Source organism: Streptomyces sp. NPDC050164 (genome assembly GCF_044459945.1).
Taxonomy (GTDB): Bacteria; Actinomycetota; Actinomycetes; order Streptomycetales; family Streptomycetaceae; genus Streptomyces; species Streptomyces coeruleorubidus_A.
Genome location: NZ_JBITJK010000009.1, coordinates 111,326 through 216,801, shown reverse-complemented (window position 1 = coordinate 216,801; position 105,476 = coordinate 111,326). Strand labels below are relative to the sequence as shown.

Annotated in this window: 100 protein-coding genes, 1 tRNA gene, 4 pseudogenes and 1 riboswitch (1 of these 106 cut by a window edge); of the genes and pseudogenes, 53 read left to right on the top strand and 52 right to left on the bottom strand. The window is 70.3% G+C overall.

The genetic code is table 11. From position 1 onward, the window contains the following. Nucleotides 1-630: 630 nt before the first annotated feature. Together ACIBNA_RS16430 and ACIBNA_RS16425 are read left to right on the top strand one after the other, a co-directional pair. Complete coding sequence (locus ACIBNA_RS16430; RefSeq protein ID WP_399165872.1) at nucleotides 631-1,359, top strand: hypothetical protein; 729 nt, start codon at nucleotides 631-633, stop codon at nucleotides 1,357-1,359. Further along, entirely contained in the window at nucleotides 1,356-1,730 is a 375-nt protein-coding gene (locus ACIBNA_RS16425) for a winged helix-turn-helix domain-containing protein (protein WP_399165871.1), read from the top strand. The genes ACIBNA_RS16430 and ACIBNA_RS16425 overlap by 4 nt, the downstream gene beginning before the upstream one ends. A gap of 739 nt (nucleotides 1,731-2,469) precedes the next feature. Here the strand turns inward: ACIBNA_RS16425 and ACIBNA_RS16420 are convergent. Next, entirely contained in the window at nucleotides 2,470-3,036 is a 567-nt protein-coding gene (locus tag ACIBNA_RS16420; protein WP_399165883.1) for a DUF6082 family protein, read from the bottom strand. 137 nt (nucleotides 3,037-3,173) lie between these two features. Between ACIBNA_RS16420 and ACIBNA_RS16415 the strand changes: the two are divergent. Beyond that, nucleotides 3,174-3,515 (top strand): annotated as a pseudogene (locus ACIBNA_RS16415) (tyrosine-type recombinase/integrase); the annotation flags it as partial. A gap of 2,165 nt (nucleotides 3,516-5,680) precedes the next feature. Then, on the top strand, nucleotides 5,681-6,280 hold the full coding sequence (locus ACIBNA_RS16410) for a hypothetical protein (RefSeq protein WP_399165870.1): 600 nt from the start codon (nucleotides 5,681-5,683) through the stop codon (nucleotides 6,278-6,280). A gap of 228 nt (nucleotides 6,281-6,508) precedes the next feature. On the opposite strand, the gene ACIBNA_RS16405 is transcribed toward ACIBNA_RS16410, so the two are convergent. Together ACIBNA_RS16405 and ACIBNA_RS16400 are read right to left on the bottom strand one after the other, a co-directional pair. Continuing rightward, entirely contained in the window at nucleotides 6,509-6,718 is a 210-nt protein-coding gene (locus ACIBNA_RS16405) for a hypothetical protein (RefSeq protein WP_399165885.1), read from the bottom strand. A gap of 69 nt (nucleotides 6,719-6,787) precedes the next feature. Then, nucleotides 6,788-7,054, bottom strand: a pseudogene (locus tag ACIBNA_RS16400) (HNH endonuclease); the annotation flags it as partial. Nucleotides 7,055-7,365: 311 nt separating this feature from the next. On the opposite strand from ACIBNA_RS16400, the gene ACIBNA_RS16395 reads away from it, so the two are divergent. The 3 genes from ACIBNA_RS16395 to ACIBNA_RS16385 all read left to right on the top strand — a co-directional run bounded on the left by ACIBNA_RS16395 (nucleotide 7,366) and on the right by ACIBNA_RS16385 (nucleotide 13,360). After that, complete coding sequence (locus ACIBNA_RS16395; RefSeq protein WP_399165869.1) at nucleotides 7,366-7,680, top strand: hypothetical protein; 315 nt, start codon at nucleotides 7,366-7,368, stop codon at nucleotides 7,678-7,680. 557 nt (nucleotides 7,681-8,237) lie between these two features. Beyond that, nucleotides 8,238-11,279 (top strand): NACHT domain-containing protein, encoded by a 3,042-nt coding sequence (locus ACIBNA_RS16390; protein WP_399165868.1) that lies wholly within the window; start codon nucleotides 8,238-8,240, stop codon nucleotides 11,277-11,279. A 245-nt stretch (nucleotides 11,280-11,524) separates the two neighbouring features. Further along, entirely contained in the window at nucleotides 11,525-13,360 is a 1,836-nt protein-coding gene (locus ACIBNA_RS16385; protein ID WP_399165882.1) for an IS481 family transposase, read from the top strand. A 94-nt stretch (nucleotides 13,361-13,454) separates the two neighbouring features. On the opposite strand, the gene ACIBNA_RS16380 is transcribed toward ACIBNA_RS16385, so the two are convergent. Further along, nucleotides 13,455-13,754 (bottom strand): glutaredoxin domain-containing protein, encoded by a 300-nt coding sequence (locus tag ACIBNA_RS16380; protein ID WP_399165867.1) that lies wholly within the window; start codon nucleotides 13,752-13,754, stop codon nucleotides 13,455-13,457. A 35-nt stretch (nucleotides 13,755-13,789) separates the two neighbouring features. Next, on the bottom strand, nucleotides 13,790-14,125 hold the full coding sequence (locus tag ACIBNA_RS16375) for a hypothetical protein (RefSeq protein ID WP_399165866.1): 336 nt from the start codon (nucleotides 14,123-14,125) through the stop codon (nucleotides 13,790-13,792). Between ACIBNA_RS16375 and ACIBNA_RS16370 the strand changes: the two are divergent. Next, nucleotides 14,088-14,642: pseudogene (locus ACIBNA_RS16370) on the top strand (tyrosine-type recombinase/integrase); the annotation flags it as partial. The gene ACIBNA_RS16375 and the pseudogene ACIBNA_RS16370 sit on opposite strands and share 38 nt — an antisense overlap. 90 nt (nucleotides 14,643-14,732) lie before the next feature. Here the strand turns inward: ACIBNA_RS16370 and ACIBNA_RS16365 are convergent. Further along, nucleotides 14,733-15,494, bottom strand: coding sequence for a phosphoglyceromutase (locus ACIBNA_RS16365; RefSeq protein WP_020271854.1), 762 nt, complete (start codon nucleotides 15,492-15,494; stop codon nucleotides 14,733-14,735). Nucleotides 15,495-15,685: 191 nt separating this feature from the next. On the opposite strand from ACIBNA_RS16365, the gene ACIBNA_RS16360 reads away from it, so the two are divergent. Together ACIBNA_RS16360 and ACIBNA_RS16355 are read left to right on the top strand one after the other, a co-directional pair. Then, complete coding sequence (locus ACIBNA_RS16360) at nucleotides 15,686-17,011, top strand: MDR family MFS transporter (protein ID WP_399165881.1); 1,326 nt, start codon at nucleotides 15,686-15,688, stop codon at nucleotides 17,009-17,011. Between the two features lie 57 nt (nucleotides 17,012-17,068). Next, entirely contained in the window at nucleotides 17,069-18,325 is a 1,257-nt protein-coding gene (locus tag ACIBNA_RS16355) for a serine hydrolase domain-containing protein (protein WP_399165865.1), read from the top strand. Nucleotides 18,326-18,349: 24 nt separating this feature from the next. On the opposite strand, the gene ACIBNA_RS16350 is transcribed toward ACIBNA_RS16355, so the two are convergent. From ACIBNA_RS16350 to phoU, 3 genes are all read right to left on the bottom strand, one after another. Beyond that, nucleotides 18,350-18,601: an SCO4226 family nickel-binding protein gene (locus ACIBNA_RS16350; RefSeq protein ID WP_399165864.1), complete on the bottom strand. Its 252-nt coding sequence runs from the start codon at nucleotides 18,599-18,601 to the stop codon at nucleotides 18,350-18,352. A 153-nt stretch (nucleotides 18,602-18,754) separates the two neighbouring features. Next, nucleotides 18,755-18,910 (bottom strand): hypothetical protein, encoded by a 156-nt coding sequence (locus ACIBNA_RS16345; protein ID WP_274817287.1) that lies wholly within the window; start codon nucleotides 18,908-18,910, stop codon nucleotides 18,755-18,757. A gap of 98 nt (nucleotides 18,911-19,008) precedes the next feature. Next, nucleotides 19,009-19,713 carry a phosphate signaling complex protein PhoU gene (phoU, locus tag ACIBNA_RS16340; protein ID WP_274817286.1) on the bottom strand — a complete coding sequence of 235 codons (705 nt, stop codon included), beginning with the start codon at nucleotides 19,711-19,713 and terminating at the stop codon, nucleotides 19,009-19,011. A 246-nt stretch (nucleotides 19,714-19,959) separates the two neighbouring features. Here phoU and ACIBNA_RS16335 point away from each other — a divergent pair, with 246 nt between their 5' ends. Both ACIBNA_RS16335 and ACIBNA_RS16330 read left to right on the top strand, forming a co-directional pair. Continuing rightward, nucleotides 19,960-21,252 carry a cell wall metabolism sensor histidine kinase WalK gene (locus ACIBNA_RS16335; protein ID WP_086602278.1) on the top strand — a complete coding sequence of 431 codons (1,293 nt, stop codon included), beginning with the start codon at nucleotides 19,960-19,962 and terminating at the stop codon, nucleotides 21,250-21,252. After that, nucleotides 21,249-21,929, top strand: a complete 681-nt coding sequence (locus tag ACIBNA_RS16330; RefSeq protein WP_004929857.1) for a response regulator transcription factor — start codon at nucleotides 21,249-21,251, stop codon at nucleotides 21,927-21,929. The genes ACIBNA_RS16335 and ACIBNA_RS16330 overlap by 4 nt, the downstream gene beginning before the upstream one ends. Before the next feature lie 79 nt (nucleotides 21,930-22,008). Here ACIBNA_RS16330 and ACIBNA_RS16325 read toward each other — a convergent pair whose 3' ends face one another. Beyond that, nucleotides 22,009-22,677 carry a DUF461 domain-containing protein gene (locus tag ACIBNA_RS16325; RefSeq protein WP_399165863.1) on the bottom strand — a complete coding sequence of 223 codons (669 nt, stop codon included), beginning with the start codon at nucleotides 22,675-22,677 and terminating at the stop codon, nucleotides 22,009-22,011. A 583-nt stretch (nucleotides 22,678-23,260) separates the two neighbouring features. Between ACIBNA_RS16325 and ACIBNA_RS16320 the strand changes: the two genes are divergently transcribed. The 6 genes from ACIBNA_RS16320 (at nucleotide 23,261) to ACIBNA_RS16295 (ending at nucleotide 29,605) form a co-directional block, all read left to right on the top strand. Next, entirely contained in the window at nucleotides 23,261-23,743 is a 483-nt protein-coding gene (locus ACIBNA_RS16320; protein ID WP_003953493.1) for a CarD family transcriptional regulator, read from the top strand. A gap of 274 nt (nucleotides 23,744-24,017) precedes the next feature. Continuing rightward, nucleotides 24,018-24,782 carry a 2-C-methyl-D-erythritol 4-phosphate cytidylyltransferase gene (gene ispD / locus ACIBNA_RS16315; RefSeq protein ID WP_399165862.1) on the top strand — a complete coding sequence of 255 codons (765 nt, stop codon included), beginning with the start codon at nucleotides 24,018-24,020 and terminating at the stop codon, nucleotides 24,780-24,782. Next, nucleotides 24,772-25,275, top strand: coding sequence for a 2-C-methyl-D-erythritol 2,4-cyclodiphosphate synthase (gene ispF, locus ACIBNA_RS16310; protein ID WP_399165861.1), 504 nt, complete (start codon nucleotides 24,772-24,774; stop codon nucleotides 25,273-25,275). The genes ispD and ispF overlap by 11 nt, the downstream gene beginning before the upstream one ends. Before the next feature lie 44 nt (nucleotides 25,276-25,319). Next, nucleotides 25,320-26,717, top strand: a complete 1,398-nt coding sequence (gene cysS, locus ACIBNA_RS16305; protein ID WP_399165860.1) for a cysteine--tRNA ligase — start codon at nucleotides 25,320-25,322, stop codon at nucleotides 26,715-26,717. A gap of 117 nt (nucleotides 26,718-26,834) precedes the next feature. Next, on the top strand, nucleotides 26,835-27,770 hold the full coding sequence (rlmB, locus tag ACIBNA_RS16300; protein WP_274817277.1) for a 23S rRNA (guanosine(2251)-2'-O)-methyltransferase RlmB: 936 nt from the start codon (nucleotides 26,835-26,837) through the stop codon (nucleotides 27,768-27,770). A 128-nt stretch (nucleotides 27,771-27,898) separates the two neighbouring features. Next, nucleotides 27,899-29,605: a DoxX family protein gene (locus tag ACIBNA_RS16295; RefSeq protein ID WP_399165859.1), complete on the top strand. Its 1,707-nt coding sequence runs from the start codon at nucleotides 27,899-27,901 to the stop codon at nucleotides 29,603-29,605. Between the two features lie 101 nt (nucleotides 29,606-29,706). Here the strand turns inward: ACIBNA_RS16295 and ACIBNA_RS16290 are convergent, their stop codons facing one another. From ACIBNA_RS16290 to ACIBNA_RS16275, 4 genes are all read right to left on the bottom strand, one after another. Then, complete coding sequence (locus ACIBNA_RS16290; protein ID WP_399165858.1) at nucleotides 29,707-30,438, bottom strand: NDP-sugar synthase; 732 nt, start codon at nucleotides 30,436-30,438, stop codon at nucleotides 29,707-29,709. 108 nt (nucleotides 30,439-30,546) lie between these two features. Next, complete coding sequence (locus tag ACIBNA_RS16285) at nucleotides 30,547-31,002, bottom strand: hypothetical protein (protein WP_399165857.1); 456 nt, start codon at nucleotides 31,000-31,002, stop codon at nucleotides 30,547-30,549. 217 nt (nucleotides 31,003-31,219) lie between these two features. Continuing rightward, complete coding sequence (locus ACIBNA_RS16280) at nucleotides 31,220-32,308, bottom strand: ABC transporter ATP-binding protein (RefSeq protein ID WP_274817274.1); 1,089 nt, start codon at nucleotides 32,306-32,308, stop codon at nucleotides 31,220-31,222. A 185-nt stretch (nucleotides 32,309-32,493) separates the two neighbouring features. Further along, nucleotides 32,494-33,462 (bottom strand): helix-turn-helix transcriptional regulator, encoded by a 969-nt coding sequence (locus ACIBNA_RS16275; RefSeq protein ID WP_399165856.1) that lies wholly within the window; start codon nucleotides 33,460-33,462, stop codon nucleotides 32,494-32,496. Nucleotides 33,463-33,579: 117 nt separating this feature from the next. Between ACIBNA_RS16275 and ACIBNA_RS16270 the strand changes: the two genes are divergently transcribed. Beyond that, on the top strand, nucleotides 33,580-33,996 hold the full coding sequence (locus tag ACIBNA_RS16270; RefSeq protein ID WP_399165855.1) for a DUF3224 domain-containing protein: 417 nt from the start codon (nucleotides 33,580-33,582) through the stop codon (nucleotides 33,994-33,996). An 86-nt stretch (nucleotides 33,997-34,082) separates the two neighbouring features. Further along, nucleotides 34,083-34,156: transfer RNA gene (locus ACIBNA_RS16265), tRNA-Thr, on the top strand. Between the two features lie 12 nt (nucleotides 34,157-34,168). On the opposite strand, the gene ACIBNA_RS16260 is transcribed toward ACIBNA_RS16265, so the two are convergent. After that, a complete protein-coding gene (locus ACIBNA_RS16260) occupies nucleotides 34,169-35,260 on the bottom strand; it encodes a DUF4037 domain-containing protein (protein ID WP_399165854.1) in 1,092 nt (363 codons plus the stop codon). A gap of 3 nt (nucleotides 35,261-35,263) precedes the next feature. After that, complete coding sequence (locus ACIBNA_RS16255) at nucleotides 35,264-36,187, bottom strand: aminoglycoside phosphotransferase family protein (protein WP_399165853.1); 924 nt, start codon at nucleotides 36,185-36,187, stop codon at nucleotides 35,264-35,266. A 128-nt stretch (nucleotides 36,188-36,315) separates the two neighbouring features. Between ACIBNA_RS16255 and ACIBNA_RS16250 the strand changes: the two genes are divergently transcribed. Then, the gene (locus tag ACIBNA_RS16250) at nucleotides 36,316-39,591 is read left to right on the top strand and encodes a Tat pathway signal protein (protein ID WP_399165852.1); all 3,276 of its coding nucleotides are present in this window, start codon (nucleotides 36,316-36,318) and stop codon (nucleotides 39,589-39,591) included. 69 nt (nucleotides 39,592-39,660) lie between these two features. Here ACIBNA_RS16250 and ACIBNA_RS16245 read toward each other — a convergent pair whose 3' ends face one another. Together ACIBNA_RS16245 and ACIBNA_RS16240 are read right to left on the bottom strand one after the other, a co-directional pair. Continuing rightward, nucleotides 39,661-40,641, bottom strand: coding sequence for a zinc-binding dehydrogenase (locus ACIBNA_RS16245; protein WP_399165851.1), 981 nt, complete (start codon nucleotides 40,639-40,641; stop codon nucleotides 39,661-39,663). 43 nt (nucleotides 40,642-40,684) lie between these two features. After that, nucleotides 40,685-41,845 carry an FAD-dependent oxidoreductase gene (locus ACIBNA_RS16240; RefSeq protein WP_399165880.1) on the bottom strand — a complete coding sequence of 387 codons (1,161 nt, stop codon included), beginning with the start codon at nucleotides 41,843-41,845 and terminating at the stop codon, nucleotides 40,685-40,687. A 129-nt stretch (nucleotides 41,846-41,974) separates the two neighbouring features. Between ACIBNA_RS16240 and ACIBNA_RS16235 the strand changes: the two genes are divergently transcribed. Next, nucleotides 41,975-42,667 (top strand): pentapeptide repeat-containing protein, encoded by a 693-nt coding sequence (locus ACIBNA_RS16235; protein ID WP_399165850.1) that lies wholly within the window; start codon nucleotides 41,975-41,977, stop codon nucleotides 42,665-42,667. A gap of 39 nt (nucleotides 42,668-42,706) precedes the next feature. Here ACIBNA_RS16235 and ACIBNA_RS16230 read toward each other — a convergent pair whose 3' ends face one another. Beyond that, nucleotides 42,707-43,207 carry a hypothetical protein gene (locus tag ACIBNA_RS16230; protein ID WP_399165849.1) on the bottom strand — a complete coding sequence of 167 codons (501 nt, stop codon included), beginning with the start codon at nucleotides 43,205-43,207 and terminating at the stop codon, nucleotides 42,707-42,709. Between the two features lie 7 nt (nucleotides 43,208-43,214). Between ACIBNA_RS16230 and ACIBNA_RS16225 the strand changes: the two genes are divergently transcribed. Beyond that, nucleotides 43,215-44,636, top strand: coding sequence for a M1 family metallopeptidase (locus ACIBNA_RS16225; RefSeq protein WP_399165879.1), 1,422 nt, complete (start codon nucleotides 43,215-43,217; stop codon nucleotides 44,634-44,636). 92 nt (nucleotides 44,637-44,728) lie between these two features. Here ACIBNA_RS16225 and ACIBNA_RS16220 read toward each other — a convergent pair whose 3' ends face one another. Next, nucleotides 44,729-45,304: a TerD family protein gene (locus ACIBNA_RS16220; protein WP_274817216.1), complete on the bottom strand. Its 576-nt coding sequence runs from the start codon at nucleotides 45,302-45,304 to the stop codon at nucleotides 44,729-44,731. Between the two features lie 146 nt (nucleotides 45,305-45,450). Between ACIBNA_RS16220 and arfB the strand changes: the two genes are divergently transcribed. Beyond that, complete coding sequence (gene arfB / locus ACIBNA_RS16215) at nucleotides 45,451-45,888, top strand: alternative ribosome rescue aminoacyl-tRNA hydrolase ArfB (protein ID WP_274817215.1); 438 nt, start codon at nucleotides 45,451-45,453, stop codon at nucleotides 45,886-45,888. Here arfB and ACIBNA_RS16210 read toward each other — a convergent pair. Both ACIBNA_RS16210 and ACIBNA_RS16205 read right to left on the bottom strand, forming a co-directional pair. Beyond that, nucleotides 45,885-46,352 carry a GNAT family N-acetyltransferase gene (locus ACIBNA_RS16210; RefSeq protein ID WP_399165848.1) on the bottom strand — a complete coding sequence of 156 codons (468 nt, stop codon included), beginning with the start codon at nucleotides 46,350-46,352 and terminating at the stop codon, nucleotides 45,885-45,887. The genes arfB and ACIBNA_RS16210 overlap by 4 nt on opposite strands. A 48-nt stretch (nucleotides 46,353-46,400) precedes the next feature. Beyond that, complete coding sequence (locus ACIBNA_RS16205) at nucleotides 46,401-46,985, bottom strand: flavin reductase family protein (RefSeq protein WP_399165847.1); 585 nt, start codon at nucleotides 46,983-46,985, stop codon at nucleotides 46,401-46,403. Nucleotides 46,986-47,300: 315 nt separating this feature from the next. On the opposite strand from ACIBNA_RS16205, the gene cdgB reads away from it, so the two are divergent. Together cdgB and ACIBNA_RS16195 are read left to right on the top strand one after the other, a co-directional pair. Beyond that, nucleotides 47,301-48,962, top strand: coding sequence for a diguanylate cyclase CdgB (gene cdgB, locus ACIBNA_RS16200; RefSeq protein WP_274817211.1), 1,662 nt, complete (start codon nucleotides 47,301-47,303; stop codon nucleotides 48,960-48,962). A 118-nt stretch (nucleotides 48,963-49,080) separates the two neighbouring features. Beyond that, nucleotides 49,081-50,016 carry a carbohydrate-binding protein gene (locus tag ACIBNA_RS16195; RefSeq protein WP_399165846.1) on the top strand — a complete coding sequence of 312 codons (936 nt, stop codon included), beginning with the start codon at nucleotides 49,081-49,083 and terminating at the stop codon, nucleotides 50,014-50,016. Nucleotides 50,017-50,025: 9 nt separating this feature from the next. On the opposite strand, the gene ACIBNA_RS16190 is transcribed toward ACIBNA_RS16195, so the two are convergent. The 3 genes from ACIBNA_RS16190 to ACIBNA_RS16180 form a co-directional block, all read right to left on the bottom strand. Continuing rightward, nucleotides 50,026-50,955, bottom strand: coding sequence for a 1-phosphofructokinase family hexose kinase (locus ACIBNA_RS16190; protein ID WP_399165845.1), 930 nt, complete (start codon nucleotides 50,953-50,955; stop codon nucleotides 50,026-50,028). Between the two features lie 122 nt (nucleotides 50,956-51,077). Then, nucleotides 51,078-52,289, bottom strand: a complete 1,212-nt coding sequence (gene nagA / locus ACIBNA_RS16185; protein WP_399165844.1) for an N-acetylglucosamine-6-phosphate deacetylase — start codon at nucleotides 52,287-52,289, stop codon at nucleotides 51,078-51,080. Further along, nucleotides 52,289-53,230 carry an ROK family protein gene (locus ACIBNA_RS16180; protein WP_399165843.1) on the bottom strand — a complete coding sequence of 314 codons (942 nt, stop codon included), beginning with the start codon at nucleotides 53,228-53,230 and terminating at the stop codon, nucleotides 52,289-52,291. Before ACIBNA_RS16180 ends, nagA begins: the two co-directional genes overlap by 1 nt. A 133-nt stretch (nucleotides 53,231-53,363) precedes the next feature. On the opposite strand from ACIBNA_RS16180, the gene ACIBNA_RS16175 reads away from it, so the two are divergent. Further along, entirely contained in the window at nucleotides 53,364-54,617 is a 1,254-nt protein-coding gene (locus ACIBNA_RS16175) for an ABC transporter substrate-binding protein (RefSeq protein WP_399165842.1), read from the top strand. A 32-nt stretch (nucleotides 54,618-54,649) separates the two neighbouring features. Beyond that, on the top strand, nucleotides 54,650-54,895 hold the full coding sequence (locus ACIBNA_RS16170; protein WP_399165841.1) for a DUF3263 domain-containing protein: 246 nt from the start codon (nucleotides 54,650-54,652) through the stop codon (nucleotides 54,893-54,895). An 85-nt stretch (nucleotides 54,896-54,980) separates the two neighbouring features. Here ACIBNA_RS16170 and otsB read toward each other — a convergent pair whose 3' ends face one another. The 3 genes from otsB to ACIBNA_RS16155 all read right to left on the bottom strand — a co-directional run bounded on the left by otsB (nucleotide 54,981) and on the right by ACIBNA_RS16155 (nucleotide 58,242). Further along, nucleotides 54,981-55,829, bottom strand: a complete 849-nt coding sequence (gene otsB / locus ACIBNA_RS16165) for a trehalose-phosphatase (protein ID WP_399165840.1) — start codon at nucleotides 55,827-55,829, stop codon at nucleotides 54,981-54,983. Nucleotides 55,830-55,835: 6 nt separating this feature from the next. Further along, a complete protein-coding gene (locus ACIBNA_RS16160) occupies nucleotides 55,836-57,224 on the bottom strand; it encodes a trehalose-6-phosphate synthase (protein WP_399165839.1) in 1,389 nt (462 codons plus the stop codon). Nucleotides 57,225-57,297: 73 nt separating this feature from the next. Next, nucleotides 57,298-58,242, bottom strand: a complete 945-nt coding sequence (locus ACIBNA_RS16155) for a glucosyl-3-phosphoglycerate synthase (RefSeq protein WP_399165838.1) — start codon at nucleotides 58,240-58,242, stop codon at nucleotides 57,298-57,300. A 155-nt stretch (nucleotides 58,243-58,397) separates the two neighbouring features. Further along, a riboswitch (SAM riboswitch) is annotated at nucleotides 58,398-58,552 on the top strand. An 18-nt stretch (nucleotides 58,553-58,570) separates the two neighbouring features. Between ACIBNA_RS16155 and thrC the strand changes: the two genes are divergently transcribed. The 6 genes from thrC to ACIBNA_RS16125 all read left to right on the top strand — a co-directional run bounded on the left by thrC (nucleotide 58,571) and on the right by ACIBNA_RS16125 (nucleotide 65,869). After that, on the top strand, nucleotides 58,571-59,857 hold the full coding sequence (gene thrC / locus ACIBNA_RS16150) for a threonine synthase (RefSeq protein WP_399165837.1): 1,287 nt from the start codon (nucleotides 58,571-58,573) through the stop codon (nucleotides 59,855-59,857). Further along, nucleotides 59,854-60,129 carry a ubiquitin-like small modifier protein 1 gene (locus ACIBNA_RS16145; RefSeq protein WP_010035955.1) on the top strand — a complete coding sequence of 92 codons (276 nt, stop codon included), beginning with the start codon at nucleotides 59,854-59,856 and terminating at the stop codon, nucleotides 60,127-60,129. Before thrC ends, ACIBNA_RS16145 begins: the two co-directional genes overlap by 4 nt. A 446-nt stretch (nucleotides 60,130-60,575) precedes the next feature. Beyond that, on the top strand, nucleotides 60,576-60,779 hold the full coding sequence (locus ACIBNA_RS16140; RefSeq protein WP_010035953.1) for a cold-shock protein: 204 nt from the start codon (nucleotides 60,576-60,578) through the stop codon (nucleotides 60,777-60,779). 509 nt (nucleotides 60,780-61,288) lie between these two features. Further along, nucleotides 61,289-62,911 (top strand): chaperonin GroEL, encoded by a 1,623-nt coding sequence (gene groL, locus ACIBNA_RS16135; RefSeq protein ID WP_399165836.1) that lies wholly within the window; start codon nucleotides 61,289-61,291, stop codon nucleotides 62,909-62,911. A gap of 142 nt (nucleotides 62,912-63,053) precedes the next feature. Further along, complete coding sequence (locus tag ACIBNA_RS16130; protein WP_399165878.1) at nucleotides 63,054-64,211, top strand: NADH:flavin oxidoreductase; 1,158 nt, start codon at nucleotides 63,054-63,056, stop codon at nucleotides 64,209-64,211. A 101-nt stretch (nucleotides 64,212-64,312) separates the two neighbouring features. After that, entirely contained in the window at nucleotides 64,313-65,869 is a 1,557-nt protein-coding gene (locus ACIBNA_RS16125; RefSeq protein ID WP_399165835.1) for a carboxylesterase/lipase family protein, read from the top strand. A 1-nt stretch (nucleotide 65,870) separates the two neighbouring features. On the opposite strand, the gene ACIBNA_RS16120 is transcribed toward ACIBNA_RS16125, so the two are convergent. From ACIBNA_RS16120 to ACIBNA_RS16100, 5 genes and pseudogenes are all read right to left on the bottom strand, one after another. Beyond that, nucleotides 65,871-66,440, bottom strand: a complete 570-nt coding sequence (locus ACIBNA_RS16120) for a hypothetical protein (protein WP_399165834.1) — start codon at nucleotides 66,438-66,440, stop codon at nucleotides 65,871-65,873. A 13-nt stretch (nucleotides 66,441-66,453) separates the two neighbouring features. Then, nucleotides 66,454-67,125 carry a Uma2 family endonuclease gene (locus ACIBNA_RS16115; RefSeq protein WP_184985168.1) on the bottom strand — a complete coding sequence of 224 codons (672 nt, stop codon included), beginning with the start codon at nucleotides 67,123-67,125 and terminating at the stop codon, nucleotides 66,454-66,456. Between the two features lie 56 nt (nucleotides 67,126-67,181). Next, nucleotides 67,182-67,977 (bottom strand): annotated as a pseudogene (locus tag ACIBNA_RS16110) (hypothetical protein). A 254-nt stretch (nucleotides 67,978-68,231) separates the two neighbouring features. Further along, complete coding sequence (locus ACIBNA_RS16105) at nucleotides 68,232-68,444, bottom strand: DUF397 domain-containing protein (RefSeq protein ID WP_399165833.1); 213 nt, start codon at nucleotides 68,442-68,444, stop codon at nucleotides 68,232-68,234. Then, nucleotides 68,428-69,267, bottom strand: a complete 840-nt coding sequence (locus ACIBNA_RS16100) for a Scr1 family TA system antitoxin-like transcriptional regulator (protein ID WP_399165832.1) — start codon at nucleotides 69,265-69,267, stop codon at nucleotides 68,428-68,430. The genes ACIBNA_RS16105 and ACIBNA_RS16100 overlap by 17 nt, the downstream gene beginning before the upstream one ends. Nucleotides 69,268-69,288: 21 nt before the next feature. Between ACIBNA_RS16100 and ACIBNA_RS16095 the strand changes: the two genes are divergently transcribed. Further along, nucleotides 69,289-69,513, top strand: coding sequence for a hypothetical protein (locus tag ACIBNA_RS16095; protein ID WP_399165884.1), 225 nt, complete (start codon nucleotides 69,289-69,291; stop codon nucleotides 69,511-69,513). Nucleotides 69,514-69,524: 11 nt separating this feature from the next. On the opposite strand, the gene murQ is transcribed toward ACIBNA_RS16095, so the two are convergent. Together murQ and ACIBNA_RS16085 are read right to left on the bottom strand one after the other, a co-directional pair. Next, nucleotides 69,525-70,460, bottom strand: coding sequence for an N-acetylmuramic acid 6-phosphate etherase (gene murQ, locus ACIBNA_RS16090; RefSeq protein WP_399165831.1), 936 nt, complete (start codon nucleotides 70,458-70,460; stop codon nucleotides 69,525-69,527). Nucleotides 70,461-70,504: 44 nt separating this feature from the next. After that, nucleotides 70,505-71,485 (bottom strand): MurR/RpiR family transcriptional regulator, encoded by a 981-nt coding sequence (locus ACIBNA_RS16085; protein ID WP_399165830.1) that lies wholly within the window; start codon nucleotides 71,483-71,485, stop codon nucleotides 70,505-70,507. Nucleotides 71,486-71,540: 55 nt separating this feature from the next. Here ACIBNA_RS16085 and ACIBNA_RS16080 point away from each other — a divergent pair, with 55 nt between their 5' ends. After that, on the top strand, nucleotides 71,541-71,924 hold the full coding sequence (locus ACIBNA_RS16080; RefSeq protein ID WP_399165829.1) for a hypothetical protein: 384 nt from the start codon (nucleotides 71,541-71,543) through the stop codon (nucleotides 71,922-71,924). Continuing rightward, nucleotides 71,921-72,205, top strand: coding sequence for a DUF4031 domain-containing protein (locus tag ACIBNA_RS16075; RefSeq protein WP_399165828.1), 285 nt, complete (start codon nucleotides 71,921-71,923; stop codon nucleotides 72,203-72,205). The genes ACIBNA_RS16080 and ACIBNA_RS16075 overlap by 4 nt, the downstream gene beginning before the upstream one ends. Here ACIBNA_RS16075 and ACIBNA_RS16070 read toward each other — a convergent pair. Both ACIBNA_RS16070 and ACIBNA_RS16065 read right to left on the bottom strand, forming a co-directional pair. Further along, nucleotides 72,178-73,254 carry a GNAT family N-acetyltransferase gene (locus ACIBNA_RS16070; RefSeq protein ID WP_399165827.1) on the bottom strand — a complete coding sequence of 359 codons (1,077 nt, stop codon included), beginning with the start codon at nucleotides 73,252-73,254 and terminating at the stop codon, nucleotides 72,178-72,180. The two genes, ACIBNA_RS16075 and ACIBNA_RS16070, sit on opposite strands and share 28 nt — an antisense overlap. Nucleotides 73,255-73,264: 10 nt before the next feature. Next, nucleotides 73,265-73,927, bottom strand: coding sequence for a hypothetical protein (locus ACIBNA_RS16065; RefSeq protein WP_399165826.1), 663 nt, complete (start codon nucleotides 73,925-73,927; stop codon nucleotides 73,265-73,267). A 46-nt stretch (nucleotides 73,928-73,973) separates the two neighbouring features. Here ACIBNA_RS16065 and ACIBNA_RS16060 point away from each other — a divergent pair, with 46 nt between their 5' ends. Both ACIBNA_RS16060 and ACIBNA_RS16055 read left to right on the top strand, forming a co-directional pair. Then, nucleotides 73,974-74,654: a maleylpyruvate isomerase family mycothiol-dependent enzyme gene (locus ACIBNA_RS16060; RefSeq protein ID WP_399165825.1), complete on the top strand. Its 681-nt coding sequence runs from the start codon at nucleotides 73,974-73,976 to the stop codon at nucleotides 74,652-74,654. Between the two features lie 111 nt (nucleotides 74,655-74,765). Beyond that, entirely contained in the window at nucleotides 74,766-75,458 is a 693-nt protein-coding gene (locus tag ACIBNA_RS16055; RefSeq protein WP_399165824.1) for a copper homeostasis protein CutC, read from the top strand. A 156-nt stretch (nucleotides 75,459-75,614) separates the two neighbouring features. On the opposite strand, the gene ACIBNA_RS16050 is transcribed toward ACIBNA_RS16055, so the two are convergent. Continuing rightward, nucleotides 75,615-77,684: a HelD family protein gene (locus tag ACIBNA_RS16050; RefSeq protein ID WP_399165823.1), complete on the bottom strand. Its 2,070-nt coding sequence runs from the start codon at nucleotides 77,682-77,684 to the stop codon at nucleotides 75,615-75,617. Between the two features lie 282 nt (nucleotides 77,685-77,966). On the opposite strand from ACIBNA_RS16050, the gene ACIBNA_RS16045 reads away from it, so the two are divergent. Beyond that, nucleotides 77,967-78,158, top strand: a complete 192-nt coding sequence (locus ACIBNA_RS16045; RefSeq protein WP_399165822.1) for a hypothetical protein — start codon at nucleotides 77,967-77,969, stop codon at nucleotides 78,156-78,158. A 33-nt stretch (nucleotides 78,159-78,191) separates the two neighbouring features. On the opposite strand, the gene ACIBNA_RS16040 is transcribed toward ACIBNA_RS16045, so the two are convergent. Continuing rightward, nucleotides 78,192-79,835, bottom strand: a complete 1,644-nt coding sequence (locus tag ACIBNA_RS16040; protein ID WP_399165821.1) for a DNA repair helicase XPB — start codon at nucleotides 79,833-79,835, stop codon at nucleotides 78,192-78,194. 200 nt (nucleotides 79,836-80,035) lie between these two features. Here ACIBNA_RS16040 and istB point away from each other — a divergent pair, with 200 nt between their 5' ends. Beyond that, a complete protein-coding gene (istB, locus tag ACIBNA_RS16035) occupies nucleotides 80,036-81,271 on the top strand; it encodes an IS21-like element helper ATPase IstB (RefSeq protein ID WP_399165820.1) in 1,236 nt (411 codons plus the stop codon). On the opposite strand, the gene ACIBNA_RS16030 is transcribed toward istB, so the two are convergent. From ACIBNA_RS16030 to ACIBNA_RS16020, 3 genes are all read right to left on the bottom strand, one after another. Then, nucleotides 81,249-81,440, bottom strand: a complete 192-nt coding sequence (locus ACIBNA_RS16030; protein ID WP_399165819.1) for a hypothetical protein — start codon at nucleotides 81,438-81,440, stop codon at nucleotides 81,249-81,251. The two genes, istB and ACIBNA_RS16030, sit on opposite strands and share 23 nt — an antisense overlap. A 100-nt stretch (nucleotides 81,441-81,540) precedes the next feature. Next, entirely contained in the window at nucleotides 81,541-81,672 is a 132-nt protein-coding gene (locus ACIBNA_RS16025) for a hypothetical protein (RefSeq protein WP_274817180.1), read from the bottom strand. A 175-nt stretch (nucleotides 81,673-81,847) separates the two neighbouring features. Continuing rightward, nucleotides 81,848-84,400: a helicase-associated domain-containing protein gene (locus ACIBNA_RS16020; RefSeq protein WP_399165818.1), complete on the bottom strand. Its 2,553-nt coding sequence runs from the start codon at nucleotides 84,398-84,400 to the stop codon at nucleotides 81,848-81,850. Nucleotides 84,401-84,554: 154 nt separating this feature from the next. Between ACIBNA_RS16020 and ACIBNA_RS16015 the strand changes: the two genes are divergently transcribed. Both ACIBNA_RS16015 and ACIBNA_RS16010 read left to right on the top strand, forming a co-directional pair. After that, nucleotides 84,555-85,574 carry a hypothetical protein gene (locus ACIBNA_RS16015; protein WP_399165817.1) on the top strand — a complete coding sequence of 340 codons (1,020 nt, stop codon included), beginning with the start codon at nucleotides 84,555-84,557 and terminating at the stop codon, nucleotides 85,572-85,574. A gap of 43 nt (nucleotides 85,575-85,617) precedes the next feature. Continuing rightward, complete coding sequence (locus ACIBNA_RS16010) at nucleotides 85,618-86,241, top strand: HAD family hydrolase (RefSeq protein WP_399165816.1); 624 nt, start codon at nucleotides 85,618-85,620, stop codon at nucleotides 86,239-86,241. Here the strand turns inward: ACIBNA_RS16010 and ACIBNA_RS16005 are convergent. Next, entirely contained in the window at nucleotides 86,220-86,468 is a 249-nt protein-coding gene (locus ACIBNA_RS16005; RefSeq protein WP_274817176.1) for a hypothetical protein, read from the bottom strand. The genes ACIBNA_RS16010 and ACIBNA_RS16005 overlap by 22 nt on opposite strands. A gap of 163 nt (nucleotides 86,469-86,631) precedes the next feature. Here ACIBNA_RS16005 and ACIBNA_RS16000 point away from each other — a divergent pair, with 163 nt between their 5' ends. Further along, nucleotides 86,632-87,015, top strand: coding sequence for a cold-shock protein (locus tag ACIBNA_RS16000; protein ID WP_010035896.1), 384 nt, complete (start codon nucleotides 86,632-86,634; stop codon nucleotides 87,013-87,015). A 5-nt stretch (nucleotides 87,016-87,020) separates the two neighbouring features. Here ACIBNA_RS16000 and ACIBNA_RS15995 read toward each other — a convergent pair whose 3' ends face one another. The 4 genes from ACIBNA_RS15995 to ACIBNA_RS15980 all read right to left on the bottom strand — a co-directional run bounded on the left by ACIBNA_RS15995 (nucleotide 87,021) and on the right by ACIBNA_RS15980 (nucleotide 90,691). Continuing rightward, entirely contained in the window at nucleotides 87,021-87,869 is an 849-nt protein-coding gene (locus ACIBNA_RS15995; RefSeq protein ID WP_399165815.1) for a 1,4-dihydroxy-6-naphthoate synthase, read from the bottom strand. Further along, nucleotides 87,859-88,692, bottom strand: coding sequence for a futalosine hydrolase (locus ACIBNA_RS15990; RefSeq protein WP_399165814.1), 834 nt, complete (start codon nucleotides 88,690-88,692; stop codon nucleotides 87,859-87,861). Before ACIBNA_RS15990 ends, ACIBNA_RS15995 begins: the two co-directional genes overlap by 11 nt. After that, entirely contained in the window at nucleotides 88,662-89,135 is a 474-nt protein-coding gene (locus ACIBNA_RS15985; protein ID WP_399165813.1) for a DUF2771 domain-containing protein, read from the bottom strand. Before ACIBNA_RS15985 ends, ACIBNA_RS15990 begins: the two co-directional genes overlap by 31 nt. A 122-nt stretch (nucleotides 89,136-89,257) precedes the next feature. Continuing rightward, nucleotides 89,258-90,691: an MFS transporter gene (locus tag ACIBNA_RS15980; RefSeq protein ID WP_399165812.1), complete on the bottom strand. Its 1,434-nt coding sequence runs from the start codon at nucleotides 90,689-90,691 to the stop codon at nucleotides 89,258-89,260. 282 nt (nucleotides 90,692-90,973) lie between these two features. On the opposite strand from ACIBNA_RS15980, the gene ACIBNA_RS15975 reads away from it, so the two are divergent. Continuing rightward, on the top strand, nucleotides 90,974-91,888 hold the full coding sequence (locus ACIBNA_RS15975) for a DUF3027 domain-containing protein (protein ID WP_399165811.1): 915 nt from the start codon (nucleotides 90,974-90,976) through the stop codon (nucleotides 91,886-91,888). A 27-nt stretch (nucleotides 91,889-91,915) separates the two neighbouring features. On the opposite strand, the gene ACIBNA_RS15970 is transcribed toward ACIBNA_RS15975, so the two are convergent. After that, a complete protein-coding gene (locus ACIBNA_RS15970) occupies nucleotides 91,916-92,356 on the bottom strand; it encodes a hypothetical protein (RefSeq protein ID WP_399165810.1) in 441 nt (146 codons plus the stop codon). 60 nt (nucleotides 92,357-92,416) lie between these two features. On the opposite strand from ACIBNA_RS15970, the gene ACIBNA_RS15965 reads away from it, so the two are divergent. The 4 genes from ACIBNA_RS15965 (at nucleotide 92,417) to ACIBNA_RS15950 (ending at nucleotide 97,553) form a co-directional block, all read left to right on the top strand. Then, nucleotides 92,417-93,106 carry a DUF5753 domain-containing protein gene (locus ACIBNA_RS15965; protein ID WP_399165877.1) on the top strand — a complete coding sequence of 230 codons (690 nt, stop codon included), beginning with the start codon at nucleotides 92,417-92,419 and terminating at the stop codon, nucleotides 93,104-93,106. Continuing rightward, nucleotides 93,103-93,294 carry a DUF397 domain-containing protein gene (locus ACIBNA_RS15960; protein ID WP_399165809.1) on the top strand — a complete coding sequence of 64 codons (192 nt, stop codon included), beginning with the start codon at nucleotides 93,103-93,105 and terminating at the stop codon, nucleotides 93,292-93,294. The genes ACIBNA_RS15965 and ACIBNA_RS15960 overlap by 4 nt, the downstream gene beginning before the upstream one ends. A gap of 60 nt (nucleotides 93,295-93,354) precedes the next feature. Further along, nucleotides 93,355-96,501, top strand: a complete 3,147-nt coding sequence (locus ACIBNA_RS15955; protein ID WP_399165808.1) for a sacsin N-terminal ATP-binding-like domain-containing protein — start codon at nucleotides 93,355-93,357, stop codon at nucleotides 96,499-96,501. 185 nt (nucleotides 96,502-96,686) lie between these two features. Next, the gene (locus ACIBNA_RS15950) at nucleotides 96,687-97,553 is read left to right on the top strand and encodes a calcium-binding protein (RefSeq protein ID WP_399165807.1); all 867 of its coding nucleotides are present in this window, start codon (nucleotides 96,687-96,689) and stop codon (nucleotides 97,551-97,553) included. A gap of 6 nt (nucleotides 97,554-97,559) precedes the next feature. Here ACIBNA_RS15950 and ACIBNA_RS15945 read toward each other — a convergent pair whose 3' ends face one another. The 3 genes from ACIBNA_RS15945 to ACIBNA_RS15935 all read right to left on the bottom strand — a co-directional run bounded on the left by ACIBNA_RS15945 (nucleotide 97,560) and on the right by ACIBNA_RS15935 (nucleotide 101,476). Next, on the bottom strand, nucleotides 97,560-99,953 hold the full coding sequence (locus ACIBNA_RS15945) for an HAD-IC family P-type ATPase (protein WP_399165806.1): 2,394 nt from the start codon (nucleotides 99,951-99,953) through the stop codon (nucleotides 97,560-97,562). A 143-nt stretch (nucleotides 99,954-100,096) separates the two neighbouring features. After that, on the bottom strand, nucleotides 100,097-100,942 hold the full coding sequence (locus ACIBNA_RS15940; RefSeq protein WP_399165805.1) for a class I SAM-dependent methyltransferase: 846 nt from the start codon (nucleotides 100,940-100,942) through the stop codon (nucleotides 100,097-100,099). A gap of 243 nt (nucleotides 100,943-101,185) precedes the next feature. Continuing rightward, on the bottom strand, nucleotides 101,186-101,476 hold the full coding sequence (locus ACIBNA_RS15935; protein ID WP_399165804.1) for a DUF2530 domain-containing protein: 291 nt from the start codon (nucleotides 101,474-101,476) through the stop codon (nucleotides 101,186-101,188). Nucleotides 101,477-101,593: 117 nt separating this feature from the next. Here ACIBNA_RS15935 and ACIBNA_RS15930 point away from each other — a divergent pair, with 117 nt between their 5' ends. Then, nucleotides 101,594-103,045 (top strand): NCS2 family permease, encoded by a 1,452-nt coding sequence (locus ACIBNA_RS15930; protein ID WP_399165803.1) that lies wholly within the window; start codon nucleotides 101,594-101,596, stop codon nucleotides 103,043-103,045. 35 nt (nucleotides 103,046-103,080) lie between these two features. Here the strand turns inward: ACIBNA_RS15930 and ACIBNA_RS15925 are convergent, their stop codons facing one another. Then, the gene (locus ACIBNA_RS15925) at nucleotides 103,081-103,272 is read right to left on the bottom strand and encodes a ribbon-helix-helix protein, CopG family (protein WP_399165802.1); all 192 of its coding nucleotides are present in this window, start codon (nucleotides 103,270-103,272) and stop codon (nucleotides 103,081-103,083) included. A gap of 154 nt (nucleotides 103,273-103,426) precedes the next feature. Between ACIBNA_RS15925 and ACIBNA_RS15920 the strand changes: the two genes are divergently transcribed. The 3 genes in view from ACIBNA_RS15920 to thpR are tightly spaced (at most 30 nt apart) and all read left to right on the top strand, a layout consistent with a single transcriptional unit that may run on beyond the window. After that, nucleotides 103,427-103,864, top strand: coding sequence for a MarR family winged helix-turn-helix transcriptional regulator (locus ACIBNA_RS15920; protein ID WP_399165801.1), 438 nt, complete (start codon nucleotides 103,427-103,429; stop codon nucleotides 103,862-103,864). Between the two features lie 30 nt (nucleotides 103,865-103,894). Next, a complete protein-coding gene (locus ACIBNA_RS15915; protein WP_399165800.1) occupies nucleotides 103,895-105,259 on the top strand; it encodes an MFS transporter in 1,365 nt (454 codons plus the stop codon). A 28-nt stretch (nucleotides 105,260-105,287) separates the two neighbouring features. After that, nucleotides 105,288-105,476, top strand: the beginning of a protein-coding gene (gene thpR / locus ACIBNA_RS15910; protein WP_399165799.1) for an RNA 2',3'-cyclic phosphodiesterase. Its footprint extends 384 nt past the window's final position; the window shows 189 of its 573 coding nt (coding positions 1-189); the start codon lies at nucleotides 105,288-105,290; the stop codon falls past the right edge of the window.

Here is a 105,476-nt window from a genome sequence, read left to right as displayed (position 1 = left end):
CGTTCAAGCCCACCTCCTCGAACTACTCGGCATCGATGAAACCCGCCCACGCTGGCTGGACACCTCAAACCCCATGTGCGAAATCCGGGTCTAGACAGCGACGAAGGCCCAGGTCGCTGACCTGGGCCTTCTTTGAAGAGCGGATGACGGGAATCGAACCCGCGCTCTGAGCTTGGGAAGCTTGGGGCCTCTGGCGGGGGTCGCTGCACTTACCTGCGGGGGAGCGGCACTGGAACCCTGGGCGCACCCGTGGCCAGTCCCCGCTGTTCCCCATGGTTCCCCGCACGTTCTGGCACGTTTCTGGAACGAACTCTTCGTCCCGAACTGCGAGCGGAGCAGTCGCTGATGTCTCTCCGGGCTATCGCGGCCTGCCTGGGGTTGCCCCGTGGAAGGACCCTCTGGTGCTGTCCGTGCACGGCATGCTCTTGATCGCCATGTACTTTGTACTGCAAAGTTAATTCTTCGGCGAGCGACCGTCTGGCGGTCCGCTCACCAGCGTTGCCAAAGCACCGACCACAAGGGGGAAAGATGGGAACATCCGCACAGAGCAGCGCGGAATCAGAACCGAGGGCGGCCGCGGCCGCCTTGTTGGCTGCGACGGAAGGCCTTCGAGCCAGAGCCCGCACGCAGATGAACGGTGCATGGACTCCCCTCCTCGGCTTCGGGCTCCTCGCACTGGCGGCCGTTCCGATCGCCCGGTACGCCTTCAACTTCGGAGCCCACGGGCGCAACATCGGTTCCTATCCGGCCTTTGCCTACGCCGAGCTGACCGGTCTGTGCGTGGTCCACGAACCGGGAACCCCCTGCCTGAAGGGCGAGTTCGACGGCGCCGTCCTGCGCTTCGCGGCCTGGAGCGTGTGGTTCGCGCTCCTTCCCCTCGCATGGTTCGTCTTCGCCCGCTGGTACCGCCGGCGTGGTGAGGCCCGGGGCATCGTCCCCCGGCGCGGCGCGTGGGTCCGCGCGACCGCCGCAGCCACCACAGTGATCACGACAGCCCTCGTGGCGCTGCTGTTCGGCAGGGACCAGCCGTGGGAAGCCGTGCTGCTGGAGAACAGCTACGCCTCCCCGTGGTACCTGGTCGGCATCGGTCTCCTCGCCCTCGGTATCGCCGAACGCAGTTGGATCGCCGCAGCGGCCGGCACGGCTCACGCCCTGCTGCTCACTGGGTACCTAGGGGCCTCCTGGGGCAGCGGATGGCTCCCCTGGCAACACCCCGTCGACCCCGGCTGGGCCGACGGACCGCAGGCCAAGGCCCTCCTGCTGGCCACCATCCTGCTCTTCGCCGGTCTGTGCGAGTGGGCGGTAACCCGCCGCCGGAGCGCGCCCGGTGTCGCCGGTGCGGGTACGGTCGTCTCATGAGCGTCGAGGACTCGATCGCTGCGCAGGACGACCAAGCGGGGCTGCATCCCACCCAGGCCCTCGATGACACCGTCCACCAGCGTGTGCGGCTTGGCGTCCTCACCATTGCCCGTGAAGCCGACCGGGTCGAGTTCAGCTTCCTGAAGAAGCAACTGGCCGTCACCGACGGAAACCTCTCCCGGCACCTGAAGGTGCTGGAGGAGTCGGGAATGATCATCGTGGAGAAGGGCTACGCCGGTCGGCGCCCCCGAACGTGGGTTACCCTCACCCGCGAAGGTGCGCAGGCCCTGGACGCAGAACTCCGCGCCCTACGTGCACTCGTGCTCCGCCTGGAGACCCCCCGTCCCGTGTCCGGCCCACCCGACGGGTGATCACCGCTCTAGGAGTTCGATCCGCCCTCGGCTTGGTCGCCGGCCCGCCTCGTGCACCGGTGCCACGACTGGCTGCCGTGTGTCGCCGCCGTCCGGGGTTGTTGATGTCAGCATTGGAGTCAGCGGAACAGTTCCGGTGCTGGGCAGACCTCCAAGGGTTCGTCCGGCCGGTCGGCCCAGCGCCACCAGACATGCCGACCGGTACACCTCCATAGCGTCCGGCAGGTCCGCCGGCCATCGTCCTCCCGCTGAGAGAGGACGAAGCCGCCGGACTTCATGGGCTGGCTGCACTCGGGACAGGCCGGGGCGTCGGTCATGCGGCGCACCCTAACGGAGCGACCCCTTCGTCCCGAAGCAACTTGGGTGACTGTCTGACCTTGAGCCGCTGTGTCTCTCATCTGCTCCGATGGTCCGCAGGCGTCCACGCTTGTCCGCCACTGTCCGTCGGCGTTGTCACGCAGTTGGACACTCACCCCCCTATGGCACCTGAGAATCGCGGTGCTTAGGAGATGCGGCACGCCCTGGTGAGTCGACTTGGCCTACGCCGGCACCGTGCTGGGCCGCCGAGTGCCGTTGCCGTCCGCAGTCGTTGCCGACAGCGCTGTCGTCGGCAACTTGCGGCCACGGCGTTGAAGAGTTCGATCAGCCTGGGGCGCGGCGTGCCGAACGGGGCTCGTGGTTCCTCAACGATCCGCCTGCTACCGCAGCATTACCGGCACCCTTGGCGCTGTCGTGATCCTCATGAGGAATCAGCGAAGTACGCCTCGGGTGGCACGCCGGGCCCAGCTGCTGCGGCCGCTGTATAGCTCTCATCTGCTATGTCAACGAAGCGAACCCTACGAGCGTCACCCGAAGCCTCAGCGACTCGCCGCCAGTTTGCGGCTGTCTTTTCCCAGTGCGTGCGAGCGACTGTCCCCTGGAAGTGAACGCTGAACCGTGCTAGCGCCTCTTGATCGTTCCACCTGCGTAGCAGGTAGTCCGAGTGCCAGTTACTGACAATCATGTTGGTGTAGATCAGCCGACGCATCTCGACTGTCGACATGCCGCTCACAGGCTCCCAGCACACAAGGAATTCCGGATGTTCCAGTGCGTACATGAGCATTTGCCGATGTGACGAACGCTGTGCCTCCTGGTTGGCGATGTTCGTCTGCCGGACCTGGTAGATAAGTGATGCGGCTACGCCCGAAAGAGCGATGGCCGAAAGGGGAACCGACAGGGCCCCGTACGTCTGACTGATGTCACTCAGTTGGCTCCAGTCCTGCTGCGTCGATGCTACCTGGCCAAGAGCCCATGGCGTGATCAGCATCGCTAGTGAGAGCACCATGGCACCTGCGCACCACAGCAACAACTGTGCTCGCTGCGACTTCACATCCAATCCCCCTATGCCTTCCCGCTCGCATGCATGATCCTGAGAGGTACGTCCCTCAAGCAAGGGGGCCTAATCAGCACCAGGAAGCACCGGAGCGGGAGCGGGGCACGGCTGGTACCGACTGGGAGGGCAAGGGCCACGTGTTCGCCTCGCCGACCGGCGGTCTGCTGAGCACCAACGCCGACCCCACGTCTGGAAGCGGCTCCTGCGGGGCGCGGGCGTGCGGGACGGTCGTCTCCATGATGCTCGCCACACCGCCGCTACCGTGCTCCTGCTCCTCGGCGTCCCGGATGTCGTGAGCGACTCGATCATGGGTTGGGAGCCTGGGAGAGCAGCCCGGATGCGGCCCGCTACATGCAAGTGAGAGGACCATGCTCCGCAAGTTCGCGCAGCAAGTCGGCGATGAGCTGTGGTAGCTCCCGAAAACCAACTGCGACGTTGTGCCCGGTGAGGCACTGACGGCGGATACGAGATTCGAACTCGTGCGGGGTAGACCAAACACGCTTTCCAACTGTGTTGGTGGGGTTGCGGGGTGTGTACGGGGGCGTTCACCTGCGTTCATGGGCGGCCGGCTGTCGACGCGGGGACGGCTGAGGGTCTCGCCTGAACGGCCGTGAACGGGGCTGAATGAGACGGAAACTGAGACGGCCGCCTGTGGTCCTAGAGCTGACCTCGCCACCATGGCACGTCCAGGCTGTCAGCCGGGATGACCTTGGCCCTTGCCAGAATCTTCCCGTCGAGGGCCCATACGAGGGCGCGCAACTCACGCGCGCTCTTCCTGGGCACTGCGTGAAGCACGGCTTCGAGGTGCTCGCGGAAGCCGGCGCCGTAACACCCGCACTCAGGGATGCCGCAATCGGGACCTGTGAGTGGGTCTACAAGTTGTCTGAGGGGGCCATGGGCATAGGCCTGCCAGTGCCAGAACGCTTCTTCTGTGGCTTCGGGCCAGAAGCGGGTCCGCTCTAGCCGACGCAGGTCAGCTGTGCAAGATCCTGAAAGGCGATCAATGAACGGGTACCGTCGCCGCCTCCAAGGGCGGATAGGGAGGTCGCCCCGCAGGGCTGACGGGCGCCTACGCGGCATTGCCCCTTCGGTTGTCGGTCATGGGGGCAAGCTACAGAACCACGCGTCAGGTGGCCACTGCGTATCCGATGGCCGAAGCCCTGAGCTTGGGAAGCTTGGGTTCTCTACGGACGGTTGCCGGTCTGACCTGCGGTGGACCGGCTATGCGGACTGACTGGCCGACGGCTTGGTCCCCGCCATTCCCCGTGATTCCCCGCACGATCTGGCACGGTTCTGGCAGGACCTCTTCTTGCGACCGTCGGGTGGTTAGGGGCGGGGCCGTACTGCTCATAGTTCGGCGAGTCGTTGGCTCCGTCTCGGCAGCCCTCCATCCACACCTGCCGATCCGACGTGTCGGGCATCCTGCTTCCGCATTCGTCGTCGATCCAGAACTGTGTAGGGCTGTTCCACCCGGCGCCGCACATGATGGCTTCAGCACCCTCCTTGCCCGAACAGTCAGCTGGCTGCGAGGGAGCCTCGTAGCTCCCGGCCACTTCTTCGCCGGCGGAAAACGCATCCCAGTAGACGTCATCGGCTGACGTGCAGCCGGCAAGCAGCAGCACAGGGGCAAAGATTACCCAGGGCAGAGCGCTGTATCGCACGAGTCCCCCTCCGTCGTTGTCCGGAGGAACCATATGTGCAGGCAAAGGGTCACTGCGTGCCTCTCGCGGAAACCCACGGCACGGCTTGGCCGCAGAAGGCGACACGGCTCCGGAGGCCGCTTCGGACCTGAACGCGGCAGGTCACGGCCCTGCATCTGGCAGGTCAGGTGGGACGAGTCCGCAGATAGTCCACAGCCGCAAAACACCGCTTCAGGAGTTCGTGCCAAGGGAGACGACATTGTCGACTCGCAGGGCCTGGTCAACCAGGTCCAGGGGAACAGCTTCACATCGCGGTCTCGTACGTGGGCTCCGTTCAAGAGCGCAATGGTCTGGAGTGGCGAGTAAGAGGCCAGATGGGCGTCGACTCAGTCGAGGCCCATCCCCATCCCCTTCGAATAGCTCGAACCGGCTGCGGATGCTACGCGCCAAAAGAGTGACACAAACGCGGCGCCGCCTCTGGGTCCTTGACTCCTGGCGCTCAAATCTGATTGTTGCAAAGGAGGATGTCAGCACATCGACTGAGGGGAAGCCCGGATGGACAGTGCCGGCGAACTCGGGAAACTGCGAGAACAGGGAATGGCTGCATACGAACTCTATGGCAGAGGAGAGGTAGAAGCGGCTTCTGAAACGCTGGCCAATGTTGTAAACCAGGCGAGCGACGCTATCGCTGTGCTTAGACGAAGCGGAGCACATGTAGGAGTTACGCTCCCGCTGGAGCTTGAAAGGGCCAATGCGCTGATCTTTCGGGCCTATCTCAATTTTGGCGAGGGAGACTCGGAAGGTGTCGCCTCCTCTCTTGGGGCGCTAAGGGAGAATCTTACTCAAACTGACTTGGATGCTGTCGCAGATCTGGTCTTTGGTCGGTGTGTTCACAATCGAATCACGTCAGATGACAATAGATGTCAAGCCTCCCCGCCATGCTGAACGACTGGGCCCAGCGAGTTCGTTTCTGGGTGGACTTCGAGCTAATTGACGTGGCGCTGCTCGCCGCCCTAACTATCGTAATTGTCTGTCGCTTGGCGTTGCTGGGAACCCATTTTCGAAAAATGGGAAAGGGGTCATTCAAGGCTTTGCATGTCGATGTGTTTCCAGTTGCTGGCGAGTCGGCGGCACAGAAAACACGGCGAAATGAGGAATGGTTCCAAGTCACGGTCCGGCAGGAGAGCACCGTTCTAGTGGCTGGCTCTATCGTGCTAGCGACGTGGGCAGTCCTCTTTACCACACTCAAAACACCCCCAAGTGACGAAATTTCCTACCTCACTCGGAATCTCCTTCTCGCGAGCTCGATTACCCTAATGCTTGCTCGTACCTTCTTTCGCGCCCCGGGCAGGGAGATTTCCTATATTTGCACAGAGGGGGCTATGGTAGTTGGCTACACAACATTCGCCTTGGGGTTGGCCTCGATCCTTGCCGATTTGTTCTCGGTCACTGGAATTGCCCTAGCGATGATCATCGCTGCGGGTATTGCTGTACGTGAGCTTATGGAAGCATGGGAATACCTTCGCTACTACCGATGAGGTAGCGTCATCACACAGTTCGGCTGGGCTCCCAGCCGCTGGCCGTAGAGCCGTGCCTTAACCGTCAAATGGTTCAGACGTGGTGCACCGGGGGAGGCGCGCAGGGAGAGGCGCAAAAGGGGGCTGTAACCTCTAGGCTCAATCGTCAGTCGACGCCTCGCATTCTCCCGCTGCTCCCTGCTCGATCTGGTGAGCTTGTGGTGCGGACGCCACCTCGGTAGGGCACTTTTAACTGTCGTATTTGTCAGTTAGCGCACGCAGCGCCCCTAGGACCTCCTCCCTCTGGGCAGGAGTGAGGTTACGCAGGTTCACGTCAAACCGAGCGATACGGGCCTTCATCTTTGCAGCGGCCTGCTCCTGATAGGGAAGTGCCGCTGCCAACACCTCATTCTGAGCCTCGCCAACTAGGGTCGTCAGCCCGGCGGCTGTGTAGTCCATGATGTCGGGGTACGGCGGTTGGTCCCACCACCTGGGAGGACCGTAATGCCGACGCTCCAAACTCTTCCTCCATTGGTCTGGAGTGCGGTCCCTCTTGCTCGCGTTGCAGGAGCGGCAGGAAGGAACAAGATTTGTGATGTCGTCGGCGCCCCCCTGCTCAAGAGGCACAACGTGGTCGACTACCTCGGCGCGAACGCCCATGCTCCCGCAGTAGGTGCACCATCCGCCGGCAGCCGACAGCACGGCTTCGCGCACCCAGGAAGGGAGAGGGCCACGTGGTGTTGGAAGACGTAGCAGCACTCGACCAGGCTGGCGGAGCGCAGGTCGTCCGTGCATGAGTTTGTTCGAGTGTGTCTCACGCGCCACTCATGCGTGGTAAGTGACGACGAGAGGGGGCCGCGCGGGTCTCAGGCAATGCGGCTGGTCAGGACCTCGCAGAAGCTCGGTCGGTCGGGTCCGTCCACACATAGTCCACGGCGACCTGACCACCGCTTTAGGAGTTCGAGCGCTCCTCGGCACTGCCGGGGAACGACACGGTCACGCTGGCCATGGCAGGCTGCCTGGGAGTGCTGGCGTCCGGCGCCGTTGATGTCAGTTGTTGATGTCAGAACGGCCCAACTACCTGCGGTCGTTGGCACGATGGTTCCGTGGACGACCTGGAGCGCATCGCGGCAGAGATCACGGCGTACTACCGAGCACTCGACGAGTGCGCCACTCTGCGGCACCATTTCCGCCACGCTGACGAAGAAAGCGGCCTCTGGTACATCGAGGCTGTACCCGACCGCGGCGAGTTGATCGTCATCAAGCAGGCCGAGCTGACCGCGGCCGGCCAGCTCCACCGATACAGCTGGGAGTACCTGGAGGACGAGCACGGCGGCCTGACAGACCAAGCAATCGATCCTGGACAGGATCCGCTGGAGGCTATCCCGGCCGATGAGTTCCAGCGCGTGTGGACTCGGTGAGCGGTCTGGACAACCACTCTAGGAGAGAGGCTGGGGTGTCGTGCCGGTGACCTGGGGCTTCGATGACTGGTGAGATGTCCAGCAACTCGACCGTCAGACGCCCTCGTTGACCATAGCTGACCGCTGCATCTGGCACGGCAGTGGCACGAACCTCAGCCGACGACAGCCAGCCACGACGGCGGGTGCGTCGACCGACCGCGCACGCGTATGTCTCGCTGCAGCCCCACCGGTCTCAGCCACGCTGCCGATGCTGTCGACCACACAAGCCATGATGGCCGGCCCCCGCGACGACACTGCCTGAGGAGGCCTTGGCCTGGTTGCCCTCGCTGACCTGTGGCTAAAGACGTGTGCCGCAATGGACCGCTGAGTTGGTATCCCCTGTTCCCCGTGGTTCTCTGCACAGCCTGGCCAGGTCTGTCGTGGATGCGACGAGAGGCTCAAATGCACCGTCAGTGACGACTGAGGCTTCCATGGCAGAGGCTGAACTCCAGACACGACCGCGGAGTCTTTGGCATCATCACATGCAGTCTTGTCTGACAGGAGCCGAGGGGGATGAAGTGAAGATATTCGTCATTGCCGACGACGATAACACTCGCGGTGATCTATTCAACGAACGGATGAAGGATCTAGTTCATGCCCTCGGCTACGAGATCACGCGGACCAACATTAATAAGCCAGGAAGAGAACTAGACATTATTGCAGAGCATTCCCTAGAGGATCGGCGGGCCCTAATTGAATGCAAGGCAAAAAAGGACAAGATTGGGGGTGGGGATGTCAACAAATTTGTAGGGGCTATGGATGCCGAGCGCCAGCCCAATGAATATTTGGTTGGCTACTTCGTCTCGATCTCTGGTTTTACCGACTCCGCACTTGAGCAAGAAGCAGCAACGGGCCGGCGGAGAGTTCACCTCCTAGGTCCCTCCGAAATACAGGAACACCTACAAAGGGCACGCATTATCGTGTCACGTGAGTCGGCCTACTTCAGGGCTGGCACTCTGGGGCATGCTGGATGGCGGCTGGATGAAGCGCCAGATTTGGTGGCTCATGAGTGCGGCTGGATATGGATCATCTACTTTCAGCTCGCCGGGGAGCGTAAAGGCTATACGCTTGTCCACGCTGATGGCAGCTTTCCTTCGCGCGCTATGGGGCAGAAAATATCGCGAGCCATGGCCAAACAAATTGTCGAACCGCTGACTTACGTCGAAGGGACACCAGAACTTTCCGCGGAAGACGTCGAGTCAGTGCGGGAAACGTACTACGAGTACGTCTCTAATGAATACGGAGGCTTTACGCTCGAAGGTTTTCCGGTAGATCAGCACCTAGGGTCTAAGAGCATAGCCCTCGAGGAGCTATACATTCCCCAGTTCCTAGAAGAAGTGATCGAGGTCGACGCTACGCAAGAGCAGTCACCACCAGAAAATTCACGTCGTGAGCGCCACCCGCTGAGAAAAATACTGGAAACCCACAAGGCGATTACGGTACTCGGTACCCCGGGGTCCGGTAAATCAACGTTGGTCAAGAGGCTGGCTATTAGCTACACTGCACCGGAGCGACGCAATCAAATTTCAGATAATTTGCCAGATAACTCATGGCTGCCACTTGTGATCAAATGCCGCGAGATCCGTAGCGAAAACGCGACGATTACAGATCTGCTGTTAGATATTCCTTCTCAAGCCGAGATTCCATCCGCAAGCCCTGCTTTCGCGAAACTCGTGTCACACGCGCTTCGCGATGGGGTGGCACTAATCCTCATCGACGGCCTCGACGAATTTTCTGATCCTCGAGGTAGGGCAGGGTTCTTGCGCCGACTCAGAACATTCATGAGTCGGTATCCGCTATGCACCGTAATTGTAACGAGTCGCGAGGCGGGGTTCCGTGAAGTGGCGGGCTTTATAGGTGAGAAGTTTATCAAATATAAGATTTCCGAGTTGAACGACGAGGAGATAAAGTCGCTGACTCTTGCATGGCATAAGCAAGTTCAGGGAGGTAATGCTTCGGTAGTTGAGCGTGCTGTGCAACTTGCTGAGCGGATCATCGAGACGGATCGAGTGAGGCGGTTGGCGGTAAATCCCCTGCTTCTGACAACTCTTCTCCTCGTTCAGCGGTGGGTGGGGGACTTGCCCCGTAAGCGATCGGTTCTTTATGAGAAGGCTATAGAACTGTTGCTGATGACCTGGAACGTCGAAGGATATGAACCGCTCGACTTGGACGAAGCGAAGCCTCATCTAGCTTATCTTGCTCACAGTATGACTAGCTCTGGCCAGCAGCAGGTTCATCAACAGGAAATGCTGGCAATATTCCGACAGGCAAGGGAAGACCTACCGGAGGTGCTGGGCTATTGCAAGTTGAGTCCGCAGGATCTATTGAAACGCATAGAGCTGAGGAGTAGCCTCGTCAGCCAGGTTGGTCATGCGGTTCACGATGGAACTTTGCAGCCGACTTACGAATTCAAGCATCTCACATTCCAGGAATATTTGACCGCTACCGCAATCACTCACGGATGGCACGCTAATGCCCCGGAGGACGGGGGGCAACTGGAGGAAGTACGAGAGCACATATTGGATTCCCAATGGCATGAGGTGATCGCCCTCTACGGGGTGCTAGCTGGCAGGAAGGGGAAGGCGCTTCTCGAATTGCTATGCGATCGCATGGATGAACTGCTTACAGCGGAAGATCGGATCGAACCAAAGTCACCGGAAGACGACTTCCTATATGATGAAGCGTTCGATCTTACTTATTTGATCTTTCAGTGTCTGGAAGACGAGGTGCAGGCAACACCGTCCCTGGCGGACCGTGCACTTGATCTCATAATTCCGCATGTCGAGCATTCATACTTCGACGGGCTCATAACGAGCAGATATGGCGCCCAGCTTCTCGCGAAGGCACGCAGTGAGATTGACGCGGCGAGTTTTGGCGACTCGCAAGCCATTGGGATTTTGGGACGCCTGTTCCTCATGAGCCTCCCTCAGGCGACTGACCCGGAGTCCGTGGAAAGCCGACTGAAGAAGTTGCTCGCTGACGGCGACGCATATGAACGCGTCGAGGCCCTGGGGGCTCTGTTCATGCTTGCGTACTCGCCGTACGGTGAGCCTGGTGAATTTCGAGGAAAAGGTCTCGACCCTCAGTCAGGTGTCTCAGTAGCTCGCAATTGCCTTCCATGCGTACTGCCATTCATCACCGATGAGAACCCGATCTTGCGCTATGCCGCACTGTGGGTACTCGCCTGGACTGCCAGATCCGGGGGCGTGGATCCAGAAAGCCGCGAGGGCTTGGCGTCTCAGTTGACACAGATGTATCTTCATGATCCTGATATCGGAGTTCAACGATTTGCGGGTTGGGCTCTGGTGGAAGTGCAAGATCTCCTCACTGCGGCTTCCCCGAACTTGACGTCTGTAGAGCTTGAGGAGATCGCGGAGCGCATAGATGCTCGGTCGGACAGCCATGAGGTCAAGGCTGCTGTCTTCCTGGCTGTTCTCTCGGAAGATCCTGAACTGATCCGAAAAGCTACCGAGTATGCCGCAGGCGTCAATCATAAAACTCGTTTTGAAGAGAAGATCATTGAGTTCGCAGCCGCAGTCAGCGGCCACCGTGCTTGCTAATTGCTGTGAGCGCGGCACGGGCGCCGGTCGGGCTGGAGCGGGGCGGAGACAGGAGCGCAGGCCCGGCCGGGGGCCGGGCCGCGCGCGGTGAGCGGAGCGAGCCGCCTTGAACCAGTAGAGAAAGTTGTAACTCAGTCTGTCGCGTGGGGCTGTGTCCGGTCCCGGTAGATGCTTGACACTTCGGTCCCAGCTGATGGTTGACAGTGGCCGTGTTCGGCTTTTCTGTGCGCGTCGTTGCGGCGTGTGTGGGGAGGCCGGGATTGGCGCTGGTGGAGTTGTCGGTTGTCGAGCAGAGATACCGGGCTGTGCTTGCGGTGCTGGCGGGTGCGACGGTGACGGAGGTCGCCGCCCAGCTGGGCGTCTCGCGGCAGACGGTGAGCGGGTGGAAGTCCCGGTATGAGGCTTCGGGGCTGGCGGGGTTGGCGGATCGTTCGCGTAGGCCGGCGTCGTGTCCGCATCAGGCGTCAGCTGAGGTGGAGGCGGCGGTGTGTGAGCTGCGGCGAAAGCACCCGAAGTGGGGTCCGCGGCGGATTGCGTTCGTGCTGGAGCGGTCCGGGGCAGTAACGCCGGTGCCGTCGCGGATGACCGTGTATCGGATTCTGGTCCGTCACGGGCTGGTGGAACCGGGAGTGCGGCGCCGGAAGCGGTCGGATTACAAGCGCTGGCAGCGGGACCGTGCGATGCAGTTGTGGCAGATGGACATCGTCGGCGGGGTCTTGCTGGTCGATCCGGTGACGGGTGAGTTGTCCGAGGCGAAGGTCGTGACCGGGGTGGACGATCATTCCCGGTACTGCGTGATCGCATCGGTCGTCGAGCGGGCGACGGGGCGGGCGGTGTGTGCGGCGTTCGCCCGGGCCTTGCAGACGTTCGGGGTCCCGGAGGAGGTGCTGACCGACAACGGCAAGCAGTTCACCGACCGGTTCGGGCATGGCGGTGAGGTGCTGTTCGACCGGATCTGCCGGGAGAACGGGATCGCGCACCGTCTCACTCAGCCGGCATCCCCGACCACGACGGGCAAAGTTGAGCGGTTCCACCAGACGCTGCGGCGTGAACTCCTCGACGACTGCGGTGCCTTCGAGAGCGTCGAGGCGGCTCAGGCGGCGCTGGATGCATGGGTGGAGGAGTACAACTTGGTCCGGCCGCATCAGGCGCTGGACATGCAGTCTCCGGCCGACCGGTTCACCCCGGTTCCCGAGCAGGAGCGGGACGTACTGAGCCTGAGGGTGCCCGGGGTGCTGGCGCTGGTGCCGCCGCAGCGGACTGCCCCTGCGGAGCCGGATCCGGCTGAGGCAATGCCCGTTCCCGTCGGCCCGTCTGAGGAGGTCCCGCCATCGGCGGGGGTGGAGCATGGTGGGCCGGTGGAGTTCGAGCGGGTGGTGCCCGCGAGTGGGAATCTGCAGGTCGCGGGCAAGCAGTTCTGGCTCGGCCCGGCCCGCTCGGGCCTGACGGTGACGTTCTGGGCCGACACGCAAGTGATCCACCTGCTGATCGCCGGGTCGCGCATCAAGTCGGTGCGGTCGCACCTGTCGGTGGCGGATCTGGCCCAGCTGGCGGCCCGGGGAGGGCGTGCGGCGGGGCCGTCGCCGCTGCCGACAGGTGACGGTGCTGCGTTCGAGGTGGACCGGACCGTGAACAACCACGGCCTGGTGGGCCTGGGCGGGCGCCAGGTGCTGGCGGCGGAGATCCTCGGCGGGCGCCGGGTGAGCGTCCGCATCGAGGAGGCCACGTTGTCGTTCTTCGCCCCGTCCTCGCGGGAGCTGCTGCGGGTGCGGCCCAACCCGCTCACCAGCGAGGAGGTGCAGCGGTTGCACGGCCTGCGGCCCGCGGGCCCGCCGCCCCGGCCCCGGGTCGAGCCGGTGCGGGTGCAGCGGCGGGTCAGCGCGGTGGGCACAGTCATGGTCTGTCGGCAGGTCGTGTCCCTCGGCCGTCCATACGCAGGCCAGACGGTGACCGTGCACGTGTCGGACACGACGATCACCGTCGACCTCGACGGCCAGATCCGCGTCATCCGCCGCACGACCGACGTCCCGGTCCGTAACGTGAAAGCGAACAAGCCCCACAAGGCTTCCGATGTTGTCTAGGCCCACCGTCAAGCATCAGCTGGGACCAGAACGTCAAACATCACCTGGGACTAGACACGGCAGCGCGGGGTTGTCCGGTCCCGGTGAAACGCGGTCAGCTGCTCTTGGGCAGCAGGTGCGGCGCGTGGGTCTCGACCGCTTCTAGGAGCTCTCGCTTCGAGGGATTCACCATTGCTCGGCCGGCCACGGTCACGGTGGGCACAGTCTCGTTCCCGTCGGCGACCGACCGGACGAATGCCGCCGCGTCCGGGTCTCGCCAGATGTTCACCTTGGTGTACTGGAGCCGCGTGAAACGGAGTTGGGTAAGCAGCTTCATGCAGTACGTACACATGGGGCGCCAATAGACGACTACGCCGCCAGGCTCCTCAGACACAGATCTCTCCCTCGTCTCCATGCATGCTCGTCGATCAGCGCCGAACCAATGGTGCATCAGTGGAGGTGTTGCGTGCTCGCGTTGGGTTGGAAGTCGTGTGCGCAGGCTGGAAGTTCGACACCTTGGCGGTGGGACAACGGCAGGAAGACCACTGGTCTGATCGTCCATGTGATACGGGTGCTGGCGTGGGTCACCGAGACCGTGCAGGGTTCCATGCGTAGGAGGGCTCGTCGGGTATCGATGCGGCCGTCGTAGAGCCAGGCCCAGGCTTCGTCTGAGGCGTCCGGGTCGAGTGCTGGTGAGATGGTGCGCAGGGCGACCGCTGCCCATCTGTCTGCCTGTGCTGCCGAGTACGGCATCGCAGTCGACGCGATCGACTTCGAGTCGGACACACTCCACGTTGTCCAGCAGCTCAAGCTGAGCCGCAGCAAGCCTGTGTTCGCCCCACCCAAGGGTGGCAAGCTGCGGGACGTGCCGCTGCCCGGTCCGGTCGCTGATGCGCTCCGGGCACACTTGAAGCGATTCCCGCCGGTGGAGATCACCTTGCCGTGGAAGGTGGCGGATGGGCCTCCGACGACCAAGCGGCTGATCTTCACCGGCCCGCGTGGTGGTCACGTCTGGCGGACGTCGCTCAACGAGGAAGTGTGGAACCGTGCGCTCGCCTCGGCCGGGGTGATCCCCGAGCGGAAGCGGGGCGAGTCCTACGCCGAGTCCCGCGAGAACGGCATGCACGCCCTCCGCCACTTCTACGCCTCGGTGCTCCTGGACGCCGGGGAGAACATCAAGGCCCTCGCCGAGTACCTCGGCCACTCCGACCCTGGCCTGACCCTCCGCGTCTACGCGCACCTCATGCCGTCGAGCCAGGAGCGTACTCGCAAGGCCTTGGCAGCCGTCTTCGAAACGGCCCAGTCGGGCCGACCGGCCCAGAGACGGCCCAGCCCCACCAAAAAGCCCCCGTCCTGCAAAGAAACCGCAGGTCAGGGGCTTACTGGTGTCTGCTTACTTCTTCTTCCCCTGGTTCTTGACCGCCTCGATAGCCGCCGCAGCCGCATCAGGGTCGAGGTACGTCCCGCCCGGGTTCACCGGCTTGAAGTCGGCGTCGAGTTCGTAGGACAGCGGGATGCCCGTCGGGATGTTGAGGCCCGCGATGTCCGCGTCGGAGATGCCGTCCAGGTGCTTGACCAGGGCGCGCAGGCTGTTGCCGTGGGCGGCGACCAGGACCGTGCGGCCGGTCAGCAGGTCGGGGACGATCGCGTCGAACCAGTACGGGAGCATGCGGACGACGACGTCCTTGAGGCACTCCGTCTGCGGGCGCAGCTCCGGCGGGAGGGTCGCGTAGCGCGGGTCGGAGAACTGGGAGTACTCGGCGTCGCGGTCCAGCGCCGGCGGCGGGGTGTCGTAGGAGCGGCGCCACAGCATGAACTGCTCCTCGCCGAACTCGGCGAGAGTCTGGGCCTTGTCCTTGCCCTGGAGGGCGCCGTAGTGGCGCTCGTTCAGGCGCCAGCTGCGGTGGACCGGGATCCAGAGGCGGTCGGCGGACTCCAGGGCGAGCTGCGCGGTGCGGATGGCGCGCTTCTGGAGGGACGTGTGCACGACGTCGGGGAGCAGGCCGGCGTCCTTCAGCAGCTCGCCGCCGCGCGTCGCCTCCTTCTCGCCCTTCGCGGTCAGGTTGACGTCCACCCAGCCGGTGAACAGGTTCTTCTCGTTCCACTCGCTCTCGCCGTGGCGGAGGAGGATCAGCTTGTACGGTGCGTCGGCCATGCCCCAGAGCGTAATCCACGCATTCGCCCGTTCGCGTGGCTGCCCGGCAGGCGGACGTTTGACGGGTTCTGTTAATTGAGTGGCCTCTGTCAACCGCGGCTTTGTAACTTGTGCCTGCGGGCTGTGCCGCTTACACCGCTGCGTCGTCCCACACCCTTACACCCTTGCGCTCGGGGGAGCCCATGTCGTCCATGCCGTACGCCCTGCGTGCCAGACGTGCCGTCCGGGAGACCGTCTCCGGACTGCCCCGCGAGTTCTGGTGGCTGTGGACCAGCACCCTCGTCAACCGGCTCGGCGCCTTCGTCGCCACCTTCATGGCGCTGTACCTGACGCTCGACCGCGGTTACTCGGCCACGTACGCCGGTCTGGTCGCCGCCCTGCACGGGCTCGGCGGGGTGATCTCCTCGCTGGGCGGCGGCGTGATGACCGACCGGCTGGGGCGGCGGCCGACGCTGTTGATCGCGCAGGCCTCGACCGCCGTGTCCGTCGCGATCCTCGGGTTCGTGCACCACCCGGTCGCGATCGCCGGCGTCGCGTTCCTCGTGGGCATGGCCAGCAACGCGTCCCGGCCCGCCGTGCAGGCGATGATGGCGGACATCGTGCGGCCGGAGGACCGTATCCGCGCCTTCTCCCTCAACTACTGGGCCATCAACCTCGGCTTCGCCGTGTCCTCCATGGCCGCCGGGTTCATCGCCGAGGTCAGCTATCGCGCCGGGTTCCTGCTCGAGGCGGGGATGACGATGGTCTGCGCGATCCTCGTCTTCCTGCGGCTGCCGGAGTCCAAGCCCGCCGAGACGGTGAGGACGGCCGTCGCCTCCGAGAAGACGGCCGTCGCCTCCGAGGAGACGGCCGCCGCCCCCGACAGCTCCGTCAGCCTCGGGACCGTACTGCGCGACGGGCGCTTCATGAGCGTCGTCGGACTGTCCTTCCTCGTCGCGCTGATCTTCCAGCAGGGCTCGATCGGGCTGCCGGTGGCGATGGGCGAGGCCGGGTTCACGCCAGCCGAGTACGGCATGGCGATCGCCGTGAACGGCGTCCTGATCGTCGTACTCCAGATCCCGGTCACGCGGTTCATCGAGCACCGCGACCCCCGCCGGCTGCTCGTCATCTCCTCGCTCCTCGCGGGGTACGGCTTCGGACTCACCGCCTTCGCCGGGTCGGTCGGCGTCATCGCCCTCACGGTGTGCGTGTGGACGCTGGCCGAGATCGTCAACGCGCCGACGCAGACGGGTCTCGTCGTCCGGCTGTCCCCGCTCCACGGACGCGGTCGCTACCAGGGGATGTACACCATGTCCTGGTCCGTCGCCGCGCTTGTCGCCCCGCTGATGTCCGGCTTCGTCATCGACCGGTTCGGGGCGGAGTGGCTGTGGGGGCTGTGCGCGGTGGTCGGGACGGTGGCCGGGCTGGGGTACGGGGCGTTGATGCGGCGGCTGCCGGAGGAGAAGCCGGCTGAACCGGCTGAACCTGCCGCCGGTGCCCTGGGGCAGGTCCCGGAGCGTTCCGCGTCCGGCCCCTGATCCGTTTCCGGGATGTTCCCGATGGTGTGCGGATACGGCGCTTGATGAGCTGTTCCCATGACCCACCACCGGCAGCAGCAGTCAGCCCGTCGCCTCCCCGCCGTCCTCTCCGTCCTCGCCGCCCTCGTCGGCACGGCCATGCTCGCCGTCGCCACCTCCGCGGGGGCCGGTCCGTCCCACCGCCCGCCGTCCCGATTACAGCCGGAGGGCCAGGCAGCCCATGCCACGACCCGGGCCGTGCTGAACGAGATCGTCGCGCAGGGCACCCCGGGCGTCATCGCCCAGGTCCGCGACCGGCACGGAGTGTGGGACGGCCGGGCCGGTGTCCGCAGGCTCGGCTCGGAGCGGCCGCGGAGCACCCACGAGAGGTTCCGCATCGCCAGCGTGACCAAGACCTTCACCGCCACGGCGCTGCTCAAGCTGGAAGCCGAGGGAAAGCTGTCGCTGGACGACAGCGTGGCCAAGTGGCTGCCGGGAGTGGTGCGCGGCAACGGGTACCGGCCCGGGCACATCACCGTGCGGCACCTCCTCAACCACACGAGCGGGATCTTCGACTACAACATGGACGCCGGCTTCCGGGCCGGGTACGCGGGCGACGAGTTCGACCGCAACCGGTACACCAGGTGGTCCCCCGGGGAACTGGTGGACATCGCGCTCGCCCACCCGCCGAACTTCCAGCCGGAGCAGGGCAGCAAGCCCGGCCGACCCGGCAAGTGGGACTACTCGGACACCAACTACGTCCTGGCCGGCATGATCATAGAGAAGGCCACGGGCTGCAGTTACGCGCACGCCGTCGAGCGCCTCGTCATACGACCGCTCGGTCTGCGCGGCACGAGCGCGCCGGGCACCTCGCCCGGGCTGCCCTCACCCCACGCGCGGCACTACTCGACGCTCTTCGAGGACGGGCCGCAGGCGAAGGTGCGCGACGTCACCGAGTTCAGTCCCACGGTCGCCTTCTCCGCAGGGCAGATGATCTCGACCGTGGGCGACGTGAACACCTTCCTGTCCAGGCTGCTGGCCGGTGACCTGCTGCCGCCCGCACAGCAGCGGCAACTCCTCGACGCCGTCCCCGTCGACGGGGACAAGGGCCACGGCGGCCCGCAGGACGTCTACGGCCTGGGCCTACGGCACTTCAAGCTGGCGGAGGGCTGCTGGGCCTGGGGGCACGGCGGCATGATCCCCGGCTCCGCGACCCGCACCCTCGCCTCGGCGGACGGCCGGCAGGTCATGACCATGAACCGCAACGGCGACTGGGGCGAGCAGCGACTGGAGGACGCCGCTGTCGCATCCGAGTTCTGCCGGAGCGCTCCCTGAGACGGGCCGACCGCACCGCTCACCTCACGAGACCGTCAACGGCACCGGATGGATCTCGTCCGCCTTGTGCCCCGCGCGTTCGTGGATGCGCTGGACCGCTTCCGCGGAGGGTGCCTCGGAGAGGCAGTAGACGAGGCCGGACTCCGGGTCCGCCCAGGCCGCCTCGAAGTGGACGCTCTCGTCCTTCTCTATGGCGAGGTCCGCGTCGTGGGCCTCGCGCAGCTGCGCTTCCGTGATGCCCTTCATGCTGTGGTGGACATCCATGAACTTGGCCATGACGTCGCGCCTCCTTCCCAGTAGCCGGCGGTACGCCAGGACAGCGGGCGTACTTCCATGGTCCGCCCGTACGGGCACGGAGGCGACCACAACGCCGCAGGGCCCCGGCGGCGAGCCACCGGAGCCCTGCTGGTCGTACGAACGGTGCCGGCGTCAGCCGCACTGGCAGGGGCTGCCCGACTGGCACCCGCAGCCGCAGCCCGAGCCGCAGCCGCACGCGGCGACCAGGGGCAGGTTCCTGATCTCGACGGGCTGCTCGGTCTGGCGATCCTGCGTGGGGTCGGGCGTGGTGTCGGGGGATTCGGCCATGGGTCCCTCCTCAAGGCTGGTGCCTGTGCCCATTGGATGCCCGCTGCACTGGGCGCATCAACGGCGCACAGAGGCGCCCGCGCCCCAGCGACCGAAGGTCAGGCGCTCTCCGACCCCGTCACCGCCTGGATCTCCGGCTGTACGTCCGTCGTCTGGAGCTCGTCCGCGTGCTCACCCGTCACCAGGTACACCACCCGCTTGGCGACCGAGACCGCGTGGTCGGCGAACCGCTCGTAGTAGCGGCCGAGCAGCGTCACGTCCACGGCCGTCTCGATGCCGTGCTTCCAGCGGTCGTCCATCAGGTGCTGGAAGAGCGTGCGGTGCAGCAGGTCCATCGCGTCGTCGTCCTGCTCCAGCTGGAGCGCCAGGTCGACGTCCTTGGTGATGATCACCTCGGCGGCCTTGGCCATCAGGCGCTGGGCGAGCTGGCCCATCTCCAGGATGGTGGCGTGCAGGTCGCTCGGGACCGCGCGGTCCGGGTAGCGCAGGCGCGCGAGCTTCGCCACGTGCTGGGCGAGGTCGCCCGAGCGCTCCAGGTCGGCCGACATGCGCAGCGACGTGACGACGATGCGCAGGTCCGTCGCCACCGGCTGCTGCCGGGCCAGCAGGGCAATGGCCCGGGCCTCCAGGTCGTGCTGGAGCTCGTCGACCTTCTGGTCGGCCTCGATGACGTTCTCGGCCAGCTTCAGGTCGGAGTCGAGCATGGCGGTGGTGGCGCGCCCGATCGCCGAGCCGACCAGCCGGGCCATCTCCACCAGACCGTCGCCGATCGAGTCCAGTTCCTCGTGGTACGCGTCCCGCATCAGGCTTCCCTCTCGTGCGTCTGGGTCGGGGGTTCATAGGGCCAGGGCCCACCGAACAACCAGCGGTACGACTGTCCTATTACCGATGGTCCGAACCCCACGCTCCCACGTTCCGGCCCGTACGCGTCCGTTTCCGTCATCCCAAATGAACCAATACTGGCTCCAAGGTGAACTCTGGGCGACGAGTGTTCGAGCTCGTAGCCCGACGGCTGTGGCCCGTGCCCGTCCCATGCCTAACCTGGGTACATGGACGTGAACGCGGCGGTCGCCGCAGCGGCTGCGATCGCCGGGGTGCTCACCGGCGTCATCGCCATGCTGGCGTTCCGCTGGAGTGAGCGCGAACAGAAGCGCCCGACACGAACCTCCCTGCACACGGATCCGGTGCTGCCCCCGGGCGTGGACACCGTCCTGTCGGTCCTCAGGTCCTCCGCCGTCGTGCTCGACGAGGCGGACGCCGTGGTCAAGGCCAGCTCGGCGGCGTACGCCCTCGGCCTGGTCCGCGGCGGCAAGCTCGCCGTCGAGCCGATGCTCCAGATGGCCCGGGACACCCGGCGCGACGGGGAGATACGCCAGGTCGAGCTGGACCTGCCGCGGCGCGGGACCGGACGCGGGGAGGCCCTGGCCGTCTCGGCGCGGGTCGCGCCGCTCGGCTCCCGGCTGGTGCTGCTGCTCGTGGAGGACCTCACCGAGGCCCGCCGGATCGAGGCGGTCCGGCGTGACTTCGTGGCCAACGTGAGCCACGAGCTGAAGACGCCCGTCGGCGCCCTCTCCCTGCTGTCCGAGGCCGTCATGGACGCCTCCGACGACCCCGAGGCCGTGGAGCGGTTCGCCGGGCGCATGCAGATCGAGGCCACCCGGCTCACCAGCCTGGTGCAGGAGCTGATCGACCTGTCGCGGGTGCAGAACGACGATCCGCTGGAGGACGCCGAGCCCGTGCGCGTCGACGAGCTCGTCGCCGAGGCCATAGACCGCTGCCGGCACCAGGCCGGCACCAAACAGATCACCATGGCCGCGGGCGGCACCGCCGACCTGCACGTGTGGGGCAACCGCGGCCAGCTCGCCGCCGCCCTCGGCAACCTCGTCGAGAACGCGGTCAACTACTCGCCCGCCCGCACCCGCGTCGGCATAGCGGCCCGCAGGGTGAACGCAGCCGGCGGGGAACACATCGAGATCGCCGTCACCGACCAGGGCATCGGCATCTCCGACAAGGACAAGGAGCGCATCTTCGAGCGCTTCTATCGCGTCGACCCGGCCCGCTCCCGTGCCACCGGTGGTACGGGACTGGGGCTGGCGATCGTGAAGCACGTGGCCGCCTCGCACGGCGGGGAGGTCACGGTGTGGAGCGCCGAAGGCCAGGGCTCCACCTTCACCCTGCGGCTGCCGGAGGCCGGTGCGGCCCGCGACCGCGCACATCAGCAGCCCGCCCGATCAGCACGCGCAGGAGGCGCGGGCCTCGACGAAGAGGCCGGGCGGTCCACCCCCACATCCCCCGAATCAACCGCGTACGAAACGCTTCCTGCCCCGGAGGTCCTTCCGTGACCCGAGTGCTCGTCGTCGAGGACGAGGAGTCCTTCTCCGACGCCCTGTCGTACATGCTCCGCAAGGAGGGCTTCGAGGTCGCCGTCGCGACCACCGGGCCCGACGGACTCGACGAGTTCGAGCGCAACGGCGCCGACCTCGTCCTTCTCGACCTGATGCTGCCCGGCCTGCCGGGCACCGAGGTGTGCCGCCAGCTGCGCGGCCGCTCCAACGTCCCCGTCATCATGGTGACCGCCAAGGACAGCGAGATCGACAAGGTCGTCGGCCTGGAGATAGGAGCCGACGACTACGTCACCAAGCCCTTCTCCTCGCGCGAACTGGTCGCCCGTATCCGGGCCGTGCTGCGCCGCCGCGGTGAGCCGGAGGAGGTGACCCCTGCCGCGCTGGAGGCCGGCCCGGTCCGCATGGACGTCGACCGGCACGTGGTCACCGTCGGCGGCACCAAGGTCGACCTGCCGCTGAAGGAGTTCGACCTGCTGGAGATGCTGCTGCGCAACGCCGGCCGCGTGCTGACCCGCATGCAGCTCATCGACCGGGTCTGGGGCGCCGACTACGTCGGTGACACCAAGACCCTCGACGTCCACGTCAAGCGCCTTCGCGCCAAGATCGAGCCGGACCCGGGCGCCCCGCGCTACCTGGTCACGGTCCGCGGCCTGGGCTACAAGTTCGAGCCGTAAGCCGGCCGCGTAGGACGAACGCGAAAGGGCGGGACCTCACAGGAGGTCCCGCCCTTTCGTACGACTGCCTCGCGCAGGCTCAGTGCCCGGCGCCTGCGCCCGTCGACGCGCTCGCGGACGCCGCGTCGGTCGGCGTGCCCGGCGACTCGTGGCCACCCGGGGTCTCACCGGCGGCGGGGCTCTCCGTCCCGGCCGGCGAGCCGGAGGGGGAGCCCGAGGCGCCCGGCGCGGCCGGGACCTCGGTCGGGCCCCACTCGGTGAAGTGGTGCTCGGCGGGGACGACGAACGCGCGCAGGCTCACGTCACCGGTCTTGCTGAAGGTGAAGGTGACCTCCTGGGCGTTGCCGTCCTGGGCGGCCTCGCGGCCGCTCGGCAGCACGGCCGTGGCGTTGTCCTTGCCGCCCAGGACCAGGCTGCCACCGGCCGGGATGCTCAGGCTGCCGCCCTTGGCGGGCTTGAGCTCGGCCTTCTCGCCGGTGCCGGGGAGAGTGATGGACTCCAGCGTCTCGGCGGTGCTGCCGGAGTTGAAGAAGGTGGCGGAGATCGCGGCCGGGCCGGTCGACTCGAGGTCGGGCTGCGTGATCACGATCGCGTTCTGGACCTTGATGTTGCCGACGCTCGTCGCCGCGTGGTCCGGCTGGATCTCGAGGGTCTGCGCGTTGTTGCCGGCACCGCACGCGGCGAGCGAGGCGACGGAGAACGCGATGGCGGCGGCGGCGAGGGCGCCGCGTCGAAGGCTGCTGCTCACGGCGGCGGCAACTCCTTGACTCGAGAGCGGAGCGGCCGATAAAGCCGCCCTAAGTGTCTGTCAGCGGGCCTCAGGTTACCGAGCCGTTCCGGCGCGGCCGCACCCGACCCCCCGGCACCTGTGATCCCACCTGGGCCACAGTGACTCCTGGGTCACATTGGCGGGGTGCTCGTCCGGCATTCACATAAGAGCCTCGGACAGCAGCGCAAATTTTCCGTGAAGGAATGTGCGGACCACCTGGGAATTGATCACCGACGGCTCGCCCGGACGCCTCGTGATCAATTCCGGATTCGACCGGAACCCGGCTCGGGCCGCCGAACGGAGTAGCGGAAGTCGATCATACAGAACCGGACATATGGGGATGTTCGGCCGCTTGGAGGGGGCTCCGGATGTGTGTAACGTACGCGTTTCGCTCGGCCTGGAGAGCCGCTCCGACCTGCGAATACCTTCTTCCATCCCCTGTCCGAAGCACGTTCCTGTTGGACTTGTCAAGCCCCGAGATGTGCCCTGACCTGCGAAAACGCCATTCAGAACCCGCAGTTTCCGTGTTACTCTGGATAGCCACGGAAGGGGTACCTGTCACATGACGTTCAAGGTTGGCGACACCGTGGTCTATCCCCATCACGGGGCCGCGCTGATCGAGGCTATCGAAACTCGCCAGATCAAAGGCGTGGACAAGACCTACTTGGTGCTGAAGGTCGCCCAGGGTGACCTGACAGTGCGTGTGCCAGCGGACAATGCGGAGTTCGTCGGCGTGCGTGATGTGGTCGGTCAGGACGGGCTGGACCGGGTCTTCGAGGTGCTGCGCGCGCCGTACGCCGAGGAGCCCACGAACTGGTCCCGTCGTTACAAGGCAAACCTGGAGAAGCTCGCCTCGGGCGATGTCATCAAGGTCGCGGAAGTGGTGCGTGACCTGTGGCGTCGTGAGCGCGAGCGTGGACTCTCCGCTGGTGAGAAGCGCATGCTCGCCAAGGCCCGCCAGATTCTGGTGAGCGAACTCGCTCTCGCGGAGAACACCAACGAGGACAAGGCCGAGGCCCTGCTCGACGAGGTTCTCGCCTCCTGAGGCGGCGCCTGTCGCTCAGCACTCAGCAACATCGAAATGCCGCGGTGCCCGATGACGATTCTTCTGTCGCCGGGCGCTGCGGCATGTTCGTACGCGGACGCCGAATGCGCCGTCATCGCCGGATGTGTTATCACTCACGATCCGGTGCTTGGCGTGCCGGGCCCGGGCAGCCGGCTCGACCAGCGTCACGGAAGGGTCCGGTCGAGCGCGTCGCGCCCGGCACTCCTCCAGGCCATACCCACGCCAGGGCAACACACAAACCTGACAGGAACCGATGTCTGACGTTTCGCGCCCCTCGCCGTCGGCCGCCTCTGCGGCAGCCCGTACGGCGGCCGTGATCCCGGCCGCCGGCCGTGGTGTACGGCTCGGCCCGGGCGCCCCCAAGGCGCTCCGCGCGCTGGGCGGCACCCCCATGCTCATCCACGCGGTCCGCGCGATGGCCGCCTCCCGCGCCGTCTCGCTGGTCGTCGTCGTGGCCCCGCCCGACGGTGCCGCCGAGGTCAAGTCGCTGCTCGACGCGCACGCGCTGCCCGAGCGCACCGACTTCCTCGTCGTACCGGGCGGGCAGACCCGCCAGGAGTCCGTGAAGCTCGGCCTGGACGCGCTGCCGCCCGGCCACGACATCGTGCTGGTGCACGACGCGGCCCGGCCGCTGGTGCCGGTGGACACGGTCGACGCCGTGATCGAGGCCGTACGCGAGGGCGCCCCGGCCGTGGTCCCGGCGCTGCCGCTCGCCGACACCGTCAAGCAGGTCGAGCCCGCCCAGGCGCCCGGCGAGCCGGAGCCGGTCGTCGCGACGCCGGAGCGCGCGCGGCTGAGGGCGGTCCAGACGCCGCAGGGGTTCGACCGGGCGACGCTGGTACGGGCGCACGAGGCGGTGTCCTCAGACGTCACCGACGACGCCGGCATGGTCGAGCAGCTCGGCATCACGGTCGTGGCGGTGCCCGGCCACGAGGAGGCGTTCAAGGTCACCCGGCCCCTGGACCTGGTGCTCGCGGAGGCGGTCCTGGCCCGCAGGAGGCTCAACGATGGCTTCTGACCCGATGCCCGAGGTGCCCCTGCCCCGGGTCGGCATCGGCACCGACATCCACGCCTTCGAGGAGGGTCGCGAGTTGTGGTGCGCCGGCCTGAAGTGGGAGGGCGAGGGACCGGGCCTCGCGGGCCACTCGGACGCGGACGTCGTCGCGCACGCCGCGTGCAACGCGCTGTTCTCGGCGGCGGGCCTCGGCGACCTCGGCCGGCACTTCGGCACGGGCCGCCCCCAGTGGTCCGGCGCGTCCGGCGTCACGCTGCTGACGGAGGCGGCCCGGATCGTCCGCGAGGCGGGCTTCCGCATCGGCAACATCGCCGTACAGGTCGTGGGCCCGAGGCCGAAGATCGGCAAACGGCGGGACGAGGCGGAAAAGCTCCTGTCGGAGGCGGCGGGAGCACCGGTGTCGGTGTCGGGCGCGACGACGGACGGACTGGGCTTCCCGGGACGCGAGGAGGGCCTGATGGCGGTGGCCACGGCGTTGGTCGTGCGAGTCGGGTGAAAGGCGCTGCCCCACGCACCCCCACGGCCTACTACCCTGGTCCCGTGACTATTCGCCTGTACGACACCAGCGCCCGGCAGATCCGTGACTTCTCCCCGCTCAAGCCGGGTTGCGTCTCGATCTACCTGTGCGGTGCCACCGTGCAGGCCGCACCGCACATCGGGCACATCCGGTCGGGTCTGAACTTCGACATCCTGCGCCGCTGGTTCGCCTACCGCGGCTACGACGTCACGTTCGTGCGGAACGTCACGGACATCGACGACAAGATCATCACCAAGTCGGCCGAGCAGAACCGGCCCTGGTGGGCCATCGGCTACGAGAACGAGCGCGCGTTCAACGACGGCTACCACGCCCTCGGCTGCCTGCCGCCGACCTACGAGCCGCGCGCCACGGGGCACGTGACCGAGATGGTCGAGATGATGCGCGGCCTCATCGAGCGCGGGCACGCCTACGAGGCCGACGGCAGCGTCTACTTCGACGTCCGGTCCTGGCCCTCCTACCTGGAGCTGTCCCGGCAGGACCTCGACGAGATGCGGCAGCCCGCCGAGGAGGGCATCACCGGCAAGCGCGACCCGCGCGACTTCGCCATGTGGAAGGCGGCCAAGCCCGGCGAGCCGGACTGGGAGACGCCGTGGGGCCGCGGCCGCCCGGGCTGGCACCTGGAGTGCTCGGCGATGGCGCACAAGTACCTCGGCACCGCCTTCGACATCCACGGCGGCGGCCTCGACCTGGTCTTCCCGCACCACGAGAACGAGATCGCCCAGGCCAAGGCCTACGGCGACGACTTCGCCCAGTACTGGGTGCACAACGCCTGGGTCACCATGAGCGGCGAGAAGATGTCCAAGTCGCTCGGCAACTCGGTCCTGGTCGGCGAGATGGTCAAGCGCTGGCGGCCCATCGTGCTGCGCTACTACCTCGGCACCCCGCACTACCGCTCGACGATCGAGTACAGCGAGGAGGCGCTGCGCGAGGCCGAGTCGGCGTTCGCGCGGATCGAGGGCTTCGTACAGCGCGTGGTGGAGAAGGCCGGTGCCGTCGAGCCCGCCGCACAGGTGCCGCTGGCCTTCGCCGAGGCGATGGACGACGACCTGGGCGTGCCGCAGGCGCTCGCCGTGGTGCACACCACGGTCCGGCAGGGCAACAGCGCGCTGGCCGCCGACGACAAGGAAGCCGCGGTGGCCCGGCTCGCCGAGGTCCGCGCCATGCTCGGCGTCCTCGGACTCGACCCGCTCGACGCCCACTGGGCCGGGGAGAGCGACCGCGGCGCCGATCTGCACGGCGTGGTCGACACGCTCGTCCGCATGGTCCTCGACCAGCGCGAGGCCGCCCGGGCCCGCAAGGACTGGACCACCGCGGACGCCATCCGCGACCAGCTGAGCCAGTCCGGCCTGGTCATCGAGGACAGCCCGCAAGGGCCGCGCTGGAGCCTCGGACCGCGCTGAGATCAGCGCCGGGACGAGATCTGCAGCTGATCGATTGTGCCGCCCGGGCCTCCGGGCGGCACACTGCACAGACGTAACAGACGTACGTACGAACCACTTCACGGAGACGGGTAGCTCATGGCCGCGAACAACCGCCGCATGTCCGGCAAGAAGGGCGCGCAGGTCGGCAGTGGCGGCAAGCGACGCCGGAGCCTGGAAGGCAAGGGGCCGACGCCCCCCGCCGAGATGCGCAAGGGCCACGCCAAGCAGCGCGCGGCCCAGGCCAAGTCGCGCCGCGCCCAGGGCCGCACCAAGGGCCCGCGAGGCAGGGGCACCTCCGAGCTCGTCGTCGGGCGCAACCCCGTCGTCGAGGCGCTGCGCGAGGGCGTGCCGGCGTCCACGCTGTACGTGCAGCAGTTCATCGACAGCGACGAGCGGGTGCGCGAGGCGCTGCAACTGGCCTCCGAGCGCGGCGGCATCAACCTCATGGAGGCCCCGCGCCCCGAGCTCGATCGGATGACGAACGGGCTGAACCACCAGGGGCTCGTGCTCCAGGTCCCGCCGTACACGTACGCCCACCCGCAGGACCTCGCCGACGCCGCCCTCGACGACGGCGAGGACCCGCTGATCGTCGCGCTCGACGGTGTCACCGACCCGCGCAACCTCGGCGCGGTCGTCCGCTCCGTCTCCGCCTTCGGCGGGCACGGCGTCGTCGTGCCCGAGCGGCGGGCCGCCGGGATGACGGCGGGTGCCTGGAAGACGTCCGCCGGCGCGGCCGCCCGTACGCCCGTCGCCCGCGCCACCAACCTGACGCGCGCCCTCGAGGCGTACAAGAAGGCCGGCATCGTGGTCGTCGGTCTGGCCGCCGACGGCGAGGTCGAACTCGGTGAGCTGGAGGCCCTGGGCGGGCCAGTCGCCATCGTCGTCGGCAGCGAGGGCAAGGGGCTGTCCCGGCTGGTCGGGGAGACCTGCGACTTCCGGGTGCGGATCCCGATGCCGGGCGGCACCGAGTCGCTCAACGCCGGTGTGGCGGCGGGCATCGTGCTGTACGAGGCGGTCCGCCGGCGCAGCTGAACAGGCATCCGCCACCTCACCCGTACGGGTTAATTCCGGGAACATCGGGGCGACGAGGACAAGCTTGACGGGGTCCGGACAGATCCGGCGAGTCAAAGCAGTGTCCTATCCCGACGTCACTCGGTTAGATGAGTGTGGACACCAGAACACCCCGCACACCCACGGGGGACCGCTCGTCGGGACTCGACGACGCTCCCGCGCTGAGCATGGTGAAGGTGCCGAGCGACCCGGCGCAGGTCATCGTCAACCACGCGAGCTTCCGCGTGCAGTTGGGCGTCTCGACGCGTCGCACCCTGTCCCCACGGGTCGCACGGCATCTGACCGCCGCCGAGGACACCGCCCGCATCCCCGTCACCGCGGCGGACGGGGCCGCCACCCGCCGCCGGCCCGTCGTCTGGAGCGGCAAGTCCGCGCCCGACGACACCGGCGCCCACCGGCTCCTCCAGGCCATCCGGCACGAGAGCGTCCGCCACCCCGACGAGCCCGCCACCGACACCGGGGCCACCCAGGTCATCTCCCGCGTGGGCACCGACCCGCAGGCCCCGGGCTACGGCGCCGGATACCAGGACGGCGGCTACGGCGGCACGGGCTACGAGGGCGGCTACCAGGACGACCTCACCCAGACGGTCGAGACCCCCGTCGTGGGCCCGCAGCGCACGCACGAGCCCGCCGACGGCACCCGACTGCTGCCGCCCATGCGCACGGTCGCCGGCGCCTACGACGAACCCGCCTACGAGGAAGGGGGGTTCGAGGACCTCCCCGCCGAGGCGGACGACACCGAGCGGCCCGTCAAGCGCCACGGCGACGACCCGGCACGGCACGCCTACTACCCGGGCCGCCGGATGAACCTCGGCGTCGTCCTGCTCCCGCTGCGCGTCTTCCTCGGCTCCATCTCCATCTACGCCGGCATGGGCAAGCTGTGCGACCCCGTCTACTTCGACGGCGGCAAGCGCGGCTCCATGGTCACGTGGCTGAACACCCTGCACCCCTGGGAAGTCGCCGAGCCGCTGCGCCAGTTCGCCCTCCAGCACCCGGTCGGCTCCGGACTGGTCATCGCCTTCGCCCAGGTCATCGTCGGCGTCCTGACGGTCCTCGGCTGCTGGCAGCGCGTCGCCGCCTTCTTCGGCGCCCTGCTCTCGGCCGCGCTGCTGGTCACCGTCAGCTGGAAGAGCGTCCCCGCCTACCAGACCCCCGACATCATCTACCTCGCCGCCTGGTCACCGCTGATCATCGCCGGCGCCCCCGTCTACTCCGTCGACGGCCGACTGGCCGGCAGTGCCTGGCGCCGCCTCGGACCCCGCTCCAACATCTGGGACCTGCGCCGCTACGTGCTGCGCCGCGGCGCCCTCGTCACCGCCGTCGCCGTCGGCCTCACCCTGCTCGTCGGCTCGCTGCTCGGCGGCGCCGTCCGCGACGACGACCGGGTCGTCGTCCCCGGCCCCGGCGAGGCCCCGCGCAACGAACTGCCCGGCTCCCCGCTCCCGGGCGAACCCGGCAAGCGGCAGGACAGGCGGACCCCGTCGGCCCCCACCTCGCCCACCCAGGGCGCCACGGCCGGCTCGGCCAGCCCCAGCGCGGGCACCACGACCAGGCCGGGAGCCACGCGGGACGTCGGCACCGTCACCGGCGGTTCGCCCAGCCAGACCCAGGGCAGCGCGGGCCAGGCCCCGCCCCAGCAGTCCTCCCCGGTCGGCCAGGCCCCGAGCACCAGCTCCGGCCCCACCTCCGGCGGCCCCTCCGGAGGCACGGCGACCGGCGGCTCGGGCTCCGGCGGGGGCGACGGCGGCTCCTCGTCCACGGGCCGACCGGGCCTGGTGGGCGGCCTGCTGGGCTAACCGGCAGAGCCAGGCAACAGAAGGGCCCCGCACGTCGAAGGTGCGGGGCCCTTCTGTTGCCGAGGGGCAGCGGACTCAAGGGGCATGGGGCTGTACGGCCCTCAGCGCCCCATAGCCGACAGTTCCTTCGCGGCCTCCGTCAGATCCTTCGCCGTATCGATCGCACGCCAATACGACCCCTGAGGGATCGTGAACCCGGCCAGCTTCCGCTCGCGGGCCAGCCGGGGAAACGTCGTGCGCTCGTGGTCCCCCCGGTCCGGCAGCAGCCCCGCGAACTCGGGGGAGAAGACATACACGCCCGCGTTGATCTCGAAGGTCGACGGCGGGGCCTCGATGAAGTCCGTGATGCGGCCAAAGCCGTCCGTCTTCACCGCGCCCCACGGCAGGCGCGGCCGGGCCAGGGCCAGCGTCGCGACGGCGTCCCGCTCGGTGTGGAAGTCCGCCATGTCACGCAGCGAGAACCGGGTCCAGATGTCGCCGTTCGTGGCGTACCAGGGCTGGTCCGGGTGGGGCAGATGCGCGGCGGCGTACTTGAGGCCGCCGCCCCGGCCGAGGGGCTCGGACTCCACGACGGTGGTGACGGAGACGGGCAGATCGGCCGTCTCCAGCCACTTCTCGAGCACCTCGGCGAGGTGGCCGCAGGAGACCACCACGTCCGTCACGCCCTCCTCGGCGAGCCAGGACAGCTGATGGCCGATGATCGGGGTCCCCGTCCCGGGGATCTCGACCATCGGCTTGGGCCGGTCGTCGGTGTACGGACGTAGCCGGGAGCCCTGGCCACCGGCCAGAACGACGGCTTGAACGGGGCGGGACGCGGCGCTCGGATCGCTCATGAGACCGAACTGTACGTGGCGTCCCGCCCGGGACCGCGGTGGAGGAAGGTACTCGCGTCAGTCGTTGCCGGCTTCCCACCCCTCTCGTTCGGCGGCGGGGCGGTGCGCTCAGCTGTGCGCGGCCGCGACGCCCGTGGCGAAGGCGGTGTCGCAGACCGGGCGGGCGTAGGACTGGGCGCGCGTCGGGCCGTAGACCCGGACGGCGGCCTGGCCGAGGGCGCGGGCGATGGAGGCGCAGTGCTTCGCCAGCGACGGACGGCCGTTGACGGCCTGCTGGAGGTGGGTGAGGGCGACGCCCGGGTTCTCCTCCTGGAGCTCGGTGAGCAGCGTGTCGCGCAGGACGTCCTGCGGGGCGCGCTTGGCGGCCCGCGCGGTGCCGGTGGACGTGCTGGTGTCCGCGGCGGTGAGCACCGGGTCGGAGGGGCTTCCCGACCAGTTGACTCGGGTGACCGCGAGGGTCCCGGAGAGCACCAGGACGACGGGCAGGACGAAAGCGAGGGTGCGGCCGATCCGGCGGGCGGGGCCCCGGCCGCGTCGCGTCTGTTGGTTAGTGGAGTGCTTCACGCGTGTGAGGGTAGCGCGGAGTGATGGTTTATAGACATTGAGTCACCGGTTCGGGGGATGAGAGAGTGCCCATTTTTGGGTAACGCGTTGACGCACACGACTCGAAACGTCCGGTCTGCCGGGGTATTTGTCGACAACGAGAAGGGCCCCGCAGCGCGCTGCGGGGCCCTCTTCGTCACTTGGGTGATTCACCCGGGGTTGTGCGTTTGCTGGTGGGTCAGTCGGACAGGCGCTCGCCCGTGGAGGTCGAGAACACGTGGGTCTCGCCGGAGCGCGGGACGATGTGCAGCGTGCTGCCCTTCTCCGGGACGTCACGGCCGCTGACGCGGACCACGAGGTCCTTGGAGTCGTCGCCGACCTTCGCCGTGCCGTAGACGTAGGCGTCGGCGCCCAGCTCCTCGACGACGTTGACGGTGACCGCGAGGCCCAGCTCGGCGTCCGGACCGGCCACGTCGAAGTGCTCGGGGCGGACACCGACGGTGACGGTCTTGTCGGTGGTGGCGGCGAGCGCGTCGCGCTGCACCGGCACGACCGACTTGCCGAACTTCACGCCGCCGTCGGTCACCGGGACCTCGACGAGGTTCATCGCCGGGGAGCCGATGAAGCCGGCCACGAAGAGGTTGGCGGGCTTGTCGTACATGCTGCGCGGGGTGTCGATCTGCTGGAGCAGACCGTCCTTGAGGACCGCCACGCGGTCGCCCATCGTCATGGCCTCGACCTGGTCGTGGGTGACGTAGACGGTGGTGATGCCCAGGCGGCGCTGGAGCGAGGCGATCTGTGTACGCGTGGACACACGGAGCTTGGCGTCCAGGTTGGACAGCGGCTCGTCCATGAGGAACACCTGCGGCTCACGCACGATGGCGCGGCCCATGGCGACACGCTGGCGCTGACCACCGGAGAGCGCCTTCGGCTTGCGGTCCAGGTACTCGGTGAGGTCGAGGATCTTCGCGGCCTCCTCGACCTTCTGCCGGATCTCCGCCTTGTTGACGCCGGCGATCTTGAGCGCGAAGCCCATGTTGTCGGCGACGGTCATGTGCGGGTAGAGCGCGTAGTTCTGGAACACCATGGCGATGTCCCGGTCCTTCGGCGGCAGGTGGGTGACGTCGCGGTCGCCGATGCGGATGGCGCCGGCGTTGACGTCCTCGAGCCCCGCGAGCATGCGGAGCGAGGTGGACTTGCCGCAGCCGGACGGGCCGACGAGGACGAGGAACTCGCCGTCCTCGATGTCGATCTCCAGCGCGTCAACAGCGGGCTTGGTGGAACCCGGGTAGATCCGGGTCGCCTTGTCGAACGAGACAGTGGCCATGATGAGTGAACCCCTTCTACCGGCAGGAACGTGCCGGACGATCCGAGTAGGAAGGCGGTGCCACGACGGGTATTCCGTTGTGGTGTAGTCCACGCGTGTGAACTGGCTCAGGACGGTACCCGGCGTTCATCTGTCTGTCAGTACCTCCGGGCCTGTGAACTTCGCGGAAATTTTCGAAGCGGCGGTCATGCCTCCTCGTACCGGCCCGCCAGCACCGCCACCGCCCGGGCGACGGCCTGCCGCAGTCCGGGCGGCCCGAGCACCTCCGCCTCCGCCCCCAGCCGGAGGAGATCACCGACCGCCACGGCCTCCGCCTCCACGGGCAGCTCCACCTCCACCCAGCCGTCCCCGTCCGGCGCCCCGACGCCCTCCAGGGCCCGTGCACCCGCCGCCCCGAACTGCATCGGCAGCAGCCGCTGCCCGCGCGGGGAGAGCCGCACCCGCGCGACACCCTGCTGCACAGCGGCCTCCATGCGCCGGGACGACTCCTCCCAATGGGCGGCCAGGTCGAAGCCGGCCGGACGGTCGAAGGTCTCCCCGGTGTCCTCCACGACCAGCACGCGCGACACCCGGTACGTCCGTACGGCCCCCTGCGCCAGGGCGACCAAGTACCAGATGCCGCCCTTCAGGACGAGCCCCAGCGGCCGCACCTCCCGGTGCACCTCGCCGCGCCACCGCCGGTAGTGCATCCGCAGCACCCGCTGCTCCCACACGGCCGCTGCCACCGCCTCAAGGCACGGCACCGGATCGGCCTCCCGGAACCAGGCAGGCGCATCCAGGTGGAACCGCTCCTGGACCCGCCGCGCCTGCCCGGCCAGTTCCGCGGGCAGAGCGGCCTGCACCTTCAGCTGGGCACTGGCCAGCACCGCCCCCAGCCCCAGGTCTCGCGCGGGGCCGGGCATCCCGGCGAGGAACAGCGACCCGGCCTCGGCGTCGGTCAGGCCGGTCAGCCGCGTCCGGTACCCGTCGACCAGCCGGTAGCCCCCCTCGGGCCCCCGGTCCGCGCACACCGGCACACCCGCCGCGCCCAGCGCCTCGACGTCCCGGTAGACCGTCCGCACCGACACCTCCAGCTCGGCGGCGAGCTCGGGAGCGGTCATGCGTCCGCGGTTCTGGAGCAGCAGGAGCAGGGAGAGGAGCCGGTCGGCGCGCATGGATGCCATTGTCCGGCGTCCGGCGGCGTACCTGACAGAAGATGTCAGGTACGGGGATCAGGGTGGTCTCCAGACGCCTTCACGGGCCCGTCCGGCCCCTGATCGAGAGGACCACCCATGCCCGGAACCCGGACCACCACCGGTCACTTCACCTTCGCCGATTGGCAGGAACGTGTGATCGGCCCGAGCGAGGACACGAACCCACGGGTCGCCCACGCCTCCGTCCGGAACACCTTCAACGGCGGCATCGAGGCGGCCGGGACGATCTGCGAGTACACCATCGTCTACGTCACCCCCAAGACCGGCTCCTTCGCCGGCATGGAGCTGCTCACCGGCCGCCTCGACGGGCGGGAGGGGAGCTTCGCCGTCGAGGAACGGGGGTCGTTCGACGAGGACGGAACCGTGCACTGCGCCTTCGAGGTGGTGGAGGGCTCCGGGAACGGGGAGCTGTCCGGATTGAAGGGGAAGGGCGGGTTCACCGCGCGGCACGGGGAGGCGGCCGTGGCGTACCGGTTCGAGTACGAGGTGGAGTGAGAGCGGGCGGACCGGAACTTCGTGGCTCGGGGTAACGGGCTCTGTGTACAGTGGTGCCGCCTCGCGTACGGCGTCATAGTGCGCGTGCCTCCTTAGCTCAGCTGGCCAGAGCAACGCACTTGTAATGCGTAGGTCGTCGGTTCGAATCCGACAGGGGGCTCGACAGCCCAGGTCAGATCGTCTCCGACCTGGGCTCTTTCCTGTTCCGGACATCGCTGAGGGCATCGGTGCTGTCCACCCACTGGTCGATCGCGCCGGTGTCGGGCAGGGAGCGGAGGTCCGGGTCCGTGATGCGGGCGCGGAGTGCCGCTGTGAAGCGTTCGGCGTGGAGGACCTGGAACGGGCGGCTGTGGTACGGGCGGGTGGTGGGGTCGACGGGGTCCGTGATCGCGAGGTCGTTGTGGTGGGCGGCGATCGCCTCGTAGGCGTGCTTGAGGTGGTGCTCGCGGGTGTGCCAGTCGGGGGCCGCCAGCGCTGCGGTCAGGGTGGGGGTGAGCGCCGCGCCCCGGGGGGTCGCGGTGAAGGCGGTGCCGAGCCACTTGCTGTAGGGCGGGTAGCGGCGGTTCATGAGGAGGCTCAGGCGCATCAGGTCGCGGGTCAGGCGGGCGGCGACGATCGCGGAGCCGAGTTCGTCGCCCACCTCGCCGCAGCGGCCTACGAAGGCCTCCTCCTGGGAGACGCGTTTCCACTGGCAGGCCAGGACGTACAGCCAGATCTCGTGCGGGTACCAGCGCAGGGCGGTGCGGGCCGGGGCGAGCCGGTCCAGGCCGTCGTGGAAGACGGCGCCCGCGGTGGCCTCGGCCAGGCGTTGGGTGGGGATGGCCAGCCAGTCCGCCGTGGTGACGCCCTGGGCCGGATCGAAGCCGAGTTGGGACGTGAACCAGGTGCCGGGGGCCGTGATGTCGACGCGGTGGTGGACCGGCCCGTCGGTGCCGGTCATGACGCGAATGTCGGTGCCCGGGTCGTCGCCGGTGCGGGCGAAGTGGGTGGGGTGGCCGAGGAAGGTTTTCGGGAGGCGGTGGGAGAGGAGGGCGGTGAGGCCGGGGCCGTGTGTCCCGGCGTCCTCGGGGCGCAGGAAGAGCTGGAGGCGTGGGCCCCACTCGTGGTCGGCCGAGCGTGGGGTGTCGTAGCCGAGGACCTCGGAGCCGCTGCCGAGGCGGGCGGCGGAGTGGGGGATGCCGGGGAGGGCCTCGTCCAGGAGTGGGCGTACGGCCTCGGTGTAGAAGCGGCGGGAGAGCTCCAGGCCGGGGAGGAAGGGGGGCATGGGTCAGACGGCGTGTCCGCGCAGGCGGCGGGCGATCTCGAGTTGGTCGTCGTCCAGGGGGCGGCCGTCCTCGATGTCCCACAGGGCGTTCTGCAGGAGGCGGCCGAGGGTCCAGGCGCGGGCGCGGGGGCGGTCCAGGGCGAGGACGTCGGTCATGGCGTCGAAGCGCCAGAGGATGTCGTCGGGGTCGTAGCGGTTGTCGATGGCCGGCCACAGTTCGAAGCCGGGGTCGCCGGCGAGGGGCTTGGGGTCGATGGCGAGCCAGGGGGCGCGGTCGGAGGCGAGGACGTTCTCGTAGTGCAGGTCCCAGTGCAGGAGCCGGTCGCCCGGTTCGTCGACGACCTCGCGTACGGCGGCGGCGCAGTCGGCGACGAGGCGGCGGGTCTCCGGGTCGGGGATGCGGTCGAGTGCCCACGGGGTCTGATCGAGCATGGCCCGGGCGATGTCGCCGAGGCGGCGCATGCCGGGCGGGGCGGGGAAGGAGGTGAGGTGGGCCAGGAGTTCCGCGATGGTGACGACGGCCTGGTGGGTGTCCGGGACGTGGGACAGCATGCGGGTCTCGTCGAGGCGTTCCAGCAGCATCGTGCCGGTGGGCTCGTCGTGGTCGAGGAGACGGACGGCTCCCTCGCCGTCCCAGGCGCGCAGCGCGACCGGTTCGCCTTCGCTCTCCTCGTCGAGGATCTGGAGCTTGAGGACCGCGGGGCTGCCGTCGGCGCGGACGACCGGGAGGACCAGGGCGGACACGCCGTGCATGGGCGGTCCGTCGGGCTTCAGTGCCCAGCGGTCGAGGAATCCGGCCGTCAGGTCCGGCAGTTCCTCGATGAAGGCGCGGCCCGCCTCGCCGTTGTACTTCTCCTGTGATGCCGCCAGCTCCCGGGGAATGTCGATCACTTTCGGCACGGTAGTGGGGTGGGGCGGGCGGGTCATGTGAATTAACTCCGGGCCGGGTCGGGCCGGAACAGGGCCCAGCTCGGGGTCTCGGCTTTCTCGCGGGCGCTGTGTCGCACCTGTGTGCGAGCATCTCGCCAACGACCACTGATCCAGGGGGGATTGCCATGTCGGACACGGACGCCTGCCCGAGAACGAGACCGAGACCCGGCTCCAGATCGCGAGCGAGACGTGGGCGGGCCGGCGCGTCCGCCGTCGTCGTCTCGCTGTTCGCCTCGCTGCTGAGCCTGGCGGGGGCGGGCTCCGCCCAGGCCGCCGCCGAACCGGAGTGCGCGCCGCTCGCGCTCGCGCCGTTCGGGGATCCGGGCGACGCCGTCGGCAAGGCGACCGTCCCGGCCCAGAGCAGCGCCTGCTTCACGGTGACGGCCGCCTCGGCCGGTCTGCATCTGGTGAGGCTGGACGACAGCCAGAACAACGCCTACGCGCAGATGGCCGACGCCGACGGCACCGAGGTCGACTGCTTCGACGACGACTACCGCGCCGAGGGCTGGTGCCAGGTGCCCGCGGCCGGTACGTACACCGTCAAGGTCGTCAACAGCGGCTGGGTCGACGACGAGCAGACCGAGCTCACCGTCGTCCCGCTCGGCTCGGGCACCCGCGGCTGCTCCGAGCCGGTCGGCACCGGCTGGGACCGGCCGGCGGTGATCCGGAGCGCGGCGAGCCCGCTGGCCGTGGACTGCCAGGCCTTCGAGGGCCGGCCCGGTGAGCGGATCCGGCTGACGGTCGGCACCAAGGTGTACGGCGAGTCGGTCGCCTGGATCACCGACGAAACCGGCGCCCGCATCTGCGAGCACTTCCCGGAGGACGGCGAGGACAGCTGCGTCCTGCCCGGCGACGGCCCCTACCGGGTGCTGTCGAGCGTCTCGGGCGCGGAGAGCGGCTTCCCCGCCGAGTACGCGCTTGGAGTGCGCCGGCTCAACGACCCGCAGGGCTGCGCGACCGCGTCGGTCCTGCCCTACGGCCCGATCGAGCCGCGGGACTTCGGCACGGACGCCTGCTACACCTTCTCCGCCGCGAAGGCCGGGCCGTACACCGTGCACTACGTGGACGAGGACCGGTCGGCCGGGGCGGTCCGGGTGTACGACGCCGGCGGCCGGACCGTGTGCGAGTCCGGCACCGACCCGTGCCGGATCCGCGAGGCGGGCACCTACACGGCGGTGCTCGGCACCAACGCCTTCGCCCCGTCCCGTGACCGGCTGGTGGTGTTCGACCGTGCCTCCGACGCCGGCTGTGTCACGATCGGGACCGGCCTGTACAAGGGGGAGCTGAGCACGGTCGGGCAGTACGACTGCCTGACCCTGCCCGTGCCGAAGGGCGGCCGGATCGCCGCGCTCACCTCGCAGACCTCGGCCGGGCTGACCCCCGAGGTGGAGGTCCTGGACCGCGACGGCGCCCCGCAGTGCGACGGGGAGGCGCTCCGGGGCGGTGACTGCGCGCTCACGGGTGAGGCGCCGTTCCGCGCGCTGGTGCGCACCGAGGACAGCGGCGACACGGCCACGGGCCCGTACGCGATCGCCTTCCACCGCACCGACGTCGCCGAGGGCTGCCCCGTCCTGCCCGCGGGCAGTTTCGCCGCGGGCGGTGCGAAGGCCACGCTGACCACGGGCGACGGCGTCTTCTCGCACTGCCTGGGGATCCCGGCCGGCGCGCACTCGAACACCGAGCTGCTTCAGCTGACCGCGACCTCGGGGACCGCCCCGGCCGGGTTCTCGGTGCTGGACTCCGACGGCAAGCGTGTCTGCGACCGCTACGCCACGACCGACGGCTGGTCGGTCTGCTCCCTGACCCCGGGCAAGGCCCACACCGTGCTGGTGACCGGCCGGGACGAGGCAGCCACGTACGCCCTGACCCGGCGGGACGTCACCGCGAGCGCCTCCGCCGCGGGCTGTGCGAAGACCGCCGCGGTGAAGGTCGGCGGGGCGTCCCTGGCGAGTGCCTCCGGAGCGCGGGGCACAATCACCTGCCACCAGGTGACCACGGCCGCCGCGACCGACGTCGTGCACGTCAATGTGCGGGACGCCCTTGGCACCGCCAACAGCGCGGTCGTCGCCGGGGACGGCCGGGTGGAGTGCTCCTTCCGCAACTCGCCCTGCGCGGTGAGCGGTTCGACCACCCACCAGGTCCTCGTGCAGACGCCGACCCGTCTGCAGGCGGCTCCCGAGTACCGCCTGGACGCCCTGCGCATCGCGACCGCCGACGGGCCCGCCCCGGAGTGCGCCAAGGTGCCGTCCGTGGCGTTCGGGTACGGGCCGGTCACCGGCGCGCTGAACGAGTCGCGCACCGCGATGTGCGCGGCGCTGCCCACCGCCGGGTTCGACCGGTTCGAGACCGACATCAAGGACACCGCCGGCGCTGCCACCACCGCGGTGCCCGTGCTGTACAACACGTCCACCTGGAAGAACGGCTGCACGCACTTCGTTCCGGAGGGCTACGACTGTGACGTGCTGGGCTCGTCGTCCGCGAGTACGCCGTCACTGTTCCTGCTCGGCCTGCCCGAGAAGGCGTCCAGCACCGCCTACAGCGCCGAGCTCACCTGCTCCGCCACGCCGTGCGGCACGGAGAAGACGAACGTCACCGCCGTCAGCCCCGACACCGGCGCCGCGGGCACCAAGGTGAAGCTCACCGTCACCGGCACCGCGCTCGGGCCGGACGTCCGGGTCCAGCTCAGCCAGGCCGGAAAGACGATCAACGCGGCGGCGGAGTCGGTCTCCGCGGACAACCGGTCGGTGACCGCGACCGTCGACCTGACGGCCGCGGCGACCGGCACCTGGAACGTCAGCGTGTACACGCGCGGCTGGGAGTTCCAGCGCGGCACCTTCACCGTGACCCCCCAGCCCGCGCTGGAGAACACGGCGGCCCCGAAGGTGACCGGCACACCCAAGGTGGGCGCCAAGGTCACCGCCGCGCCGGGCACCTGGTCGGCGACCCCGTCCTCGTACACGTACCAGTGGAAGGCGGACGGTACGGCGATCGGCGGCGCGACCGCGTCGGCGTACACGATCCCCGCGGCGCAGGCCGGCAGGAAGCTCACCGTGACCGTGACGGCGGTCAAGGCGGGCTGGCGCAGCGGGTCGGCGTCCTCGGCGGCGGTGACCGTGGCCAAGGGTGACGCGCCCAAGGCGACCAGGCCGCCGGTGATCAGCGGGACGGCGAAGGTCGGCCGGACGCTGAAGGCGTCCACCGGGACGTGGAGCCCGGCCGCGTCCTCGTACGGCTACCAGTGGTACGCGGACGGCAAGGCGATCAGCGCGGCGGCCAAGTCCTCGCTCGTGCTGAAGGCGGCGCAGCAGGGCAAGAAGATCACCGTGAAGGTGATCGCGCACCGCACCGGGCACAAGGACGGGTCGGCGCTGAGCGAGGCGACGAAGGCGGTCGCCCGCTGATCCGTCCGGGCCGGCCCTGGTGAGGAGGAGGGACCCGACGCCCCGTGGGGTCCCCGGTGGGGCCTCGGGTCATGGTTCCAGGACGACCTTTCCGATCGTCCCCCGAGTCTCCAGCGCGCGGTGCGCGGCCGCGGCCTCGGGCAGCGGGAAGCGTTGTACGGCCGGGGTGAGCCGGCCGGCGGCGGCCTCGGCCAGGGCGCGCAGTTCGAGGGTGCGTACGGGGTCGGGGCCGCCGGCCTTCTGAAGCATGACGGGCCCGAGGACCTGCTCGGAGACGCCGTCGACGAGGTAGGGCTCGCCGTCGTGGATGCCCTCGGCGGACCAGCCGAAGACGACGTGCTTGCCGCCGGGGCCGAGCAGGGCGACGGCCTCGCGGGCCACGTCGCCGCCGACGCCGTCGAAGACCACGGTCGCGGCCCGGCCGCCGAGGTGGGCACGGACCTTCGCGTGCCAGGCCGGGTCCTTGTAGTCGACGGCGAGATCGGCGCCGCCCGCCTGCACCCGGGCGACCTTCTCCGGCCCGCCCGCGAGGCCGACGACGGTGGCGCCGGCGTTCTTGGCGTACTGCACGAGGAGCGTGCCGATGCCGCCGGCCGCGGCCGGGACGATGGCCACCGAGTCGGGGCCGAGCTCGGCGAACTGGAGGATCCCCATCGTCGTACGGCCCGTGCCGATCATGGCGACGGCCTCGCCGAAGTCCAGGTTCTGCGGGACCTCGTGCAGGCGTTCGACTTCGGTGACGGCCAGTTCGGCGTAGCCGCCGGGGACGAAGCCGAGGTGGGCGACGACCCGCTTGCCGAGCCACAGGTCCGCGACGCCCTCGCCCAGGGACTCGACGACCCCGGCGACCTCGCGGCCGGGGATGGTGGGCAGGGGCGTCGGCTCGGGCGCCGGCCCCTGCATGCCCTCGCGCAGGGCCGTGTCCAGGAGGTGGACGCCCGCCGCCCGTACGGCGACACGGACCTGGCCGGGGCCCGGCCGGGGGTCCTCGACCTGCTCGTAGGTGAGGTTCTCGGCCGGGCCGAAGGCGTGCAGGCGGATCGCGTGCATCGGGGCTCCCCATGTCGTGGTGGTCTGAGTCCAGCCTTCAACCTCAAGCTTGCTTGAGGTCAAGCTCCCGTCGGCCGAGGGCCAACGACACCGCCGTCAGGGCGCTGTTGAAGGAGACCTCCGACAGCACGCCCGGGGCCGCGACCTGGTCGCCGGCGAGGTAGACACCGTCGCCCCGGTCCACGGCGGGCCGGTCGCGCCAGCTGGTGCCGGGCAGGTCGACCGCGCCCGTACGGCCGTTCGCGACGGCCTCGCGCCGCCAGGTGACGCGCTCGCGCCAGCCCGGGAAGCCCAGGTCGAGCAGCTGCTCGGCGCGGGCGGTGCCGTCGGCCTTGGACTCGTGCGGGGCGATGGGGATCTGACCCTGGATGAGCTGCTCGCCGGCCGGGGCGAGCCCGCGGTCCTGGGCGGTGAACCGTTCGAGCCAGCCGGTCGCGTCGAGGTCGCAGACCACGAACGCGTCCCCGCGCCGCGTCCGTACGGCGAGGTCGACGAGGACGGAACGGCCGCTCGGCCAGGTCAGGGAGTCGTCGCCGAGCAGGCGCCGGGCGGCGTCGAGGGAGGTGGCGACGACGACCGGGGTGTCGGTGGGGAGCCTGTCGACCCGGGACAGCGTCTCTATCCGGACGCCCAGGTTCCAGGCGCGGGCGGCCATCCGGTCGATGAGGCTGGCCCAGCCGCCGCGCGGGTAGTGCGCCTCGGGCGGCAGCTTGGTGGCGCGGCGCAGGCGCTCCTGCACGAACGCGGCCGACAGGGAGCCGGGGTCGTGGTGGAAGAGGGCGACGGCCGAGTAGTGGGCGGCGGCCCGGGCCCCCTCCTCGCCCGCGATGCCGGTCGCCCACGTCAGGAAGTCGACGTCCACGGGCACCTGCTCGGCGGTCCGGCGCAGCAGCTTCAGCATCGGGAAGGGCGGGGTGCGGCGCAGCACGCCGTGGTGCCGCAGCCGTAGCCGGGCGGCCTCCAGGGGCGGGATCGGGGCGAGCGGCCCGATGAGGCCGCGCTGCTTGAGCCAGGCCCAGTGCGGGCCGCCGCTGTAGAGGGCGTGCGGGCCCTCGTTCGTGCGGTACGGACCCTCGGCGGTGCGCGCCCGGCCGCCGAGGGTGTGGTGGGCTTCGTGGACGGTGACCTTGGCGCCCGCCTCGGCGGCGGTGATGGCGGCGGTCAGTCCGGCGAAGCCGCCGCCGATGACGGTGATGCGGTGCATGGCTGAGGTCTCCCTGGGTTCGACGACACGCTTGTGGGAGTACGACCGGTCGACGGCCCCGGAATGTGACATGGCCCGCTACCTCGCAGGTCAGGGGCTGTTGTCAGTGGTGTGATGCAGCATGGGCGCATGGCGAGGAGTACGGCGGGCGGTAGGGGTGCGGGCGGTACGGGGGTGAAGGCCGCGCGGCGGCCGGAGATCCGGCTGCCGAAGCTGGAGCCGTTCACGGGCGGCGAGTTGGCGCCGGACGGGGACTACGACGGGCTGGAGTTCCGGGAGGCGGATTTCGCGGGGCAGGACGGATCGGGGTCCCGCTTCATGGACTGCGCCCTGACGGAGTGCGCGCTGGACGAGGTCCGGCTGCGGCACGCCTCCGTCCTGGACTCGTCCCTCACGAGTGTGCGGGGCGTCGGCACCAACCTCGCCGAGGCGACGCTGCGCGACGTCGAGCTGATCGACGCCCGCCTCGGCGGCACCCAGATGCACGCGGCGGTGCTGGAGCGGGTGCTGATCCGTGGCGGCAAGATCGACTACCTGAACCTGCGCATGGCCCGGCTCAGAGACGTCGTCTTCGAGGGCTGCGTCCTCGTCGAACCGGACTTCGGCGGCGCCCGCCTGGAGCGCGTGGAGTTCGTGGACTGCGTGCTGAAGGGCGCCGACCTCCACGCGGCGACCCTCAAGGACGTCGACCTGCGCGGGGCCGTGTCACTGGAGATCAGCCGGGGACTGGACCGGCTGGCCGGGGCGGTGATCAGTACGACCCAATTGCTGGACCTGGCGCCGGTGCTGGCGATGCAGTGGGGGATCCGGGTGGAGGACTGACAGCCCCGCAGCGAGCGGCACCGCCGTCGTCGGCAGCTGTCACGGGACCCTGGGGAAGCGCGCCTGCAGTGTCCAGATCGCCGGGTTCTCGGCGAGGCCCTCGTGCAGGTCGGTGAGGTCGGCCAGCAGGTCGTGCAGGAAGTCGCGGGCCTCGCGGCGCAGTTCGGCGTGGGAGAAGGTCAGGGGAGCTTCCTCCGCCGGCATCCAGTCGGCCTCGATGTCCACCCATCCGAAGCGGCGCTCGAAGAGCATCCGGTCGGTCGACTCGGTGAAGTCCAGCTCCGCCCGCTGCGGCCGGGACGCCCGGGAGCCCGCCGGGTCCCGGTCGATCCGCTCCACGATGTCGCACAGCGCCCACGCGAAGTCGAGCACCGGCACCCATCCCCAGGCTGTGGACACCTCCCGGTCCTGCTCGGTGTCCGCCAGGTAGACGTCACCGCAGAACAGGTCGTGCCGCAGGGCGTGGACGTCCGCGCGGCGGTAGTCGGTCTGCGGCGGGTCGGGGAAGCGGTTGGAGAGGGCGTAGCCGATGTCGAGCACGGATGTGATGGTGTCACGCGCCCGTAGGATCGCGATCGTGGCCCGATCTGTACGTCTTGTCCCTACCCTGCTCGTCGGCGCCCTCGCCCTCACCGCGTGCGGCGGCGGAGTCCACGGCACCCCGGGCGGCTCCGGCGTACGCGACCCGTACTTCCCGAAGGCCGGCAACGGCGGCTACGACGTCACCCACTACGGCCTGCGCCTCGACTACGCCCCGGACGCACACCGCCTCACCGGCACGGCCACCCTCACCGCCCGGGCCACCAAGGCCCTGTCCGCCTTCAACCTCGACCTGCTGGGCCTGGAGGTCGGGAACGTCACCGTCGGCGGCGAGACCGCCCGCTGGAACCGTGCCGGGCAGGAGCTCACCGTCCGGCCGGGCGAGGACATCGACCGGGACGAGACGTTCCGCGTGACGGTCCGCTACTCCGGGGCGCCCGAGACCGTCACCGACCCGGACGGCTCCCAGGAGGGCTGGCTGCGCACGACGGACGGGGCGCTCGCGCTGGGCGAGCCCGCCGGGGCGATGGCGTGGTTCCCCGGCAATCACCACCCTTCCGACAAGGCGGCGTACGACCTCACGGTGACCGTGCCGCAGGGGCTGCGGGCCGTGTCCAACGGGGAGTTGCGCAGCGAGACGACCGCGCGAGGACGCACGGCCTTCACCTGGCGCACCGCCGAGCCGATGGCGAGCTACCTCGCCACACTGGCGATCGGCGACTTCGGGATCAGCCGGTCCACCGCCCGGGACGGTCTGCCCGTGTACACGGCCGTCGACCCGGCGGAGAAGGAGGGGAGCCGCGCGGTGCTCGCGCGCATCCCCGAGGTCCTGCGCTGGGCGGAGCGGCGATTCGGCCCGTACCCCTTCTCCTCCACAGGCGCGATCGTCGACCGCGCGTCGGACATCGGCTACGCCCTGGAGACCCAGAGCCGCCCCGTCTTCCCCGGCGCCCCCGACATCACGCTCCTCGTCCACGAACTCGCCCACCAGTGGTACGGCGACTCCGTGACGCCGCAGAGCTGGCGGGACATGTGGCTCAACGAGGGCTTCGCGACGTACGCGGAGTGGCTGTGGGAGGAGGAGCACGGCGGTGAGACGGCGCAGGAGAGCTTCGACGCGCTGTACGACCACGGCGAGAAGACCTACGAGGACCTCTGGTCCTTCCCGCCCGCGAAACCCGTGGACGCCGCTCACATCTCCGGAGCCCCCGTCTACCAGCGCGGCGCCATGGTCCTCCACAAGGTCCGCCAGACCGTCGGCGACGAGGCGTTCGGCGACATCCTCCGGGGCTGGGCGGCGGACCGTCGCCATGGGAACGCGGACACGGCCGACTTCACGGCGTACGTCGAGAAGCGGGCGCCCGGGAAGGACTTCGAGGCCATCTGGGAGGACTGGCTGTACGGGGAGGGGAAGCCGGAGCGAGCCTGAAGGCCCGGAGCACTCCCTGAAGGACCGGAGCCCCCCGGCCCTCTTGCAAAGGCCGGGGGGCTCCGCAGCAGTCAGAACGACCGGGGCGTCCGTCAGACGTTCACGCCGAAGTCCTGGGCGATGCCGACCAGGCCCGAGGCGTAGCCCTGGCCCACCGCGCGGAACTTCCACTCCGCGCCGTTGCGGTACAGCTCGCCGAAGACCATGGCCGTCTCCGTGGCGGCGTCCTCCGACAGGTCGTAGCGGGCGATCTCGGCGCCGCCGGCCTGGTTGACGATGCGGATGTAGGCGTTGCGGACCTGGCCGAAGTTCTGCGAGCGGTTCTCGGCGTCGTAGATGGACACCGGGAAGACGATCTTGTCGATGTCGGCCGGGAGGGCGGCGAGGTTGACGTTGATCGCCTCGTCGTCGCCGGCGCCCTCACCCGTGCGGTTGTCGCCGGTGTGGACGATCGTGTTGTCCGGGGTCTGCTTGTTGTTGAAGAAGACGAAGTGGGCGTCCGAGTAGACCTTGCCCTGGTTGTTGACCGCGATCGCGGACGCGTCGAGGTCGAAGTCCGTGCCGGTGGTGGTGCGGACGTCCCAGCCGAGGCCCACGGTGACAGCGGTCAGGCCCGGAGCCTCCTTGGTGAGCGAGACGTTGCCACCCTTGGACAGGCTTACAGCCATTGTTGGGAGTCCCTTCCCTCGTGTACGTACGGCAAAGAAGCTACAGCTACCCCCATCAACGTGGAGAGGGGCACACGAGGTTCCAGGTCCTTTACTTTCTTTACCCGCGATTATTCGGATGACGTGGACGGGACAGGAGCGGGAACATGTACGGCATGTCTGGTCCCCATGTCATCCGCGGCTCCGTCTCCCTGCCCGAGGCCGAGCTCATGTGGCGTTTCTCGCGGTCGTCGGGGCCCGGCGGGCAGCACGTCAACACCAGTGACTCGAAGGTCGAGCTCAGCTTCGACCTGGCGCGGACCGAGGCGCTGCCCGAGGTGTGGAAGCAGCGGGCGCTGGAGCGGCTGGCCGGGCGCCTGGTCGACGGAGTCGTCACCGTACGGTCCTCGGAGCACCGGTCCCAGTGGCGCAACCGCGAGGCCGCCGCCGTGCGCCTCGCCGCGCTCCTGGCCGAGGCCACCGCACCCCCGCCCAAGCCCCGCAGGCCGACCCGGATCCCCCGGGGTATCAACGAGCGGCGGCTGCGCGAGAAGAAGCAGCGCTCGGAGACCAAGCGGGGCCGCTCCCCGCGCAACTGGGGCTAGGCCAGGCCCAGGACCCCGACCGTCTGGCCTTCGCTGGTTTCCCCGTTCGGGCGGAAGCCGAGCCCCAGGTAGAAGCCCTCCGGGCCGTCGGGGCCGGGATGCCAGGTGACGTAGAGCTGCTTGGTGCCGTGCCGACGGAGTTCCTCCGCGACGGACTCGACGGCGAAACGGCCGTACCCCTTGCCCTGCTCCCCGGCCGCGATGTTCAGCCGCCACAGGCCCGAGCGGAGCACGCTGCCGTCCTCGTACCAGTCGATGTCGAGGAAGGCCATGAGGAACCCGACCGGGCGGTCGCCGTCGACGATCAGGCGGGGCCAGGCGACGCCGGGATGCACATAGGCCTCGGCCAGGGACTTCACGACCGGGGAGACCGCGTGTTCCTGGTCGGGGCGGACGCGGATGCCGAGCGCGGCGTCGAGGTTCCCGGCATTGAGCTCTTCGAGGCGAGGGCCCGTCGTTGTCATGCGCGCACCCTAGGCGCGCCGATCACCCCGGGTCACCGGATTTCCGCCTCACCTCAGGTGCCGGTACCGCCCCCGGAAGTACGTCAGCGGTCCGCCGTCCGCGCTCGGGACGCGGGCCGTCAGGACGCGGCCGATGACCAGGGTGTGGTCGCCGGCCCGTACCCGCTGCTCGGTGCGGCACTCCAGGACGGACAGGGCGCCGCCGACCAGGGGCGCGTCGGTGTACTCGCCGCGCGTGTACGGGATGTCCGCGAAGAGCAGACGGTCGCTGACGCGGCCCTTCATGGCGAAACGGCCCGCGATGTGCCGCTGGCTCTCGGAGAGGACCGAGACCGCCCACAGGGGCTGCTCGTCGAGCAGATCGTCCATGCGGGAGCCCTCGCGCAGGCTCACCAGCACCAGGGGCGGGTCCAGGGACACCGACATGAAGGCCGTGGCCGTCATGCCCACGTCCTCACTGCCCGGCGCCGAGGGGTCGTCCGGGTCGAGCGGCGGCTCCTGCGCGGTCACCAGGACCACGCCTGAGGCCAGCCGGGACATGGCGGCGCGGAACTCGTCGTTGCTCACCCCCTCAGCATGCCCGGAGGCGGGCGGCGGAATGATCGGGGACGTGGCAGTGGGAGTGTTCGGCACGTCTGAAACGCTAATCTGCGTCCCGGCCACCCCGCATCGGGCTCCCGCCCGATCACGGTCTTAGGACTCGCGACGGGCTCCCGGGAAAAGCTGTGCGCAACGCGACAAAGTCTGCGTTCGTAGACGCACGTGAAGAACGCAGAAACTCCACTCAATTGTTCAGGTTCTCCTGTGACTTGAGTCACAAGGGGCAGGAATTGTTGACCCTGTGTACCGAGTGGGCAGCGCGCTGTGATTCAGTGGCTGGGAAGCTGCCAGGACGATACGCCGATGAGAACCCTTGATTCGCTGCGAGGTCTCGGGGGGAGGGCGAGCATGGAGACCGAGTCGGAGCCCTACGTCCGCCTTGCGTCCCTGCGGCAACTGCACCAGGTCATGGCCGACATGAACACGGCCCGCAGCCTGGCGGACACCCTGCAGACCGTCGCGGAGGGCGTGGTCGCCGCCCTCGGGTACGAGCTGGCGTGCGTGAACCTCGTACGGCCCGACGGCGATCTCGTCGTCGCCGCCTTCGCCGGGAATCCCGCCGCCGAGGCCCTCATCACCGGCCGCGTCGGCTCCCGCGAGTCCTGGGAGCGCCGCCTCGGCATGGGCGAGCACTGGGGCGACCTGGTGTTCATACCGCACACCGAGGGCTGGGTCCTCGACGACGACGACGTCCCGCAGTGGTACACCGACGGCCCCGCCCCCCGCTTCGAGGACGAGTGGCACCCGTCCGACCGGCTCTTCGCGCCGATGTACGCGCCCGGCCCCCAGGGCAATGCGGCGTGCGGCGAGCTGATCGGCGTGCTGTCCGTGGACCGGCCGCGCAACGGCCGCCGCCCAGGCGCCTGGGGCCGCGAGGCGCTCCAGATGTACGCCTTCCAGGCCGCCATCGCGATCAGCAACGCCCGGCTGCGCGCCAACATGCAGCGGGCGCTCGTCCGGCTGGAGCGCGAGCAGCAGGCGCTGCGGGCCAGTGAGGAAAGCTTCAGGCAGGCCTTCGAGTACGCCCCGTCCGGCATGGCCATCGCCGAGATGGGCGGCGACCAGCACGGCAGGATCCTGCGGACGAACGACGCCCTGTGCCGGCTGCTGGGCCGTCCCGCCTCCGCGATGCGCCGCTACTCGTTCTCCGACCTGGTCCACCCCGAGGACATAGGCACGCTGCTGCGCACCTCCGCCGAGGGCGGCCGCGCCGAGCTCCGCCTCGGCCGCCGGGACGGCACCTACGTCTGGGTCAGCCTGCGCAACAGCGTGGTCGCGGACGCCGCCGACGGCCCGCGCTTCCTCCTCACCCACGTCGAGGACATCGAGGAGCGCAAGCGCCGCGAGCTCCAGCTCGCCCACCGCGCCTCCCACGACTCGCTCACGGGCCTGCCGAACTCCGCGGAGCTGCGCTCCCGCCTGTCCGCCCGGCTGTGCCAGCGCGCGGCGCCCTCGCACCCCGGCGTCGTCGAGTCCCACGACGCGGCCTACGGCCACCCCGCCTTCGACGCGATCGGCCACGCCTTCGACTTCGGGCCGAGCACCGAGCCGTTCGACGCCTACGACCACCATGTGCACACCGTCGCCCCGGACGGCGACCACGACGACGGCACCAAGGGCCTCGCCGTCCTCTTCTGCGACCTCGACGGCTTCAAGTCGATCAACGACCGGTTCGGGCACAACGCGGGTGACGCGGTTCTCATCGAGGTCGCCCGCCGGCTGAGCAACGGCGTCCGCGACGGCGACACCGTCGCCCGGCTCGGTGGTGACGAATTCGTCATCCTCGCCGACGGGCTCGGCCGCGCCGACGCCCAGGACCTCGCGGTCCGCCTGCGCAACGAGATCATCCAGCCCATCCGCGCCGAGGGGCGGGCCGTCCGGGTCGGCGCCAGCTTCGGCATCGGATGGGCACACTGTGGAATGACGGCGGACGAAGTGTTGAAATCCGCTGACGAGCGTATGTACGTCGAGAAACGATCTCGTCCCAAACAACACAGACGCGCCGGGTGAACCCCAGGTCAGCGAGTTGATGCGGTCTGAGTCACCCGTTTGGGTCACTAGGAGCGGGTAGGCTCGCCCTCTGCTCCATGTACCGCATTGCACCGCACCTGACTGAGGAGACCAAGGGATGACGCCCGGCAACAACGGCGCGAGCACGCCCGAGGACGACGACCCGTTCGGCTATCTCTACGCCGACGGGCAGGCCAACGGGGCCCAGCCGCCGTCCGGGGGCTACGGCTACCCGAACTCGGTCAACCGGGTGCGAGCGGTCGGCACACGCCAGTACGGCCAGCAGCCGCAGGCGAGCCAGACCGCACCGTACGGCCAGGTCCCGCAGCATCAGGGTGCTCCCGGCCGACCGAACGCGCACTACGCGGCACCGGAGACGCTGCCCGGCGGTGCGCCCACCGCGCAGCAGCAGGTGCCGGGCGGTGGTGGCGGACGTGGTGGCCGCGGGCCGAACACCAAGGGTCTGCTGATCGGCGCGATCGCGGTGGTCGCCGCGGTCGTCATCGGCATCGGCGTGGCCATGCTGGGCGGCGAGAAGGACCAGAACAACACCGACGACCAGGCGGGGACGACCCCGACCCAGTCCCAGAACGCGAAGCCGAGCCCGTCGCCCAGCAAGGGCGGTCAGAGCGAGGTGGAGCTGCCCAAGACCGACGCGAAGGCGTTGCGGCTCGGGCCGGGCGTTTCGACGGCGTCGGACATCAAGGGCTCGAAGGCCGACGGTGGCGTCTATGTGACGGGCTTCAACCACGTCGGAGCGAAAGTCACCTGGACCGTCGACGGCATCAAGAAGGCCGGCAGCTACCGGTTGTACGTGCGCTATGGCATCCCGGGCGTGGACGCCAACGCCACGCTGGTCGTCAACGGCGAGGCCCAGGACCGGCCCGTCAACATGGAGAACTTCGGCGGGACGCCGAAGGGTGACTGGGAAAAGGGCTGGAAGGAGACGTGGTCCAACGTCACCCTGACCAAGGGCACCAACACGATCGAGCTCGCCTGCAACGAGGGCAACCAGTGCGACGCGAATCTCGATCAGCTCTGGCTCCAGAAGTGACGGCCCCGCTCACGCGGCACTGACCTCCCCCGTCACCGCCACCCGCCCCAACAACTCCTCATACATCCCGCGGTCGAACTCCCCGGCCACCGGCGCCTGCACCGTCGCCGCCGACAAGGCCGTCGCCCGGGCCAAGCGGTCCGGCCAGGGGAGGTGTTCGACCAGGCCCGACAGCAGGCCCGCGACCACCGAGTCGCCCGCGCCCGTCGGGTTTCCTCGCACAGAGGTCGGTGGGGTGGCTCGCCAGCGGCCCTCTCGGGTGGCGGCGAGGAGGCCCTCGGGGCCGAGGGACGCGACCACCGCGCCCGCGCCCCGGCGTCGGGCGTCCTGCGTGGCGCGCAGGGGCTCGTGGGAGCCGGTGAGTTCCGCCAGTTCGTCGGCGTTCGGCTTGATGATGTCCGGGCGGGCCGCGACGCCCCGGCGCAGGGGCTCGCCGCTCGTGTCCAGGAGGACCGGGACTCCGGCGGTACGGGCCGTACGGACCAGGTCGGCGTACGCACCGACCGGCACGCCCGGGGGCAGGCTGCCGCAGAGGGCCACCGCCGAGGCGGACGCCAGCAGGTCCTCGTAGGCCTCCTGGAAGGCCGACCATTCGGCGGGCGTGACCATCGGGCCCGGTTCGTTGAGCTGCGTCGTGTCGCCGGTCTGCTCGTCGACCACGGCGATCGTGCGGCGGGTGGCGCCCGAGACCGGGACCAGCGCGTCCACCACGCCCGGCACCGACGTGAGCCGTTCCTGCACGACCCGTCCTGTCGCACCGCCCGTGAAACCGGTCACCGTCACCTCGTGCCCGAGCGCCGCGAGCACCCGGGCCACGTTGACGCCCTTGCCACCGGGGCGTTCCGTCACCTCGGAGACGCGGTGGGAGGCGTGCGGCCTGAGGGACCGTACGCGGTAGGTGATGTCGAGAGCGGTGTTCAGCGTGACCGTGAGGATCACCTGGGCCGACCTCCCTCGAGAATGCGCTTGCTGCCGTGGACTTTCCGGAGCTCGATCATGCCAAAGAGACGGCGGTCGGCCCAGTCCTGGAGTCGGCCACCGTCTCTCGAGTGCGGGATGAGTCAGTGCAGTTGGGGACCGACCACCCATTCGCCCCGGCGCATCACGCCCTTGAGGTCGTAGTGCGCGTCCAGGAGCACCAGGTCCGCGTCCTTGCCGGGATCCAGGGAGCCGATCCGGTCGGCCATGCCGAGCAGGCGGGCGGGGGTCGCCGAGAGTGCCTGCACCGCGTCCTCGACGGACAGGCCGTCGACCGTGACCGCCCGTTTGAAGGCGCGGTCCAGGGTGAGGGTCGAGCCGGCGATCGTGCCGTCCGTCAGCAGGCGGGCCACGCCGTCGGCGACCTCCACCTCCAGCGGGCCGAGCCAGTACCGGCCGTCGCCGAAACCGGCCGCGTCCATCGCGTCCGTGATGAACGCCACCCGGTGCGCTCCCGCGCGGTGGAACGCCAGCTGGAGTGCGGCGGGGTGCAGATGCGTGCCGTCGTTGATCAGCTCGACCGTGATCCGGTCGTCCTCCAGGAGTGCGGCGATGGGACCGGGGGAGCGGTGTCCGAGGGGCGGCATGGCGTTGAAGAGGTGGGTGGCGACCGTGGCTCCCGCGTCGATGGCCTCGACCGTCTGCTCGTAGGTCGCGTCCGTGTGGCCGATCGCCGCGATCACGCCGTGGTCGGTCAGGAGGCGTACGGAGTCGAGGCCGCCGGGCAGTTCGGTGGCCAGCGTGATCATTTTCGCCCGGCCCCGGGCCGCGTCGACCAGCTTGCGGACGTCCGCGGGGTGCGGGTCGCGCAGCAGTTCCTCGGAGTGGGCGCCCTTGCGGCAGGGGGAGATGAAGGGCCCCTCGAAGTGGATGCCGGCGATCTCGCCCTGCTCGGCCAGTTCGCTCAGCAGGCCCGCGCGCCGGGTGAGGAAGTCCATGTCGCCGGTGACGGTCGAGGCGACCAGGGTGGTCGTGCCGTGCAGCCGGTGGGTGTGGATGCCTTTGAGGATGTCGTCGACCGACCCGGAGGTGAAGGAGGCTCCGCCGCCGCCGTGGTTGTGGAGGTCGATGAAGCCGGGGATGAGGTAGTGGCCCGTTACGTCGATGGCCTGGGCGTTTTTGGGGGCTGTCGGGGCGATGCGGGTGCCGTGGATGGTGAGGCTGCCGTTTTCGACGGTTCCTGTGGGGAGGACGACGGTTGCGCCGGTGAGGACCGTGGGGTGTCCGGCCGTTGCGGGGTGCGGGTGCGTGGTGGCTGGTCGCGCAGTTCCCCGCGCCCCTGGGGGCGTTGCCATCAGGTGGTTACCTCCGAACGGTCGGTCGATGCCAGAAGATCCCAGGCCAGCAGGCCCGCTCCCAGACAACCGGCACCGTCCCCCAGTGCTGCGGGGACGACCAACGGCTGTTTCTGGAAGGTGATGCGGCTGCGGATCGCTTCCCGCAGGGGTGTGAACAGGGTCTCCCCTGCCTCCGCCAGCCCGCCACCGATGATCAGAGTGCGGGGGTCCAGCAAGGTCAGAGCCGTGACCAGGCCGTCGGCCAGGGCGTCGACCGCCTCCTGCCAGACCGCCCGGGCTCTGGGGTCACCGGAGTCCACCGCCTTCGCGCAGTCCGCCGCGTCCGCGCCCGGGTCGCCGGAGGCCGTCGCCCAGGCCTCGCTCACCGCCGCCGCCGAGGCGAAGCGCTCCAGGCAGCCGCGCTGGCCGCAGGGGCACTCGGACCCGCCGGGGCGTACGACGATGTGGCCGATCTCGCCCGCGAAGCCGTGCGCGCCCGCCTCGACCCGGCCGTCGACGCCGATGGCGCCCGCGATGCCGGTGCCCAGCGCCACGAACAGGAACCGGTCGGCACCCCGGCCCGCGCCGACCCGGCCCTCGGCGAGGCCGCCGGCGCGCACGTCGTGGCCGAGGGCGACCGGGACGCCCAGCCGCTGCGCCAGCAGGTCGCGCAGCGGAACGTCGCGCCAGCCGAGGTTCGCCGCGTAGGCGGCGATGCCCCGCGCCTCGTCGACGATGCCGGGGACGGCCACGCCGGCGGCCGATGCGGGCGTGCCGAAGTGCTCGGTGCCGTACGCGCGCAGCTCGGCGGCGAAGTCGAGGATGCCCGCGACGACGGCGTCCGGTCCCTGCTCGCGTCCGGTGGGCCGGCGGGCCTGGTACAGCAGCTCGCCCTCCGGTCCGGCCAGGGCGGCCTTCATTCCGGTGCCGCCCACGTCGAGGGCGATGACATGTCTCACGGAGAACAGTGTGACCCGGGGACCCGCAAGAGGTCTAGTCCACTCACGTGGTGTAGACCTTGTTCCGAATATCGAAAACTTTCGTTGGCGGCGACGCCAGGGTTGGGGAAGAACAGCGGTGCAGCGGCGGCGGATGGCAGGAACGATCGCGGTGGTGTCCGCACTGGGCATGACGGCGGTCCTCGGCGGCTGCGGGATGACGGGCGGCTCCGCCGACGTGACCCTGAAGCTGGTCGCCGCCGACTACGGCGACAGTGCGGCCAACAGCTCCCGGAAATACTGGGACAAGCTCGTCCAGGAGTACGAGGCCGACAACCCCGGGGTGAAGATCGACGTCAGCGTCTACTCATGGAACGACGTCGACCGCAAGGTCAGGGAGATGGTCGCCGCCGGTGACCCGCCGGACATGGCGCAGATCGGCGCGTACGCCGACTACGCGGCGCGGAACCAGCTCTACAAGGCCGACGACCTGCTCTCCATACCCGTGCAGGCCGACTTCGTCGGGCAGCTGGCCTCCGCGGGACAGGTCAAGGGCGTGCAGTACGGCATGCCGTTCGCCTCCTCCACCCGCGTGCTCTTCTACAACAAGACCCTCTTCGCCAAGGCCGGCATCACCCCGCCCGAGACCTGGGACGACCTGGCCGAGGACGCCGAGGCGCTCAAGGACGAGGGCGTGAAGTACCCCTACGCGCTGCCCCTCGGCCCGGAGGAGGCCCAGGCCGAGACCATGCAGTGGATGCTCAGCGGCGGGGGCGGCTACGCCGACACCGTCGGCAGCTACGGCATCGACTCCCCGGAGAACGTCGACACCTTCTCCTGGCTGAAGAACGAACTGGTCGGCAAGGACCTGACCGGGCCGGTCGCGCCCGGCGAGCTCAACCGGGCAGCCGCGTTCTCCGCCTTCGCCAAGGGCGAGGTCGGCATGCTCAACGGCCATCCCTCCCTGATGAAGATCGCCGCCAAGAACGGCGTCGAGTACGGCATGGTGCCGACCCCGGGCAAGGAGGGGACGAGCAAGTCCACGCTCGGTGTCGCCGACTGGATGACGGCCTTCCGGAAGAACGGCCACCGCGACCAGGTCGGCGACTTCCTCGACTTCGTCTACAGCGAGAAGAACGTGCTGGCCTTCTCCCGCGAGTACGACCTGCTGCCGGTCACCAGCTCCGCGTCCGAGGCCATGGCCGCCTCCGAGCAGGACCGGCACCTCAAGCCGTTCCTGGAGGAGCTGACGGCCTCCGAGCTCTACCCGGTCGGCAAGACCTCCTGGGCCGACGTCAGCGCCCAGGTCAAGAAGCAGATCGGCAAGGCCGTCGCCCCCTCAGGCAGCCCCTCGGGCGTCCTGGGGCACCTCCAGGCGGCGGCGACCCGGGCGGAGAGCGCGGAGTAGCGCTGTCGGTGGCGGGCGTTACGGTGCCTGGCATGGACGAGGACACGGGTGAGGAGCGGCTCGGGCGCAGGGAGCGGGACATCCTCGCCCTCGAACGCCGCGGTTTTTCCGGGCCCGGTGCGAAGGAACGGGCCATACGGGAGGAGCTGGGCCTCGCCCCCGTGCGCTACTACCAGCTCCTCAACGCCCTGCTGGACGACCCCCGGGCCCTGTCCCACGACCCGGTGACGGTGAACCGGCTGCGGCGGATACGGCAGACGCGCCGGGCCGAACGCTGACGTGTGACGACGGCCCGGGGGAGCTCCCGCTGAGAACCCACCCCGGCCGGCCAGGCCCCGCGCACGCAGGCGGTCGCCGACGGGTTCAGCCGAGCCTGGCCGCCACCGTGTGCAGCAGGCGGACGACGCCTTCGGGGCCGTCCACCACCACGTCCGCCCGCTCCCTCAGCTCGGTCACCTCGTCGCTGCCGCTGCACACCAGCAGGCCCGGGGTGCCGTCCGCGCGGAGCTTGTCGACGGCCGAGTAGGCGGGCAGGTCGCCCAGGTCGTCGCCGGCGAAGAGGACGGACCCGGCACCGATCTCCCGGGCGAACCCGGCGAGGGCGACGCCCTTGTCCATGCCGGGCGGGCGCAGTTCGAGGACCATGCGGCCGGGCTCCACGACCAGGCCGTGGCGGCCGGCCAGGCCGGCGAGCGGTTCGCGCAGGGAGTCCAGCGCGGCCTGCGGATCGGAGGCCCGGCGGGTGTGCACGGCGACGGCCCGGCCCTTGTCCTCGATCCAGGTCCCCTGCGACGCGCCGAACCGTTCGAGGAGCTCGGCCAGCTCGGCGCGGACCGCGGCGACGCCGGGATGCGGCTCGGGGGCGCTGACCTCGCCGGTCCGGGCGTCCCAGCGCTCGGTGCCGTAGTGGCCGAGGACCACGAGGTGCTCCAGGCCCGGAACATCCGCGAAGCCGCCGTTGCGCACCGCGACCTCGGCCGGCCGGCCGGTGATCACCGCGACGGCGGCCACCTTCGGCGCGAGCGCGGCCAGCGCGGGGACGGCCCCCGGGTGAGCCCGGGCCTTGTCGGGGTCGGCCACGATCGGCGCGAGCGTCCCGTCGAAGTCGAGGCCGATCAGGGCCTTGCCCGGGTGGGTGAGGAGAGCGTCCAGACCTTCCCGTCCGGCTTTCGTGCTGGGCGCCGGCAGTGGGGAGTCCGTGGGACCGGTCATCGGCGATCAGCCCCTCAACGCGTCGAGCTGGTCAAGGAACCACTGGGCAGGCGGCAGCGCGGTCGCCGCCGCGGCCAGCCGCTTGCTGCGCTCGGCGCGTTCCTCCGGGCCCATCGAGAGCGCCTCGTGCAGGGCCGCCGCCGTGCCCGTCACGTCGTACGGGTTCACCACGATCGCGTCCTCGCCCAGCTCCTCGAACGCCCCGGCCTCCCGCGACAGCACCAGCGCGCAGCCCGAGTCGGAGATGACCGGGACCTCCTTGGCGACGAGGTTCATGCCGTCCCGGATGGGGTTGACGAGCGCCACGTCGGCCAGCCGGTACGCGGCCAGGGAGCGGGCGAAGTCGTCCTTGAGGTTGAGTACGACCGGAGTCCACCCCGGCGTCCCGAACTCGGCGTTGATCTCCTCCGAGACCCGCTGCACCTCGGCCGTGTAGTCCCGGTACACCGCGAGGTCCTGCCGCGACGGATACGCGAACGCCACGTGCACCACGTGCTCGCGCCACTCGGCGTGGGTCTCGAGGAGCCGACGGTAGGCCAGCAGGCCGCGCACGATGTTCTTCGACAGCTCGGTGCGGTCGACCCGGACGATGGTGCGGCGGCCCTCGCCGATCTCCTCCCGGAGCGCGGCCATCCGCTCCTCGACGTCCTGCTCGTGCGACCGCTTTCGCAGGAAGTCCGCGTCGGCCCCCAGCCCGTGCACGCCGATCCGCGTGCCGCCGAGCCCGCCGGCGAACTGCTCGGCGCACGCGGTGAACGCGTCCGCCCAGCGCTGCGTGAGGAAGCCCAGCCGGTCCGCGCCCAGCATGCCGCGCAGCACCTGCCCGGCCACGTCGTCCGGCAGCATCCGGAAGTACTCGGGCGGCGCCCACGGCGTGTGCGAGAAGTGGCCGATCCTCAGGTCCGGCCGCAGCTCGCGGAGCATGCCCGGCACCAGCGTCAGGTGGTAGTCCTGCACCACCACCGCCGCGCCCTGCGCCGCCTCCTCGGCCAGCGCCTCGGCGAACGCCCGGTTGTACGTCTCGTACGACGTCCACTGGCGCCGGAACTCCGTGTCGAAGACCGGCTCCAGCGGCGTCTGGTAGAGCATGTGGTGGACAAACCACAGCACCGAGTTCGCGATGCCGTTGTACGCGTCCGCGTGCACGTCGGCCGGGATGTCCAGCATCCGCACGCCGTCCTCGCCGACGCCCCGCCGGACCGCCTCGCGGTCGCCGTCGGACAGCGCCGAGCACACCCACAGCGCGTCCGCGTCCGAGCCGATCGCGGACAGCCCCGAGACCAGCCCGCCGCCGCCGCGCTTGGCGTTCAGCGAACCGTCCTCGCCCACCGCGTAAGAGACCGGGCCGCGGTTGGAGGCCACCAGCACCTGTGCAGCACCGTACGTTGAAGCCATAGCCCTCAACCTAGCCCGGCCCGGAAACGCTCAAACGTACGGACCTGACCCACCCGGCCGAAAACGACCCCGGTCAGGCCGCCCTCCGAGCCTGGTACTCGGCGATCTCCACCATCGGCGGACGCTCCTCGGTGTCCACGGAGTAGGTGCGCGGTTCGAAGCCGTCCCCGCCCCGCTCGAACTGCGTCAGGGACGGCCGGATCAGATGCCCGCGGGCCAGCCGCAGCTGGGCCGTGCGGTAGATCGCGGCGGCCATCCGGCCCAGCGCCTGCCCGTCCTGGTGCCGGTGCTTGCGCACGCCGATGTCCACCTGGGCGAGGGCGTCCAGGCCCACCAGGTGCAGGGCGTCGACCAGCATGCCGAGCTCGACGCCGTACCCGACGGGGAAGGGCAGCTGCTCCAGCAGCGAGCGGCGGGCCGCGTACTCGCCGCCGAGCGGCTGCACGAAGCCGGCCAGCTGCGGCCAGTGCATGTTGAGCACCGGGCGGGCCATCAGCTCCGTGACCCGGCCGCCCTGCCCGGTGGCGCCGCCGAGCGGACGGTCGTACATGCCCTTCACCAGGTCGATGTCCGGGTCGGTGAGCAGCGGGCCGACGATCCCGGAGACGAAGTCGGACGAGAAGTCCCTCAGGTCCGCGTCGACGAAGCAGACGATGTCCCCGCTGGTGACGAGGAGGGATCGCCACAGCACCTCGCCCTTGCCGGGCACGGCCGGGATTCGCGGCAGGATCTCGTCGCGGTGCACCACCCTCGCGCCCGCGGCGGCGGCCACCTCCGACGTTCGGTCGGTCGACCCCGAGTCGACGACGACCAGCTCGTCGACGAGCGGCACCTGCCGCATCAGGTCGTGGCGGATGACGGCGGCGATGTCGCCTACCGTCTCCTCCTCGTTGAGCGCGGGCAGCACGACACTGACCGTCCGGCCCGTGCGCTGCTTGGCGGCGAGGATCTGGTGGAGCGGGCGATCGGTCGCGGACCAGGAACGGGTGCTCAGCCAGCGCTCGACTTCTTCCAGCACCGTGGCGGCTCCTCTGCGTACTCTCGGCGGGACGGACTGTGAGCCATCTCGCGGTTCGGACGACTATCTCAACTGTCCTGGTCGTCGGTTACAGTCTTGAACAACGCGGATGACCATCGCATGTCCGGGGTCAACCGTCGTCAACAACCGAATACAGCTCATCCAGAGGGGCAGAGGGATACGGCCCGATGAAGCCCCGGCAACCCTCCAGCCGATACTCGTAGGTCACTGTCGACCGCTCCGCGAGGCTCCGGCTCGGGAAGGTGCCAAATCCGTCTCACGGCGAGATGCGTCGTGAGGAAGATGAGGAGAAAGGGCCTCGCCTCACATGGCTGTGCAGACTGTTGCAAGCACCACTGACTCCACCGTAGACCTCGGCCCCGCCGCCGCCCTGAGCTGCCGCGAGTGCGGTCACCGCGTACCCCTCGGCCCGGTCTTCGCCTGCGAGGAGTGTTTCGGCCCGCTGGAGATCGCCTACGACTTCTCGGCCTACGACACCGAGGAGCTCCGCAAGCGGATCGAGGCGGGCCCCGCGAACATCTGGCGCTACGCCCCGCTGCTGCCGGTCCCGGCCGACGTGGCGACCAAGCCGAACATCAACCCGGGCTGGACCCAGCTCGTCAAGGCCTACAACCTCGCCCGCGAGCTGGGCGTCGACGCCGGCAAGCTCTTCATCAAGGACGACTCCGGCAACCCGACGCACTCCTTCAAGGACCGTGTCGTCGCCCAGGCCCTGGAGGCCGCTCGCGCCTTCGGCTTCACCACGCTGTCCTGCTCCTCCACCGGCAACCTCGCCGGCGCCGTGGGTGCCGCGGCGGCCCGCGCCGGCTTCCGCTCCTGCGTGTTCATCCCGCACGACCTGGAACAGGGCAAGGTCGTCATGGCCGCGGTCTACGGCGGTGAGCTCGTCGGCATCCAGGGCAACTACGACGACGTGAACCGCTTCTGCTCGGAGCTGATCGGCGACCCGGCGGGCGAGGGCTGGGGCTTCGTCAACGTCAACCTGCGGCCGTACTACGCCGAGGGCTCCAAGACCCTCGCGTACGAGATCTGCGAGCAGCTCGGCTGGCAGCTGCCGGACCAGATCGTGGTGCCGATCGCCTCCGGCTCGCAGCTCACGAAGATCGACAAGGGTCTTCAGGAGCTGATCAAGCTCGGGCTGGTCGAGGACAAGCCGTACAAGATCTTCGGAGCGCAGGCCGAGGGCTGCTCGCCGGTGTCGACGGCCTACAAGGCCGGCCACGACGTCGTACGCCCCCAGAAGCCGGACACCATCGCCAAGTCGCTGGCGATCGGCAACCCGGCGGACGGCCCCTACGTGCTCGACATCGCGCGTCGCACGGGCGGGGCGGTGGAGGACGTGAACGACGAGCAGGTCGTCGACGCGATCAAGATCCTCGCCCGGACCGAGGGCATCTTCGCGGAGACCGCCGGTGGTGTGACCGTGGGCGTGGCGAAGAAGCTGGTCGAGAACGGGGTGCTCGACCCGTCGAAGACCACCGTCGTCCTGAACACCGGGGACGGCCTCAAGACCCTCGACGCGGTGGCCGGTACCGGCCTCACCGCCACCATCCGCCCGAACCTGGACTCCTTCCGAGAGGCTGGCCTCGCATGAGCGTGACCGTTCGCATCCCCACCATCCTGCGCACCTACACCGGCGGCCAGGCCGAGGTCGCCGCCGAGGGGGCGACCCTCGGCGAGGTCATCGCCGATCTGGAGAAGAACCACACCGGGATCGCCGCCCGGGTGCTGGACGACCAGGGCAAGCTGCGCCGGTTCGTCAACGTGTACGTCAACGACGACGACGTGCGGTTCGAGCAGGGCCTGGAGACGGCGACGCCGGACGGTGCCGGGGTGTCGATCATCCCGGCCGTCGCGGGTGGCTAACCGGTCGACCGGCTTGATTATTACCTTCGGTAACGGCGGTTACTGAGAGTTCATCGAATTGCCCCCTCCGTGAGAGAAGCGGAGGGGGTAATTCTGTGTGATTGAGCGCGGTACAGTTGGGGAACGCAGCGCCGATCTTCTGATCGGGAGCCCTGAATTCCTGCCGCGCGCCCGACAAGATGTAGCCAAAGTGTGTGTGCCTTTCGCGGCTTTTGTTCCTTTTGTGTAGCCCGACTTGCCCTGAAGTCGGGCGAATTCTCCCTACATTCCGGACCCTGCGCGTCCAGAATTCTCGTCCGATTGACCTGTTGCAGAGGGCAGTTGGACAGATACATTCAGCCGCGGTCGACGCGTTCCGGCGCACGCCCCCAACCGTGGGGGGTGAGGTCTGACCCGGGTCCGCGAAGTGTGGATCTGTGCAAGGGCCAGTAATAGGGGAGTTAGGCATGGCTCAGGGCACCGTCAAGTGGTTCAACGCGGAGAAGGGGTACGGCTTCATCGCGGTCGACGGTGGTGCGGATGTTTTCGTCCACTACAGTGCGATCCAGATGGACGGCTACCGCACCCTGGAAGAGGGCCAGCGGGTCGAGTTCGAGATCTCGCAGGGCCAGAAGGGGCCGCAGGCCGACATGGTTCGCGTCTCTGCCTGAACGCGCACCACGACCAAGCGCAAGCGACCGGTCTTCTCTGAAGGGCCCGCACCCCCCGGGTGCGGGCCCTTCGGCCTGTTCGGGGACCGGGTGCAGGGGGCGCGAGTTCGCGCCCGGACGGCTCGCGCCGGCATCGCGGCCGCCGTGGGCCGTCGGTGCAGGCGTTTCCGGCCGGCTCGCATCGGCCTCGCCGCCGTGGTGGGCCGTGGCCAGGCCTTTCCCGGCCCGCCCGATCCGCCGTGGCGCTGCCCGAGGCCTGTGGCCGAGCCGGGTGCGCCCGTTCGCCGGGGGCTGAGCGCCCCGCCCGAACCTCGGGAGCCGCTTGCACTCGCCATGCCCGAGTGCTAATCATTGCGTTAGCACTCTGAAGGTGAGAGTGACAACGTAAGGACCGGGTCGGTGAGGCCCGCAGGCCGGGTGGGAAGGAACCACGAGGCAGGCGAGCCGTCCGTCGCGGGCGCGGGCGCGGTCCGAAGTAATCACCCCCAGTCCTGGAGGGACCACTTCACATGGCCAAGATCATCGCGTTCGACGAGGAGGCGCGGCGCGGCCTCGAGCGCGGCATGAACCAGCTCGCGGACGCCGTGAAGGTGACGCTCGGCCCCAAGGGCCGCAACGTCGTCCTCGAGAAGAAGTGGGGCGCGCCCACGATCACCAACGACGGCGTCTCCATCGCCAAGGAGATCGAGCTCGAGGACCCGTACGAGAAGATCGGCGCCGAGCTGGTCAAGGAAGTCGCCAAGAAGACGGACGACGTCGCCGGTGACGGTACGACCACCGCGACCGTCCTCGCCCAGGCCCTGGTCAAGGAAGGCCTGCGCAACGTAGCCGCCGGCGCCAACCCGATGGCCCTCAAGCGCGGTATCGAGAAGGCCGTCGAGGCCGTCTCCGCCGCCCTGCTGGAGCAGGCGAAGGACGTCGAGACCAAGGAGCAGATCGCCTCCACGGCCTCCATCTCCGCCGCCGACACCCAGATCGGCGAGCTCATCGCCGAGGCCATGGACAAGGTCGGCAAGGAAGGCGTCATCACCGTCGAGGAGTCCCAGACCTTCGGTCTGGAGCTGGAGCTCACCGAGGGTATGCGCTTCGACAAGGGCTACATCTCGGCGTACTTCGCCACCGACATGGAGCGTATGGAGGCCGTCCTCGACGACCCGTACATCCTGATCGCGAACTCCAAGATCTCCAACGTCAAGGACCTGCTCCCGCTCCTGGAGAAGGTCATGCAGTCGGGCAAGCCGCTGCTGATCATCGCCGAGGACGTCGAGGGCGAGGCCCTGTCGACCCTGGTCGTCAACAAGATCCGTGGCACCTTCAAGTCCGTCGCCGTCAAGGCTCCGGGCTTCGGTGACCGTCGCAAGGCGATGCTCCAGGACATCGGCATCCTCACCGGCGGCGAGGTGATCTCCGAGGAGGTCGGCCTCAAGCTGGAGAACGCCACGATCGACCTCCTGGGCAAGGCCCGCAAGGTCGTCATCACCAAGGACGAGACCACCATCGTCGACGGTGCCGGCTCGGCCGAGCAGGTCCAGGGCCGGGTCAACCAGATCCGCGCCGAGATCGAGAACAGCGACTCGGACTACGACCGCGAGAAGCTCCAGGAGCGCCTGGCGAAGCTGGCCGGCGGCGTGGCCGTCATCAAGGCCGGTGCCGCCACCGAGGTGGAGCTCAAGGAGCGCAAGCACCGCATCGAGGACGCCGTCCGCAACGCCAAGGCGGCCGTCGAGGAGGGCATCGTCGCCGGTGGTGGCGTGGCCCTGCTGCAGGCCTCCCAGGTCTTCGAGAAGCTGGAGCTGGAGGGTGACGAGGCGACCGGCGCCAACGCCGTGAAGCTCGCCCTGGAGGCCCCGCTGAAGCAGATCGCCGTCAACGGTGGTCTCGAGGGCGGCGTCGTCGTGGAGAAGGTCCGCAACCTCACCGTCGGCCACGGCCTGAACGCCGCGACCGGTGAGTACGTCGACATGATCGCCGAGGGCATCATCGACCCGGCGAAGGTGACCCGTTCCGCTCTGCAGAACGCCGCCTCCATCGCCGCGCTGTTCCTCACCACCGAGGCCGTCATCGCCGACAAGCCGGAGAAGAACGCCGCGCCCGCCGGCGGCGGCATGCCGGGCGGTGACATGGACTTCTGATCGACCTGGTCGATCAACGTCCTTGCCGAGGGCGGCACTTCCTGTTCCGACAGGGAGTGCCGCCCTCGGGCGTGTCCGGGATCACAATGCGGCTGGGATGGCCTGGGCGGGGCCGGATGGTTGAAACGTACGTCCTATGCGTATGCACATACTGTCCGGTATCCGAAGGGGAGCCTCCCACGTGACCTCCGCCGCCTCCCGTGCCGCCGAAATCCTGTCCCGGCCCGTCTCGCTGGGCGGCCTGACCGTCCCGAACCGGATCGCGATGGCGCCGATGACCCGCATGTTCTCCCCGGGCGGCGTACCCGGCGAGGACGTCATCTCGTACTACTCCCGCCGCGCCGCCGCCGGTGTCGGACTGATCGTCACCGAGGGCACCTACGTCGGCCACGAGTCGGCCGGTCAGAGCGACCGCGTGCCGCGGTTCCACGGCGAGGAGCAGCTCGCGGGCTGGGCGAAGGTCGCCGAGGCGGTGCACGCCGCGGGCGGCACGATCGTGCCGCAGCTGTGGCACATCGGCATGGTCCGCAACCAGGGCGAGCCGCCGGTCGCGGACGCCCCGGCCGTCGGCCCCTCCGGCCTGCGCATCGGCGCCGCCGAGCCCACCGGCAAGGCCATGACCCAGGCCGACATCGACGCCGTCATCGGCGCGTTCGCCGAGGCCGCGGCCGCCGCCGAGCGCATCGGCTTCGACGGCGTGGAGATCCACGGAGCCCACGGCTACCTGCTCGACCAGTTCCTCTGGGACGGCACCAACCGCCGTACCGACGCCTACGGCGGCGACCCGGTCGCCCGTGCCAAGTTCTCGGCGGAGATCGTCGCGGCCGTCCGCGAGACCGTCTCCGCCGACTTCCCCGTCATCTTCCGCTACTCGCAGTGGAAGCAGGACGCCTACGACGCCCGCCTCGCCGAGACGCCCGAGGAGCTGGAGGCCATCCTGACCCCGCTCGCCGCGGCCGGTGTCGACGCCTTCCACGCCTCCACCCGCCGCTACTGGGTCCCCGAGTTCGACGACTCCGACCTGAACCTGGCCGGCTGGACCAAGAAGCTCACCGGCAAGCCCGCCATCACCGTCGGCTCGGTCGGCCTGAACGGCGACTTCCTCAAAGTCTTCCAGGGCGAGGGCGCCGAGGTCGGCGACCTCGACAACCTCCTGGACCGCTTCGAGCGCGACGAGTTCGACCTGGTCGCCGTCGGCCGCGCGCTGCTGCAGGACCCGCAGTGGGCGCGGAAGGTCCTGTCCGGCAGCTTGGACGAGCTGGCGCCGTACGACCCGGCAGCGCTTAAGACGCTCAGCTGACCCCGCAGGGTCCGCGCACGGGATGCCCTGGATTTGCTTGCGTCAGTCAAGGACACTGGCCGAGCGCCTGTTCACCGGCACCCCGTGAGGAGACCCAGAGGATGACGACGACCGAGCCCCACCCCCCGACCGGCGCCTCGGCCGGGCAGCCCGCACCGGTGGTGCGCACCACCGCCGGTGCGGTACGCGGCCGCAGGGAGGAGGGCCTCGCCGTCTTCCGCGGCATCCCCTTCGCCGCACCCCCCGTGGGCGAGGCCCGGTTCATGGCACCGCGCCCCGCCCCCGCCTGGGACGGCATACGGGACGCGTACGCCTTCGGCCCGCCGCCCCCGCAGGACCTCGGCAACCTGGGCGGCCCGGGCCTGCTCGACGTGCCCGAGGGCGACGAGTGGCTCACGGTCAACGTCTGGACCCCCGAACCCGACCCGGGCGCCCGCCGCCCGGTGATGGTGTGGATCTACGGCGGCGCCTACAAGCTCGGCCACTCCGGCAGCCCCGGCTACGACGCCCGGCGCATCGCGACCGACGGCGACCTCGTGGTCGTGTCCCTCAACTACCGCGTCGGCATGGAGGGCTTCGCGCACATCGAGGGGGCGCCCGCCAACCGCGGCCTGCTCGACCAGGTGGCCGCGCTGGAGTGGGTACGGGACAACATCGAGTCGTTCGGCGGCGACCCCGGCCGGGTCACCGTCTTCGGCGAGTCGGCGGGCGCGGGTTCGATCGCCTCGCTGCTCGCCATGCCGAGGGCGGCGGGCCTGTTCCGGCGGGCGATCGCGCAGAGCGTGCCGGGGACGTTCTTCTCGGGCGCCCTGGCCCGTGACATCGGTGCGGCTCTCGCCGCCGAGGTGGGGCTGCGCCCCACGGTCGCCGAACTGGCGGCCATCTCCCCGCGTGAACTGACCTCGGCGGGTGAGGCGTTGAGCGCCAAGATGCCCCGGTACATCGACCGCTGGGGCCAGGTGGCGCCGACGGTCACGCCCTTCTCGCCGGTCGTCGACGGGGAGGTCCTGCCGACCACCCCCTGGCAGGCCCTGGCCGCCGGTGCGGCGAAGGACGTCGAACTGCTCGTCGGCCACAACCGCGACGAGTACCGCCTCTTCGTCGCCATGGCGGGCCCACTGGACCAGATCACCGAGGACAGGGCGGCAGCGGCCCTCCGCCTGTTCGCCCCCGGTCCCGACGGCGAACGGGCCTACCGCACGGCCTTCCCCGACGCCTCCCCCGGCGAGCTCTACGAACGCGTCCAGACGGACTGGCTGTTCAACATGCCCTCCCTGCACCTGGCCGAGGCGCAGCACGCGGGTGGCGGCCGTGCCCACCTCTACGAACTGACCTGGCCGGCGCCGGGGGGCGGCGGCGCGATGGGCGCCTGTCACGGCCTGGACATTCCCCTGCTCTTCGGCACGTTCGGGGCGGACCTCGGGGCCCTGCTGTTCGCGGGCGCCGAGCCGTCCGCCGAGGCCGAGGCGCTGTCCTCCCGCTTCCGGTCGTCCTGGACGGCGTTCGCGAGGACGGGTGACCCGGGCTGGCCGGCGTACGAGCACGAACGGCGGCTCGTGCAGGTACTGGACGCGGAGCCGGTGGTGAGGGCGTACCCGGAGGAGGCCTCGCGTCGCCTGTGGGAGGGCTACGGCTTCCAGGCCCTGCCCCTGCTGTGAGCTAAAGGTTGCCCATCGGCTCGATGTCGACCCTGACCGGCGTACCCCACACGCGCAGCACCTCGTAGTCGGTGAACTCGTGCACGAGCCGGTACGCCATGGCCGCCCGGGGAGCCTTGCGTTGGGCGGCGATGTACAGCTCGGCCTCGCGGCGGTCCCGGCGGGGGGTGCCGCACAGCTGCCACGTCTGGCCGGTCCACAGCTCCGGCAGCCAGCGCTGCTGGGGCTGGGGGCGGTCACCGCTGACGCCGTAGCGGGACTGGACCGGCTCGGTGAGTGGGGTGTGCGGGGCGGGACCGTTGAACTCCGCTCGGCGGGCGGCCCGGCGCCGGGTCTCGCACAGCAGGCACAGGTCGGGGGCGCCCTCGTCGACCGGGCCGGTGGGGTGCTCCGGGCAGCGGGTGCTGGGAGCCGCCGTGGTGACGCTGTCCTCCAGCAGGTCCAGGGCGCGCTTCAGGTCGGCCCTGACCTCGTGCAGTTTGCCGTCCGGAGTGTCGGAGGTGAGGGACTCCCCGTGCTCACCGAGGAGACGGAGGGCACGGCCTAGGGCGGTGAGCTGGGCGTGGTTCATGGGTCCATTGTCGTCAGTCGGCGTAGTCCTTGAGTTCTTCCGTGTCCAGAGTGAAGCCGACAGGGGCAGGGAGCTCCACCGGGGTGCCCCACGGGTGGGCTGCGGCCTGCTGGTATCGGCCGTCCTTGGGCTCGCTGTAAACGACGACCGTGTTGTTGTCGCGGTCGATGAGCAGGTAGACGGGGATGTCGACTGCCGCGTATCCGACGGGCTTGTCGATGCGGTCCCGCTGGTTGGTGTCACGGTCGTGGGAGGTGATCTCGACGACCATGAGGACGCCGTTGGCAGCGGACCACTCACCGTGCCCTTTGAAGTGCCCCCGTCGTACGAGAGCCCCGTCGGCCCGGGCACGGCCCTTGCGGTAGGCCTCGGTCCGGACGCCTCGCTCGTGATGGAGGCGCAGGTCCGGCCGATGCTGCAGGCACTGCTCAAGCAGCCACATGTGGATCTCGCTGTGGTTGCCGTCCGGCATGGCCTTGACCTCTAGTTTTCCGTTGATGTACTCAAGCCGCACGGTCTCCGGGGCGCGGCGCTCCAGCTCTTCGAAGTCCTCGACGCTGAGCGCGTCCTTCGTCCGGACGCGACCGTCGATGTACTCGAGGCGCACGCCCTTCGGGGCCACCTCGGCCAGATCCTCGAAGTCCTCAATGGGCATCAGCGGGCGGTCAGCGGTACCAGGGGTCATGGTGCCTCCTCCCTTCCATCGTGCCCTGGGGGAGTGACGTCGCACCGTAGGAGCTGTCATGTGGATGCCTTCTCTTGGCGTCGTTGGGACATTGCGGCGCGGATCTCGGCCGCACGGTCGTGGATCGTGGAGGCGAACAGAGGTGCAGGGGGTTGCGCGGGCGCGCGTTTGCCCCGGCAAGCGCTGCAACGGCCCCCTGGCAGGGTTTCCGGACGTCCCGGGACGCCGCAGTTCGCGCACTCCAGGACCCGCAATGCCGGACGCGGGGCAGACGGGGGCGGGAGTTTGCTGGTCAGGCGGTTGCGGACCAGGGCGGCGGCGTGGTGGACAGGGGTCGGCAGGTGAGCGCACGTAGTACGTCCTCCTCCGAGGCGCCTCGCTCGAACCACTCCGTCACCAGCGGGGCGAGCGTCGCGCAGTCGGCCTGGGAGAGGGACAGGACGACGCTGTGCGGCCGAGGGCGGCCAGGAGGATGTGGGCGCGGGAGCGGGTGGGACGCTGCTGTTTCGGTACATCGCCGCGCGTGAAGGCCACCCACCAGTCGTCGTCCCGGGCGGTGCGGGAGAACCACGATCGAGTGATCCAGCGGGACCTGCCGTCGTCCGCCGTCACGCACTCCCTGCCCCGGCGCAGGTGGCCCGCCTCCTGGATGCGATTGAGGGCGGTGCCGAGAGCGCACTGTCCGTACGGCAGGTGCTTGGCCAGCGTCTTTACGGAGATGTCGGCGCCGTCGGGGAGCCGGTCGAGGTAGGCGGCGATGGCGGCTTCGCGGGGTGGGAGGTGCGCGAAGTCGCTGATGGTGCGGGTGAGTTGGTCTGGGGCGGAGCGTTTGCCGTAGCCCGGGTTCGCCATTGGGTGCGCGGACGGGAGGACAGCACTAAGCTGGGCGTCAGCCATGGGATCGAACTTGTCCTTCGATCTATGTGGTCAAGCCCCCGCAGGTGTTGGTAGCACCTGGCGGGGGCTGTTGCGTATGCAGGCACGTCAGAGGCCTGTCACCGTCCGTGGCAAGCCGAACGCGTCAAGTCAACACGCGGGGTGGGAGGGCGGGTTGAGGCCCTCTACCCATTCCTTGAGAAGAGGGCTCGAAGCCCGGATCCCGAAGCTCAGGCGGTGCCGTCCTTGAGGTTCGCGACGAACGCCGCCCACGCCGTGGTCCGGAACACGAGCTTCGGGCCGTGCGGGGTCTTGGAGTCGCGGACGGGGACGAGGGCGGGGAGTGCCTGGGTGACTTCCAGGCAGTTGTCGCCAGTGCCGCCGCTGTAGCTGGACTTGTACCAGTTGGCCGTGCTCAGGTCGTACTCAGGCATGTTCCTCATGGCCGTAATCCTGCGTCATCGCATCGAGGAGAGCCAGAGACTTCTCAGGCGAGAGTGCCGAAGCCGTGAGGAATTCGAAGTAGAGCCTGTAGCGCGCGACGGTGGCGGGGTCGTCCTCCAGCCGTCCGGTGTCGACTCCTTCGAGGTAGACCAGCGGAGGGGCGTCGGCGAAGTCCATCAGCCTGACGCAACCCTGCATCCCCGGGTGGGCTCCCGCATCGAACGGCAGAACCTGAACGATGACACGGTTCTGGCGGATCAGGCTGATGAGGTGGCGTAGAGCCCCCGCCATCACCTTGGGCCCGCCGGTCACACGGCGCAGTGCGGCTTCGTCAATCACCGTCCACAACAGGGGTTCTGTTGGATCGCTGAGGATCCGTGCTCGCTCCATCCGGCGTGTCACCAGCTCCTCGATGGCCTCTGTTGTCGCTGAGGGCTGGTATGCGCGGCTGACGGCTCGTGCGTAGGCGGGTGTCTGGAGCAAACCGGGGATCAGCATCGACGCGTAGTCCCTGATTGCCGTTGCCTGCGTCTCCGCCTCTGCTGCTTCCGCAAAGTGCTCGCGGTACCTGGACTTCGCCGCCGCCCTGCAATTCCGCTGGAAAAAGTCGCCCGTCCCCAGCTCCTCATCCAGCATCCGCGCATACTCCGGCAGCATCCGCCGCGTCCCGTTCTCCAGCTGCCCGATGAACGACCCGCTCACGAACAGCCGCTGCCCCAGTTCCTCCTGGCTGAGGCCGGCCTTCTCGCGGGCGTGGCGGAGTTCGGCGCCCAGGAGAGCCCGAGGGGAGGAGGACGGGTCGAGGTCCCTGGATCCGGGCATGGGCAACTCCCTGTCGTACACGTGGAGTCGCTGCGGGACGCGCTCGCGGGAGTGGGTGTCGTGCTGCCGTCTCTGGGTGTCGACCCGGTGACCGGTGCGAGCAAGGAGCCGTTCGCCCTGGTCGAGCTGGGGCGGTGCAACGTACGGACGGCCGAGCACCTGACCGAGGTGCTGCGCTCGCTGCCCGTGGGGGAGACGCTGCGGGCTCGGATCAGGCACGTCAACCGGGAGTCGAAGCCGAGGTGAAGCTGCTCGGGTCAGCGGGCTGCCGCCGCCAGCGCGGCCCGCAGATGCCCGGCGGACTCCTCCAGCAGGCGCGCCGCCGTCGGACCGTCCACGTCGGCCAGGATGGTCAGGATCGCGTTCTTCACCTCGCCGTCGGTGGCGGCCAGGGCCCGTTCGATCTCCTCGTCGCCGGCGCCGGTGGCCAGGGCGACGATGCGGTGGGAGCGGGCGCGCAGTTTGTCGTTGGAGGCGCGGACGTCGACCATCAGGTTCCCGTAGGTCTTGCCCAGGCGGATCATCGTGATCGTCGAGAGCATGTTGAGGACGAGCTTCTGTGCCGTGCCGGCCTTCAGGCGGGTGGAGCCGGTGAGCAGTTCGGGGCCCACGACGATCTCGATGCCGTGCTCGGCGGCGGCCGCGAGCGGGCTGCCGGAGTTGCAGGCGAGGCCGATGGTGAGGGAGCGGTGGGCGCGGGCGTACTCGACGGCGCCGATCGCGTACGGGGTGCGGCCGGAGGCCGAGATGCCGACCACCGTGTCGTCCGGGGTCAGGCCGAGGGGTTCCAGGTCGGCATGGGCCAGCTCCCGGGAGTCCTCCGCGCCCTCGACCGAGGTGACCATGGCCTGCGGGCCGCCCGCGATCAGCCCGACGACCCGGGAGGGGTCGGTGTTGAAGGTGGGCGGGCACTCGGAGGCGTCCAGGACGCCCAGCCGGCCCGCCGTGCCGGCACCCGCGTAGACCAGGCGGCCGCCCCGGGCCATCCGCTCGGCCAGGGCGTCGATCGCGGCGGCGATCTGAGGCAGCCGGGCCGCGACCGCCCCGGCCACGGTGGCGTCCTCGCCGTTCATGAGCCGCGCGATGTCGAGGGTGGGCAGCCGGTCGATGCCGGCGAGTTCCGGCCGGAACGCCTCGGTGGTCAGGGACTCCAACTCGGCTCTGAGACCACGGGGATTGGAGGTGGAAGTCATGGGACGGCTCTTTCCGTGTCTTTCCGGTGCTGGCCGGGGCCGGCTCAGGAACGATGCCGGTGGGCCAGTGCCTCGTACGACGCCGAGAGCGCCGGCGCCGCCGTCTCGTACGTCCGCTGCGCCACCCCCACGAACAGGCAGTCCACCACAAGAAGCTGACCGGTCCGGGACGACATCGCCGCGGGACGCAGCTCGCTCTCCCGGGCCGTGGACGTGGTGAGGACGTGGTCGGCGTACTGCGAGGCCGGGCCGTCCGGGCGGCCGGTGATCGCCACCGTCGTCGCCCCGCGCTCGAAGGCGACCCGCAGCGGCTCGATGACGTCCCCCGTGGACCCGGAGTGCGTGATGGCGATCGCGACGTCGCCCGCGCGCAGTTGCACGGCGTTGGTGACGGCCAGGTGCGGGTCGCTGTGCGCGTGCGCCACCAGTCCTATGCGCAGGAGCTTCTGCGTGAGGTCCTGGGCGACCAGCCCGGACGCCCCGACGCCGTACACGTCCGTGCGGCGGGCGCTGGTCAGCGCGGTGACGGCCGCGCCCAGTTGGACGGTGTCGAGGCCGGCGGCGGTGTCGGCGAGGGTCTGCTGCTCGTCGTAGGCGAGCTTCGCGACCACGTCGGCGATCGGGTCGTCGACCGCGATGTCCGTGGTGATGGCGGGGGCGCGTCCGGACTGCTGCTGGGCGGCGAGGCCGGCGAGGGCCAGGCGCAGGTCCCGGTAACCCGGATAGCCCAGCAGCCGGGCGGTGCGTACGACGGTGGCCTCGCTGGTGCCGGTGAGTTCGGCGAGGCCGGTGACCGTGAGGGCCGCGCAGCCGGCCGGGTCGCCCGCGACGGCCTCGGCGACGCGCTGCATGGAGCGCGTCATCGAGGGGCCCAGCGTGCGGACCTTGGCCGCGAGGGCGGCGGGGGCGGGCGGGGTGCCGAGCGTGCCGGCCATGGCAGCCGTGCCGCCGGTACCGCCCGTGCCGCCGGTGCTGCTCGCGCCGCCGCGTTCGTCGGCGAAACTTTCCTTCACTCTTCGGGTCACCTCTGAAAGATATTTTCGGCTCGGCGTTGCGGTCAAGAGTGCGCACAATGGGGGCATGGACCCCATCAGCCCCCTGGAGCAGGCGCTGCACGCCGCGCGCGCCCTCGTGCTGGCCGACCTCGTCGCGGGACGCGTCGCCGAGGCGGATGTCGTGTCCCTGGTCGAGGAGTCCGTCGTGCAGCGGCGGTGGTGGGTCGAGCAGTGGCCGGAGGGCGCGCAGTACGTGGCCGGTCTGGTCGCGCAGGACGTGCAGGACGCCCTGCTGGAGCGCTACGGCCGCTGGCCGCTGTGCCCGGTGTGCGGCACCGGCGACCCGCACGCGCTGGAAGTGGAACCGGAGTTGGGGCCCGACCCGCACTGGGTGTGCAGCGAGGCGGGCGTGAAGGTCGCGGCGCTGGGATCACTGGGCGAGGCGCTCGGCGGGACGGCGCCCTCGTGACCGTCTACATCGACCCGCCGGCCTGGCCCGGCCACGGCCGCATGTGGTCCCACCTGATCAGCGACGTCTCGTACGAGGAACTGCACACCTTCGCCGAACGCCTCGGCGTGCCCCGGCGGGCCTTCGAACGCGACCACTACGACATCCCCGCCCAGCGGTACGCGGACGCCGTGGACGCCGGGGCCGTGGAGGTCAGCAGCCGCGAGGTGGTGCGGCTGCTGCACGGGGCGGGGCTGCGGCGGCCGAAGGGGCGTTACCGGTCGGGTTCGCGCAGTTCGTAGGTGACCTGCTCGACGTCCTGCGCGACGGCCTTGAATCCGGCGCGGGCGAGGACGCCCCGCGAGGGCGCGTTGTCCCGCTCGACGTTCGCGACGACGGTCCGTACCTCGTCCCGGGACAGCGCCAGGGCCGACAGCGCGCGCAGCGCCTCGGTGGCGTACCCCTGACCGCGAGCGGCCTCGACGAGGTCGTAACCGACTTCGACCCGCCCCGCCTCGTCCGGGACGCTGTGAAACCCCATGGCGCCGAGCGCGCGGCCGTCCTCGCGCCGGACGAGCACGTACATGCCCCACTCCGGCCGGTGGACGCCGTCCTCGTACTGCTTGTACACCAGGCCGGCGCCCACCCGGGTGCCCTCGATCGGGCCGCCCACGAGCCACTCGAAGCCGCCGGCGCCGACCGTGGACAGGTCGGTGGCCGCCGCCGGGGTGACGCCCTGAAGGGTGAGCCGCTCGGTCTCGATCACCAGGTTGTTGTTCCAGCGCCACTCGGTGACCCGGGCACGGCCGGGCAGCTCACCGCGGCCGGTGGCCCACAGCAGGGTCTGCCAGGGGGTGGGGCCGGGCCGGACGTGCGGGAAGATCCGGGTGAGGACGAACTCGCACAGCTCGGGAGCCGGTTCGTAGGCCACCCCCAGCCCCTCGGCGATGTCGTGGGTGTGCAGCAGCACCTCGGTCACGCCCATCGCGGCGAAGCCCTCGCGGTTCGCGCTGCGGAACGGATACGGGTGGAAGGCCCGGACCTCGCGCGGCGTCGTGCGGATCGCGGCGGCGAACAGGGCGCCCATCGTGTTGATCACCCGCAGCGCACCCGCGTTGTCGGTCCCCTCCTCCAGCGAGATCTCGAACGGCGTGTACCCCTCGGGCTCCCGCCCCGCCAGCTGCCCCGCGTACCCGATCAGATCCTCGGCTATGTGCACGGCCGTCTCCCGACAGCTCCACTCCAGCCGCCCGGCCCGCACGTCCTCCCAGTCCCGCTCGACGACCGCCTCCAGCAGGCCCACGCACTCGGCGACGGCCTGTTCCACCTGTTCCGCACCCGTTGTCCACATGCCGGGCAGGTTACGAGGGGTCGTCGGCCGGGAGCGACAGCATTTCCAGCTCGGCGGTGAGGTTGTAGCGGGCCGTCGCCTCCCACTCCGACGCTCCGTACGGCGTTCTGAACAGCCTCGGCAGGTCGAGGAGTTGGCGCAGGATCGCCGCGCGGCCCGTGCGGAAGGCGTCGTTCGGGACGAAGTGGTACTCCTCGCGGACGGCGGCGGTGTAGGCGGCGTACGCCGACGGGGGTGAGGCGAGGATCGCCAGGTCGGCGTCGCACAGGACCTGGCCGTCGGGGTCGTCGTCGGCGGGGTCGTGGCCGACGGTGAGGCGGACCAGGCGGGCCACCTCGGCGGTCCGTGCGGCGGACACGCCGGCCTCCGGGAGGGCGCGCTCGGCCAGGCGGGCGGAGCGTTCCTCGTTCTCGGAGCGGTCGGGCAGGTAGACGGCGTCGTGGAACCAGGCGGCCAGCCGGACCACGTCCGGGTCGTGCGCGTACTTCTCCAGTGCGTCGATGTGGTCCAGAACCGCCGTGAGGTGCCCGACCGTGTGGTAGCGGCGCTGCGGCTCCTGCCACCGGCCGAGCAGGTCGTCGGCGTACGGGACCGGGTCGGGGCCACCGGCCGGGCCCCGGGCCGCTTCCAGGGTGCGGACGAAGCGGGCGCGCAGGGCGTCGGGATCGGCCATGGGGTCATTCTCCCGCTGAACGGGCGCGGCACCTAGCGTGGGTCCCATGACGACTCCTGCTGATGTACACGACGTACGGGACCCCGAGCAGCCCGGGCGGCTGCTGACGATCGAGCGTGACGCGCTGATTCCGCTGCTGCGGGGCAGGGCCGAGGAGGACTTCGCACGGTCCGTCGCCGCGTGTCCGGGCTGGTCGGTGCGAGACGTGCTGGCGCACTGCTCGGCCGCCCTGACGCGGGTGGCGGAGGGCAGGTTCGAGCCGGGCGTGTTCTCGCCCGAGTCGAACGACCGGGACATCGCCGAGCGGGACGGCTGGAGCAACGCGCGGGTGGTCGACGAGCTGGAGCGCGGGATGACGGAGGCCGGGCCGGTGATCGCCCGGGCGGACGGGAAGCTGGACGTTCTCGCGCTGGGGGAGTGGGTGCACGCCGGGGACGTGCGCGAGGCCTTCGGCGAGCCCGGGGCGTACGGCGGGGCCGGGCTGCCGGACGCGCTCGCGCTGCTCGCCCGGATCACCCACGAGCGGGGGCACGTGCCGCTGCACGCCGACCTCGACGACCTGGACGAACCGCTGCGGCTCGGGGAGAGCGGCGGGGAGCGGCCCCCGGGGCGCTTCATCGGGGACGGGCCGACCCTCGTACGGCTGTACACGGGGCGGCCGGTCGACGGGGCGCCCGCGTTCGAGCTGGTCGGGGTGGAGGCGAAGGACCTGAACATCTTCGGATGAGGGGCTCCGGGCCCGGCAGGGTGCTTGGGATTCGGCGGGAGCGGGCAGCGTAGTCTGTGATTGGACTAGACCTGTCGCCGAACGCCGACGCCAAGCCGACGAAGGGGCCCCATGAGCAAGCGTGCAGTCCTGGAGGTGATCGCCCTCGGCGTCGAGGACGCGGTCGCCGCCCAGGCGGGAGGCGCGGACCGCCTCGAGCTGGTCACCGACATGGCGGCCGACGGGCTCACCCCGTCGGCCGCCACCGTCGCCGGGATCCGCCGGGCGGTCGACATCTCGCTGCGGGTGATGCTGCGCCTCGCCGACGGTTTCGCGGCCGGGGACATCGACCGGCTGGTCCGGGTGGCGGCGGAGCTGCGGGAGGCCGGGGCGGAGGAGTTCGTGTTCGGGTTCCTCGACGCGGGTGGCGGGGTGGATCTGGCGGCGGTGGAGCGGGTCGTGGGGGTGCTGGACGGCTGCCCCTGGACGTTCCACCGCGCGATCGACCGGGCCGCCGACCGGGACGCCCTGCGCAAGCAGCTGGACGGGATGCCGGGGCTGGACACGTACCTGACGGCCGGGTCTGCGGACGGGGTCGACGACGGGCTGGCCGTGCTGCTCGCGGAGGCCGGGCGGGCCGGGGAGCCGGGGTATGAGCAGCGGTTGCTGGTGGGGGGCGGGTTGCGGCTCGATCATGTGCCGCCGTTGGTGAAGGCCGGGGTCGACGGCTTTCACATCGGTGGGGCGGCTCGGCCGGGGGGATGGGCCGAGCCGGTGTCGGCGGAGGCGGTCGCGCAGTGGCGGGCTGCGGTGGACGGTTCCTGAGAGCAACTGGGCGTCGCTGCCGGGGCCGGGTGGGTCCGCAACCCGGCGGTGCGGGGTGCCGCTGCGCCCACCTCCCCCAAGCTCTCGGCTTCGCTCGAGCAGGGGGGACCCCCATCGCCCTTAGCGGCACGATTGCCCGCAGCTGATGACCCCCAGTCAAGCGATCAACTGCGGCGGCAGCGGCGCCGCATGCGTCACCGTCAGCCCCGACACCGCTCGCGTCAGTGCCACATACAGGCGACGCAGACCAGTCCGTTCGTCCGGCTCGCCGTCGACCACGGCCCGGGGCTCGTCCAGGACGACGTAGTCGTACTCCAGACCCTTCGCGAGCGACGCCGGGACCAGGGTCAGGCGGGTCTCCCGGGTCGTCTCCTCGCCCGGGCCGAGGTAGGGGAGACCGGCATCCGTCAGGGCCGCCGCCAGCTCCGGGATCCGGGCGTCCGCCGCGATCAGGCCGGTCGAGCCCTCGCCCCGCAGCGACTCGCGGCAGGCGTCGACCACGTCGGCGGTGCCGGTGACCTCCCGGACCTCGAAGTGGCCCGGGTTCTCACGGATCGACACCACCGGCGTGAGCCCCGGGGCGATGTGCGCAAGCAGCCGGGAGGCGTACGTGATGACGTCCGTCGGCACGCGGAAACCGGCCGTCAGCTCCTCCACCACCGCGTTCCGCTTGCCCAGGTGGGTCAACGCCTCCTCCCACCCCCGGGTCGCCCACGGCGTGGTGCCCTGCGCCAGGTCGCCGAGGACCGTCGCACTGCCGGTCGTGCAGCGGCGGCCGACCGCCCGGTACTGCATGGGGGAGAGGTCCTGCGCCTCGTCGAGGACGACATGACCGAGGGAGTGCGTGCGCTGGATCAGGTCGGTGGCCTCGTCGATGAGGACGGCGTCGGCAGTCGACCACTTGGCGGACTTGACGCTGCGCGCCGGTCTCGTCCACAGCACCGCCTTCTGCTCCTCCTCGTCGAGAATCCCCGCCGCGTGTTCCGCGAGGAAGTCCGCGTCCGACAGCAGGCGCAGCACCAGCTTCGCCGGGTCGACGGCCGGCCAGACCGCCTTGACGGCCGCCTTGACCGCGCTGTTGCGGGCCACCGCGTCCTGCACCCGGTCGTCCGGCGCCTCCCCCGACCGCTCCATCTGCACGAGCACGGCGTGCGCGATGCGCTGCGGCAGGGCCTCGCGGGTGGCGCCGTAGCGGATGTCGCGGTCGAGCAACTGGCGGACGATGTCCTGCAGTTCGTACGCCGGGACGCGCCAGCGGCGGGAGCCGCGCACGACCACGACCGGCTCGGTGGGCATCGTGACGTGTGAGTAGAGGACCCTGCGCAGGACCTGTGCCATGCGGGCGTCGCCCTTGACGACCGCGGCCGTCGCGTCGTCCGTCCCCTTGATCTCCACGTGTGCCACCAGGTCCTCGACCGTGGCCTGCTGGACCGTCAACTCACCAAGGGCGGGCAGCACTTGCTCGATGTAGTGCAGGAAGGACCGGTTCGGTCCGATGACCAGCGTGCCGGTGCGGGCGAGGCGCTCGCGGTGGGCGTAGAGGAGGTAGGCGACCCGGTGCAGGCCGACGGCGGTCTTCCCGGTGCCCGGTCCGCCCTGCACGCACACGGTGCCGGAGAGTCCTGACCGGACGATCTCGTCCTGCTCGGGCTGGATCGTCGCGACGATGTCCCGCATCGGGCCGACGCGCGGCCGCTCGATCTCCTGTTGGAGGAGCTTGCTGGTCCGCTCGGCCTCGCCCGGGTCCGACAGGTGCTCGTCCTCGTACGCCGTGAGGTCGCCGCCGGTGTAGCCGAAGCGGCGGCGCAGCGCGATGTCCATCGGGTCCTTCTTGGAGGCCCGGTAGAACGGCTGCGACACGGGTGCGCGCCAGTCGATCACCATGGGGTCGCCGTCGGCGTCGTGCACATGCCGCCGCCCGATGTGCAGTGTCTGATAAGCAGCCTCCGGCTGCGGGCGTTCCCCTTCCGCGCCCTCCGCCCCCTCGGCGCCGGGCGCGTGCCGATAGTCGAGCCGGCCGAAGAACAGCGGGGTGTCGCTGAGGTCGGCCAGGGCCTTGATGCGCTCCCCGATCTGGTGGGCCAGCACCTCGGCGTTGACCCAGTTCGCGGTGACGTCGCTGATGTCGAGGGCCTCGACGTCCTCGCGCATGGCACGCAGGGCCGAACGGGACGCGGCGAGGTGGGAGCGCTCACGGGAGAGCGGGTCGTCGACGGGCGTGGACAAGGGGGTGCCTCCGGAGGACCTGCTGAAGGGATGGCGGTGAGATGCCGGCCGGTTTCCGTCCGGTCGGCGGCACTCCGTGAGGGAGGCGGGCAAGAGCGGAGATCCTAGAGGAGCGGGGGAGGCGACCGCCAACGGTTTTCTCGTCCCCTGTTTCTCATCCCCTAGGGGACGAGGGCCTCATCCCTGAGGGGCAGGGGTCGGTCCGCAGGCGTACGTGGGGAGTACGCGGGTTCGGCCCTCAGGCCGACGCGGACTTCACGACCGGAAACGCACCATGGAGACATGAGCGCAGCAACCTTCTCCCCCGCCTCGGCACCGGGCCGCCTGCCCGGCGCCACCGCCGTGGCCGGCAGCCACCACCAGCACCGCCTCGGCGATGCCCTGCGCGCCGTCAGGGTGTTCGCGGGCGCCGCCTTCGACGTGATCATCCTTGGCCAGTACGGCGAGGAAGCGGGCCTGGTCCGCCGCAAGTGAGCGGCCCAGCCACGCGCGGGCAGCCGGCCGGCCTCAGCTCTCCGCGAGCAGCTCGTCCGCGTCCATGATCCGGTACGCGTACCCCTGCTCCGCCAGGAAGCGCTGGCGGTGCGCGGCGAAGTCCTGGTCGATGGTGTCCCTCGCGACCACCGAGTAGAAGTGCGCCTGGTGGCCGTCGGACTTCGGCCGGAGCACCCGCCCCAGCCGCTGGGCCTCCTCCTGGCGCGACCCGAACGTGCCGGACACCTGGATCGCGACCGTCGCCTCCGGCAGGTCGATCGAGAAGTTCGCGACCTTGGACACGACGAGCACGCTGATCTCGCCCTCCCGGAACGCGTCGAACAGCTTCTCCCGCTGCGCGTTCGACGTCTCACCCTTGATCACGGGTGCGTCCAGATGCTCACCCAGCTCGTCGAGCTGGTCGATGTACTGGCCGATGACGAGGGTCTGCTGCCCGGCGAAGCGGCGGACGATCGCCTCCGTGACCTTCCGCTTGGTGTCGGTCGTCGCACAGAAGCGGTACTTCTCCTCCGCCTCGGCCGTGGCGTACGCGAGCCGCTCCGCGTCCGTCAGATTGACCCGGACCTCCACACAGTCGGCGGGCGCGATGTAGCCCTGCGCCTCGATCTCCTTCCACGGCGCGTCGAACCGCTTGGGCCCGATCAGGGAGAACACGTCCGACTCGCGGCCGTCCTCACGCACCAGCGTGGCCGTGAGTCCCAGCCGCCGCCGCGCCTGGAGATCCGCCGTGAACTTGAACACCGGCGCCGGCAGCAGATGCACCTCGTCGTAGACGACCAGGCCCCAGTCCCGGGAGTCGAACAGCTCCAGGTGCGGATAGACGCCCTTCCGCTTGGTCGTCAGCACCTGGTACGTGGCGATCGTGACGGGCCGGATCTCCTTCCTCGTCCCGCTGTACTCGCCGATCTCGTCCTCGGTGAGCGACGTGCGCCGCACCAGCTCGTGCTTCCACTGCCGGGCGGAGACCGTGTTCGTGACGAGGATCAGGGTCGTGGACTTGGCCTGCGCCATCGCCCCTGCGCCGACCAGCGTCTTGCCCGCGCCACAGGGCAGGACGACCACGCCCGACCCGCCGTGCCAGAAGTTCTCCACCGCCTGCTTCTGGTACGGCCGCAGGGCCCAGCCGTCCTCGGCCAGCTCGATCGCGTGCGCCTCGCCGTCGACGTACCCGGCGAGGTCCTCGGCCGGCCAGCCCAGCTTCAGCAGCGTCTGCTTGATCTGGCCGCGCTCGGAGGGGTGCACGGCGACCGTGTCCGGGTCGATGCGGGCGCCGACCAGCGGCGCGATCCGCTTCGACTTCAGGACCTCCTCCAGCACCGGACGGTCGGTGGTCGTCAGGACCAGCCCGTGCGCCGGGTGCTTGGACAGGGTGAGCCGCCCGTAGCGGTCCATCGTCTCGGCGATGTCGACCAGCAGCGCGTGCGGCACCGGGTAGCGGCTGTACTGCACCAGCGCGTCCACGACCTGCTCGGCGTCGTGGCCCGCCGCGCGGGCGTTCCACAGGCCCAGCGGGGTCACCCGGTAGGTGTGGATGTGCTCCGGCGCCCGCTCCAGCTCCGCGAACGGGGCGATGGCCCGACGGCAGTCGTCGGCCTGCTCGTGGTCGACTTCCAGGAGCAGGGTCTTGTCGGACTGGACGATCAGCGGACCATTCACGCGCGGCACCCTTTCCCACGGCCGGACGGCTCGGACGGCTTCGAACGACTCGGCCAAACGTCCAGTGTGCCTGATCGTCGCCGTCCCGAGGGTGTGATCTGCGCGGGACCGGACCGGCTCCGGTCCTACTGAATGCCTTTTCATCCCAACGTGTGGTGTGAATTCAGTTTTTCCACGTCGGCCCCGAAGAATGGCCAACCGTGCGGAACCCAACCACCACCACGCTCGGATACGCCCTGTTCGCCACCCGCTGGCTCCAGGCCCCCCTCTACTTCGGGCTGGTGGCCGCCCAGGGCGTCTACGTCTACAAGTTCTTCAAGGAGCTCTGGACCTTAATCCTGATGTGCGTGAGCGGGCACGCCACCGAGACGTACGTGATGCTCGCGGTGCTCAAGCTGGTCGACGTCGTCATGATCGCCAACCTGCTGATCATGGTGATCGTCGGCGGCTACGAGACCTTCGTCTCGCGCATCGGCCTCCAGGGCCACCGTGACCAGCCCGAATGGCTCTCGCACGTCAACTCCAACGTGCTGAAGGTCAAGCTCGCCACGGCGATCGTGGGCATCTCCTCCGTCCATCTGCTCCAGATGTTCGTGGACGTCCACCACACCTCCCGGCACGCCCTGCTGTGGGGGACGGTGATCCACATGGCGTTCATCGTCTCGGCGGCGATCCTCGCGTACATGTCGGGGCCGATGGCCGCGCACGGGGATCGCGGACACGCCGCGCCGGCCGGGCCCGGGCGGGCGGGGCCCGACCAGGCGGAGCAGGACCACGCGGACCAGCGGCACGGGGCGCCGGAACCGCAGGCGCCGGTGGCCACGCCGGCCGTGCCCCGGCAGCCCGCCCCGGACGCGGACGCCGAGGCCCGGATCCTTGCGGCCCGCTTCCCGGCCCGCAAGCTGCTGGAGGACTTCGACCAGCAGCACCCCCGGGGCTTCGACCGGGAGACCCTGGCCCGCCTGGGCAAGGCGGAGTTCGTCGGCGCCCGGCGCAACGCGGTCCTCGTCGGCCCGCCCGGCACCGGCAAGACCCACCTCGCCATCGGCCTCGGCGTACGCGCCTGCCAGGCCGGGCACCGGGTGCTGTTCGCGACCGCCGCCGAGTGGGCCGCCCGGCTCCTGGACGCCCGGGCCGCCGGCCGGCTCGACGCGGAACTGGCCGCCCTCGACGAGTACCCCCTGCTGATCGTCGACGAGGTCGGCTACACGCCCTTCGACGCGACGACCGCCGGACTGTTCTTCCGCCTGGTCGCGCACCGCTACGAGCGGGCCTCGCTGATCGTGACCAGCGACCGCCCGTTCGGCCGCTGGGACGAGGTCTTCGGCGCCAGTGCCCCGGCGCTGGTGGACCGCCTCGCCCATCACGCCGACGTCGTGCGGCTGGACGGGGACAGCTACCGGATGCGCCGCGCTACTTCAGCGTGGGCAGATTGACGTTGTTGACCAGCGGCCCTTCGATGCCGATCCCCTCGGAGACCAGGGGCTCGGCACCGGCGGCCAGCAGGGGCAGCGGCAGCGCGGGCGGGGCCGCTGCGGCGGAGGGCGCGATCACGCCCGCGAGGGCGACGGCGCACAGGGCGACGGCGGGGAGCTTTTCACGCATGGGGACGACAGGGCCTTTCACGGACTGAGAGATGGGGGACGCCGCGCCGCGGGCCGGCCCGGGGACGCCGGGCCGGCCCGATGGTGCGCGGCCAGGCGGATCAGACCTGCGGCGTCTCGACGACAAGGCCGGCGACGTCGATGCTCACCGCCGCGGCGGGCGTGGCGAGACCACCGAACGTCATCAGGGCGGCGGCGGCCAGGACGGCGGCGACTCGACGGACAGCGCGCATGCTGGGACTTCCTTTCGACAAGGCTCACAGGGACACCCGGTGGCTGCCCCCGCCCGAACGGCGGAATGCGGCACGCCCGGCAATGTCGCCCAAGGGTGGGAAATCCCCGGCGTGGCGTGCATGAACGCCGGCGTGCACCCGAACGGGTGAGACGACGCCCCAGCGGAACGGGCCGTCAGCCCGCGTCGTCCGCGAGTTCCGCGACCCCGGTGATCCGGTGCAGCGGGTACGTGCGGACCTCGTCCGCCGTGTGGTCGTACGCCGTGACGAAGCCGCCCTCGACGCGGATCGGGGCGATGACGCGCTGGCTGGCGGCGCCCTCGGCGTTGACGTAGCCGATCCACAGGGCCTCGCCGGTCAGGACGGCGGCCTGCATGGTGGCGAGGGTCTCGGCGGAACCGGTGCGGGGCAGTTCGCCGTTGACCTCGGGAGCCGTGCCGGGCTTGCGCGGGGCGGTGGAGGCGAGGTCGCCGGCCCGGATGGCGCGCAGCGCCGCCGCGAGGAGGGTGTGGTCGGGGACCGGCGGGCCTTCCGGCACCGGCTCGGGCGCCGTACGGGGCGGGGTGCGGTGCGCGTGCGCGCGGGTGATCAGCACATCGCCCTCGGCGGACTCGGCGGCCGGTGCGAACCCCATCGCCCGCAGGCCCTCCAGCAGCCCAGCCGGGTCGGTCTGCGCGGCCAGCACGGTCGGGGCGAGCCGGCGCAGCCCGAGCCCGGCGGCCCGCTTGTCGGCGAGGATCTCGCCCAGCACCGCGTCGTCGTCACAGCGGACGTACGCCGAGGCCGCGCCGACACGCAGATGCCCGTGCCTGCGGGCGACGTCGTCGATCAGGTACGTGAGCGGCTGCGGCACCGGCGTACGGGAGTGCGTGGCAAGGAAGGCGTGCAGGTCAGAGGCGCTCTGCCCGGCGTCGAGGGCGCGCCGCACCGAGCCGGGCGTGAACCGGTAGACGGTGGCCCCGCCCTTGGACTCGACGTCCGCCAGCACGCCCAGCATGTCGGCGAGCGGGCGCTGCAAGGGGCCGGGCGCGACCGCCGTCAGGTCGGCCTGGAGCAGCACGTGGTCCAGCGGCTCGGGCAGCAGCGGCGTGAGCAGCCGGGCCGCGGCGGCGGAGGCGACGGCCTGTTCGGCGGGGGAGAGGGGGGTGAGGGGAGCCGGCCGGTGGTGGACCGGGAGCTTGTCCCCCGGGCCGGAGGGCTCGGCTGGGCCGGAGGGCTCCGCTTCCGGGCTCTTCGCGGGAGCCGCGGGCGCACCCAGCAGGGCCCTGCCGTGGGCCGACAGCGCACCTCTGCCCGTGACGCCCAGCAGTTCCGCCTCGGACAGCGCCCACCGGGCGAGCCGGCTGCGCAGGTCGTCCTCGGGCTGGGCGCCGCGCAGGGGGCGCTCCCAGCGCAGCCGGGCCAGCACCGACTCGGCGGCCGGCGCGGTGCCCTCCGGCAGCCCGGCCAGCAGCGCCAGCACCCGGTGCCGTACCTCCGGCGCCGCCGAACGGTCCAGACCCGGACCGAGCGCCGACAACGTGCGGTCCTTCGCGTCCCGCCCGCCCACCAGCCCGGCCGTGCGGGTCGCCGGGAGCCACGCCGTGACCAGCCGGGACCAGCGCTCGGCGGCGGGCAGCTCCCGCCACTCGTCGTACGCGGGGGTCGCCGCGTACCGCTCGTCGGCCTCGCCGTCCGGGGCGATCAGGCCCGCCGCGTACGCCAGCTCCACCCAGAACGCGGCGACCGGCTCGGGCACGTCCAGGGCGACGGCGGTCCGCTTCAGGTCCCGGACGCTCAGCCCACCGGCCCGCAGCACCGCCGGCCCGCCCTCGTCCCAGTCCTTCAGCAGCTCCTCGACGGTCGCCAGCGCGGTGTACGCCTGCCCGGCCGCGGTGCTGTCCACAACCTGTGGACGATGAACGGCGGCGGCCTCGACCGCCGGCGGCACCGGCTCGGGCGTCCGGTGCGCGAGCCCCCGCCGCAGGTGCAGGGCCACCTCGCGCGGCAGCACGACCGTCCCGGGCGCCGTCGGCAGCAGCAGCCCCCGGTCCAGCAGCCAGCGCAGCCGGGGCGCCGGATCGGCCGTGACCTGCCCGTACGGCGGCCCCCACACGAGCCGCTCCAGCACGTCGAGGGAGTCGGCCGGGGCCTTGGCGAGCAGCGCGGCCATCCGGCCCCGGTCCGTGAACAGCTCGGTCAGGGAGGTCACCGCGGAGACCGAGTCGTGGGTCGAGGGCAGCCCGGCGGCCGTGACGATCTCCTGGATCCGCCCCGGGGACATCCCGGCGGTGGCCTCCTGGACGGTGGGGCCGAGCCCCGTCGGCGAGGGGTGCTGCGGCGAGGGCGCCAGCAGCTCACGTGCTGTCCGCACCAGCCGCAGCCGGTCGTCCCCGCCCCAGACCAGGGCCTGCTCGCGCAGGATGCCCAGGGCGTGCGGCAGGGCCTGGGCGACGGCCGGGTCGGCGTCGTCCCCGGCCATGAGCCCGAGCAGTTCGTCGTACGTCGCCGGATCCGCCGCCACGGCCAGTGCCTGCGCGCTCTGGAGCGTGAACCGGTCCAGCCGCTCCAGGGCCCGCACGACCGAGGCCCGGGTGCCGGCGCGGGTCGCGAGCTGGGTGAGGTCGGTGGGCACGGGCGTGATGAGATCCGGACGGCTGCGCAGGAGCGCGCCCAGCGAGACGTCGTCCCGCCCGCGGAGCGCTTCCGCGAGGGAACGGGGGGCCGGAGGCCTGTCCTCGGTGCTCATCCGGCCCACGGTAGCGGGTCGCCTCCGGCGGCCGAGCCGACTGTGCGCGGGTGGGCGGGGGCCGGTGCCGGACGGGCATGTGGGGCACCCGCTCGTACTCGCGGTACCGTCGACCGACGGCGTCAGCCAACGCACACGCCCCGGAGGGGACTTCGTGGGGATTGAGAGCGACCAGGTCGTTTACGAGTATCTGAGCCGGGTCGGAGACGTGGCCCAGCAACGACAGTTGTCGTCGGCCACCCGCATGCGCCTGGTCGCCGACCTGCGCAACGAGATCGACCAGCGCCGCGCGAAGGCCACCGTCGACTCGCCCGCCGCCGTCCGCCGCATCCTGTCCCGCCTCGGCAGCCCCGACGACGTCGTGGCGGCGGCCGCGGACGGCACGGGCGGCGGCGGTACGGCGCAGAGCGCTCCCGCCGCCGTGCCCGTACGGCGCGAGGCCCGCGAACCGGACGAGCCGGACGGGCGGCCGAAGGGGGTCCTGCGGCGCGTCGTGCCGCGTCCCCGCCCGGCCCGGCCGACCGAGGAGCCACGTCCCGCCGCCGCCGAGGGCGCGGCCCCGCCGCACCTGGCCGCCGGGCACGAGCTCGGGGACAGCGCGGTCCAGCCGGACTGGTGGCGGGTGGACAGCAGCCCCTTCGGGGCGGGCGAAGAGGTGCCGGGCTTCGTGGGCGGCGTGGAGCTGCCGGACCTGCTGAAGCCGCCGCGGCCGAGGAAGCCGGAGCTGGAGAAGGCGGCGGCCGACGAGGAGGCGGCCCCGGCTGTCGAGGCCGCCGGGGAGCCGGAGGAGACGGCCGGCAAGGCCAGTCGCCGGCGTCTTCCGCGCCTGCCCGCGGGCGGCTGGAGCAACCCGCTCCTCCTCATCGCCGCCGGTCTCCTCGTCGCGGGCGCGGTGCTCGGCAACTGGTTCGTGCTGATCCTCGGCTGGCTCATCGCCTACGCCTCACGTCGCCTGAGCCCGGCCGAGACCAAGTGGGCGGTCGTGATCCTCCCCAGCCTCTCGGTCGCGGCCGGCGTTCTTTGGCTGTGGGGCAGGATGAACGACCGCTGGGGCACCCCGATCGCCGAGGGCCACATGAACGACGCGGTGGCGGAGACCTGGCCATGGGTGGTCAGGGGCGCGGCGGTGGCGTCGGCGCTGTTCCTGGTATGGCGCTCACAGCGCTCTCGCTAGCCGATCACAGGCTGACGTCTGCCGTTCACACCGCCTGGGCACAATGGCCCATATGGCAATCACCGTCGGCTTCGACCTCGACATGACCCTCATCGACTCCCGCCCCGGCATCCGCGCCTGCTACCAGGAACTGTCCGAGCGGACGGGGACGTACATCGACGCCGATCTGGCGGTCACGCGGCTCGGGCCGCCGCTGGCCGAGGAGCTGATCAACTGGTTCCCGGCCGAGGAGGTCGAGACCGTGGCCGACGTGTACCGGGAGATGTATCCGACGATCGCGATCGCCGAGACCCCGGCGCTGCCCGGCGCCCGGGAGGCCATCGCGGCCGTACGGGAGGCCGGCGGACGCGCGATAGTCGTCACCGCCAAGTACGAGCCCAACGCCAAACTGCACCTCGCCCACCTCGGCATCGAGCCCGACGCCGTCATCGGCGACCTGTGGGCCGAGCAGAAGGCGGAGGCGCTGCGCGAGCACGACGCGGGCGTCTACGTCGGCGACCACGTCGGGGACGTACGCGGCGCCCGGGCGGCCGGCGCGCTGTCGGTCGCGGTGGCCACCGGCCCCTGCCTCCCGGAGGAACTGCGCGCGGCGGGCGCGGACGTCGTCCTCACCGACCTGACGGAATTCCCCGGGTGGCTTTCGGACTACCGTCCCGCACGCGCCTGACGCCGGCCCGCCGCCACGGAACGCAGCACTCCCGCGCCGGCCATCAGGAATCCGACTGCCATGAGCATGCTCAGGCCGAACATGTACGTCGGAAAGGGTGTCGTCCCCAGGAACAGCGGGGCGACAGTGACCAGTGTGGCCACGGCGCCGATGAAGAAGACGATGCCACCGGCACGGACCAGACGGTCACCGGGAGCGGCGGAATTCGTTTGGGTTTTGTCACGCACCCGACCAGGGTAGTTCCCAGCGCGAAGGAACAACCGGGTGACGTCTTGTCACCGGCCTGAAGAGCATTAGCCTTGGTACCGGCGGGTCCGTACGACCCGCCCGAGTGCTATCCAGAGCCGTTTCAGAAGCAGTTTTCCGACGAGTACGAGGACGAGGACAGACGTGCCTACCGGCAAGGTCAAGTGGTTCAACAGTGAGAAGGGCTTCGGCTTTCTCTCCCGCGACGACGGCGGTGACGTCTTCGTCCATTCCTCGGTCCTCCCCGCCGGAGTCGAGACGCTCAAGCCGGGACAGCGAGTGGAGTTCGGCGTCGTCGCCGGACAGCGCGGCGACCAGGCGCTGTCCCTGACGATTCTGGACCCGACCCCCTCGGTCGCCGCCGCCACCCGCAAGAAGCCGGACGAGCTGGCCTCGATCGTCCAGGATCTGACGACCCTCCTGGAGAACATCACTCCGATGCTGGAGCGGGGCCGCTACCCCGAGAAGACCGCCGGCAAGAAGATCGCGGGCCTGCTGCGCGCGGTCGCCGACCAGTTGGACGTGTAAACCGCTTACGGGAAACGCAGCGCGTTCGGGCCGAGGGGCGGCACCAGCCCCTCGGCCGCCGCGCGTGTCAGCAGCCCGCGTACGGCGGCGTAGCCGTCCTCGCTGAGGTCGGCGGTGAACTCGTTGACGTACAGCCCGATGTGCTGGTCGGCGACGGCCGGGTCCATCTCCTGGGCGTGCTCCATGACGTACGGGCGGGACGCCTCGGGGTCGTCCCAGGCGGCGCGCACGGACGTCCGGATGGAGTCGGCGAGCAGCCGCAGCTTCTGCTCGCCCAGCGACCGCTTGGCGATGATCGCGCCCAGCGGGATCGGCAGCCCGGTGGTGTTCTCCCAGTGCTCGCCCATGTCGGCGAGCTTGTGCAGGCCGTAGCCGCGGTACGTGAAGCGCGCTTCGTGGATGACGAGCCCCGCGTCGACCTTGCCGTCCCGCACGGCCGGCATGATCTCGTGGAACGGCATGACGACGATCTCGCCGACCCCGTCGCTCAGCCTGTCCGCGGCCCACAGCCGGAACAGCAGATAGGCGGTGGACTTCTCACTGGGCACGGCGACCGTACGACCGGTGAGGTCGACGTCCGCCTCCCGCGTCAGCACCAGCGGCCCGCAGCCCCGCCCCAGCGCACCCCCGCAGGGCAGCAGGGCGTACTCGTCGAGGACGTACGGCAGCACGGCGTACGACACCTTCAGCACGTCGAACTCGCCGCGCTCGGCCATGCCGTTGGTGATGTCGATGTCGGCGAAGGTCACGTCGAGGGCGGGGGCGCCGGGGAGGCGGCCGTGGGCCAGGGCGTCGAAGACGAAGGTGTCGTTCGGGCAGGGGGAGTAGGCGATCTTCAGCTGCTCACTGGTCATGCCGGTTCCAACTCTCCAGTACGGGCACGAGCTTCCCGAAACCCTCGGTGAGGGCCGCCAGGGCGTCGGGGATGCGCCAGGCGGCGCGGTCGCGCGGCCCGACGGGATTGGAGATCGCCCGGACCTCCAGCACGGGCACCCCGTGCGCGGCAGCGGCCTCGGCCACACCGAAGCCCTCCATGGCCTCGGCGAGGGCGGTGGGATGACGCTCCCGGAGCGCAGCGGCCCGCTCGGCGGTCCCGGTCACGGTGGACACGGTGAGCACGGCCCCGGCACGGGCCCCGACGGCGTCGCCGACCAGCCGTACGAGGTCCTCGGGCGGGTGGTGACGCACGGTCCCGAACCCGAGTTCCGTGACCGGCACAAACCCGTCCTCGGTCTCGGCCCCCAGATCGGCCGCGACGATCTCATCGGCGACGACGAGCGACCCCACCCTCGCCTCGGGCTGAAACCCCCCACCGATCCCGGCGGAGACGACGAGGCCGTAGGGGTTGCCGTCGAGGGCGGCGGCGGTCAGGGCGGAGGCGGTGGAGGCAGCGGCGAGGGCGGGGCCCACACCGACGGCGAGGAGGTCGATACCGCTACCGCCGTGGGCAGTCGTTCCGCCGGGGCGATGGGTGTCCCCCCTGCTCGAGCGGAGCCGAGAGCTTGGGGGAGGGTGGGCACGGCCTGCAACGCCGAGTGCCGTTCCATCGGACCCCGGCGACAATGCGCCGAGCGCCTTCGCCACCGCGTCCCGTTCAACATCAACCGCGGTGGCGACAAGCACCCTGCCCAGCCCAGCGGCAGCGATTACGCGTCCTTCTCCAGCTTGAAGTTCCACAACCCCGAAGTGTCCTTCTCGCCTTCCTTGATGGACACCAGCGTCGAGTTGCCCTGCGCACCGTACTGGGCGTTGAAGAACACGCTGCCCGGAATGGTGCGGTACGTCTTCGTGCTGGAGTCGGTCAGCGGCTGACCGTTCATCAGGATCGTCCAGCCCTTGTCCGCGATCTCCGGGTCGACACCGAAGCGCACGGTCTCGTCCGGGTCGACGGAGATGCTCTTGACGCCCTTGTCCTTCAGGCACTGCGTGAGATCGGACGCCTTCAGGGCGTCCCCCTCGCCGCCACAGGTGGCCTCGGAGTTCACCGAGTCGCTGCCCACGGTGACCGTGGCCATCGGCGTCGGCTTGTCACAGGCCGAGAGGACCAGCAGTCCGGCGGATACGACGCCGGCGGCGGCGACGGCGCGGCGGCGTCGCACAGCGGATTGCAACGTGTTCATGGCCGAAGGCTATCGGGCCTGCCGGTCGGGCCGCCCACGCGGGGTACGGCGTGCCCGTCCGGCACGCCGAGAGCACGCACCGAACGCCGCTCCTTCCTCCGCGGAGATCCATCAGAAGCCCCCTAGGCCACGCGCGGCCGTGTCGCACCGCCCCGCCGGGCCGAGCCGATCAGCCCCCGTACGGTCGTCAGCCAGCCCGTGCCGACGATCGCGGCGCCCACCGCCAGCCCGAGCGTGCCGTTGAGCGGCAGCGCGATGCCGACCGCCCCGCCCAGCACCCAGGACATCTGGAGCAGCGTCTCGGAGCGGGCGAAGGCCGACGTACGGACCGGTTCGGGCACGTCCCGCTGGATCAGCGCGTCGAGCGACAGCTTGGCCAGGGCCTGCCCGAACCCGGCCATCGCGGCCAGGCAGGCCACCAGGACCGCGCCGAAGAACAGCGCGGCCGTGATCGCCGCGCCCAGCACGCACGCCACGACCGTCACGATGATGATCTCCGGCGCCCGGGATCTGAGCCACGCCCCCACGGCCGTACCGAGCGCGTTGCCCACGCCCGCCGACACGCCCACTATCCCCAGGGACACGGCGGCGCTCTGGCCGGAGACCGGATGCTCGCGCAGCAGGAAGGCGAGGAAGAAGATCAGGAAGCCGGTGAGGCAGCGGATGGAGGCGTTGGCGGCCAGGGCGTGGGTGACGGCCGGGCCGACCGTGCGCAGCCCGGGGCGCTTGACCGGTCGGCGGTGCGGCCCGTGCAGGTGCTCCTCGTCCGCGGCCAGCAGCGCGGTGTCCTCGCCCTTGGCGGAGTCGACCTTAGGCGGCAGTGTGAACGACAGGAACGTCCCTGCCACGAAGATCACGAAGGCGCCGTAGAGCGGCCAGCGCGGCCCGATCTGCTGGAGTCCGGCGCCGACCGGCGCGGCGATGCCGGTGGCGAGGAGCCCGCCGAGGGTGACGCGCGAGTTGGCCTTCACCAGGGAGAAGCCGGGCGGCAGCAGCCGGGGCACGACAGCGCTTCTGACCACCCCGTACGCCTTCGACGCGACGAGGACGCCGAGCGCCGCCGGATACAGCTGGATGCTGCCGCTGACGACCGCGCCGGACAGGATGAGCGCGAGCAGCGCCCGAGCCAGCATCGCCCCGGCCATCGCGGCCCGGCGGCCGTGCGGGATGCGGTCGAGGAGCGGGCCGATCACCGGCGCGAGGAGGGTGAAGGGCGCCATGGTGATGGCGAGGTACAGCGCGACCCGGCCGCGGGCCTCGTCGGTCGGCACGGAGAAGAACACGGTCGACGCGAGGGCGACGGTGATCATCACGTCTCCGGCGCCGTTCACGCCGTGCAGCTCGATCAGCTTGCCGAGGCCGGACTCGCCGGCGCCGTGCGCGTGGGTGGCCTTGCGGATGCCGCGGGCGGTGCCGGTGAACGGCAGGTGCAGGGCACGGCCGACCGCGCGGAGGGAGCCGCCCAAACGGCCCGGTCCGTTCGGTCGGCTGCTTCCCTTGACCCCTTTCGACCCACCGGTCCCGGTGGCGCCCGGGGGTGTTTTCGCGGCTGCCACGACGTCATAGTGCCCCGAGATGGCTGTGGGTAGTGCCATTACCGCTTGTATAGGGCCTGTGGGGTGACTGTCCGGGTTATTCGGAGCCCGGTGACACGGTGGTCGGAGGTCTCGGTCAGGACCGTCGGTGTACGCGAAGTGGGGCGGAAGGGTAGCGTGCGTATCTCAGCCATCCCGCAAAATGGATGAAGGACGTCGACGCGGTCCCCTGGTCCGCTCCGTCCGCCCCGGGCGCTGGGCGTGGCGCACTCGTGAGACGGCGTATGGAGAGAAGCGATACCTGTGAGCGCAGCGACAACGCGAAGCCGCACCCCTGACCGTCTGTGCGCCGAGGCCGTCGACCTCGCACGGGGCGCCGCCGAGGAAGCCGCGGCCCCCGGCATCGTCGGCGAGCACGTGGGGCTGGTCTCCGAGGGGGATCGCGTTGTCACGCACTTCTTCGAGTGCAGGGAGCTCGGGTACCGGGGCTGGCGCTGGGCGGTGACGGTGGCCCGGGCGTCCCGGGCGAAGATCGTCACGGTGGACGAGGCGGTGCTGCTGCCCGGCCCGGACGCGGTGCTCGCGCCCGAGTGGGTGCCGTGGAGCGAGCGGCTGCGCCCCGGCGACATGGGGCCGGGCGATCTGCTGCCCACGGACGCCGAGGATCTGCGCCTGGAGCCCGGCTGGACCGGCGAGGACGAGCCGCCGCCGAACTCCGTCGTCTCCGACGAGATGGCCGCACTGGCGGAGGCCGAGGACGCGGAGGTCACCGCGGGGCCGCAGGCCGTCCCCGCCCGCGGCTCGATCGCGGCGGTGGCCGAGGAACTCGGCGTGCGCCGTGCCCGGGTGCTGTCCCGCTACGGCCTGCACATCGCCGCCGACCGCTGGGAGGAAGCCTTCGGACCCAAGACCCCGATGGCGCAGGCGGCCCCCGCCGCCTGCGTGAGCTGTGGCTTCCTGGTCCGCATCGGCGGCTCCCTGGGCCAGGCCTTCGGCGTCTGCGCCAACGAGTTCTCACCGGCCGACGGCCGCGTCGTCTCCCTGGCCTACGGCTGCGGCGGCCACTCCGAGGCCGCGGTCATGCCGAAGCCGCCGCAGCCGGCCCCGCCGGTCATCGACGAGACCCGGGTGGACCCGTTCCCGCTGCGCCCGGCCTCGGACTCGGGCTCGGTGCCGGTGGCGGCGGACGAGGACACGGAGGAACTGGGCCACTCGTAGCGGTGTCCCTGCCCGGCCGCCGATCGACTACGCAGAGGGGGCGATCACGGCGCGTCGGTGCCAGCGGCGCAGAGTCTCGGGGTCATCGCAGCTGACGATGCGCTCGCGGACCGCTTCGGGGACGTCGATGCCACGGACATCCAGGACCTCCAGGACGTCTTCGGCGGCCCGCCGGGCCTCCCCCTCGGCCCGGCCTTCGTTGCGGATTTCCTCGGAGATGTACGACTTGTAGAAGGAGAGGTCCACGGCCACCAGGTTCCTCCACAGTTCCGCGGCCGGGTGCTTGCCCAGGCCTTGTGCGATGAGCTCGACGATCGGGTCGGCGATGGGGTGCGGTGTGTCCCGCAGGACGGTTGCCACTGCTTTGAGTATGGCCCCGATGTCCCGATGCCTGACGTGGGTGATGGCGGACAGCGTGGCGAGCGCGAGGTCTTTGCGGACCTCGGCCGGGTCGGTGAGCACCGGCATGTTGTGCGGTCCCGCGACCAGCGGGCGCAGTTCGGGACGGCCGTCGGGTACGGCGAGGACATGGTCTACAAGATCGAGGGCGGGAAGCGGATTCCTCGCCAGGAGTATCTGGTCAAGGCCGACGAGGTGTTGGGCGCGGGTGGGCTCATCGCGGCGACGTGGGAGGACGTCAAGAAGGTCCGGTACCCGAAGAAGGTGCGGGACCTGGCGCAGCTGGAGGCCAAAGCGGTCGAGCTTCAGCTCTACGACCCGCTGAACATCCACGGGCTGTTGCAGACGCCGGAGTACGCACGCGGGCTGCTCCTGATGCGGCGTCCCGCGTACACCGAGGAGGAGGTGGAGCGGTTCATCGCGGCGCGCGTGGCCCGCAAGGCCGTCTTCGAACGGGATCCGGCGCCCGAGATCAGCTTCGTCCTGGAGGAGTGGACGCTGCGGCGTCCCCTGGGAGGCAGGGCGGTGTTGCGTCGCCAGCTGGAACGCCTGCATGAGGCGGGGCAGTTGCGGAATGTCGAGCTTCAGGTGATGCCGATGGACCGCGAGGAGCACGCCGGTGTGGACGGCGGCATCGACGTACTGAAGTTCGAGGATGGTTCGGCAGTGGGACGTTCACCAGTGGTGGCCAACGGCAGGCCGGTCTCCGAGCCGAGGCAGCTCCGTATCCTGGAACTGCGGTACGGCATCATCCGGGCACAGGCTCTCACTCCACGTGAGTCGACGGCCTTCATCGAGCACCTGCTGGGGGAAACATGATCCGCAACATAGACCTGGTGTGGTTCAAGAGCAGCTACAGCAGTGGCAGCGAGGGCGACTCCTGCGTCGAGGTCGCCACCACCCCCGCCACCGTCCACGTCCGCGACTCCAAGCACACCGAAGGCCCCCGGCTCGCCGTCGCTCCCGCCGCATGGGCGGATTTCGTGACGTACGCGTCCGGGAGCTGACCGGGGGCCGGGCGGCGCGCACACCCCCGCTCCCCAGGCGGTACCTTCGTCCTCTCGTCGATGAGGAGAAGGAACGTGAGCAGCAAGTTCGTGCGGCCCGCCGCCGAGGGTGCCGACCCGTTCGGTACGGCACGTCTGCGGCGTGGCGTCATCGATGCCTGGGCCACCAGCCCCGCCCGGTTCCGGGAGGACGCCAACGCCGAGGAGGACCTCGTCCTCGGCGGCTACCGGGACCGGCTCGTCGTCGAGCTCGCGCAGAACGCCGCCGACGCGGCGGCCCGGGCCGGGGTGCCGGGGCGGCTGCGGCTCACACTCCGTGATGGTGTGCTCGTCGCCGCCAACACCGGCGCGCCGCTGGACGCGGCCGGGGTCGAGTCGCTGTCCACCCTGCGCGCGTCGGCGAAGCGGGAGACCCACGAGCAGGCCGTCGGGCGGTTCGGTGTCGGGTTCGCCGCCGTCCTCGCCGTCACCGACGAGCCCGCCGTCGTCGGCCGGCACGGCGGTGTCCGCTGGTCCCTCGCCGAGGCCCGGGAACTGGCCGCCGACACCGCCCGGCACAGCCCCGGCCTCGGGGACGAGATCCGGCGGCGCGACGGCCACGTACCGCTGCTGCGGCTGCCGTTCGCCGCCGAGGGCACCGCCCCCGACCCCTACGACACCGCCGTCATCCTCCCGCTGCGCGACACGCCCGCCGCCGACCTCGCCGAACGGCTGCTGCGGGCGGTCGACGACGCGCTCCTGCTCACCCTCGCCGGCCTCGAAGAGGTCGTCGTCGAGATCAACGGCGAGAGCCCCCGCACCATCTCCCGCCGCACCGACGGCCCCTTCACCGTCATCGACGACTCCGGCGACGGCGTCACCTACTGGCGCACCACCGCCGCCCACGGCCCCCTCACCCCCGAGCTGCTCACCGGCCGGCCCGTCGAGGAGCGGCTGCGCCCCCACTGGTCGGTCACCTGGGCCGTGCCCGTGGACTCCGACGGCAGCCCCGCCCGGCCCCGCACCAGCCCGGTCGTGCACGCCCCCACCCCCAGCGACGAGCCGCTCGGCGTCCCCGCCCTGCTCATCGCCTCGTTCCCGCTGGACTCCACCCGCCGGCACGCCGCCCCCGGCCCGCTGACCGACTTCCTGATCCAGCGCGCGGCCGACTCCTACGCCGAACTCCTAGGCGGCTGGCGGCCGGTGACGGCCGGGCTCATCGACCTCGTGCCCGGGCCGCTCGGCAAGGGCGAGCTGGACGGCGCCCTGCGCCAAGCGATCCTGGAGCGGCTGCCGCGCACGTCCTTCCTGCCGCCCGCCGTCGAGCCCCGCGGGCACGACGGCGAGGACCTGCCCGAGTCGCTGCGGCCCCGGGACGCCGAGGTCGTCGAGGGCGCGGGCGCGGCCACGGTGCGGGTGCTCGCCGAGGTGCTGCCCACCCTGCTGCCGGCCGGGCTGGAACGCCGGGCGGAGCTGCGCACCCTGGGCGTCGCCCGCGTGCCGCTGACCGACGCGATCGACCGGCTGGCCGGGCTGGAGAAGGACCCCGGCTGGTGGCGGCGGCTCTACGACAGCCTCGCCGGGGTCGACCCGGACCGGCTGTCGGGCCTGCCGGTGCCGCTCGCGGACGGCCGTACGACGATCGGCCCCCGGCAGGTCCTGCTGCCCAGCCCCGACGCCACCGGCATCGACCCGGAGACCCTGGCCAGGCTCGGACTGAAGGTCGCCCATCCGGACGCGGCGCACCCGATCCTGGAGAAGCTGGGCGCCCTGCCCGCGACGCCCCGTGCCGTGCTCACCACCCCGCAGGTCAGGGCCGCCGTCGCCGCGTCGCTGGACGACGAGGGCGGTGTGCTGTGGGAGGAGGACGCCCTCGACGCGGAGGAACTGGCCGACACCGTGCTCGTGTTGGTGCGGGACGCCGGCCTGGAGCCCGGTGACGAGCCCTGGCTGGGCGCGCTCGCCCTGCCCGACGAGGACGGCGAACCGGCCCCGGCCTGCGAACTCGTCTTCCCGGGTGGCCCGTTCGCCCAGGTCATGCGCGAGGGCGAACTGGCCGCGGCGGACGCCGAGCTGGCCGCGAAGTGGGGCGAGCAGCCGCTGGCGGCCTGCGGGGTGCTGGTGAACTTCGCGCTCGTCCGCGCCACCGACGTCGTCCTCGACCCCGACGAACTGGAGCCGCGCGAGGGCGACTTCGCCGAACCCGACGACGCGGGTCTGCTGGACGCGGTCGACGTGTGGGCGGAGGACGTCCTCGACCGTTTCCCGGACAGCCCGGTGCCGCCGGTCGCGACCGAGATCGTCGCCGTACGGGACCTGGACCTGGTCGACGAGGACAAGTGGTCGCAGGCCCTGTCCCTGCTGTCGCAGCCGCCCCTGCGGGACGCGATCGTCGAGCCCGTGCGCGTCCTGCTGCCGGACGGCACGCACGAGGTCGTACGGCCGTACACGGCCTGGTGGCTGCGCGGGAACCCGGTCCTCGACGGCCGCCGCCCCGCGGGCCTGCGCGCCGCCGGCGGCGACCCGCTCCTGCGCGGTCTCTACGAGGAGGCCGACGCGACCGGCTTTGAAGACGAGCAGGTGCTGCGGGCGCTGGGCGTGCGGACGTCCGTGGCCGCGCTGCTGGACGAGCCCGGCGGTGCCGCCGAACTCCTCGACCGGCTCGCCGACCCGGAGCGCGAGGTGACGGACGCCCAACTGCACGCGCTGTACGGGGCCCTGGCCGAGCTGGACCCGGAGCAGGTGACCCTGCCGGACGAGCTGCGTGCCGTCATCGACGGCCGGGTGGAGGTCGTGGACGCGGCCGACGCCGTGGTGTGCGACTCACCGGACCTGCTGCCCTTCACGGAAGGCGTCCCCCTGCTGCCGGTCCGCCCGTCCCGGGCCGCCGAACTGGCCGAACTCTTCCAGGTGCGGCGCCTGAGCGAGTCGGTCACGGGACAGGTCACCTCCGAGGGCACGGGACACGAAGTCCCGGACTCGGTCCGGGTCCTGCTCGGCCCACGCACCCCCGCCTCCTACATCGAGCACGAGGAACTCGTCGTGGACGGCGTGGAGATCGACTGGCGCCTGACGGACGACGACGTCCTGCACGCCGCCACCCTGGAGGGCGTCGCCGCGGGCCTGGCCTGGGCGGCCGGGCAGTGGCCGCGGCGGTTCGAGGTGGCGGCGCTGCTGGAGGATCCGTCGCGGACGGAGGAGCTGGCGCGGGACCGGTGGTTCGACTGACCGGCTGAAGCAAGCATGCGGTGGCGTTTGGTTGTTCGGTGAAAACTCCCACACAAATTTTTCACCGGCCGTACAACCAAACGCCTTGCTCGCGAATCTGATCACCTGAGTCAACAGACTCCACGATCACTTGGGCCCCAGGAGCCGACGACGAGCGCCGGGGCCCCTCTCCACCTGGAGAACGCATGCGCATCCGAGCCACTGTGGCCGCCGTCACCGGCGCCCTGGCCCTTTCCGCCCTGGCCGTCCCCGCCGCGCAGGCGGACGACCACATGCCGAACCTGGCCTCGCTGGTCCCGTCCACCTCGAAGGCCACGCCGTTCGCGGCTGCCGCCCCGGCGGACGAGGGCGTGGGCGACACCAAGATCACGAGCGTGACCGTCAACGGCGGCAAGAACATCGTCGTCGGCACGACCGCCATGAAGTCCTTCACCGTCTCCGTGACGGCCACCGACCCGGAGGGCATCTACGACGCCTACCCCGTCCTGTGGCACGGCCCGGACGTGGACAACGCCGACGGGGCGATCGTCCCGGAGAACCTGGACGAGGAGACGGTCGGCAGCTGCACCCACTCCAGCGCCACCACCGCCACCTGCAAGGTGACGCTCATCGCCGACCCGAGCACGAACATCTACAGCAACATCCTGGCCGGCACCTGGAAGGTGTGGGTCGGCGCGATAGGCAATGACGGTGACTACATCATCCGCGACGCCTACAAGACCACCAAGGTCCAGCGTGCCTCCAAGCTGACCGTCAACGCCGGCCCGGAGCCCGTCTACAAGGGCAAGACCATCACGTCCACCGGCAAGCTGTCCCGCGCCAACTGGGACGACAACAAGTACCACGGCTACACCAACCAGCCGGTGAAGCTCCAGTTCCGCAAGGCCGGCACCAGCACGTACACCACGGTCAAGACGGTGTACTCCGACCAGTACGGCAACCTGAAGGCCACCGCCACCGCCCAGTACGACGGCTACTGGCGCTTCAGCTTCGCCGGCACGACGACCACGCCGGCGGTCAACGCCACGGGCGACTACGTCGACGTGAGGTAACTCCGGCTACGCCGGGAAGCGGCGGTCCACCCACCTCCACAGGAGTTCCAGGGTGGCCGCCGCCACCACCGCGATGCCGACCGCCAGCCACGGCATCGTCACTCCGACCAGCTTCAGCGCGAAGAAGTCCTGGAGCCACGGCACGACGAGGACCAGCAGGAAGGCTCCGGCCATCACCGCCACCAGGGCGATGCGCCACCAGGTGTAGGGGCGGGCGATGATCGCCAGCACCCACATCGAGATGAGGAACAGCGTGAGCGTCGCGGCGCTGGTCTCCGCGTCCAGCGCGCCCGCGCCCGTGTAGTGCTGCCGGGCGATCAGGTAGGTCGCGAAGGTCGCCATCGCGGCCACCACGCCGCCCGGGACCGAGTACCGCATCACCCGCGGCACGAAGTTCGGCTTCGCGCGCTCCTTGTTGGGCGCGAGCGCGAGGAAGAAGGCCGGGACGCCGATCGTCAGGGTCGAGAGCAGCGTCAGGTGGCGCGGCAGGAACGGGTACTCGACCTGCGAGCAGACCACCAGGATCGCCAGCAGCACCGAGTAGACCGTCTTGACGAGGAACAGCGTCGCGACGCGCGTGATGTTGCCGATGACTCGGCGGCCCTCTGCCACCACCGACGGCAGCGTCGCGAAGCTGTTGTTCAGCAGCACGATCTGCGCGACCGCCCGGGTCGCCTCCGAGCCGGAGCCCATCGCGACGCCGATGTCGGCGTCCTTCAGGGCGAGGACGTCGTTCACCCCGTCGCCCGTCATCGCGACCGTGTGCCCGCGGGACTGCAACGCGCCGACCATGTTCCGCTTCTGCTGCGGGGTGACCCGCCCGAAGACCGTGCCGTCGTCGAGGGCCTCGGCCATCCCCTCCCGCTCGGCGGGCAGCCGGCGCGCGTCCACGGTGGTGCCGGACAGCCCCAGCTTGGACGCGACCGCGCCGACCGACACCGCGTTGTCGCCGGAGATGACCTTGGCGGCCACGTTCTGGTCGGCGAAGTAGCGCAGCGTGTCGGCCGCGTCCGGCCGCAGCCGCTGTTCCAGGACCACCAGTGCGGTGGGCTTCGCTCCCTCGGCCACCTCCGGGTCGTCGAGGTCCCGGTCGACCCGGGCGAGCAGCAGCACCCGCAGGCCCTGCTCGTTCAGCCGCTCGGTCTCGGCGAGGGCCGGATCGTCGTCGGGCAGCAGGACGTCCGGCGCCCCGAGCAGCCAGGTGCTGCTCTCCCCGCCCGCCTCGCAGAACGCGGCGCCGCTGTACTTGCGGGCGGAGGAGAACGGCAGTGCCCGGGTGCAGCGCCAGTCCTCGACGGCCGGGTAGACGTCGATGATCGCTTGGAGGGAGGCGTTCGGCCGGGGGTCCGATTCGCCGAGGGCGCCGAGCACCTGGCGTACGTACGTCTCGTCGGCGCCCTGCAGGGGCCGCAGCTCGGTGACGTCCATGCCGCCCTCGGTGAGGGTGCCGGTCTTGTCGAGGCAGACGGTGTCGACCCGGGCCAGCCCCTCGATCGCGGGCAGCTCCTGGACGAGGCACTGCTTGCGGCCGAGGCGGATGACGCCGATGGCGAAGGCGACCGAGGTGAGCAGGACCAGCCCCTCCGGGACCATCGGGACGATGCCGCCGACCGTCCGTGCCACGGAGTCCTTGAAGGCGTTGTCCTTCACGACCAGCTGGCTGATGACCAGGCCGATCGCGGTCGGGACCATCATCCACGTGACGTACTTGAGGATCGTGGAGATGCCGGAGCGCAGCTCGGAGTGGACGAGGGTGAACCGGGACGCCTCCTCCGCCAGCTGCGCGGCATACGCCTCCCGCCCGACCTTCGTGGCCTGGAAGGCCCCGCCGCCCGCGACCACGAAGCTGCCCGACATCACCTGGTCGACGGGGCGCTTGACGACCGGGTCCGCCTCGCCGGTGAGCAGCGACTCGTCGATCTCCAGCCCGTCGGCCTCGACACACACACCGTCGACGACGACCTTGTCGCCGGGCCCGATCTCGATCAGGTCGTCCAGGACGATCTCGGAGGTGCCGACCTGCCCGGAGGCTCCGTCCCGGCGCACGGTGGGACGCACCTCACCGATCAGCGCGAGCGAGTCCAGCGTCTTCTTCGCCCGCCACTCCTGGACGATCCCGATACCGGTGTTGGCGAGGATCACGAAGCCGAACAGGCTGTCCTGGATCGGCGCGACGACCAGCATGATCAGCCAGAGCACGCCGATGATGGCGTTGAAGCGGGTGAAGACGTTCGCGCGGATGATGTCGACGGTGGAGCGGCTGCTGCGCACCGGCACGTCGTTGACCTGGCCGCGCTCCACCCGCTCGGCGACCTGAACCGTGGTCAGGCCGGTCTCGCGTGAGGTGACCGTCGCCGGCCGTGCGGAGTCGGGCCGGGCATCCGCGTCGAGATGCGTCATGCATTCGACGGTACGTGCGGATTTGCCGCTTCACCTGCCGAATGCGGCGAAGATCCGACCTGGGAAGGACGGACGTCGTGCCCTGGTCGTACGGCAGTTGTACGCCCTCGGACCACCGTCGGACCCTGGTGCCACCCGCGGTGTCAGCCCGCCCGGCGCGCGGTGAGCAGCAGGTACTCCCACTCCAGGACGGTCCCGCCCCCGCCTGTGGCCAGGTCGCCGTCGCGGGCGAGGTCCGTCAGGTCGCGGTCCAGGGCGGCGGTGCGCTCGGGATCGCCGGCGATGTTCTTGTAGACGGTGATCGTGGGGCCGTAGCGCTCCTTGAAGTAGTCGCGGAACGCCTCGGGCGTCTCGAAGCGCTCGACCCGGACGGTCCGGCGCTCGGCGCGCACGTCCGTGACCCGGTCGCCGAGGAGCGCGCGCACATGGTCCTCGTCCCCCCACAGCGGGGGCGGCTGCGCGCCCGGCGGGGGCGGTGGCGCGTACGGCTTCATCGTGGCGAACATCCGGCCGATGAAGCCCTGCGGCGTCCAGTTCAGCAGGCCGATGGTGCCGCCCGGACGGCAGACCCGGACGAGTTCGTCGGCGGACCGCTGGTGGTGCGGGGCGAACATGACCCCGACGCAGGACAGCACGGTATCGAACTCCGCGTCGCCGAAGGGCAGGGCCTCGGCGTCGGCCTCCTGCCACGTGAGGCGAGCGCCCCGCTGCTCGGCCACGCGCCGGCCGACCTCGAACAGCTCGGGGGTCAGGTCGGAGGCGACCACGTCCGCGCCGGCCAGGGCCGCCGGGACCGCGGCGTTGCCGGTGCCGGCGCCCACGTCCAGCACCCGTTGGCCTGAACGCACCCCGCACGCCTCGACCAGGACCGCTCCGAGACCGGGAATGACCTCGGCGGCCAGGGACGGGTAGTCGCCCTGCGCCCACATCGCCCGGTGCTTGGCCTTCAGGGCCCGGTCGGCCTCGGCCTCGCTGTTCTGCATCGTCATGGCTGCGCTCCTCACCGGTTGGGCGGTGTTCCTCGCGGCGGCTTCCGGTGCCGCTTCTTCGAGCGTAGGGACGCGGGGGCCACCTTTCTCGTCGAAGGACCGGCAGCGCGCCGCGGAGGCAGGAGGGGCCTCGCCGTCCGACGGGCAGGCCCGGGTCCGAGCAGGCGAGGGGGCGGCGGTCGCTTCCGGTCCCGGAGGAGTGATGACGTGGGGCGCTTCAGCCGACCGGTATCCGCGCGCCGGTCAGTCGGAGACGCCCTGTTCGGCCGGGGGAGTCGCCGTCAGGTCCTGCGCCGCGGCCCGCTTGATCGCGGCATCGCGCCTACGGACGTACCAGATGCCGATCAGCCCCAGCCCGCTCCCGGCCAGGCAGGTCCACAGCCACCACGTGTAGCCGTGGTCGTCGAACCAGCCGTAGAAGGGGAGCTGGACCAGGAAGAGGACGAACCAGAGGATCGTGAGGCCGGTGACGGTGGCGACCACGGGGCCCTCCAGGGGCTCCGGCGCCTCGTGTCTGGGGGTCCATTTCGCCATGGGGACAGCTTACGAGGCGATCAGGTCTACGCGCGGAGATGTGCGATCCAGACCTTATATGTTCATACTGAAACGGTTTGTGTCTGACCGCTTCTCTTCGTAGGAAACACCAAACACATGTCCTCCTCGGCTCCCGCCAAGGCCCCCGCCCCTGAACAGCCGGGAGCCGGGCCCACGTACGGCGCACTCGACCGCTTCTTCCAGATCTCCGAGCGGGGCAGCACGCTCTCCCGTGAGGTCAGGGGCGGCCTCGCCACCTTCTTCGCGATGGCCTACATCATCGTGCTGAACCCGATCATCCTCGGCAGCGCGAAGGACATGTACGGTCACCAGCTCGACAACGGACAGCTGGTCACCGCGACGGCCCTCACGGCCGCGCTCACCACCCTCCTCATGGGCGTCATCGGCAACGTGCCGATCGCGCTCGCCGCCGGCCTCGGGGTGAACTCCGTCGTCGCCCTCCAGCTCGCCCCGCGCATGTCCTGGCCGGACGCGATGGGCATGGTGGTCCTCGCCGGGTTCGTGGTGATGCTGCTGGTCGCCACGGGGCTGCGCGAGCGCGTGATGAACGCCGTCCCCTACGGGCTGCGCAAGGCCATCTCCATCGGTATCGGCCTGTTCATCATGCTGATCGGGCTCGTGGACGCCGGTTTCGTCTCCCGTATCCCGGACGCCGCCCAGACCACCGTCCCGCTCCAGCTCGGCGGCGACGGCCACCTCGACGGCTGGCCGGTCCTGGTCTTCGTCCTGGGCGTGCTGCTCACGCTCGCCCTGATCGTGCGCAAGGTCTCCGGCGCGATCCTGATCTCGATCGTCGCCATGACCGTCGTCGCCGTGGTCATCGAGGCCGTGGCCAAGGTGCCGAGCTGGGGTCTGACCACCCCGAAGTGGCCCGGCAATCCGGTCGCCGGCCCCGACTTCGGGCTGGTCGGCCAGGTCAGCCTGTTCGGCGGCTTCGAGAAGGTCGGTGTGCTCACCGGTGTGCTGTTCGTCTTCACCGTGCTGCTGTCGTGCTTCTTCGACGCGATGGGCACGATCATGGGCGTCTCGGACGAGGCGAAGCTGACCGACGCGCAGGGGCAGATGCCCGGCATCAACAAGGTGCTGCTCGTCGACGGCCTCGCGGTCGCCGCCGGCGGCGCCAGCTCCTCCTCGGCGACCACCGCCTTCGTCGAGTCCACGGCCGGGGTCGGCGAGGGTGCGCGCACCGGCCTGGCGAACGTCGTCACCGGCGGTCTCTTCGCCGGCGCCCTCTTCCTGACGCCGGTCGCCACGATGGTGCCCTCCCAGGCGGCCACCCCGGCCCTGCTCGCGGTCGGCTTCCTGATCCTGGCCGGCTCGGTCAGGGAGATCGACTGGGCGGACCACACGATCGCGATCCCGGCCTTCGTGACGATGCTGATGATGCCGTTCACGTACTCGATCACCAACGGCATCGGCATGGGCTTCCTCACCTTCGTGGTGCTGCGCCTGGCGGCCGGACGGGGCCGGGAGGTGCCGACGGCGATGTACGCGGTGGCGGCGGTGTTCGCGTTCTACTACCTGATGCCGGCGCTGGGACTGACCTGAGCCGGCCCGGGGCGCGTGATCGCTTGGCCACTTGATCACGGGATCACGTGACCCCCGTAGAACCTCTCCGTCTCCTCGACGGCGGTCTGGAACCGCTCGTCGAAGTCATCCCGAACGAGGGTCCGGACGACGTAGTCCTGGACGCTCATTCCCCTTTTCGCGGCATGGTGCCGGAGCCGCTGAAGCAGCTCGTGGTCTATTCGCAGGCTGAGCACACTGGTCCCCATGACCAGAGGGTCGCGGCACCCTTCGGTGCGGTGTGTCACGTTCCACCACTGGATCACCCATATGAGTGATGTCACGCTTCAGTGGCCAGGGTCACGGGCGTCCATGCGTGTCCCGGGTGGTCTTTAGCGAGGGTAATGAGTTACGCTAAAGAACATGCCGGACCTCAGCCGCGGCGACGATGTAGCCGCCGTGAACTCCCTCCGATCCGCCGTGATGCGGCTGTCCCGTCGGCTCAAGCACCAGCGGGTCGACGAGTCGCTCAGCCCCACCGAGATGTCGGTGCTCGGCACGTTGTCCCTGTGCGGCAGGGCCACCCCGGGCGAGCTCGCCCGCAAGGAGCATGTCCAGCCGCCCTCGATGACCCGCATCGTGGCGCTGCTGGAGTCCAAGGGGCTGGTCCGTCTGGAGCCACACCCCGAGGACCGGCGCCAGAAGGTCGTGACGCGCACCGAGCAGGCCGAAGCGATGCTCGACGAGAGCCGCCGCAAGCGCAACGCGTTCCTGGCCTCGCTGGTGGAGAACCTCGACGAGGACGAGTGGGCGAAACTGCGCGCCGCCGCCCCCGTGCTGGAGAAGCTCGCGCATCTGTAAGCCGTAGCCGTCACAAGGAGGCGAACACTTTTGAGTTCGGGACCCGGAGCAGCTTCCGCCCCCGCACCTGATCCCCACGACTCCCCGCCCACCTCCGACACCCGCCCGCGCAAGTCCTCGATGTTCTCCTCCCTGAAGGTCAGGAACTACCGCCTGTTCTTCATGGGACAGGTCGTCTCCAACATCGGCACCTGGATGCAGCGCATCGCCCAGGACTGGCTGGTCCTCAGCCTCACCGGCTCCTCGGCGGCCGTCGGCATAACGACGGCACTCCAGTTCCTGCCGATGCTGCTCTTCGGCCTCTACGGCGGTGTCCTCGTCGACCGGCTGCGCAAGCGGCCCGCCCTGCTCGTCACCCAGTCGTCGATGGCCCTGACCGCTCTCGCCCTCGCCGTCGCCGTCCTCACCGGCCACGTCCAGGTGTGGCACGTGTACGTCGCCGCCTTCGCGGTCGGTCTCGCCACGGTGGTCGACAACCCGGCCCGGCAGTCCTTCGTCTCCGAGCTGGTCGGCCCGAAGCAGCTGCAGAACGCGGTCAGCCTGAACTCGGCGAACTTCCAGTCCGCCCGCCTGGTCGGCCCCGCCGTCGCGGGCGTACTGATCACCGGCGTCGGCACCGGCTACGCGTTCCTCTTCAACGGCCTGTCCTTCATCGCACCGCTCACCGGCCTGCTGCTGATGCGCGCCCGCGAGCTGCACGTCGTCGAGCGCGCCCCGCGCGGCAAGGGGCAGCTGCGTGAAGGCGTGCGCTATGTCACCGGCCGTCCGGAGCTGATCTGGCCGATCGTCCTGGTCGGGTTCGTCGGCACCTTCGCCTTCAACTTCCCCGTCTACCTCTCGGCCTTCGCGGACGACGTGTTCCACGCGGGCGCGGGCGCCTACAGCATGTTCAACACGCTGATGGCGGTCGGCTCGGTCGCGGGCGCCCTGCTCGCCGCCCGGCGCGGCACGGCCCGGCTGCGGCTGCTGATCGCGGCGGCCCTGCTCTTCGGCACGCTGGAGATGGTGGCGGCCACGACACCGACGCTGTGGATGTTCGCGCTGCTCATGGTCCCGCTGGGCCTGTTCGGCATGACGGTCAACGTCACGACGAACACCAGCATCCAGATGTCCACGGACCCGGCCATGCGCGGCCGTGTCATGGCCCTCTACATGATGGTCTTCCTCGGCGGCTCCCCGGTCGGCGCGCCGATCGTCGGCTGGATCACCGACACGTACGGCGCCCGGGTCGGCCTCGCGGCCGGCGGTGCCGTCGCGGCCGTCGCCGCGGCCGTGATCGGCCTCATCCTGGCCCGCGTCGGCAACCTCCGCCTGTCGGTCGGCTGGCACCACGGACACCCACGCGTGCGGTTCGTCCCCCGGGAGCAGCAGGAGGAACTGGCTCCGGCGGCGTAAGGCGGGGCGGGGGCGGCAGACTGGCCGTATGAGACTCTTCGCCGCCGTGCTGCCCCCTGCCGAGGTGCGTCGTGAACTCGGCGCAGTGGTCGACGAGTTGCGCAAGCTGCCCGGTGCCGACGGGATGCGCTGGACCGGCCGTCCCGGCTGGCACTTCACGCTCGCCTTTTACGGTGAGGTCGACGACGACCTCGTCCCCGAGCTGTCGGCCCGCCTC

Coding starts and splice junctions, on each gene's coding strand:
- ACIBNA_RS16430 (WP_399165872.1), top strand. CDS start 631: ATGAACGGTGCATGGACTCCCCTCCTCGGCTTCGGGCTCCTCGCACTG.
- ACIBNA_RS16425 (WP_399165871.1), top strand. CDS start 1,356: ATGAGCGTCGAGGACTCGATCGCTGCGCAGGACGACCAAGCGGGGCTG.
- ACIBNA_RS16420 (WP_399165883.1), bottom strand. CDS start 3,036: ATGCTGATCACGCCATGGGCTCTTGGCCAGGTAGCATCGACGCAGCAG.
- ACIBNA_RS16410 (WP_399165870.1), top strand. CDS start 5,681: ATGCTGAACGACTGGGCCCAGCGAGTTCGTTTCTGGGTGGACTTCGAG.
- ACIBNA_RS16405 (WP_399165885.1), bottom strand. CDS start 6,718: ATGGACTACACAGCCGCCGGGCTGACGACCCTAGTTGGCGAGGCTCAG.
- ACIBNA_RS16380 (WP_399165867.1), bottom strand. CDS start 13,754: ATGGAGACGAGGGAGAGATCTGTGTCTGAGGAGCCTGGCGGCGTAGTC.
- ACIBNA_RS16365 (WP_020271854.1), bottom strand. CDS start 15,494: ATGGCCGACGCACCGTACAAGCTGATCCTCCTCCGCCACGGCGAGAGC.
- ACIBNA_RS16360 (WP_399165881.1), top strand. CDS start 15,686: ATGCCGTACGCCCTGCGTGCCAGACGTGCCGTCCGGGAGACCGTCTCC.
- ACIBNA_RS16355 (WP_399165865.1), top strand. CDS start 17,069: ATGACCCACCACCGGCAGCAGCAGTCAGCCCGTCGCCTCCCCGCCGTC.
- ACIBNA_RS16350 (WP_399165864.1), bottom strand. CDS start 18,601: ATGGCCAAGTTCATGGATGTCCACCACAGCATGAAGGGCATCACGGAA.
- ACIBNA_RS16345 (WP_274817287.1), bottom strand. CDS start 18,910: ATGGCCGAATCCCCCGACACCACGCCCGACCCCACGCAGGATCGCCAG.
- phoU (WP_274817286.1), bottom strand. CDS start 19,713: ATGCGGGACGCGTACCACGAGGAACTGGACTCGATCGGCGACGGTCTG.
- ACIBNA_RS16335 (WP_086602278.1), top strand. CDS start 19,960: ATGGACGTGAACGCGGCGGTCGCCGCAGCGGCTGCGATCGCCGGGGTG.
- ACIBNA_RS16320 (WP_003953493.1), top strand. CDS start 23,261: ATGACGTTCAAGGTTGGCGACACCGTGGTCTATCCCCATCACGGGGCC.
- ispD (WP_399165862.1), top strand. CDS start 24,018: ATGTCTGACGTTTCGCGCCCCTCGCCGTCGGCCGCCTCTGCGGCAGCC.
- ispF (WP_399165861.1), top strand. CDS start 24,772: ATGGCTTCTGACCCGATGCCCGAGGTGCCCCTGCCCCGGGTCGGCATC.
- rlmB (WP_274817277.1), top strand. CDS start 26,835: ATGGCCGCGAACAACCGCCGCATGTCCGGCAAGAAGGGCGCGCAGGTC.
- ACIBNA_RS16295 (WP_399165859.1), top strand. CDS start 27,899: ATGAGTGTGGACACCAGAACACCCCGCACACCCACGGGGGACCGCTCG.
- ACIBNA_RS16290 (WP_399165858.1), bottom strand. CDS start 30,438: ATGAGCGATCCGAGCGCCGCGTCCCGCCCCGTTCAAGCCGTCGTTCTG.
- ACIBNA_RS16280 (WP_274817274.1), bottom strand. CDS start 32,308: ATGGCCACTGTCTCGTTCGACAAGGCGACCCGGATCTACCCGGGTTCC.
- ACIBNA_RS16275 (WP_399165856.1), bottom strand. CDS start 33,462: ATGCGCGCCGACCGGCTCCTCTCCCTGCTCCTGCTGCTCCAGAACCGC.
- ACIBNA_RS16270 (WP_399165855.1), top strand. CDS start 33,580: ATGCCCGGAACCCGGACCACCACCGGTCACTTCACCTTCGCCGATTGG.
- ACIBNA_RS16260 (WP_399165854.1), bottom strand. CDS start 35,260: ATGCCCCCCTTCCTCCCCGGCCTGGAGCTCTCCCGCCGCTTCTACACC.
- ACIBNA_RS16255 (WP_399165853.1), bottom strand. CDS start 36,187: ATGACCCGCCCGCCCCACCCCACTACCGTGCCGAAAGTGATCGACATT.
- ACIBNA_RS16250 (WP_399165852.1), top strand. CDS start 36,316: ATGTCGGACACGGACGCCTGCCCGAGAACGAGACCGAGACCCGGCTCC.
- ACIBNA_RS16245 (WP_399165851.1), bottom strand. CDS start 40,641: ATGCACGCGATCCGCCTGCACGCCTTCGGCCCGGCCGAGAACCTCACC.
- ACIBNA_RS16240 (WP_399165880.1), bottom strand. CDS start 41,845: ATGCACCGCATCACCGTCATCGGCGGCGGCTTCGCCGGACTGACCGCC.
- ACIBNA_RS16235 (WP_399165850.1), top strand. CDS start 41,975: ATGGCGAGGAGTACGGCGGGCGGTAGGGGTGCGGGCGGTACGGGGGTG.
- ACIBNA_RS16225 (WP_399165879.1), top strand. CDS start 43,215: ATGGTGTCACGCGCCCGTAGGATCGCGATCGTGGCCCGATCTGTACGT.
- ACIBNA_RS16220 (WP_274817216.1), bottom strand. CDS start 45,304: ATGGCTGTAAGCCTGTCCAAGGGTGGCAACGTCTCGCTCACCAAGGAG.
- arfB (WP_274817215.1), top strand. CDS start 45,451: ATGTACGGCATGTCTGGTCCCCATGTCATCCGCGGCTCCGTCTCCCTG.
- ACIBNA_RS16210 (WP_399165848.1), bottom strand. CDS start 46,352: ATGACAACGACGGGCCCTCGCCTCGAAGAGCTCAATGCCGGGAACCTC.
- cdgB (WP_274817211.1), top strand. CDS start 47,301: ATGGAGACCGAGTCGGAGCCCTACGTCCGCCTTGCGTCCCTGCGGCAA.
- ACIBNA_RS16195 (WP_399165846.1), top strand. CDS start 49,081: ATGACGCCCGGCAACAACGGCGCGAGCACGCCCGAGGACGACGACCCG.
- nagA (WP_399165844.1), bottom strand. CDS start 52,289: ATGGCAACGCCCCCAGGGGCGCGGGGAACTGCGCGACCAGCCACCACG.
- ACIBNA_RS16175 (WP_399165842.1), top strand. CDS start 53,364: ATGGCAGGAACGATCGCGGTGGTGTCCGCACTGGGCATGACGGCGGTC.
- ACIBNA_RS16170 (WP_399165841.1), top strand. CDS start 54,650: ATGGACGAGGACACGGGTGAGGAGCGGCTCGGGCGCAGGGAGCGGGAC.
- otsB (WP_399165840.1), bottom strand. CDS start 55,829: ATGACCGGTCCCACGGACTCCCCACTGCCGGCGCCCAGCACGAAAGCC.
- ACIBNA_RS16160 (WP_399165839.1), bottom strand. CDS start 57,224: ATGGCTTCAACGTACGGTGCTGCACAGGTGCTGGTGGCCTCCAACCGC.
- thrC (WP_399165837.1), top strand. CDS start 58,571: ATGGCTGTGCAGACTGTTGCAAGCACCACTGACTCCACCGTAGACCTC.
- ACIBNA_RS16145 (WP_010035955.1), top strand. CDS start 59,854: ATGAGCGTGACCGTTCGCATCCCCACCATCCTGCGCACCTACACCGGC.
- ACIBNA_RS16140 (WP_010035953.1), top strand. CDS start 60,576: ATGGCTCAGGGCACCGTCAAGTGGTTCAACGCGGAGAAGGGGTACGGC.
- groL (WP_399165836.1), top strand. CDS start 61,289: ATGGCCAAGATCATCGCGTTCGACGAGGAGGCGCGGCGCGGCCTCGAG.
- ACIBNA_RS16130 (WP_399165878.1), top strand. CDS start 63,054: ATGCACATACTGTCCGGTATCCGAAGGGGAGCCTCCCACGTGACCTCC.
- ACIBNA_RS16125 (WP_399165835.1), top strand. CDS start 64,313: ATGACGACGACCGAGCCCCACCCCCCGACCGGCGCCTCGGCCGGGCAG.
- ACIBNA_RS16120 (WP_399165834.1), bottom strand. CDS start 66,440: ATGAACCACGCCCAGCTCACCGCCCTAGGCCGTGCCCTCCGTCTCCTC.
- ACIBNA_RS16115 (WP_184985168.1), bottom strand. CDS start 67,125: ATGACCCCTGGTACCGCTGACCGCCCGCTGATGCCCATTGAGGACTTC.
- ACIBNA_RS16105 (WP_399165833.1), bottom strand. CDS start 68,444: ATGAGGAACATGCCTGAGTACGACCTGAGCACGGCCAACTGGTACAAG.
- ACIBNA_RS16100 (WP_399165832.1), bottom strand. CDS start 69,267: ATGCCCGGATCCAGGGACCTCGACCCGTCCTCCTCCCCTCGGGCTCTC.
- murQ (WP_399165831.1), bottom strand. CDS start 70,460: ATGACTTCCACCTCCAATCCCCGTGGTCTCAGAGCCGAGTTGGAGTCC.
- ACIBNA_RS16080 (WP_399165829.1), top strand. CDS start 71,541: ATGGACCCCATCAGCCCCCTGGAGCAGGCGCTGCACGCCGCGCGCGCC.
- ACIBNA_RS16070 (WP_399165827.1), bottom strand. CDS start 73,254: ATGTGGACAACGGGTGCGGAACAGGTGGAACAGGCCGTCGCCGAGTGC.
- ACIBNA_RS16065 (WP_399165826.1), bottom strand. CDS start 73,927: ATGGCCGATCCCGACGCCCTGCGCGCCCGCTTCGTCCGCACCCTGGAA.
- ACIBNA_RS16060 (WP_399165825.1), top strand. CDS start 73,974: ATGACGACTCCTGCTGATGTACACGACGTACGGGACCCCGAGCAGCCC.
- ACIBNA_RS16055 (WP_399165824.1), top strand. CDS start 74,766: ATGAGCAAGCGTGCAGTCCTGGAGGTGATCGCCCTCGGCGTCGAGGAC.
- ACIBNA_RS16045 (WP_399165822.1), top strand. CDS start 77,967: ATGAGCGCAGCAACCTTCTCCCCCGCCTCGGCACCGGGCCGCCTGCCC.
- ACIBNA_RS16030 (WP_399165819.1), bottom strand. CDS start 81,440: ATGCGTGAAAAGCTCCCCGCCGTCGCCCTGTGCGCCGTCGCCCTCGCG.
- ACIBNA_RS16025 (WP_274817180.1), bottom strand. CDS start 81,672: ATGCGCGCTGTCCGTCGAGTCGCCGCCGTCCTGGCCGCCGCCGCCCTG.
- ACIBNA_RS16020 (WP_399165818.1), bottom strand. CDS start 84,400: ATGAGCACCGAGGACAGGCCTCCGGCCCCCCGTTCCCTCGCGGAAGCG.
- ACIBNA_RS16010 (WP_399165816.1), top strand. CDS start 85,618: ATGGCCCATATGGCAATCACCGTCGGCTTCGACCTCGACATGACCCTC.
- ACIBNA_RS15995 (WP_399165815.1), bottom strand. CDS start 87,869: ATGACCAGTGAGCAGCTGAAGATCGCCTACTCCCCCTGCCCGAACGAC.
- ACIBNA_RS15985 (WP_399165813.1), bottom strand. CDS start 89,135: ATGAACACGTTGCAATCCGCTGTGCGACGCCGCCGCGCCGTCGCCGCC.
- ACIBNA_RS15970 (WP_399165810.1), bottom strand. CDS start 92,356: ATGCCGGTGCTCACCGACCCGGCCGAGGTCCGCAAAGACCTCGCGCTC.
- ACIBNA_RS15965 (WP_399165877.1), top strand. CDS start 92,417: ATGGTCTACAAGATCGAGGGCGGGAAGCGGATTCCTCGCCAGGAGTAT.
- ACIBNA_RS15960 (WP_399165809.1), top strand. CDS start 93,103: ATGATCCGCAACATAGACCTGGTGTGGTTCAAGAGCAGCTACAGCAGT.
- ACIBNA_RS15955 (WP_399165808.1), top strand. CDS start 93,355: ATGAGGAGAAGGAACGTGAGCAGCAAGTTCGTGCGGCCCGCCGCCGAG.
- ACIBNA_RS15950 (WP_399165807.1), top strand. CDS start 96,687: ATGCGCATCCGAGCCACTGTGGCCGCCGTCACCGGCGCCCTGGCCCTT.
- ACIBNA_RS15945 (WP_399165806.1), bottom strand. CDS start 99,953: ATGACGCATCTCGACGCGGATGCCCGGCCCGACTCCGCACGGCCGGCG.
- ACIBNA_RS15940 (WP_399165805.1), bottom strand. CDS start 100,942: ATGACGATGCAGAACAGCGAGGCCGAGGCCGACCGGGCCCTGAAGGCC.
- ACIBNA_RS15935 (WP_399165804.1), bottom strand. CDS start 101,476: ATGGCGAAATGGACCCCCAGACACGAGGCGCCGGAGCCCCTGGAGGGC.
- ACIBNA_RS15930 (WP_399165803.1), top strand. CDS start 101,594: ATGTCCTCCTCGGCTCCCGCCAAGGCCCCCGCCCCTGAACAGCCGGGA.
- ACIBNA_RS15925 (WP_399165802.1), bottom strand. CDS start 103,272: ATGGGGACCAGTGTGCTCAGCCTGCGAATAGACCACGAGCTGCTTCAG.
- ACIBNA_RS15920 (WP_399165801.1), top strand. CDS start 103,427: ATGCCGGACCTCAGCCGCGGCGACGATGTAGCCGCCGTGAACTCCCTC.